This is a genomic window from Oscillibacter sp. 1-3 (assembly GCF_000403435.2).
GTDB lineage: Bacteria > Bacillota > Clostridia > Oscillospirales > Oscillospiraceae > Oscillibacter.
The window spans coordinates 1-112,621 of the sequence record NZ_KE159712.1; the positions used below are offsets into that span (position 1 = coordinate 1).

A 112,621-nucleotide genomic window follows, 5' to 3' on the forward strand; every position below is an offset into this window, starting at 1 on the left:
CTGAGGCGGACCTGATGGCGCTTCGCCACCTTTGGTGAGCATCCGCAGCAGCTCCGCGCAAAACCGGGAATCCCGCAGACTGACATCCAGCAGGGCCGCCGTCAGCTTTTGTTTCATTTTCATAGACCCCCTTTTTTCTGCTCATGAAAATGCCCCGTGCTGTATCGGGCCAGGGCACATTTTTTATTCATTGCCCCCCTTTTCTCTTTTGTCTAAAATTCTCCCGGAAACAGGCCGTGTCAGGCTTTCACCAAAGCTGTGTAAAGGTCCAGGCCGTCATCCTCCATCCGCTGAACGGTCTTCTCCCCGAAGTCCTCCGGAGGCAGCGGCGCGTCCTTATCCAGCTCATAGCCAAGCCAGCAGCCCCGGTTGATTTCCCATGCCATCTCATCAATGGACATGAACTCGCGGCATGGCGCAAAGTCCATCAGCTCCTCCATGCGCTCCGGGCCGATGCACGCCGCCACCTCGCGCACCGGGAGCCATGCCTGCCATGCAAGATGCGCAACGCATCGCGCAACGATTTCTGCTTTCTCATACTGATTCATGTTCAACAACTCCTTTCATTTACCAACACTTCTTTATCATTCTGCTATTTATCACTAAGCCTGTTTTTAGCTATCACCGCTCCCTTCTTTTTGGTTTGCATCAATATACGCCATAACACATTGACGAATGAAATGACTGTCATAGCGATATCCGCTTTTTCGGAGGGCCTGTTTGAACCGTGCAAATTCCTCGTCATTCAGTGCAAAGGAAAACCGATGCCTCCCTAATTCTGCACACTCACCTCCCATCTGCCGCCAGAATGGCTCTAAATGATACTTCTTCAAAAGAATGTTCAACTGTGACGGCGTTACAGAGAGTTGTTCCAATACCTGCTTTTTAGTCAGGTGCGTACCGCTGCATTGAAGGACTTTTAATTCATCTGCATAGTGGTCTGAAACCGGCCTGTCGCTGAAAACTGTTTCCGAAGAAACGCCTGCGAAAGACTGCAATAAGGCATACCGCTCTGGAGATGCTGTCCCCCATTTGCAGGCCCGATTGATAATACAGACATCCCCAAAGATATCCTCCATCACCTCCGGGCTGTAATAGTCAGCCATATCCTGATAAAGCCGTTTTGCATCCAGGATGACATTGGGGCTGTGATTTTGAATGACGCCGTAGCCCATGTTGGACAGACAAGCGGCAATGTGGTTATGATTTTCCGCAATAGCTGGTTTTAGAGGCAAAGTCTCATATTCCCATAGAATGGAGGCGACTGTCCTCTGCCAGAGAGGAATATCTTTGCATTTATCCAAACAGAGAACCTGGGCTTCTAATGGATAAAATGTGTAACCTAAGTGGGAAGGCTGTATTTCTTCCAAAACATAGAGACTGCATTTGTGATTTGGGCAGATTTTCAAAAAAGGAATTTGATGTTCGATGTGCCAATAGGCCTCTCCATAAATGGCACGGTCCTCTTCCGCACATTGAGGGCAATACCGTGGCCGCCACTTCGAGAGATTAGCTGAGCGCCTCAGGCTGGTGATTGTCGGAGTTTCCCCCAGGCAGGCTTTTTCGAGTAAGGCAGTCTTTTTTTCTGCCAGGAAAAATCTTGTGTAGTACGGGAACAGTGTGTTTTGAGTAATGACAGCTTCAGGAAGAAGCCAATCGGATGGCAGCTGTTCAATTACCTGTCGGATGGTACTGTTAGGAAATATAGAACTGATAGCAGCAGTAATCCGGCCTGGGAACAGTTCTCGAATTGTAGTCTGCTGTTTGATGTTCCCGGAGCGGACATGATACCGGCACAGGACGCTGTACCACCACTCTCCTGGGTAGGGCATCGGGAAATAAGTCAGCATCGTTACGTATCATCCGCCAAATAAGACATGGCATAGCCGTAAACCATCTGGAATTGCAGTACGGCCCGAGCCTTTGCCTCATCCAAGGTTCGGAAGGCTCTCACAAAGGAATCAGAGCCGGAGCGAACACGTTCAAAGAGTACATACAACTCCACTCCCTCCAACATACAGCCCCGTTCATCCTCTTTGTACTGAAGGAGAATAGTATAATACCGGCCCCCGCTGCCATCGGGAAGCTCCAGGCAGGCCGCATAGCCCATCAAACCATTCCCCGGCATATTATTGGGATACAGCGGCTTCCACTCCATGTCCTCCGGCTTGAGGGCCTTCGCGTACTCAACCATCTTCTGAAGCTCCATTTTCATCCTCTCTTTCTTTTCCCAAAAGATTGAACCGTGCCAAATGCTCCAGCATATCCGCCCCGGCCTTGAACGCGGCCAGAAGGTCCTGTTCCTCCCGAACGGCAGCCTTTCGGCCCCGTTTTTTAGCGTAAAGCCGCTTCCTCTCGACGGGCTTGCAGCCCGCCTTCTTGCAGCCCGCCATGAGGCCGGCCGGGGACTTGCAGCTCTCCTCAGCAGGCTGGATAGGCTGAAAGCCTATCGGGGGAAAGTCCGAGAGATAGGTGCCGCCCGCATAGGTTTTCGGAACCTTTATTGCCAGAATGTTGATTGCCTGCTGCATTATCTTCGCATCGATACATGGCCGGCCCATCAGAAAAGCCTGGGCCTGACTCTCCTGGAATATCTTCACGATATATGCCGGGATGCCGCCGGACCAGTCATAGAGCTTGTTGGCCAGGGCCTCCGTCAGCTCCGCCCGCTCCGGTGTCAGCTGGTACTGCCATAGCAGCTTCAGGAAATTCCGGTAAACCCCATCCGGCTTCAAGGGCAGGAGGCGGATGCCCCGGGTCCGGCGCTTCAGGTGCTCCTGGCTGGTGAACAGCTCCTCTGCCTGCGGCGTCCCTACAAAGAAAACCCCTGTGCAGGTGTCGTTGGTCAGCTCCACCAGGAACTTTATCAGCGGCTTCACCTGCTTGTTCTTTTGGGCTGTCACAACGGCGTTCTGTATCTCATCCACCAAAATCAGCCCCACATGGTGGGTCATGCAGAGGATTTTTACCTGCGCCGCAATCGCCGAAGCCGCCGCAGAACGGAGGGCGGTCAGCTGATGCAGATAGTTTGAGCCAATGGCCCGGTCCAGCGCCGCCACCAGATTCAGAGCCAGCGTCTTCACGGAGCAATCCGAAGGGCACTCCACTCTCAGATATAATACCTGCTTGCAGAAGAACGGCTGGCCCTCAAAGTCCGTATGCTCAATCACCTGGGGCATGGTGTCCAGGCAGCGGCGGATAGTAGAGGTCTTTCCAATGCCGGGGACGCCTAAAACAGAGCCGGCCGCCGCTTGTGTCGCGCAGCAGGTCCCGGCATCTCCCCGGAAAAGAGCGTTTGTCTGCCGGATGCCTTCCAATACGGTTCGTGTCGTGTAGGTCGTCCGAATTGCCCGGTAAAGCTGGTCGTACAGGGTGTACATATAATCCATGGGGATAAAGATGCTGGAGAGCAATGCCAGCCCCTCCAAAGAGGGCGCGGCTGGCAGCGGCGGCAGGCTCTGGACTGCCTGCGTCAGTTCTTGCGGCGCCAGCATTTTCGGCATGGCCGTCAGAAGGGGATTGCCCAAATCCTTATTCACTCCTGCCGCCTCCTTTCCGCCTCTTTCACAATTTTCTGAATCCCCTGAATTGTCTGGATGCTGGCTTGAGTCTCTGCCGCCTTTGCCTGTTTCCGGGCCTGCCGCTCCTGCTCCCGGCAAATCTCCGCTTCCGCCTGGGAGAGGCCCTGGTACTGCTGCTGGTTCGGGGCCAGGGGAATCCGGGAATCACGGTCTTTACCAATGAGGAAAACCGCGCTGAGGTCCAGGGTGTCATAGGCCAGAGTGTAGGTATCTCCAACATACAGGCCGTCCATGTTCTGCGGAACATAGGATAAAGCATGAAGCCGGAACCCCTTGCGAGTCAGTTTGACTTCCTCCCGGGGGAGAGACAGGACATGGAGTTCTTTGGAAGGGACATCCTGTACCTTCCAAACGGTGGCAGAGGTGGTGGCTGAACCGGTGGCGGAACCGGTGGCTGAAAGCCACCTCATGGCTTTCAGCCATACTTGGGCGGGTGTCATTCCGCTTTGAAGAACCCGTCCGCTGTTCAGGTAGATGACACATTGGATGACAATTTGGGTAAATTCCTCCAACGTCAGAACCGCCTGGCTCCGGTAATCTACAGCCCACCGCTCCTGGGCATCCGGTTCGATTACCCCCTTTCCACGGAGGAGCGGCTTGTATCGCTGCTGGAGCAAATCGAAGGCTTTTTCTACCAGGCCCTTTCCGTCTGGGCGGAACGGCGGCTGAATCAGCAGCTCCACTCCATACCGCCGGCAAAGCTCCTCCATCCGGGAACCGGTAAATTCCCGCCCTTTATCCGTGATGATTTCGCTGGGAAGCCCCTGGGAGGGCCACTGCTCCGGCTGGATTTCGATACCGTATTTCCGGCAGAAGTCCACCTTGCCGCAGGCCGCGTTTTCCAGACAGGCCATGACCGCCCGCTCTCCGGCCTCATAACCGACATAGATTCCGGCAATCAGCTGGGTAGCGGAATCAACCGCCATGTAAATCTGCGGCCTGCCCACGATGCTGCTCCGGTCCAGGCTGGATACCAGGTAAAGGTCTCCCTGCGTGGCGTCCATCTGGTAGCTCCCCGGGCTTTCCCGCCAGCGGGAGGCCGAACCAAACGCCGGGCGGCAATTCCGCTGATAGTGGGAGAGACCGTCACGGGCAATGATTTTCTGCGGCTGCTTGTGGTAATTATGGGCGTAGAAGTAGTGCTGGAAGCTGGACCAGGTAGGCGCATCTGGCAGCAGGATGCCCTTGGCATCCGTGTATTTTTGAACCAGCATCATTTCATATGCCGCACGGAGGGAAAGCTTTTTTGCGGAAAAGTAGAAGGTGCGAATCGCCCAGTCATAGACCTTGTTTTCAGATGGTTCCCGCCGTCTCTCCTGCATGAGTTTCCCAGTGGCGAGATAGCGGTAATAGAGCCGGAGGATTCTCCGGGAAGTGGTGCCGTTCCGCCCGGCGGTCTCCTTGGCGAGGGCTGAGCGGTATGCCTTGTCCGTGATGCAGCGTGAATCGCCTAAAAGAAGCTGAATCAGGCGCAGGCGTTTGACCTGCCCTGGACTCATGAGGCTTTCAGCCTCATGGGGGCTAAGAGCCTCATGGGGGCAAAGGGCCTCAGTGAGGCTGGAAGCCTCAAGGGGGTTAAAAGCCTCAATTTGAGCCACAAAGAAGGGCTCGGCCGGAGCTTGGCAGGATATCAGCCAGGCCCCCGCATCCTCCTGGAGCAGAACATGGAAAACCTCCCCGTTCCGCTCCACATACCGGTTCATGATTTCACCTCGCTTTTGTTGGATTGAACCCCAGCAATGGGGAAATTTCATAGTCGCTTCGGTAGTAGAAATAGTAGGGTTTTAGGCCGTCATCAATGCAAATGACTTCCCCTGGCCGCACATCCAGTCCGGGTATGATTTGTGATAGGCATTCCTCCTTAACGCTCGTGTAAAATTGCTTTGCGGTCAGCCCGGTGGGCACCTCCGTGCGTGGGCAATAGTGATTGCTTATTGGGCAAGGGTGTCTTCTGTTATCCTGACGCAAAAGAAATTCCAGCCACTCGCTTTCTTCATCCTTGAAGCCAAAGACGCGGCAAACAGCAGGGGAGAGCCGCCTGGGGCACCACTTGGGAGTCTTGAATTTGGGAGCGGAGCGTGGAAACCGCTTCGGCTTTCGTCTGGGAAATCCGGAACAGTATCTTGTGGCGTTCAGGGTATGACTTCCAACTGTTTGATAAAAGGGACATTCCTGGCAGGTAGGGTCGTAGAATTTCATGGCATTGTCTCCCTTGGGCCCAGATACTGGCAGATAATCGGCGACTCCGGCTCCCCATACGGCTGGATAGTCGCATGAGGCTGGGTAGTCATCCGAGACTGTGCTGCTGCTATTACAAAAAGAATGAGAGCGGCCAGAGCAAAGAACCCGATGATGCTAAAGGCTTTTCTTATAATCCACCACCTCGACTTTCCATTCCACCGGATGGCTAAAAGCCACCCCCATCCAGTACCGCCGGGAGAGTTCTAACCGCTCGATTATCGCCTGCTTTTTCAAGTCCTCCAGCCGTACCAACTCCCGGACAGCCTGTTTTCCGTCTGTGTAGACCAGGTGAAAATCTGAAACCCAGGCCGTTTTGAAGTAGAGCGGACGGATGCCCCAGGGGTCTATCTGGTCTGTCAGCTCCAAGGGTACACAGGCTTCATAAGCGGCTACCCAAAGACGGTCCTCCAGATACCGAGCATAGGCAAGCGCCTGCTCACTATGGAGACAAATCATCTTCTGATTTTTTTGACTGAAAAAGCGATACTCGCGGGCTTTGAGATTTGCTTTCTCCATGAATCCTCCTCTGACGGTATCGGACTGCGGGACGCCGCATTGCCCACTTTTGGGGATTTCTCTTTTGCACAAAAGGAAAAGTCCCCGCTCTGTGCCGGTTATGCCCACTGCCCGATACTGCCCGGAATTAGAATTAGCTTGAGCTTTTTTGATTTACCTCGCGTTTTTTGAGTTTCATTTCCGCAGCTTTTAGAATTAGCTTGAGCTTTTTGCAGTTGGCTCGTCTAATTGCCACGGTCACATTTAGACTGCACATCCCCCCTATATACGGATTTTTGCTGGTTTTCAGTACAAATTTGCTGTTTCCCCCCCATAGAAGTGGAAGCTCGAATTAAATTGAGCTATTCCAAAAAGCTCATGTTAATTCCAATTAGTTTGAGCTACTCTGTTCTTCTCCCTTTTATTTCGCTCTCTTTCTCCCTCTTATCTTGGCCCAGCACGCGGCTTTCAGCACGCGGCTTTCAGCCGCAAGGGGCCTTCAGCGCACGACTTTCAGCCGTATAGATAAGAGAAAAATCAGAAATCACGGTTTTCGGCCGTGTAAACCGTAGTGTTTTCTCCTGGCAGGTACAGCAGCCATGGACTTCGGCTGTATTGCGGGCCAGGCAGGGTTTTCAGCAGGGAAAAAGAAGAAAAAAGTCAGAAAACCAGGCCATTTCGGCGATATATTCAAATATGGCTGCGGCTAAAAGTCACAAGAGAAAGCAAGAAAAGGCCCGGGGCAACAAGTCGTTACCTCGGACCTTTGTGGCTGCACACAGCGTTCAGCTGCAAGCCACTTGCGGCTGAACGCCGTATGCTGAAAGCCATGTGTGGTCATTTTATTTGGGACACTCTGTCCGTTTTGCGGGGGTGGGGGACAAACAATCAGCCCTTCACCATGGAGGCGATCTCCTCGGCGAAGTTCTCCTGCTTCTTCTCAATGCCCTCGCCCTTCTCAAAACGCACAGCGTCCTTGAAGGTGATGGTGCCGCCCAGGGACTTGGCGGCGGCGGCCAGGTACTTCTCCACGGTCAGGTCCCCGTCCTTCACAAACTCCTGCTGGAGCAGGCAGTTCTCGGTGTAGAACTTGTGCAGCTTGCCCAGGACAATCTTCTCCCGGACCTGCTCAGGCTTGGAGGCCATCTTGGGATCATTCTCCATCTGGGCCATCATGATCTTCTTCTCCTCGTCCAGGACGTCCTGGGTCACCTGGGCCTTATCCCAGAAACGGGGATTCAGCGCGGCAATCTGCATGGCCACATCCTTGCCGGCCTCTTCCACCTTTTCGGCGGGCAGGTCGGTGTCCAGATTCACCAGCACGCCGATCTTGCCGCCGGCGTGGACATAGGGAACGCAGACGCCGCCCTCAAAGCGGGCGAAGCGGCGGACCTTGATGTTCTCACCGATGACCAGCACCATCTCCTGCTGCTGCTGGAGTACGGTCAGGTCAGTGCCGTTGTACTTGCACTCCATCAGAGCGTCCAGGTCGGCGGGATTCGCCGCGGCCACAGTGGCGGCCACACCCTTGACGAAGTCCACAAACTTCTCGTTCTTGCCCACGAAGTCGGTCTCGGCATTGACCTCCACCACGACGCCCACGCCGTTTACAACGGCAGCATAGGCCATGCCCTCGGCGGCAATGCGGTCAGCCTTCTTCACAGAGGCGGCCAGGCCCTTCTCGCGCAGGTACTCGATGGCCTTGTCCATATCGCCGTCAGAGGCGGCCAGAGCCTTCTTGCAGTCCATCATGCCCACGCCGGTCTTCTCGCGCAGGTTCTTTACGTCAGCAGCTGTAAAAGCCATTTTATTGTTCCTCCACTCTATAATAAATCACAAGCGCAGTCCAGAGCCGGATTACTCGGCGTCAGCCTTCTCGGGCTCCTCAGTCTGCTCGCCCTGCTTGCCCTCCAGCACGGCGTTGGCCATGATGGAAGAGATCAGCTTGATGGCGCGGATAGCGTCGTCGTTGCCGGGGATGACGTAGTCGATCTCGTCGGGGTCGCAGTTGGTATCGGCAATGGCCACCACGGGGATGCCCAGCTTGTGGGCCTCGGCAATGGCGTTGCGCTCCTTGCGGGTATCCACGATAAAGAGGGCGCCGGGCAGGCGCTTCATCTCCTTCACGCCGCCCAGGTACTTCTCCAGCTTGGCGATCTCGCCCATGTGCTTCATGACTTCCTTCTTGGGCAGCATGTCAAAGGTGCCGTCCTCCTGCATGGTTTTCAGCTGGTTCAGCCGATCCACACGGGTGCGCATGGTCTTGAAGTTGGTCATCATGCCGCCCAGCCAGCGGGCGTTGACGAAGTACTGGCCGCAGCGGTTGGCCTCCTCGCGGATGGCGTCCTGGGCCTGCTTCTTGGTGCCCACGAACAGCAGGGCCTGACCGCTCTCGGAGAGCTGGCGGACGAAGTTGTAGGCCTCCTCCAGCTTGCGCACAGTCTTCTGCAGGTCCACAATGTAGATGCCGTTGCGCTCGGTGTAGATATAGGGAGCCATCTTGGGGTTCCACCGGCGGGTCTGGTGACCGAAGTGGACGCCCGCCTCCAGCAGGGCCTTCATGGATACGACGCTAGAATTTGCCATAGTGTTTGTTTCCTCCAAATCTGATTTAGTTTGACCTCCGGCGGCTTCAGCCTCCCCGCTAACCCGAGACGGGCACAGGCGGGAAGTCCACGCGCCGTGCGGAATGCTGAAATATGATACCACATTAAAATACAGAATGCAAGTATTTTTTCCCAAAACCGCTGGAAAATATGCCGCACATCCAGGGCCTCAACACCTTCTCCGGCGCTTTTTCTCCAGATTTGGGTCCCGGCGCTGGAAGGGCTTGTCGATCAGGATAATGTCGTCCCCGATGCGCTGGATGCAATCCCAGGGAATGTAAAACTCCTCTCCCCTGCCGAACAGGCCGAAAAACAGCTTCGGCCCGCTGACCACAATGGCCACCACCTGTCCCTCCGGCACTTTAATATCAACGTCGGAGACAAAACCCAAGCGGCACCCGTCGCAGATGTTGATGACCTCCTTGCGCTGCAAACCTCGAATCCTGCACTGCATGACGCCCACCTCCCCTTAGACCCTGTGCCCACAGAAGTTCATACTGTCTATGAATACAGGCTCTTCAACCTATGCGGCGTACAGAATGTCCCATGCCTGCCCCTGGTCCACAAAGCGACAAAACCTCCCAGTATAGGAAAAAACGCCGGGGGAAATACTGAGTGCAGGTTATTTCACCACATAAAAAAGACAGTGGAGGAATCCGGTTTTATGCAGGGAAAAGTAGAGATCGCGGGGGTCAACACCTCCAAGCTCAAGGTCCTGAAAAACGAGGAGACCATGGCGCTGCTGCGCCGGACCAAGGAGGGGGACCAGGAGGCCCGCCGCCAGCTGATTGAGGGAAACCTCCGTCTGGTGCTGTCCGTGATCCAGCGGTTCTCAGGCCGGGGCGAAAACGCCGACGACCTCTTTCAGGTGGGCTGTGTGGGCCTCATCAAGGCCATTGACAATTTCGACATCACCCAGCCGGTACGGTTTTCCACCTACGGCGTACCCATGATTATCGGCGAGATCCGGCGCTACCTCCGGGACAACAGCGCCATCCGGGTGACCCGCAGCATGCGGGACACGGCCTACCGGGTGCTCCAGGTCCGGGACCGGCTGCTGGCGGAGTCCCAGCGGGAGCCCACGGTGGAACAGATCGCCAAAGAGCTGGACATCCCCCGGGAGGACGTGGTGTTCGCCATGGACGCCATTATGGACCCGGTGTCCCTCTATGACCCGGTATACTCCGACAACGGCGGGGACACGCTCTGCGTCATGGACCAGGTGCGGGACACCAAGAACACCGACGAAAATTGGACGGACCGCATCGCCCTGAAGGACGCCATGAAGCGGCTGGACGACCGGGAGCGGCGGATTTTGTCCCTGCGGTTTTACGAGGGCAAGACCCAGATGGAGGTCTCCGCCGAGGTGGGCATCTCCCAGGCCCAGGTCTCCCGGCTGGAGAAAGGCGCCATCAACACGATTAAAAAAAATATCTAAGCCTGAACGGAGGGCCGGCGAAACACCGGCCCTCCGTTCACTGTGTTCACTATTTAATATTTGCCCCAAGCACCGCCAGAAACTGCAGCAGGGGCCGCCACAGACCCGGGTGGTGCTCCAGCAGGAACGACTCCGCCTGCGCCCTTGTCAATCCGTCGCCCCAGAGGAGGACATGGCTTCCAACGGCGTTATAACCCACGGCGGTTTCTCCCACCGCAGCCACACCTATGGCGATCTTCCCTCCCAGGGCCGTCACACCTCCGGCACACCACAGGCCCAGAGCCACGGGGCCAAAGGCCGCCAGTCCAAAGGCCAGACACCCCAGTGCAAGAAGCCCCGCGCTGATGACCCCAATACTGACGACGCCAACACTCATTATTCCCAGGGACAGCACCCCCACGGCAATGTTGCCGATGGCTATGATCCCCCTGGCCGCATCCCTGAGCCGCATTTGATTGCCGCTGAGCCGGATCGACACCAGCGGCAGGCCCCGGATTTTCGTTTTGCTGTCCCAAGACCAGACCCGGAAAAGGCGGGAGATCTCCTCCACCTGCGCCTCCAGCTTTGCCGTGGAGGCAGACTGGCCCGCAGGGCGGTCCTGCTCCTCCAGACAGTCCTTCACCAGATAGTCCACACTGACGCGAAACAGCTCCGACAGCGCCACCAGCTTGGCAAGCTCCGGCTGCGCCGCGCCGCTCTCCCATTTGCTCACCGACTGCCGGGTCACGCCCAGCCGCTCCGCCAGCTGCTCCTGGGAGAATCCCTCCCTCCGGCGCAGGTCCGCCAGCTTCTTTGAAAAGTTCATCCGGTATTCCACCTTTCTGTTTGATGGGCTTATCGTATGCCAACGGGCGGAAAAAGACAAGAACGCGGCGGTTGGAAGTTTGTCAACCACAGGTTGCATACGTTGGGGCGCAGGCTGTACAGGGGTTCTCTCCTGGCCCTGTCCACCGCTGAAAGTGAAAGCATTCCCCGCACTCAATAAAATTCCCGCTTTCCAAACAGCGCCCGCAGGCGCTCCCGGTCCAGTACACGGATGGAACGGTAGCCCTGGCACACCAATCCCTCCTCCTCAAATTTTCGTATCAGGTTGGAGACGCTCACCCGGCTCATCCCCGTCACCGCCGCGATCTGCTCTTGGGTATAGCGTACCACCGTATGCGCATTCCCCGTGTTGGAGAAGAGAAAACAAGCCAGCTTCGCGCTGTTTTGAATGAACTGCGCATAGAATATCCAGCTGGACAGCAGCTCGATCTTTTTCATAAACAACGCCAGCAGCTCAGCCCAGTTTTCCCGCTCCGCGGCACAGGCCCGCAGCAGCGTGTCCAGATCCATGCTGTACATCAGCGAGTCTGCTGCAGCGTCTGCGCAGACGATCCGGACAGCGGGGCGGCCCACAGCCTCTTCTCCCACCAGATTGCCCTTTTCCACAAAACACAATGTCCGCTCTATACCGTCCGGATACAACAGATATGCCCGCACTTTGCCGCGCTCCAGAAAATACAGCTCCCGGGCGGGACTGTCTTTCAGAAAAATCTGCTGTCCGGCGCAAAATCGCCGGGGAAGTCCATACTGGCGGAACAGATCCGGAATATAGCGCATCGCGTTTGCCTCTTTTGCCTTCACAAAGCCGCCTCCCCGCAAACCGCACAAAATTGCCCTTCTATATTTATACACTATATATAAACTTTCCAACTTTGTAAAGCATTTTACAATTTTATTCAGGAATTTATTGAAAAATAAGAGCAGATCATCCAACGGGCAGATAAAACGATCAGGAGGAATGACAGCATGGCAGCCTTTACAACAAATGACGGCGTCTCCATCCACTATGAGGTTCAGGGCACGGGAAAGCCCTTGGTCCTGCTCCACGGCTGGGATCAAAGCGGAAAGGCCTTTTGCAACAACATCTCCGCGTTGGCGGAAAAATACCAGGTCGTCACGGTTGACCTGCGGGGCCATGGCGAATCCGGCAAACCCTCCTATGGCTACCGGATTTCCCGGCTGGCCATGGACGTAAAGCAGCTTCTGGATACCCTGGAACTGGAGGAGGTCTCTCTTCTGGGCTGGTTCATGGGCTGCTCGGTAGTCTGGAGCTACTGGGACCTGTTCCGAGGCGACCGGCTGAGTAAACTGATCCTGGTAGACGAGCCTCCCCTGTGCCTAATCAACTCCAGCAACCCGGACGGCTTCTCCAACAACTCCGACCTGGAGGACCTGAAGGAGGCGCTGCTGAAGGACACCGTCAACGCCACAAAGGGCTTTGTGGACATGATGCTGTACACGCCGGAGGGAAAGGCGCGGTACAGCCAGCAGACCCTTGAAGAAAGCCTGAAATTCCCAGCCAGGGAGTGCGCACATCTCTTGCTGAACCACGTTTACACTGACTGGCGCGACGTAATCCCCACCATCACCCTCCCCACTCTGGTCATCGCCGCCAAAAACAGCCATGTAAAGGTGTCGAACAACCAGTGGACACACGCTCACATCGCCAATTCCCAGTTCAGGCTGTTTGAAACCGCCCACATGATGTTCATGGAGGAAGCCGGCGCGTTCAATGCGGCGCTAATGGAATTTATCGGCTGAGGCCGGAAAGGTTGGAGATCACTTATGAAACAAATCGGTTTTCTGGGGCTGGGCGTAATGGGGCTGCCCATGGCCATCAATCTTGTGAAAAGGTCCGGCTGCTCCGTGCTGGGTTACGATGTGCTTCCCGGACAGATGGATGCCTTTCGGGCGGCGGGCGGCGCTGCCGCAGGGGACCCAGCGGAAATTTATCAATCCTGTGACATTATTTTTCAAATTCTGCCCACACACCCGATCATCATCCACTCCGTGGAGCAGGCGATCCAATATGGAAAACCCGGCAGAATTGTGGCGGACCTCTCTTCCACCGCGCCGGACATTATCCTGGATCTCTTCCAAAAGGCGCAGGCAGCGGGAATGTCCCTGGTAGACGCCCCTGTCAGCGGCGGAAACCCCATGGCTGAGGCCGGAACGCTGGCGATCATGGCCGGCGGTGAACGGGATGCTTTTGAGACTATAAAACCGCTGCTGTCCTGCATGGGTACACCCGTATATACCGGAGGCTCCGCCAGCGGCAGCGTGACAAAGCTGGTAAACAATATGATCGGCGGCGCAGTCCTTACGGCCATTGCCGAGGGCTATGCGTTCGCGGCCAAGGCCGGAATCGATCTCCAGACGACATTTGACGCCACCCGAGGCGGTTTTGCCGGAGGACCGCTTTACGACAACAAGGTCCCGAAACTGATCCGCCGGGATTATAAGCCCGGCGCCAGAATTGCCGTTCACCGCAAGGATATTCTCAACGCCAAGCACTATGCCCACCGGCTGGGGGTGGACCTGCCCATAACCGACGTGGTACTCCACGTTATGGACTGGATGGCGGACAACGGCCATATTGATGAAGACCAGATCGCCATGGTCAAGTATTATGAAGAGAAGATGGGTGTAACGGTGGGCCAGGATTCCAAATCCAATTGAGACACGCATCCAGCGCAAAGAGCGGAGGCCGGCAGCCTCCGCTCTTTCACCTAGGCCTTGTTTGAAAAAAGTCAAAACGCCCAAACGGTGGATCTTTTTCCGCCACTCTGTGTTAAATTTTCTTGCCGGGCGTCAGCCCGCCTGCGAAAATTTGCCTTGATTGGCGAAAACATCTCTCGCCGTTGGGCATTCCGCCATTTTTCAAACATGACCTAGTCCGCTTCCAGCGGGATTATGGCATCACCCCAGCGGACAGCGGCCGCCTGCTCTATGTTGACGGGCGTATCAAAAGGTCCGTACGCCTCGCTCCAGTCCTCCCCTGCGCTGCCCACGCTATTTGCCAGCGAGACCTCGCTGCCGTCCTTCATCACAACAGCCAGCTCCGCACTGGGCCAGACACCCTCCACAGGATCGGACCAGCTGTAGCGAATCCGCATCCCGAGGGGCGAAATGCGCAGATACTCCAGGGTCATCGTCCCGCAGTCCTCGCTCTCCACTGTCACACCGGCAACATCCGGCGTCCTGCTCTCCACGCCGCCGGAGTGGGCGCCGATGTTGAAGTCCCAGCTGCCGGTAAGGACCGGGGTATACACCTTATCGGGAGACTGGACCCACAATCCGGGGATATGGAGGATCTTGTCGGTCCCGTCGGAGAAGTCCACACCCTCGGCAGGCCAGAGCCGGAGAACTGCCGTGAGGACGTTGTCCTCCCCGGTGCGGGGCATCCACGCAAACTCCCTGTTGTTATAGAGCTCCTGCCCGTCTCCGTCCATCAGAGAGATCTTCTCTCCCGGCACATCACCAAAGAGCTGATAATATCCTTTCTCCTCGCCGTAGTCCGGCAGGACTGTGCCTTCCGGGGCCCGGATCTCCAGCATCAGATAGTAGAAGTCCCGGTCTCCGAAAGCCGCTAAAGGCGTCATCACGGTCCCATTGCTCTCCGCCGCCGGAAGCGTCTCCGGCGTGGCGCTGAGGCTGTCGATGACCGCCTGCTGGCCCTCGTCCAAATGCCCGAAGTACCGCTCCCACAACGGCCCCGCCGCAGCAGCCGCCGTGCCAACCAGCACCGCCGCGGCGATGGCCACCGCCATCATCTTCCGGGGCCATCGCACACTCCGGCGGCCTCTCTCAGCGCTCTGCGCCCTCATCAGCTGCTCCGCCAGCGCCGCCCGGCCCTCCGCCGTATAGCGGATCCGGTCCAGCTCATTCCGATAAGCACTGTTGTCCATACATACCTCCCAGCATAATTTTCAGCTTCTGCTTTCCCCGGTAGAGGTAGGTGCTCACCTGCGGGGCCCTGCAGCCCATCAGGTCCGCGATCTCCTCCACCTCGTACTCCTCGTAATACCGCAGGTACACCGCCTGCCGGTATTTCTCCGGCAGTGCCTGCACCGCCCGCAGCACTGGGCTGTCCTCCACTTCCGGCAGCTCCACCGCCGCCTCCCCAGCGCTCTCCAGCGGTACGCGGCGGCGGGCCCAGGCGGACTTTTTCAGATCCTTGCAGCAGTTCACCGCCACGCGGAGCACCCAGGCCCTCTCCTGTTCCTCCCCGTCAAAGCGGCGGGGACTGGTCAGCAGTTTCAGCAGCACGGTCTGGCTGACATCCTGGGCGTCCTGCATACTGCCTGTCCAGGTATAACCGATGCGCAGTACCGTATCCGCCCAGCGGGCCACCATATCCTCGGCCTCCTGGCGGGAATATGAAATCTGTTCCGTAGTATCATCTCCTTTTGATTGGCGCCTTTCACTGATAAAACGAAATGATGCGGATCAATCTGACAGATTTGGCAGAAAAATCTCCCCGCAACTGCCCGGTTGCGCAGCTCGGTTGGTGGACGCTACCGCCCCGCCCTGCTATAATTGCCTCAATACAAACGAGGAGGAAGCGCCTATGAGCATTGCCGAGATCATCAAATCAGCCCGGGAGGTCCGGGGCATGTCCCAGGAGGACCTGGCGGAGAGACTGGAGGTCAGCCGTCAGGCGGTGAGCAAGTGGGAACTGGGGACGTCTGTGCCAACACCGGAGAACCTGAAAATTCTGGAGGAGGTCCTGGCGGTCACGTTTGAGACAGGGGAAAACTCTGCTGTCCCTGCCATGCCGCGAAGACTGCATCCGTGGAAAATCGCCGCCATCGCCTTGGGCGGGCTGATGCTGGCGGCGCTTGCGTCCATCGGCCTGTATTTTTCTATGCCCAATCCGGAGCAATCCCCTGCGGACCTGGAACCCGCCATCACCGGCGTCTGGTTCTTTGATGAGGCAGGCGCCCCCCTGGAACCGGACCTGGGGGACGGCTGGAAGAGCTTTGCCGTGGGTCAGCGGGTCTACCTGCTGGTGAGCTTCCGTCAGGACGCGGAGGCCAGTGTCTACGGCGCTGCGCTATACGCAACCCCCACTGGAACGGAAACCTATGACTGCCGGGAACAACTGGCGGTACAGGCGGTCGGTGACTGCCCCTTCGCCCTCTTCCCACTGGACTTTCCATCGGAGACTATGGTTCACCTGGATGTGACATTGGAATGCAGCGGCGGGCATACTATCACGCAAACCCTGAATGTGACGGCAGTCGCCGCCAGTGAGACGGGCAGTGAGAATTATGAATTTGAAAATTTCATGGAGGTGCCTGCGGAGGGATCAGCGGTCGGTGAAACGCTCGTTGATTTTTGTATTTTTTCAGTACGCGGATGAGAGGACCCGTAAAATAATAAGGCCAAGCCAATCGCCAAAGTGCATACAGCAAATATCAAAATTCCTGACAACCAGGCCGGCCCCTGCAGGAAATGCGCCGGGGCCGCCGCACCCGGCGGCCTGGTGCTCACAATTTTGAAGACCGCTATAGATGGCAGGGAAAGAACGCGGTTATTATGAGAGCGCAAGGTCTTCTGACTCAGCGGGAATTTTCCCGTCAAGCCGTGTGCGGCGGCTATTGATACAGCTTCAAGAGCCTGTTTACATAAGACAAACTTGCAAATTTCCAGGCAAATTTCGCACTAAGCCGTGGGTTTGGACTTATGTAAAAGGCTTAAAATAAGCGGGAACGGCCCTTCCCAGGCCGTTCCCGCTTATTTTTATCCCTCTTCCGCGATCTTCCGTCCCATCAAAACACCCATAATGGAGGCCATCATCAGTCCCCGGGTCCAGCCAGAGCTGTCCCCTAGACAGTGGAGGCCCTGGAGGCTGGTGTTGAAATCCGTGTCCATCTTCACCCGGTTGGAGTAGAATTTCAGCTCTGGAGAATACAGCAGCGTCTCTGTGGCGGCAAAGCCCGGCACCACATAATCCATGGCCTTAATGAAGCCGATGATGTTAATCATGGACCGGTAGGGCATGGCGGCGGTGATGTCCCCGGCCACGGCGTCAGGCAGCGTGGGCCGGATGTTGGACTGGGCCAGCTCCTTCTCCCAGGTGCGCTTGCCGTCCAGGATGTCGCCGAACCGCTGGACCAGAATGTGGCCGTTGGCCAGCATATTGGTCAGCTCGCCCACCTTCTGGGCGTAGGCAATGGGCTGGTTGAAGGGGACGCTGAAATTGTGGGAACAGAGAATGGAGAGGTTTGTGTTGTCGCTTTTCATCTCTTTATAGGAGTGGCCGTTGACTACCGCCAGGTTGTTGTCGTAGTTCTCCTGGCTGACAAAGCCGCCGGGATTCTGGCAGAAAGTGCGCACCTTGTTCTTGAAGGGCTGGGGATAGCCCACCAGCTTGGACTCATACAGCACCCGGTTCACGGTCTCCATGATCTCGTTGCGGACCTCCACCCGAACGCCGATGTCCACGGTGCCGGGGGCATGGGCGATGTTGTGCTCGGCACAGAGCTTCTCCAGCCAGTCCGCCCCGCGGCGGCCGGTGGCCACAACGGTATGCCTGGCGCAGATCTCCAGGTCCGTCTTCCCGTCAGAAATCCGCACGCCCTTGCAGACGTCGTTCTCCAAAATCAGGTTGCTGCACTCATAGCCGAAGTACATCTCTACCCCGTTTTCCTGGAGGAACCGTTCGATGGCCAGATAGATGGCCTGGGCCTTCTCGGTACCCATGTGGCGGATGGGGCAGTCCACCAGCTTGAGGCCCGCCTGAATGGCCCGGCGTCGGATCTCCTTCCGCTCCTCCTCGTGCTCCAACCCCTCGATGTGGGTGTCCGCGCCGAACTCCAGGTAGATCTTGTCAGCGTAGTTGATGGTCTCCTGAGCCAGGTCTGGGCCGATGAGATTAGGCAGGTCGCCGCCCACCTCATAGCTCAGCGACAGCTTTCCGTCGGAAAAGGCGCCGGCGCCGGAAAAACCGGTGGTGATGTGGCAGTAGGGCTTGCAGTTCACACACTTGCGGGTCTGGGCCTTTGGGCAGCGGCGATTCTCCACGCTCTGTCCCTTCTCCACCATGACGATTTTCTGACGGCTGCCCTTCTTTAGCATCTCCAGGGCCGTAAAGATCCCGGCAGGGCCCGCTCCGACGATGACAACATCTGCTTTCATAGCTGTCTCTCCTTCTGTTTTCTATTCACTTCGCTGATAACTCTACCCCATGTCGCACCAATGTCATAGGCGGCACCGCCCGGGGCAGCTTCACACAGAGGCGCATCTGGGGCGTCCGGGGCTCCTCCACAATCTCTCCCGCCTCGCTTCGCATCTCCGGCGCCGTCATGGAGAAGGGGCGAAGATCCGGGCCTACCAGCTCCACGGTGTCTCCGGTGCGGAATTTATTCCGCAGGGACAGCACCGCGTTTCCCTCCCCGTCGCAGTCCACCACAACGGCGGTCACCTGCCAATCCCGGATATAGCGGGAGTTTTCATAGTACTGCCCCGGCGGGCCGTAGAAAAAGCCGGTGGCGTAGGGCCGGTGGCTGACGTGCTCCACCTCGTCCCTCCACACGGGGTCCGGGGGCTCCCCCGCCGCCGCAGCGTCCAAACAGTGGCGGTAGGCCCCGGTGACGATGGCGGCGTAATAGGCGGACTTGGCCCGCCCCTCGATTTTCAGACTGCTCAATCCAACGGCGCACAGATCATCCAGGTGGTCGATCATGCACATGTCCCGGGAATTCAGGATGTACGCGCCCTGGCCGTCCTCCTCAATGGGGAAGTATTCGCCGGGGCGCTTTTCCTCCATCAGAGCGTAGTGGTAGCGGCAGGGCTGCGCGCAGGCCCCCCGGCTGGAATCCCGCCCGGTCATATAGTTGCTGAGTAGGCACCGGCCGGAGTAGCTGACGCACATGGCTCCGTGAACGAAGGCCTCCAGCTCCAGATCCGGCGGCGTCCTCTCCCGAACGGCTCGGATCTCCTCCAGGCTCAGCTCCCGGGCCAGAATGACCCGGGAGGCCCCCAGGTCATGCCAGGCCCGGGCGGTCTCGTAGTTGCAGACGCTGGCCTGTGTGGAGACGTGCCGCCGGCACCGGGGAGCGTACCGCTCCGCCAGGGTAAACGTCCCCAGGTCCGCCGCGATCAGGGCGTCCACCCCGGCGTCGTTCAGCCGCTCCAGATGCTCCGGAAGGCGCGCGATCTCCTCATTGCGGGGCATGGTGTTGATGGTGCAGTGGACCCGGACGCCGTGGGCATGGGCGTAGTCCACCGCCCGGGGCAGATCCTCCGGGGTGAAGTTCCCGGCAAAGGCCCGCATACCAAATTCCGTGCCCGCCAGATACACGGCGTCCGCACCGTAGAGGACTGCCATTTTCAGCCGCTCCATGTCCCCTGCGGGAGCCAGCAGCTCCGGCTTTTTCTCCTTATCCGCCATACTGGTCGCTGTTGACAAAGTTCAGGAAGCTGTTGTAGTCGGTGAAATAGTGGTGCTTGTGATCCGTCCCCAGAGCGTAATAATAGTAGTCGCTGGAGGTAGGATACAGCGCTGCGTTAATGGAGGTCATGCCGGGGTTTGCAATGGGCGTAGGCGGCAGACCCGCGTATTTGCGCAGGTTGTAGGGGCTGTCCGTCTCCAAGTCCGCATTGGTGATGGCCCCCTCGTGGTCCGGCAGGGCGTAGAGCAGCGCGGCGTCAATCTGGAGCATTCCGTAGGTGCCCCGCTTGTCGCCGGGGCCGTTGAGGCGGTTGTAGATGACGGAGGCGATCATGGCCTGGTCTGTGCCGTCGGTCTCCCGTTCAATGAGGGAGGCGATGGTGACAATCTCCTTCATGCTGCGCCCAGAGGTCTCCAGCTCCTCCTGGACATCCTCGCCCATCATCTTCTGCTCAAAGTTCCTGATAAGCCGCTCCAGGGCGCTCTGGGGATTGTGGTTTACATAGAACTGATAGGTGTCCGGGAAGAGATAGCCCTCCAGACGGCTGATGTCCTCGGAGTCGTTATCGATGAAATCATAATTGAATTCCGCCGTCCTGGCGGCCTCCAGAAACTTCTCCTCCGTATTGACACCCTTCTCCGCCAGCAGGCGGATGATCTGCGCCACGGTGTAGCCCTCCGGAATGGTGACGTCCACCGTCTCCGCGCTCATGCTGCCGGAAGAGCTGCGCATCCCGGAGATCAGAGCATGATAGTCCATGTCGTTGTTCAGCCGATAGGTGCCGATGCCGATCTTGTCCTCAGCCTTGGTAAACTTGGCAAAGAGCTTGAAAAACCACTTGTACTGGATCAGCTCCGCCTCCTGGAGCTTGTCCGCCACAGTGTCCAGGGTGTCATCGGCGGAGATCTCCACCGTCACCTCCATCTTTGCCCCCCGGTTGAAGGCGCACAGGTCCGACGCCAGCAGCCATCCCACGCCGGCCATGGTGGCCGAGGCGGCCACCACAATCAGCACATAGAGAATCACCGCCAGCAGCGGGTTCATGCGCCGCCGCTTCTTCCGGCGGCGGGCGCTCTGGTTTTGTTGGGGACGGTCCGCCTGGCCGCGGCGCACCTGAGCGGCATCCCAGCTGGCGGTATCTCCCTTTCTAAAATCTGCCATTGAAACCTCCATACCCGGCGCCCGGCACAGCCGGGCCCGTCCGCTTTTTAAGCTGAATTATTTTTTCAATGGCCAGGCTCCAGCTGGAAACCCGGCGCATAGAATATCCCAAAGTCTTTAAGAGAGGTGTTTGAAATGTGTTTTAACAACGGAAGCAACAACTCCTGCCTGTGGATCATCATCATCCTGGTCCTGTTCTGCTGCTGCGGCAGCAGCAGCGGCGGCAATTCCTGGGGCTGCGGAAACTGGGGCGGCTCCTGCGGCTGCGGCAATTGGAACGGCTGCGGAAACTGGAACGGCTGCAACTGCGGCTGTAACTGCAACTGTGGCTGTAACTGCAACTGCGGCTGCAACAACAACTGCGGTGACAGCTGCTGCTGACCACCGGGAAGATGGGGCGCGAAAGCGCCCCGTCCTCTTCGCCCCAAGCGGGACAGGCCGCCTATTTTCTCCGCCCCGCCCGCCTCACATGGACCAGGAACACCGGCAGCTTCATCATGCGGCCCAGCCGCCGGGGATTGCTGCACAACCGGTAAAACCACTCCAGACCGTGGTCACACCAGAACTTTGGAGCCCGCTTTACCGTACCGGCGAACACGTCTATACTGCCGCCCAGACCGCAGAGGAGACGCGCGCCGGTAGCCAAGCCGTTTTTCGCCATCCAAAGCTCCTGCTTCGGCGCGCCCAGACACACAAACACCGTATCCGCTCCGCTCTGCCGGATGTTTTCCACAATGGGGCCGTCCTCCTGAAAGTACCCGTCGTGGAAACCGGCGATCCGCAGTCCCGGATACCGCTCCCGCAGCCGCTCCGCCGCCGTCTCCGCCACGCCGGGCTTGGCCCCCAGCAGATAGAGGGACATCCCCTCCCCCGCCATCTTCTCCAGCAGTCCGGCGGCAAATTCCACTCCGGGCACCCGCTCTTTCAGGGGCGTGCCCAGCATGGCCGCACCCTTGATGACGCCGATGCCGTCCGGCAGCACCAGTGCCGCGCCGTTGACCGCCGCTCGAGCCGCCGGGTTCTCCCGGCAGACCTCCACAATCTCCGGGTTGGGCGTCACCACATAATGGGTGCCTCCGGCATGGAGCAGCTCCATGCCCCGCTCCGCCGCCTCGGACAGCGTCAAATTGTCAAAACCGACGCCCAGTACGTCAACGCGCACGGTATCACCTCGCATACATACTCATACAGTTTGTAAGTATAGCATAAGTTCTGGTAAAAAATCAAGAGGGACGCGCCGCGTCCCTCCTTTTTTCTCTTTGGTGGCAATCACACCTGAAAACCTGCCCGGCTTTTCAGAAGGTTAAAAAATGAGGTAATTCCCAGCGGGCGCCCCTGTCCCCAGGAGTTTACCCATACAATGTTCCACAAAAAAGCCAAAAGGCAGAAAAGTCCAGCCGTGGCCAGCGTGAGCAATATTCCAAACACAGCAAGCCTTTTGCGCAGTTCTTTTCCGGAAAGCGCTTCCATGGACACGTTCCGCCACTCTCCGGCATCATCGCCTGAAAAGGCATAGATCGCCGGAATGCCCTGCGGACCGGTGCGGAGCACGCGGGAAGCCGGATATACTACCCGGATCATATCCCCCGCTTGAAAGACTCTCTCACAATCGCGGTCCCGGATGTAAAAACGTTCGGGGCGCGTCAAATGCTGGTAACTTGACCGCTTCATATGCTTAGGCAGAACGGTTGTTACCTCATATGTCCTTTTCCGCTTTTGCGTCACACGCCCCGTTTTTACCAGTACGCTTCCTCTGAGCAGCGACAAAATGCCCCGCAAATACCACAGCGCCCATACCGCGGCAACAGCCCACAGCGCAAAAAACACAAGGGGAAACACCAGCAGAAGGAGCATCTGACCGCCATACGTCCTGCTTCCATGGAGAATGGCTGTAACCGCAGGATCAATCACAGCGAGGCAGTACAGCATCAAACCCGATATATCTAACAGCAGAAAGATCGTGTGCTTCCGCACAAAGCGCCTGTACCTGCTTCTATACCGGCTCTTGACAGCGCTCACTGTTCTGCCCGCTTCTTCTCCGGCAGCTGGGCCAGCACCACGGCCGCCAGCATCAGCACACAGCCCAGGTACTCCTTCCCGCTCATCTGATTGCCGAAGGCGATGGCCCCGGCAATGGTTGCAAATACAGACTCCAGACTCAGCAGCAAAGACACCACCGTGGGATTGGAGTCCTTCTGCGCCACGATCTGCAAGGTATAGGCAACGCCGCTGGAGAACACGCCCACGTACAAAATGGGCCAGGCGCAGACGCGGATGGCCTCCCAGGTAGGGGATTCCGACACCAGCATTCCCACGGCGGAGAGCACCGCCGCCACCAGGAACTGGATGCAGGACATCTCCACGCCGTCCACCTTTTGGGTGAAGTGGTCAATGACCAAAATGTGGCCCGCGAAGCAGAAGGCGCACAGCAGGATGTAAAAATCACCGGCGGCGATGGTGAACTCCTCGGTGATGCACAGGCAGTAGAGCCCCGCCACGGCCAGCACGATACCCAGCCAAATGCTCCTGGGGGCTTTTTTCTTGAGGAAAAGACCCAAAATGGGTACAATGACGATGTACAGCGCCGTGATGAAGCCCGCCTTGCCGGGGCTGGTGCTCTCGATGCCCTTTTGCTGGAGGTTGGCGGCCACCGTCAGCGCCACACCGCAGCACACGCCGCCCAAAATCAGGTCCTTGCGGTATGTCGGCGCGGACCGCTCCGCCTCCTCTCCGCCGGCCTTCCGCCGCATAAGGCGCAGCGCCGCGCACAGCACCAGCAGAAAAAGGAACGCCACCGCCGACCGTGCAGCGTTGAAGGTAAACGGGCCCACGTAATCCGCTCCCACGCTCTGAAACACAAAGGCCGTGCCCCAGATCAACGCCGCCGCCACCGGCAGTACGTTCTGTCGAATCCAATTTGTTCTCATGTCTTGTCCAATCTTCCTTCCTGTGATATACTGCCAAATATAATATCATGAAGGCGGGAAATTGGCAAGCCTATCCTCTCCATATCTTCACCCCGCCGGGAAGGAGCTTCCATGGAGTTCAGAGCCATGAACGAGCAGGAGATCCGGGACTGGTATGACCGGGAGTTCATCAGGACCTTTCCCCCCAACGAGCAGAAGCCTCTGCCCTTTATCCTGGATCTGATTGCCGGCGGACGGTACACCCTCCTGGGGCTGTATGACGGCTCCTCCCTGCTGGGCTACGCCTCCCTCCAGACCAGCCCGGACCGCCCAGGCTATATCCTGCTGGACTACCTGGGCGTCACCGCCGCCCGGCGGAACGGCGGGCTGGGCAGCCGTATCCTGTCTCTTTTGGAGGAGCGGTTTGGCAAAAACACCTGTCTCATCATCGAGGCGGAGAGCCCCGTCCCCGGCAGAGACGAGGCGGAAAACGCCCTGCGGGTCCGGCGGATCGGCTTTTACGAGCGGTGCGGCTGCCGGCGGGCCTATGAGATAGGCGCCTGCGGCATCCGGTGCCAGGCGCTGACCCTGGGAGATCCGGGAAATCCGGATGCCCTGACGGAAGCCCACCAGGCCATTTACGGCCCCGGACGCCCGGACATCACCATCCCTCTGGGGCTGGACGAGACCCCCGCCCCCGCCCACTGGGGCAAAGACACCTGAGAAAAAGGAGGAGCGGCAATGCTTCTTTTCGACATGGACGGCACACTCATCGACTCCAACCGCGTCTGGAAGGACGTGGACCGGGAGTTTCTGGCCCGGCGGGGCCTGCCCTATACCCGCGCTTATTACGAGGGCGTGGCCCACACCATCTTTCCCCTGGCGGCCAAGTTCACCAAGGAGTTCTGCCGTCTGCCGGAGTCCTGCGAGGAGATCATGGCGGAGTGGATGCTGCTTGCCAAAGACGCCTACGCCCACGTGAGCGTAAAGCCCGGCGTCCGGGCGTACCTCAAGCAGTGCCGGGCCGAGGGCCGGCGGATGGCGGTGGTGACCTCCAGCGTGCCGGAGCACTGTCACATGGCCTTGGAGAAGCTGGACCTGGAGAAGTACTTTGAGCGGATCAGCTTCGCCCAGGAGCTGGGAATGGACAAGAAGCTGCCGGACGTATGGCTGGCGGCGGCAAAGGTTCACGGCGTTCTCCCAGAGGACTGCACCGCCTTTGACGACAGTCTGGCTGCCTGCCGGGGGGCCAGGGCCGCAAAAATGCGGGTAGTGGGCGTATACGACAGCTTTTTCAGCCACGACGAAAAGGAGATGCGGGGCTTTTGCGACGTGTATATCAAAAGCTTTGAGGAGCTTCTTCTGCCGGAGCGGAAACGGAGATGAGCGCCTTGGAATCCCTGGAACAGGCTCTGGAGGAGGCCCGGGAGGGCGGCGATCTGATGGAGGCTCTGACCTTTGACCGGATCACTGCGGAGGCGCTGGATCTCTCAGAGCTGACCTGCAGGCGGCTCTCCTTCCGCACCTGCCGGTTCACCGGCTGCGATTTCAGCGGCGCGGCGTTCTACGACTGCGATTTCACCGGCTGTCAGTTTGCGGAGTGCCGTTTCCCCGTCAGCTACTGGAAGACCTGCCGCCTCACCGGCTGCAAGGGAGACGGCGGCGACTTCCGCCGCGGCCGGTTCAAGGACTGCGCCCTCCGAGAGTGCGTATTCCGCTATGCCAACTTCACTGGCACCGTCTGGGAGCGGTGCGCCCTGGCGGAGTGCAATCTCACGGAGTCCGCCCTGGCGGAGTGCAAAATCTCCAAAACCACCTTTCAGACTGTGGATCTCACCGGCGCGGAGCTGTTCCGCACCCCCCTCAAGGGGACGGACCTCTCCTCCTGCACGCTGGACCGGGTGTCCCTGTCGGAGACCTGCGCCGAGCTGAAAGGGGCCAAACTCCACGCCGGTCAGGCCGCCGTGGTGGCACGAATCCTGGGCATTGAAATCGTTCCATGACGCAAAAAGCGCGCCCCCGGCGGGGACGCGCTTTCCTCATTCACAGCTTCTTCATGTGGCTTCCGGCAAATTTCAACATCAGCCGCTTGGGCTTCTCCACCCCCTGGAACTGAACGGTGACCATGGCGTCGCCGGACATGGGCTTGACATCCAGCACCGTCCCCTGTCCAAAGGCGGTGTGCTCCACCTCGTCCCCTGGCCGCAGCTCCAGCATGGGCGCGGACGCGCCGCCTTTGGCCGCCGGACGCTGCGGCGCGGCTTTGGCCACCGTCTCCCGGTAGGAACGGACCGCACTGCCGGCCGTTCTGCTTCCGTAGCCTCCATAAGAGGCGCCGCCATAGGGGGGCATGCCGCTGTCCCAGCCGCCTCCGGCTCCAGCCTCGCCGCCGAAACGGGGCTCCGTCTTGCCCTCCCAGCGCATATTGTCCTCCGGAATCTCGTCCAGAAACCGGGAGGAGCGGTTGCTGCTGGTGCGTCCGTACAGCATCCGCTGGCGGGCATTGGTCAGCGTCAGCTTCTCCTTGGCCCGGGTCATGGCCACGTAGCACAGCCGGCGCTCCTCCTCGATCTCCTCCTGGTCATACTGGGCGGAGCTGCCGGGGAATATCCCCTCCTCCAGGCCCACCACGTAGACCAGAGGAAACTCCAGGCCCTTGGCAGAGTGGATGGTCATCATGGTGACGCTGTCGTCCCCGCCCTCCAGGGAGTCCAGGTCCGTGTACAGGGCGATCTCGTTCAAAAAACCGGAGAGGGTGGCATCCTCCGGGTCCCGCTCCAAAAAGCCCAGGATGCTGGATTTCAGCTCCTCCACGTTCTCGATGCGGCCCCGGCTCTCCAGATCGTTCTTCTCCTCCAGAACCTTGACATAGCCGCTCTGGTCACACACAGCGTCGTAGAACTCCGGCAGGGCCAGCTCCGCCCCCTGGCGGCGGAGGCCGTCGATGAGGTCGGCAAATTTCAGGAGCTTGGCCTTGGCGGCTTTCAGCTCCGGGAAGAGGTCCGCGTTGCGGATGATCTCATACAGCGACGCCCCCTGGGCCGCCGCCAGGTCCGCCACCTTGTCCATGGTGGTTGCGCCAATACCCCGGGCGGGGCTGTTGACAATCCGCCGCAGCCGCAGATCGTCCAGGGGATTGTTCAGCACGCAGAGATACGCCAGCATGTCCTTGACCTCCGCCCGGTCGAAGAACTTCATGCCCCCCACCACCTTGTAGGGCACGCCGTTGCGGCGCATGGCGTACTCTAAGGCGTTGGACTGCGCGTTCATGCGGTACAGCACGGCGGCGTCCCGGAACTTCCGCCCCCGGTTCACCGCCATCATGATGTCCCCCACCACAAAGTTTGCCTCGTCGCTCTCGCTGAACGCGGTCTTGACGGTGACGGTCTCACCGCTGCCGTTGTCCGTCCACAGCGTCTTGCCCTTGCGGCCCTCGTTGTTGCGGATGACGGCGTTGGCGGCGTCGAGAATGTTCTGGGTGGAGCGGTAGTTCTGCTCCAGGCGGATCACCCGGGCGTTCTTGTACTGCTTTTCAAAGCTGAGGATGTTCTCGATATTGGCCCCCCGGAAGCGATAGATGGACTGGTCGTCGTCGCCCACCACGCAGAGGTTCTTCCGCCCCCCCGCCAGGAGGCTGGTTAGCAGATACTGGAGGTGGTTGGTGTCCTGGTACTCGTCCACCAGTACATAGCGGAACTTGTTCTGGTAGTAGGCCAATACCTCCGGCTCCTGCCGCAGCAGCGTGACGGTGTGGTAGATGATGTCGTCGAAGTCCATGGCGCTGGCGGAGCGGAGCTTTTTTGCGTAGGCCGTATAGACCTTGGCCACCCGGCTCAGCTTCCAGTCAGCCTCGCTGTTGTGCTGAGCGGCGAAGTCCTCCGGGCTCTGGTACTGATCCTTGGCGCTGCTGATGATACTCAGAACGCTCTTGGGCGGAAAGGCCTTCTCATCCAGGTTCAGATCCTTCAAAATATCCTTGATGACCCGCTTGGAGTCGTCGGTGTCATAGATCGTAAAGTTCTTGTCAAAGCCGATCCGGTCGGCATCCCGCCGCAGGATACGGACACAGGCGGAGTGGAAAGTGGAGGCCCAGACATCGTTTGCCATGGGCCCCAGACGGGCCGCCAGGCGGTCCTTCAGCTCCCCCGCCGCCTTGTTGGTGAAGGTGATGGCAATGATCTCCCAGGGACGGGGCACGTCCACGGCGCACAGGCGGCGGGCCCGCTCCGCGTCCGGCGCCTCCGGGCGCTCCGGAAAATTCTCCAGAAAAGACAGGTCCTCCCTGGAGGCCCACTCCGGCACCTCCTGGCAGTCGCTGCCCCTGCCGTAGGTCAGCAGGTTGTAGACCCGCTGAATGAGGACCGTGGTTTTGCCGCTGCCAGCCCCCGCCAGCAGGAGCAGCGGTCCCTCCGTGGTCATGGCTGCCTGGCGCTGCATGGGGTTCAGGCGCCGGAGATCCTGGGCAATGACCGCCTGCCGGGCGGCGATGTAGCGTTTGTTGAAATCAGTCATATGTTCACCAGTTTTCTATAATCTCAAAGACCATTTTAGGACAAAAACCGCCGGAGGTCAACCGCGGTTTTTCAGAACGACCGTCTCATATCCCATTTCTCGCTTCTCAGCTTGCTGCCGTTCAATGCCGCCGCACAAAATCACTCGTCAAAAGATCTAAAACGGGGAGCCGCCTTTACAGGGGCCCCCAAAAAAGTTACTGATGGTTCTTCATATATTCCGCTTTCACTCTATCAATTGTTTTCCCACCGATTCCAAAATTTTTATCTGATACTTCCTTGATGGTCGTCACGAAGAATTCTTGCGGAACTTTCATAATTTCAGAGGATACTTCTGTCAAGCGTCTAATCAATTCTTCCTTTTGTTCATCCGATAATGTACCGCTTTCAACCGTAATATATGGCATATGTTCTCCTTTTCAAACAGACTCTAGTACTACAAAAATTATATGGTGAGCTATAACGCAATTTAATTTTTTGAACTTGCAGGAATTTTAGGGCAGCAGGACTTCCTGCTGCCTCTTGTTGACTGGGACGGAGGTTCATGGTACTCTGATGGTGTATCTCAATATTTTCCTGTATGGGGAAGGATGGTGAACCTTTGAAAAAACAACTGTCAGCATTGCTGGCCCTCTGCCTGGGAACCCTCTGCGTCCTCTCCTCTCTGGCCTGGAGGAGGGCGGAGAGGCAGGCGGCGGAGTGGAAAACCCGCGCAGAGGCGGCGGAGCGCCGGGCCATCCAGGCAGAAACTGCGCAGGAAGACTCCGAGGCCCAGCGGCGGCTCCTGTCGCTGGAGGACGATCCCATTGCCGCCTTTTTCTCTCCCTTTCCATACAGCGGCGCTACCGCACGCTATCTCGCGACCCTGGAGACCAACGCCTACCGGACGGAGCTGGAAAACGCCGCCGAACTGCTGGGGAATAACAATGACGGCGTCCCCGTTGACGCTTTTCTCACCTTCATTGACGCGCAGGCGCAGTCGGAGGCAGATGCCTGGACCGCCTCCCTTGAAGCGCAGGGTGCTATGACCGCCGGAGCCTGGGCCCATGTCGACCAGTGCCAAACGGCAATTTATCGCTTCGGCGCATATACGTTGATCTCCGCCTATCAGCGGACCGGGGAATCCTATTCCTTTCTTTTCAGCTCAGCGGACACCCGCCAGACCTTGCTGGAGGCAGGCTTTCAGGAGGAGTATCTCCCTCCTGACGAACAGATCAACAAGTGAAAGAGGGGACCGTACCATGTATGAACTGATTCAGGCCGCAGAGCACACCTATTACATCCAGTGTCCCGCCAAGATGGGCATCTGGAAATTGAACGGCACTGACGCCGTCCTCATCGACAGCGGCAACGATAAGGACGCGGGGCGGAAAGTTCAAAAGATCTTTGACGCCCAGGGCTGGCGTCTGACCGCCATCCTCAATACCCACGCCAATGCAGACCACAACGGCGGCAATGCCATACTCCAGCAGCGGCTGGGCGCTCCCGCCTTCGCCCCGGGGATCGACGCCGCAATCACCTCCCACCCCATTCTGGAGCCCACCTTTCTCTACGGCGGTTTTCCATGCAAGGCTCTGCGAAACAAATTCCTGCTGGCCCAGCCCAGCGACTGCCAGCCTCTGACGGTGGAAAACCTGCCGCAGGGACTAACCATGCTCCCCCTCCCCGGACATTTCTTCGATATGTGCGGCTTCCAGACAGCGGACGGCGTCTGGTTCCTGGCGGACTGCCTCTCCGGCGCCAACATCGTGGAAAAGTACCATGTGAATTTCATATACGACGTGTCCGCCTATCTGGACACTTTGGACAAAGTCTGCTCCCTGGAGGGCCGCCTCTTCATTCCCGCCCACGCGGAGCCGGCGGAGGACATCCGCCCCCTGGCCCAGTTGAATCGGGCCAAAGTTCTGGAAATCTGCGAGCTGGTCCTCCGCTTCTGTGAGACGCCCGCCAGCCCGGAGGAAGTTCTGCAGAAGATCTTCTGGCACTACCAGTTGTCTATGGACTTCAACCAGTATGTACTGGTGGGAAGCACAATCCGCTCTTATCTCTCCTATCTGTTGGATCAGGATGCTCTGACCGTAGACTTCACTGACTGCAAGCCGCTTTTCCATCGGAGCTGACAGCGTTCAAAAGATAAAACAGGAGCCATTCCGTGGGATGGCTCCTGTTTTTCGCTTGTAAAAAGCTTACTTCGCGGCCTTGGCGGCGCGGATGGCCTCGGTGAGCATGGGGGTGACCTTGAACAGGTCGCCGCAGATGCCGTAGTCGGCGATCTCGAAGATGGGGGCGGTGTCGTTCTTGTTCACCGCGATGATGCACTCGGAATCCTGCATGCCGGCCTTGTGCTGAATAGCGCCGGAGATGCCCAGGGCGATGTACACCTTGGGGTGCACGGTCTTGCCGGTCTGGCCCACCTGATGGTCGGCGCTGAGCCAGCCGCTGTCGATGGTGGCGCGGCTGCCGCCCACGACGCCGCCCAGCTCGGCGGCAAGCTCCTCGGCCAGCTTGATGCCGCCTTCCACGTCCTTGCTGATGCCGCGGCCCACGGACACGATGAAGTCCGCGCCGATCAGGTCCACCAGCTTCTTGGCGGCCTTCACCACCTCGGTGACCTCGGTGTGGATGTCCGCGTCGGACAACGTGAAGGCGGGCTTCTCAATCACGCAGGCGGCGGCCTTGGCCTGGTCGAAGGCGTTCTTCTTCATAACGCCGGGACGCACCGTGGCCATGCAGGGACGGAAGCGGGGGCAGATGATGGTGGCCATCAGGTGGCCGCCGAAGGCGGGACGGGTCATCTTCAGGTTCCGGTCCTCCATGTCCCACTTCTGGCCGTCCACGTCCAGAGTGCTGCTCTCACGCAGGAACTGGATGTAGTTGGCCACGTCGATGTCCAGGTGGGTGCAGTCGGCGCACAGGCCGGTGTGGAGGCGGGCCGCGCAGCGGGGGGCCAGGTCGCGGCCGATGTTGGTGGCGCCGATCAGGAACGCCTCGGGCTTGAGCTCCTCAATGACGTCGCAGATGACCTTGGCGTAGGCGTCGGTGTTGTAGACGGCCAGCTTCTCGTCCTCGCAGACATAGACCTTGTCCGCGCCGTAGCCGCCCAGCTCCTTGGCGGCAGCCTCAATGCCCTTGCCGCCCAGCAGCAGTCCGCAGACGTTCACGCCCAGCTCGTTGGCCAGGTCGCGGCCCTTGGAGATCAGCTCAAAATCGGTGGGCATCAGCTTGCCCTCGCGCTGCTCGCAGAACACCCATACATCCTTGAAAGCAGCAATATCCGCGCTGTTGAAATTAGACATAATCGTTTATCCCCTTTCTCAGATGATGTGCTTCTTGGCCAGAATCCCGGCCAGCTGCTCGCAGGTAGCCTTGTCAGCGCCCTCCAGCATCATGCCGGCGCCCTTCTGGGGCGGGGTGAAGCTCTTGAAGATGTTGGTGGGAGAGCCCTTGAGGCCGATGGTAGTGGCGTCGATCAGGGGATCGTCCTTCAGATCCTCATAGCCGAAGGTGGTCAGGGGCTTGCTGTACGCCTCAAATACGCCGCCCACACTCATGTAACGGGGCTCGTTGAGCTCCTTGATGCAGGTAATCAGGCAGGGCGTCTGGGTCTTGATGGTCATATAGCCATCTTCCAGCATCCGCTTGACGGTGACGGTGTTGCCGTCCTTGGTGATTTCGGCGGCGTAGGTGATCTGGGGCAGGTGCAGCTTCTCCGCCATCTGGGGGCCTACCTGAGCGGTGTCGCCGTCGATGGCCTGGCGGCCGCACATGACAATGTCGTCAGACTCCACGCCGATGCGGTTCACTGCGGCGGCCAGGATCTGGGAGGTGGCGTAGGTGTCGGAGCCGCCGAACTCACGGGCGGAGACCAGAATGGCCTCGTCGGCGCCCATGGCCAGGGCCTCACGGAGCATCCCGGCGGCGGGAGGGGGCCCCATGGTGACCACGATAACCTTGCAGCCGGTGGCGTCCTTCATTTTCAGGGCGGCCTCCAGGGCGTTCATGTCGTCGGGGTTGGTGATGGTCTGCATGGAAGCGCGGTTCAGGGTACCGTCGGGATTCACAGCGACCTTGCCGGAGGTATCGGGAACCTGCTTAATAGAAACAATGATCTTCATTTTACCTTTACCTCCTATCTTATTTCACGCCCAGGTTGCTGGCGATGACCATGCGCTGGACTTCAGATGTACCCTCATAGATCTCGGTGATCTTGGCGTCGCGCATCATGCGCTCCACGGGATACTCACGGGTGTAGCCATAGCCGCCGAACAGCTGCACGGCGCGGCGGGTGACGTCGGAAGCGGCCTCGGCGGCGAACAGCTTCGCCATGGAGGCGTCCATGGAGTAGGGCTCGTGGTTCTGCTTCTTCATGGCAGCGGCGTACACCAGATACTGGGCAGCCTGCATACGGCAGTGCATGTCGGCCAGCTGGAACTGGGTGTTCTGGAACTGGCTCAGGCGGCGGCCGAACTGGACGCGCTCCTGGGTGTATTTGACAGCCTCGTTGACGGCGCCCTCGCCCAGGCCCAGAGCCTGAGAGGCGATGCCGATCCGGCCGCCGTCCAGGGTCTGCATGGCGATCTTGAAGCCCTTGCCCTCTTTGCCCAGCAGATTCTCCTTGGGAACGATGCAGTCCTCAAAGATCAAATCGCAGGTGGAGGAGCCGCGGATGCCCATCTTCTTCTCGTGCTTGCCGGTGGAGAAACCGGGGAAGTCCTTCTCCACGATGAAGGCGGAGATGCCGTGGTTGCCCTTGGACTTGTCAGTCATGGCGAAGACCACGAAGGTGTCGGCCACATTGCCGTTGGTGATGAAGCACTTGGAACCGTTGAGGACATAGTGGTCGCCCTCCAGGACGGCGGTGGTCTGCTGGCCGGAGGCGTCGGTGCCGGCGTTGGGCTCGGTGAGACCGAAAGCGCCGATCTTCTTGCCGCTCAGCAGGTCGGGCAGATACTTGCGCTTCTGCTCCTCGGTGCCGTTCTCAAAGATGGGAGCGCAGCACAAGGAGGTGTGAGCGGACACGATGACCGCGGTGGTGCCGCAGACCTTGGCCAGCTCCTCCACGCACATGGCGTAGGAGAGGACGTCGCCGCCGGCGCCGCCGTACTCCTTGGGGAAGTAGATACCCATCATCCCCAGCTTGGCCATCTTCTTGACGGTCTCCATGGGGAACTCCTCGGTCTCGTCGACCTCCTCCGCCAGAGGCTTGACTTCGTTCTCGGCGAAATCGCGGTACATCTTACGGAGCATCAGCTGCTCATTTGTCAGATGAAAATCCATACCTTTTACTCCTTTTCAATCAGGTTTTACTTGGAATAATCAAAGAAGCCCTTGCCGGTCTTGCGGCCCAGCTCGCCGGCGCGCACCTTCTTGCGCAGCAGCAGGCTTGCGCGGTACTTGGGATCGCCGGTCTCGTTGTACAGCGTCTCCATGATAGCAAGGCACACGTCCAGGCCAATCAGATCGCCCAGAGCCAGGGGGCCCATGGGATGGTTGGCGCCCAGCTTCATGGCGGTGTCGATGCCCTCGGCGCTGGCCACGCCGGTATCCAGCAGGTCAGCGGCCTCGTTAATCATGGGAATCAGGATCTTGTTGACCACAAAGCCGGGGGCCTCGTTGACCTCCACGGGCTCCTTGCCGATCTCCTTGGAGAGGTTCCAGATCACATCGAAGGTCTCCTGGGTGGTCTTGGCGCCGCGGATGATCTCCACCAGCTTCATGCTGGGGACGGGATTAAAGAAGTGCATACCGATGACGGGGTGGCTGAGGCCGTTGGCCATCTCGGTGATGGACAAAGAGGAGGTGTTGGAGGCGAAGATGGCCTCGGGCTTGCACATGGCGTCCAGCTCGCTGAGCAACGCCTTCTTGGTTGCCATATCCTCCTTGACGCACTCGATAATCAGGTCGGCATCGGCGCAGGCGGACTTCTCCTCCACCAGCACGTTTGCCAGCAGGGCGTCGGCTGCGGCCTGCTCCATCTTGCCCTTCTCAACCCGCTTCTGAAGAGAGGCGGCCAGCTTGTCCTTGTGCTTCTGGGCGGAAGCGACGGAGCTGGCATACATCAGGGCGATGTGGCCCTTCGCCGCGAAAACCTGGGCAATGCCGCTGCCCATGGTACCAGCGCCAAAAATTGCTACCTTCATGTGTGTTCCTCCTGTTATTTCAATTTTGTGCTTCGATTTTCTGTGGAGCGTACGGGATTTACCGAGTCCGTTCAGCCTACGGAAAATCGCAGTAAACCCGCACTTTGCCAATTTACTGACAATGTTATTATAGGGACCCCGGCAGCAATTATCAAGTGGAAAATGCGGCTATTACTGCCCCTTTTCTGCTTTTTTACATTTCCCACAAATTACTCGTTAAATTTTATGCAATTTTGTTAATCACTTAACACATTCTCCCCGTTCTGCTGCGGAAAACCATTTACACAGTCCATTTCCTGTGATACAATGGCGAAGCTTATACAACACCTTGTGGTCTGATATTTTGACGCCCCAGGAGGATTTTCCATATGCGCATGCGAAAAAAAAAGAACCTGATTCCCCGGATGGAGCGGTGCGGAGACCGCCTGATCCAAAATCCCTATGATCGCAGGGGACATTGGCGGGAGCTGATGCCCCAGGCCCGGGAGCTGCGGCTGGAGCTTGGCTGCGGCAAGGGCCGCTTCACCGCCGGAACAGCTGCGGCGGAGCCCGATGTGCTGTTCGTCGCCGTGGAGCGGGTGCCGGATGCCATGGTGGTGGCCATGGAGCGGTGCGCGGCAGCGGGGCTGTCCAATGTCTATTTCATCGACGCCAATGCCGACCAGCTGCCCTTCTTCTTCGCCCCCGGCGAGGCAGACCGCATCTACATCAACTTCTGCGACCCCTGGCCCAGCGGCCGGCACGCCAAGCGCCGCCTGACCCACGGGAACTTTTTGAAGCTCTACCGCCAGGTGCTGAAAGAGGGCGGCCAGATCCATTTCAAAACCGACAACCAGGGGTTGTTCGAGTTCTCTGTGGAGGAGATCCCCCAATTCGGCTTTACCCTGTCGGAGGTTACCCGGAATCTCCACGAGCACGGCCCGATGGGGGTCATGACGGACTACGAGGCCAAGTTCCATGAGCTGGGCCAGCCCATCAACCGGCTGGTGGGCACTATGGTCCCCTGGACAGAAGTCTTCCCCACCGACATCCGGCGGGTCCGGGAGCGGTGGCTGGACGCCTTCGCCGAGGGCGTCTCCGAGGCGGACCTGGGCAAACATGTGCTGGCGGACGGAAATTACCTCTGGCACCTCTTTTCCTGGAAGCTGGCTCCCTGCCTGGAGGGTGAAGACGCCAAAAAGGCTTTGGAGGAGGCGCCGGAGGAGGACCTCTACCTATTTTATAATGAGTATCCGCCTCAGGGAGCGTCCCGGGTGCGGCCCGTCTCCAAGGCGGAGGCATTGTCTATGCGCCCGCCGGAGGCCACGGCCGGGGCGGACTGGTATCTGGTGGACAGGGATTTCACCTGGACCTACGCCCACACCCATGAGGCCCAGTGCGGCCCCTACTTCTGCCGTCCGGCGGAAAACTGAAAATTTCAAATCTCCGGCAAGCGCCGCGCGATCATTCGCGCGGCGCTTGTTCGCATGCTCCCATCTCTGTTACGCTTTTGGTTTTTTTGTTACCATTTTGCGGTTGACATCCGTCTACCTTTCTGCTATGGTATAGGTAGACAACCGTATACCAAGGAGGTGTGTTTATGAAGATCAATCTCTCAGACAGCGAATGGAAGCTGATGAACTGCCTGTGGAGCCAGTCTCCACGCACCATCACGGAGCTGACGGCAGCACTGAAGGCGGCCACCGGCTGGAGCAAGAACACGGTCATCACCATGCTCTCCCGGCTAGAGGCCAAAGGGGCCGTGCGCCATGAGGAGGGAGCGCGGGCCAAGCAGTACTTCCCCGCCATAGACCGGCGGGACGCCGCCCGGGCGGAGACGGAGAGCTTCCTGGGCAAGGTCTACGGCGGCAGCCTGGGACTGATGATGAGCGCCATGGTGGAGAGCCGCCAGCTGACGGAATCAGACATTGCGGAGCTATCGGCCATTCTGGAAAAGGCGGGAGGCGAGACAACATGAAGGAGATTTTAATCACATCCTCGGCGCTCATCGCGGCGCTGCTGCTTCTGCGGCGGGTGTTCCGGAAATCCATCTCCCGACGGGCCCAGTACGCCCTGTGGGCCCTGGTGCTGGTGCGGCTGCTGGTGCCCGTCAACCTGCCCGCCCTGGAGCACAACGTGCTGACGGCGGCCTCGCCGGTGACAGAGCGCGCGGAGTCGCTCTATATCGAGCCCAACACCGCCTCTATCTATGGCCAAGGCGGCGCACAGGTCGTCGTACCGGAGATTCCCCAAGTGGCAGTGGGCCCTGCCACGCCGGACAACACCCTCACCTTTTCCACACAGGATGTCTTCAACACCCCGGTGGAGGCTGTCACAGTATACCAGCGGCAGATCGCCCTGGAGGATCTCTTCCGCCCCGTCTGGTACGGCGGCATGGCTCTAATGGCGGTCTGGTTCCTCCTCTCCAACCTCCTCTTCTGGCGGAAACTGCGGAAACACCGGACGCCCTATCCCGTGGAAGGCTGCTCCCGCCGGGTGTATCTGGTGGAATCGGGCCTGCCCTCCCCCTGCCTCTTCGGGCTGTTCCACTCCGCCGTCTACCTGACTCCCGCCGCCGTCTCCTCACCGGAGGCCCTGCGCCACGTGCTGGCCCATGAGGAGACCCACGCCCGCCACCTGGACCCCCTGTGGTCCCTCCTGCGGGCGGTGTGTCTTGCGGTATACTGGTTCAACCCGCTGGTGTGGGCCGCCGCCATTGCCAGCCGCAACGACTGCGAGCTGGCCTGCGACGAGGGCGCTATCTGCGTCCTGGGCGAGGCGGAGCGCATCCCCTACGGCAAAACCCTCCTCTCTCTGATCCCCGTACAGCGGGGGCCCGCCAACCCCCTGCTGTCCGCCACCACCATGACGGCGGGGAAAAAGCAGCTGAAAGACCGCGTCACCCGCATTGCCGAGAGCCGCCGCACCATGGGCATCGCCCTCCTCGCGGTAATCGCCATGGCGGTGGTGGTGTGCGCCGCCACCTTCACCGGGGCGGCTACCAAGGGACCGGAAACCGCCAGCGGCGGCAACCCCCGGGCCGACGGTCCCCTCACCGGCGATGAGCTGGGGTATTTCAACGAGGAATTTTTCAACGGCGAGGGTTTCAACATCCACAACCAGTTCCTCTCCTCCACCTATGAAAAGCCGGGGGACATCGATCTCTTCCAGCTCTTTTACAACGGCACCGGCCTTCCGGCGGAGACGGACGAGGCGGAGCGGCAGGCGGCAGCCCAGGGCGAGGACCCGGACGTCGCTTTGACCAAGTGCCCCGCCGAGGATATGGATACCGTACTGAATCTAAATGCCAATATCCCCCTGTCCGCGACAAACCAGGCAGGGCTGGAGAACTTCACCTATCTCCCGGACTATGACGCCTACTACCACTTCCACGGGGACACCAATTACCGGGGCACTGTGGACATCGTCTCCGGAGAGCGTGAGGGAGCCCTGCTCCGCCTCTATTATGAGGACCGATTTATGGACGACGGCTGGAAGTGCGTCACATTGCGGGAGGCTCCAAACGGGGAGTATTGGTTCTCCTCCAACCTCCTCTGTGAGCGGCCCGCCGTCCCCACGGCCTATCCGGCGGGAGAGCCCTGGATGACCATCTCTCTGGAGGGACTTGCGCCCTATGCGCCCCAGGCGCTGGAGGTGGAGCGGCGCGCCCCAGAGGACGCAGAGCGGATTTTGTACCAGTTCTTCGTAGAGGAAACCGGCATCTATGACCCAGAGGCGGAGACGGTGACCGACGCCAGAAGACTGGTGCTCTACCAAGCCGTGGACGGCGCCATCCGCGCCGCCGTGGAAAGCCAGACTCTGGACTGCTTCCTCACCCTTCCGGAAAACGTCAGTCCGGAGTACGCCGCCAGGCATGTCAGCTCCTTCCACGACCTGCTTGGCCACAGCGGCGTGACCATCTCCTATCGGGCGCAGAAGGACGGCGAGTATTACACCACCTTCAACGACTACTACACCGTGGACAGCGGCGGTACGCCGTATCTGCTGGCACGGGCCTACGGCGAGTCTGTGGCCGAGGCGGACCTGGACGGCAATGGGGCATGGGAACTGGCATCCTCCGGCATTCACGACGCCCAGATCTTCTTCCAGCGGGACGGGCAGCTGTATGAGGCCAACATCCCCGCCCTGCTGGCGGAGCGCTGGACAGCCCCCGTCTCCCTCTATCCCTCTTACTGGAACAAATACGGCCGGTACCTGTACCTCAGCGCCGAGATTCCCTTCCCGGATGCTGTTTTGCCGGGGGATTTCGGCGGCGGCCAGGCCACCGGCACCGCTGTGCGGCAGGTGTACTTTGACGGGGAAAACCTGCAGCTCTACAAGGATGAACGGGCCGCCATCGACCATGTGATAGAGGGCATTACGGCTCCGGAGGATGTGCTGGAGGCCGCCAGGCAAATGGTTCACGACAGCTACGAGTATGCCCGGATGCACACCGGCGTCACCGGAGGGGACGGAGAGATGTGGGGCACCCCGGCGGAGTACGACGACTGGCGGCTGGAGATCGTGGGCGGCCCCTGGACCGAGACGCTGGGCGGGCTGACCTTTGAGATCTGGAACATCAACTATGAGTTCCACACCACCACGCCGGAGCGAGTCATTCTGGCGGGGGGCAGTTACCTGACGGAGGACGCCTGGCACTGCAACACCTACCCGGAGTGCACCTATCTGTACTTCCAGCTGATGGAGGACGGCTCACGGCGCTATCTCTACTCCGCCATGGAGAACGACTGCTCCCCCGGCATGGAGATGTTCCGCACCGACATGACCTACACCCTGGCCGAGATGGGCGTACTGCCCCTGACGGAGCTGGAAGGAGAGGTGCTGGCGGACATGATCCTGATGAACGAAGCCTCCTTCCTCAACCGCATGGCGGAGCGGGAGGACGGCGAGACCGTCATCGACCATCTGCGGAGTTATCTCATCTCCGCCTACGGCGGCGCGCTGGACGGCCTCATCGAGATCAATATCGCCTTCTCCAGCAGCGGCCTGAGCCACGAGGAGCTGTACCAGTATTACACCCGGAGATTTGACGAAATGTCCTCAGACTTCACCGAGGGCGGAGCGGCCCTGTGGGAGCGGCTGACGGATCAGGAGGCCGCCCCGGCGGCAGGCCCTCTCCGTCCCACCCTGGCGGATATTGAGGCCCTGGTCCCGGCGGAGGTGGCGGAGGCGGTCTTCCAGCTGGGCCAGGCCAATCTGGTCGAGTTTCTGCGGGAGCCCGCCCTGTACGACGGGTGGCGGCTCTCCGGCCTCACCCGGGTGACGGGCTTTTCCACCTACGGCCTGAACCTGCCCGTCTACTCCGCAGGGTTTGAGCTGCACCCCTCCCAGCCGGACAAGGTGGTTCTGGCGGGGGGTATGGACTTCACGGAGGACGGCTGGGTTAAGGGCTTGATGTCCACCTCCCCCTATCTGCTGTTCCTGCTGGAGGACGGACACTACACCCTGCTGGAGAGCGATATTCCCCATGACCTCTCCACAGATTCTCCCGGCTTTCAGGCGGAGATCGCCCGGGCGCTGCTGGAAAACCAGCGTCTCCGCCCCTCCCAGATTGACGGGGAAACGCTGCTCTCCATGCTGGGTACCCGCACCCTGAACCTTCTGGGGACCTACCCGGAGGAGGAGCAGGAGGCGGTCCTCACGGCCCTGGACGCCTTCCACAACAAAGGCCCCCAGGAACTGCAAATGGATCTGCGGGACAAAATCCAGACCACCGTGTGGACCCAGCGGGACCTGGACGAGCACGGCGCCGCCCTCTTCGCAAAGCTCCTGGAACACACCGGCATCCACGCCTTCGGCCTGGGAGAATCTCACTCCGACCTCACCAGCGCCATCTACGCAGCCCTGCGCTACTGGCGGCAGAACGCCTCCGCCCACGAATACGACCACCACAGCGTGGCCTACTATCTGCTGGACACCCAGTGGGGCGGCAGCAGCTGCACAGTCTACCTCCTGGTGTCCTTCGGGGACTATGAGCTGACGGAGGGCGGCTATGAGCTGAGTACCGGCGGCAGCACCGCTATGGCCGTCTCTTTCTCCTATGTCAACGACCGCTACCAGGCGACGGAGATCTGGCAGCCCCATGGCGGCGGCCTCTACGGGCCGGAGATCCGGGCCTGCTTCCCGGCAGCGGCGGCGGACATTGTCTTCTCGGACGGCCCGCAAAGCGAGTCGATCAATGAGGCGCTGGACTCCTTTCTGGACATGGACGTGAAGGCCTGGTACAAGGCCTATCAGCGGGATCAGGCCGCCGCCTGACCATCCGCCGGGGCGGAAAAGCCCGCGCGGGTCAAGAAGGGGCTTCCCTTTTCCCTCCGTTTCGGGTATACTGTAGCCATCAACCCCCAAAACAGGAGGAATTTACCAATGAGACAGCTCTTTCTTCTGGCCGCCGTCATCTGCTTCGGCATGGCCGCCATCAAGTTTTTTGCCGCCCGCTCCACTCCCAATGCCCCCGTCCCCAGGAAAACCAGCCAAAAATACCTCACCCTGACGGCGGAGGAGGCCAAAGCCCGGCTGGATGAGGACGACAGCATAATCCTGCTGGACGTGCGCACCCAGGAGGAGTTTGACGAGGGCCACATCCCCGGAGCCGTGTGCCTGCCCAGCGAGGACATCTCCGCGGATCTCCCCCTCCCCTTTGACAAGGACGCGGAGATTCTGGTCTACTGCCGCTCCGGCCGCCGCAGCGCCGAGGCCGCGGAGAAGCTGGCGGACATGGGCTACGCCAACGCGGCGGACTTCGGCGGCATCATCGACTGGCCCTACGAGACCACCACGGACTGACACGCAAAAAAACCGGGAGGCATGGCAATCCATGCCTCCCGGTCTTTTTAGAGTTTTCCCTGCTCCCGCAGCAGCTCCTCCAGCAGCTCCACCGAGGTGACGATCATAATGTTGCAGTGGGTGGTGATGTCCAGGCGCTGGGCCGCCCGTGTCTTTTCCGAAAGACCCGGACGGGCTTTCAGCAGATCCCCGCAGCGGGTATGTCCGAAAGTTTCAAAAAAGCGCCGGCGGAAGTCCTTGGCCAGTCCATAGAGCTTCCGCTTGGCCTCTCTGTCCCCCTCGTCCGTATAGGGGAACAGGATACCCAGCACCAGCAGCGCCCCGCTGACGGCTCCGCAGGCCTCCTCATGGCTGCCGCCATAGCCGCCGCCAAAGCTCCCTGCGGCGGCAAACAGCTGCTCCGGCGTCCAGCCCGTCAGGTCCGCAAAGACAGCCGTCACAGACTGTGCACAGTTGTATCCCTTCTTGTGATATTCGTACGCCAATGCGCAGCGATCCATAGATACCATCCTCTCATAGAACCCGCACCAGCGGCCGCTGAATACAGGTTTCGATTTTAATAAAAAAATATTAAAAAGCTGTATTCACAGGTGGGGAATACTGGATGTATTGCAAGAAAATTTAACGAAGAACGGCGCGAAAAGACCCGTCCGGACGGCGTTTTACGCCTTTGAACACAGCTTCTAATAACAAACCTGCCACAGACCAGTGCGCGGTATACAGTGGTCTCGGCAGCTCAAAAAGCCCGGCGGGGCCAAAGCGGCTCCGCCGGACTTCCATGTACTCTTACTGGGTTACGTCCTCCCAATCGCCGGCCCCGGCCTGTATGTCCTGTCCGCTCCGCGCGGCGGATGTCTCCTTAATCATGGTGGTGCGGCCGTTGAGCCGGCCCCCGTCTTCAACGACAAAGGAAACGGTGGTCACATCTCCCACCACAGAGCCTGTCTTCTCCAGCCGCAGATGGTCGTGGGCAATGATATTTCCTTCCACGCTCCCCGCAATCCGGATGACGTCCGCCTCAATGGGGCCCTTGATGACACCGGTATCGGACACAATCACATAACCCTTCAGGCTGATCTCTCCCTCTACTTTGCCCTCGATCTGGACCACACCATCGCCCCGCAAGGTACCAGTCACGGTCAGATCCTTGGCGATCACGGTATTGGTGTGAGGTTCCGGAAGCTGGGGCATCTCCTCCTGCTCCTCCGGAGTGTACTGATAATCCGTCTGCTCAGCTGCCTTTGTCTGTCCTCCAAACAATCCCATATCCTTCGGCCTCCTTTTGTTCATAGGGGTTTGACTGTCTTTCAGTATACCACAAAAAACAGATCCTTCAAGGCTTTTTCGTCGAACAAAGGCAAAAGTTTTGCGGCTGTCACACTTTTTTTATAAGAATTTTGTAAATTCTCTTGACAATAGGGTATTCCCTTTGTATAATACACATGTTAAAGCCATAATATATGATGTATGGCCCTTAAAGTATCCTGGAAAAGCCGGATACCTCGGAGGGAGGGAAATATAGATGTCTGAGATCCACGTGAAGGAAAACGAATCCATTGACAGCGCACTGAAACGTTTTAAGCGCAGCTGTGCCAAGGCTGGCGTTCTGGCCGAGGTTCGGAAAAGAGAGCACTACGAGAGTCCCAGCGTAAAGCGGCGCAAGAAGTCTGAGGCCGCCCGCAAAAACAAAAAGCGCTACTATTGATCTTCGTCTCAAAAAAGGGGCCGCGCCTATGGCGCGGCCCCTTTTATCTGAAACGGAAGGCCATGGAGTCCAGATTGAATCGGGAGCGTTCCCAAGTGCGCATCTCCTTTCTTTCCTGCTTCCCCCCTCACCTCCCGCTCTGAGGAAAGAGCTTCCCAGCGATGTCCTTCACCTCCGGCCACATGAGAAAGGCCGCCGTGAAGCCCATGGCGTTTCCGGCGCGCAGCTTCTGAGCCAGAGTGTCCGCATCGTCAAAGAGGACGAAGTGGGTCTCCCCCTCCCGGCTGTATGTAAAATACCGGGCGCACAGATCACGGGAGAAAAAGACCGCAGGACGCTCCTGCTCTGTCAGCCGGAGGAAAGCCTTTTCCGTCAGGGGCTCTCCCTCCCCAGAACGGGCCGGCAGGCGAAAGTCCATCCGCAGCCGCTGAACATCCAGCGCCAGGCGGGACGCGCCCCCCTGGGCCGCGGCGGCCTCCTGAAGGCGCTGGGAGAAGTTTCCCCCGGAGATGGCGGTACACAGCAGCGGGATGCCCACCGGCGTGGCCCGGGCGTAGCTCTCCGGCAGGTACAGCGCCCGCCGTCCGGCGGACAGCGCCTGCCCCAGCCGCTCTACGAACGCCAGCCGGTCCCGGCGGGGCCGCTCCTCAAAGTCCAGCAGGACGCCGCCGTATCCCCGCCGTCCGCACTCCCGCAGCACCGCCGCGCACAGCGCCTGTGGGTCCTCGATCAGGGGCGCCTCCCGGTCGCTGACGGACAGCAGCCCGCCCCGGGTCTGGAGCAGCAGGTTCTGCCGCAGCATGGCGGAGCCCGGGCCGATACGGTAGGCCACATGGGCGAAGGCGCGGCCGTACTTCCCCGCCTCCCGCAATTCCTCCGGTGTCACGGCCAGATAGGTCTGCATGGTGATCTCCCCCTTGTGTGAATGGGCTTCAACTGTTATACTGTAAATAAACTATGCGAATAAGGAGGCGCCTATGCCCTTTTCCCTGATCCCCCGCCAGGTCTTTGACCGCTATGGGGACGTCACCGCTGAATATTTGAAGGAGCAGAATATCACCCTGCTCCTCAGCGACCTGGACTTCACTCTGGCCGCTAAATCCACCCGCCGACCGGATCAGGCTCTGCGGGACTGGATCGCCGGACTGTCGGCGGAGGGCATCACCTTCATGATCGTCTCCAACAACCGCTCCGGCATACGGGTGAGCGAGTTCTGCGCCGATCTGGGGGTCTCCTACCAGGGCCGCGCCGGGAAGCCCTCCACCAGGGGCCTGAAGGCCGCCATGGCACAGGCCGGGACGGACCGGGCCCACACCGCCATGCTGGGTGACAAGCTCCTGACGGATATGCTGGCCGCCAACCGGGCCGGAGTGCTGGCCCTCATGGTGGAGCCGGCGGGCGGAGCCATAACGCTGTGGCAGAAGGTGCTCCACGGACTGCAGGCGCCGTTTAAGGCGATGAGCCGAAAGAGAAGCCGATAAAAGTTTTGCCAGCTTTTTCAAAAGCTGCGGGGGTCCAGGGGACGGCGCTCCCTGGAAAGACCGCGAAACGAAGCGAGCAAGCAGCCGCCAAGGCCGCACAAAAAACCATATCGCATATCCCCCTTTTCTCCACGGGAAACCCAAACCGCCGGCAAGCTCCTGATTGAAGCTGTCCAACCCGGGTCCGTTTGAGAAAACCCAAATTTTTTCACTTGATTCTGTCCGATCCGCGGAAAAATACTTGCAATACGGGACAAGATACGGTAGAATAGGGATGATCAAATTACCAGATCATAGAAAAGACAGAGAAAATGTCCTCCCGCAGGTCGTTTTCTCATAGATTTGTGAGGAGGGTATTATTATGCCTACAATTTCCGCCGGCGATTTCCGCAAGGGTATGATCTTCGAGATGGAGGGCAAGCCCATGCTGGTGGTGGACTTCCAGCACGTCAAGCCCGGCAAGGGCGCCGCTTTCGTGCGCACCAAGTACAAAAACGTCATCACCGGGGCCATCCGCGAGGAGTCCTTCAACCCCACCGCCAAGTTCGAGCAGGCCAGCGTGGAGCGCAAGGACGCCGAGTACAGCTACAACGACGGTGACCTTTACTACTTCATGGACCCCGAGACCTACGATATGTCCCCCCTGAACCGTGACGTGCTGGGCGAGGCTTTCAAGTTCATGAAGGAGAACACCGTCTGCAAGCTGGTGAGCTACAAAGGCAGCGTGTTCACCGTGGAGGTCCCCAACTTCATGGACCTGGAGGTCACCGAAACCGAGCCCGGCGTGAAGGGCGACACCGCCACCAACGTCACCAAGAAGGCCACTCTGGAGACCGGCGCCGTGATCCAGGTGCCCCTGTTCATCAACGAGGGCGAGAAGATCCAGGTGGATACCCGCACCGGCGAGTATCTGGGACGCTGCAAGGAGTGAAATGAAAGGGGGGACTGACGTCCCCCCTTTAGATTCCCCTTGTTTTGCCAATGTCTGGGGACAGACGGGTCAAGTTATCTTCACCATGTACAGAAGGTAAATTGCCCCGCAGGGGCAAGAGAAGCCCTGCTGGAGGGCGCCGCGGTGAAAATGATTCAAAAATCTTCTTCCGTCTCCGGCGGAAGAAACGGGAAAACCCAGCATTCCCCCGATCCCCCTCCCTGCGCCTGCGGGCGCAGAGAAACGGGGGAACTGCAATATCATACCATCTTCAATTATTTGATAAACGAAAGGAGCTGCTGTTATGGAAATCACTGAGAAAGTCGCTTACCTGAAGGGACTGGCCGAGGGCATGGAGCTGGATACTGACAAGAAGGTCGGCAAGCTGCTGGCCGCCATCATCGACACCCTGGACGACATCGCTCTGGAGCTGGAGGACATCAAGGACGAGCAGGCGGAGCTGGCTGACGGGCTGGACGCCGTCAGCGACGACCTGGAGGACGTGGAAAACGTGGTCTTCGACGAGTGGGACGACGAAGAGGACGACAGCGACTACTACTATGACGACCTGGACGAGGACGAGGAGTGCTACGCCACCACCTGCCCCACCTGTGAGGAGACCATCTACTTTGACGAGTCCGTTCTGGAGGACGGCGAGGTTCTCTGCCCCAACTGCGGCGAGCGGCTGGAGTTCGATCTGGAGGACGAGGACAAGGAAGACGAGGAGTAAGCTCTCCGCAAAACGCATCAAACCGCCCGGCGCTTACTGCGCCGGGCGGTTCTCATTTTCTGCCGCCTCAGTGCTGCTGCCGCAGGCTGCAAAGCCCCGCACCGATGGCGGTGGCAAAGGTGGCGTTCTCCGGGATGATATAGCGGAAGCCGTACAGCTTCTCAAACAGCTGGAAGTTGAGCTTCACCTGGGAGAGGGTGGTCATGGAGCCGGTGAGGATCACCGTATCCGCCCCGCAGGCCTGGCAGGCCAGCACCGTCATAGTGCCGATGGCCTGGAGCACCAGGTTCACCACGCCGGCGGCCAGGTCGGCGGGGGCCGCGTCCTCCGCCAGGTTGCCGAAATTGGCGGCGGTCATGTCCGGGTCCAGGGTAGCCGCCGCGTTTTTGGAGATGTCCCGAATGGTCAGATCCACATGGCCCAGGTCCCCCTGCTCCGCCAGACGCTTGATCTGGCCGAACCGTTCCATGTCCACCAGCTTGCGGCAAAGGCCCCCCAAAGTGCCGCCGCCGATACCGCTGCCGCACAGATGGCGGACCGTGCCGTCCCGCTCCGCCCAGAGGAAGGCGGTGCCGGTGCCCATGGTCACCACCACGCCCCGCTCCTGCTCCGACAGGGAAAGCGCCCCCGCGCAGCTGGCGGAGAACTCGTCCACCCGGCAGGTGGGCAGGCCGTAGATGTCCCCCTCTACATAGGAGGTGCCCACACCGGTGAGAACCACCCGCTCCACATCAGTGAGGGCCAGGCTGTTGGTGGTCAGGTAGTTACCAAGTGCGCCGAACAGGCTGGTCACCTGATCCTCCGCCCGAACCCGCAGCATGGAGATCATGCCGCCGTCCGGCCGCAGCCCCACGATCTTTGTAGTGGAACCGCCGATGTCGATCCCCAGAATTACGCCCATGTCCATCGTCCCCTTCCCTGCCGGCGGGCAGGCCGTCCGCCGTGTCTATCTGGAATATTCCCATCATAAAAGAGCGGGACCTGGTTGTCAATGTGAATTTGACAAAAAAAGAAAAAGCGATTGCTTTTCCCGCCCGGGGGTCTTATAATACATCTAACTTTGACCGGCGGCAAGCGTCCGCCGGAAAGCAGCGGCCGCAGCAGGGAAAGCCGCTGTGTGTGGAGGCATTTATGAAAACGGAAGAGAAACTGAACATGACCATGCTCTGCGACTTCTATGAGCTGACCATGAGCAACGGCTATTTCCAGGCGGGCTTTCAGGACCGGATCACCTATTTTGACGTCTTTTTCCGGGATGTTCCGGACAAGGGCGGCTTCGCCGTATGCGCGGGACTGGAGCAGCTGATCGACTATATCGAAAACCTGCGCTTTGAGGAGGCGGACATCCGCTATCTTCGGGGCCGGGGACTGTTCTCTGATGAATTTCTGGAGTTTTTACGCCGCTTCCGCTTCACCGGGGACATCTGGGCCGTACCGGAGGGAACACCCATCTTCCCCGGGGAGCCCATCCTCACGGTCCGCGCCCCCGCCATACAGGCCCAGCTGATCGAGACCTTTGTCCTGCTGACGCTGAACCACCAGAGCCTCATCGCCACCAAGGCCAACCGCATCGTCCGGGCGGCCCAGGGGCGCACTGTGCTGGAGTTCGGCTCCCGCCGGGCCCAGGGAGCCGACGCCGCCATCATCGGCGCCCGGGCGGCCTATATCGGCGGCTGCAAGGGCACGGCCTGCACCCTCTCGGACCAGCTGTACGGCGTCCCCGCCGGCGGCACCATGGCCCACTCCTGGGTCCAGATGTTCGACAGCCAGTACGAGGCCTTCAAGACCTATTGCGAGATTTACCCCACCAATGCCACGCTCCTGGTGGACACCTACAACGTGCTGAAATCCGGCGTGCCGGACGCCATCCGGGCCTTCAACGAGGTTCTGCGGCCCAGGGGAATCACCAAGTGCGGCATCCGGCTGGACTCCGGCGACATCGCCTACCTCACCCGTGAGGCCCGGAAGATGCTGGACGACGCCGGCTGGAGGTCGTGCCAGATCTCCGCCTCCAACTCCCTGGACGAGCACCTCATTCAGGATATGATCCGCCAGGGCGCGGAGATCGACCTCTTCGGCGTGGGCGAGCGGATGATTACCGCCCGCAGCGAGCCGGTGTTCGGCGGGGTGTACAAGCTGGCCGCCGTGGAGGACGGCCAGGGGAACATCATTCCCAAGATCAAGGTCAGCGAAAACGTGGGCAAGATCACCAACCCCCATTTCAAAAAGGTCTACCGCATCTATGACAACGCCACCGGCAAGGCGGAGGCGGACTACATCACCGTCTGGGACGAGACGGTGGACGAAACCCGGCCCCTGGAGCTGTTTGACCCCCAGGCCACTTGGAAGCGCAAGACCTATACCAATTTCACCGCCAGACCCCTGCTGTGCCCGGTGTTCCAGGGCGGAGCCCTGGTCTATGACCGTCCCACCCTGCCGGAGATTCAGAAATATTGTTTGGCGCAGGTGGATACCCTCTGGGACGAGGTCAAGCGCTTTGAAAACCCCCACACCTACTATGTGGATCTGAGCCAGAAGCTCTGGGACATCAAGCAAAGCCTCCTGCGGGAGAAGCGCTGAGCAAGCTGATTCCCCCACGGCTCCGCCTTCGGCGGAGCCGTGGCTTTTCCAGGATTGTTCACAGAAAAACGGTTGCGCGCCCGCCTGTTTTTTTGTATAATAAGAAGCTGGCATGAAAACCTGAGAGAGATAGAGAGGAGGCGGAGACCATGCACAAAAATCTGCCCAGGACCACCGAGCGGACGGAGCGGCGCATCTCCGCCGCCACCAGCATCGGCATGTGCGCCCTGACGGTGATCGCCCAGATCGCCACCACCCTGTTTCTGACCCATTTCCTGCAGGAGAAGGCCACCTATGTCTACTCCGTTTTGGAGCTGGCCGGCGTCATCGTGGCCATCCGGGTCTACCAGCGCCCCGGCAGTCCCACCTACAAGCTGGCCTGGATGTGCCTTCTGCTGGCCCTGCCGGTATCCGGCATGCTCCTCTTCTGCCTGTGGGGCGGCACCCATCAGGCCAAGAGCCTGAGCCTGCGCAGCATCCCTCTCATCCCCCTGCGGGAGGGCCAGCGCCTTGCCAGCGAGAAAAATCTGGCCCAGCTGCGCCGCCAGTCCCCGGCCTGGGGGCGGCTGGCCGCCTATCTCCAAAAGCGTGGCTTCATCCTCTACCGGGACACGGACGCCCAGTATTTCGGAGACGGCGCCGCCTTCTTCGAGGACCTCATCGCCCACCTGAGCCGGGCGGAGACGTATATCTTCCTGGAGTACTACATTCTGGCGGAGGGCCAGCTGTGGGACCGGATCTTCTCCGTTCTGCGGGAACGGGCCGCCGCCGGCGTGGAGGTCTATATCATCTTCGACGACTTCGGCAACCTGACCCGCCTGTCCGACGAGACATTGCAGGCCATCCAGAACGCCGGAATCGAGGTGGAGGTGTTCAACCCCGTCCACCGCTATGTCAGCCGCATCTACTTCAACTACCGGGACCACCGAAAGATCGCCGTGGTGGACGGGCACTACGCCTGGACCGGCGGCATCAACCTGGCGGACGAGTACGCAGGTCTGGTCATCCGCTTCGGCCACTGGAAAGACAGCGGCGTGCGGATCGAGGGCGCGGGAGCCTGGGGCTTTGCCGCCCAGTTCATCCAGATGTGGCAGATGATGGGCCGCACCCTGCCCAACGAGGAGGATTACTACCGCTCCCGCCACCAGATGCCCCAGTCCTCCGGCTTCTGCCAGCCCTTTACAGACGGCCCTCTCAATAACCCGGACAACCCCATTGAGGAGACCTATCTCCAGCTGATCTCCTCCGCTCAGCGGATGCTGTATATCACCACCCCCTATTACGCCGTGGAGGAATCCATGCAGAAGGCCCTGTGCATCGCCGCCGATGCGGGGGTGGATGTGCGCCTGCTGATCCCCGGTATTCCGGACCACCACAAATTCACCTATATGGTGGCGGAAACCTACTGGGGAGAACTGCTGAACCACGGCGTAAAGATCTACAAATACACCCCCGGCTTCCTCCATGCCAAAAGCGTCTTGGCAGACCGGGAGACAATGCTGATCGGCAGCACCAATATGGACTACCGCACCTTTCAGCTGCACTATGAATGCGGCGTGCTTTTGTATCATATGCCGGTGGTGGAGCAGCTGATGGAGGATCTGGACCGCATCATGGCGGAGAGCACCCTTTATACCATAGAGGACTGGAATAACCGGGATCTCTTCCGGAAAATATTCTCCTCCCTCTTCCGGCTGGGAGCGATATGGCTGTGAGCCTTCAAATTGAATTCAATTTCCCGCCGGGAGCGGAGAGAGCAGGCGCTTTGCCCCCGGACCTCTTATTTCCTTTTTTGATCTCTTTCCAATCAGGAGAAAACCGCCATGTCCCGTGAACTTACCCCCCGGGAGACTGCCGAGCGCAGTCTCATCAAGACCTACCGAAAGTCCCTCTGGAATCCCTTTATCGCCGCGGTGAAGCGGTATGAGCTGGTCTCCCCCGGGGACCATATCGCCGTGTGCATCTCCGGCGGCAAGGACTCCATGGCGCTGGCAAAGCTCATGCAGGAGCTGCAAAGACACACGGACCAGCCCTTCTCCCTCACTTTTCTGGCCATGGACCCGGGGTACAACCCCGCCAACCGGCAGCTGCTGGAGGCCAACGCCGAGGCTCTGGGCGTTCCCCTCACCGTATTTGACAGCGACATCTTTAACGTAACTACCCAGGTGGAGAAAAATCCCTGCTACCTGTGCGCCAGGATGCGCCGGGGCTGCCTGTATGCCCAGGCCCAAAAGCTGGGCTGCAACAAGATCGCCCTGGGGCACCACTTCTCCGACGTCATCGAGACCACTCTTCTGGGCCTGTTCTACGGCGCCCAGCTCCAGGCCATGCCCCCCAAGCTCCACAGCAAAAACTTCCCCGGCATGGAGCTGATCCGGCCCCTGTACTGCGTCCACGAGGACGCCGTCACAGCCTGGAAAAATTACAACCAGCTGCGGTTTCTCCAGTGCGCCTGCCGCTTTACGGAGGCCCGCGACGCCTCTGGCGACGGCATCGGCGAAAGCAAGCGCCAGGAGATCAAGCTGCTGCTGCGGCAGCTGAAGCGGGAGAATCCCAACATTGAAAAAAGTATCTTCCGCGCCATCCACGGCGTTCAGCTGGACACCTTCCCCGGCTTCAAGTACCGCGGAAGCGCCTATTCCCTTTTGGATGTCTATAATTCAGGCGCCGCCCTTCCCCAAAACGGCGCCGGACAGGAGTGATATATATGGATTACTATCGCTGCGAAAATCCGGACTGCGGCTTTGTGGCCGAACGCGAGGAGCCGGATGTCTGTCCCCGCTGCGGCGGCACGTTCTTTGTCGCCCTGAACGAGGAGGAGATGACCGCCGGAGACTGGGTCTCCATGGGCAACCGGGCTGTGGACGAAAAGCGGGAGACCGACGCCCTGGCCTGCTATCAGCGGGCGGCGGCCCTGGGAGATCCTCTGGGCCTGACCAACCTGGGCTGGTGCCTGGAGGCAGGCATTGGCGTGGAGGCGGACCCCAAGCAGGCGGTACTGCTGTACGCCCAGGCCGCCTCCCAGGAGTACATGCCCGCCCTGACCAATCTGGGATACTGCTATACATACGGCATCGGCGTGGAGACCGACGAGGCCAAGGCCCTGGAGTGCTTCCAGAAGGGCGCGGAGCAGGGCTTTCCCCGGGCCCAGTTCCTGCTGGGTGAGGCCTATCGCCGGGGCGCCGGCACGGAGGCGGATGACGCCGAGGCCGCTAAGTGGTACCAGTCCGCCGCGTGGCTGGGATACCCGGCTGCGCAGACGGAGCTGGGCCGCTGCTTTGAGTTCGGCAGCGGCGTGGAGGAGGATCTGGAGCAGGCGGTGAAATGGTACCGGGCCGCCGCCGAGCAGGGCAGCGCCCCCGGCCAGTGCTGCCTGGGCTTCTGCTACGAATCCGGCCGGGGCGTGGAGCAGAGCTGGGATGAGGCGGTGAAATGGTACCGCACCGCCGCGGACCGCGGTTATCCCCGGGCCCAGTGCAACCTGGCCTGGTGCTACGAAAACGGCAAGGGAGTGGAGCGGGACTTCACCGAGGCCGCCCACCTCTACCGCGCCGCCGCGGAACAGGGCTATCCCCGGGGGCTGGTATGCCTGGGCTTCTGCTACGAGCGGGGCCAGGGCGTTCCCGCCAACAAGACAGAGGCGGCCGCCTGGTACCGCAAGGCCGCCGAGGATGGCGATGAGGACGGCGCCTGCTGCCTGGGGTACCTCTACGAGACCGGCGAGGGTGTGGAACAGAGCTGGACCGAGGCGGTAAGCTGGTACCGCAAGGCGGCGGACCTGGGCCTGCCCCGGGGCCAGTGCAATCTGGCCTGGTGCTATGAGCACGGCGAGGGCGTGGAGAAGTCCCAGGCAGAAGCTTTCCGCTGGTATATGGCCGCCGCGGAGCAGGGCTATCCCCGGGGCCTCTTCAACGTGGCCCGGGACTACGACTACGGCCTGAGCCAGCCCCAGGACCAGGCGGAGGCCTGCCGCTGGTATCAGAAGGCCGCCGACGCCGGCTACGCCCCCGCCATGTGCGATCTGGGTGTGTGCTATGAGCGGGGCGAGGGCGTGGAACAGAGCTGGGAGAAGGCGGCGGAGCTGTACCGCAAGGCCGCCGACATGGGCAATCCCCCCGGCCAGTGCAACCTGGGCTATCTCTACGAGGTGGGCCGGGGCGTGGAGCAGAGCTGGACCGAGGCTGTCCGCTGGTACAAGGCCTCTGCAGAGCAGGGCTTCCCCCGGGCCATGTGCAATCTGGCCTGGTGCTATGAAAACGGCAAGGGCGTAAACGAGAATCTGACCAGGGCCCTCAATTGGTACCGCAAGGCGGCGGAGCGGGGCGACCCCCGGGGCATGTTCTGCATGGGCTACTTCTACAAGCGGGGACAGGGCGTGGAACAGGACCTGCAGACCGCTGTGACATGGTACAAAAGGGCCGTGGAGGCCGGCTCCCCCCAGGCCATGTGCAACCTGGGCGTATGCTACGAAAACGGCGACGGTGTGGAGAAAAACCCCGCAGAGGCCGCCCGGCTGTACCGTATGGCCGCGGACAAGGGCGACGCCGCCGCCCAGTGCAACCTGGGCTTCCTGTACGAGGAGGGCCGGGGCGTGGAGCAGGACTGGACCCAGGCGGCGGCCTGGTACAAAAGGGCCGCCGTCTCCGAGTATCCCAGGGCCATGTGCAGTCTCGGCGTATGCTGTGAGTTCGGCCACGGCGTGGAGAAGGACGTCAAAGCCGCCGCGGCGTGGTATCACAAGGCGGCGGAGCGGGGCGACCGGACAGCCGCCTGCAATCTGGGGTACCTCTACGAGACCGGCGTGGGCGTGGAGCAGAGCTGGACCGAGGCCGTCCGCTGGTACAAGACCGCCGTGGACCAGGAGAGCCCCCGGGCCCAGCACAATCTGGCCTGGTGCTATGAAAACGGCAAGGGCGTGGAGCAGGACCTGGCGAAGGCCCTGGAACTGTACCGGGCCGCCGCGGATCAGGGATTCCAGGAGGCCGTGGAGGCCCTGGAACGCCTCAAGGACGCAAAGCCTGAGAAGAGGGAAAAGGGCGGCTTTTTGAAGGGATTTTTTGGCGGCGGCAAGGGAAAATAAATTTCGCAAAAAATTGTCTCAGAAAGTTGAAAAAAACTCTTGACAAAATATCACTTTTCTGTATAATAATATCTGTTCGCTGAGGTGAACAGATACAGCGGGTTTGTGTAAAGGTAGCACAGCAGACTCTGACTCTGTATGTGAGGGTTCGAATCCTTCACCCGCTGCCAGCTCAGAAATTCCCATCGCCGCTCCGTTTCCGACTTCGCCGAAAACTGCGCTGTGATGGGAATTTCTTCGCTTTTCACCGCGACTCGCTCCGCTGGACTCGCGGTGGAGGGGGACGGGAATGCATGTCTTGTCTAAGACCGTTGAAGCCAGTGCAATGCAATGGTTTCAACGGTCTCATTTTTTTAATATTACAAAAATATAGTAAATTTAGGTATCTGCCGGCATACTGGAATTTTCACTATTCCAGTGTTTGAAACTTAGAAGCTGTACCAATGGGCGGCCATGCGCAGATTGGCGAGAAAATTTTTCCGTCAAACTGCGTGCCGCCGCCTATTGGCGCACAGCTTCTTAGAACGCCTCTTCCCTCTTCATCCTGTCATGCAGTACCTTATCCTCTGGGGCGTGTCCTGCCCGGACAGTCTATATTCCATCAGCATACGCCGGCCCCATTCATTCTCCTTGCGGGGCAGGCCCCTCTTGGACAAACGGCGTCTGCCGCCTTTGGTCAGTCTGAATTTTGAAGCTGACCGAGGCGTAATTTACACCGCTGCTGCGGGCAATGGGGCCCAGGAGTATGCCGTAATTGACCCGTATGCCGCTGCTGACGCTATAGATCAAGGAGGCGGCCAGGGTCATCAGGACGACGGAGCTCCTTTTTCCATCAGTACCTTGGAGAGTCTTTGACATCGTCATAATATGCCTCCGGGCCAATTTCCGCAATTCTCTGGTTGATCGCAACGTGACGCTGACAGAGATTTTCATCCAATCCAGTATGACCGCAGGGGAACTCCGGGCAGTCGCAGCAGAAATCCACCCGCTTTTCTTGGGCGCAGGATCGAACTTTGCAGTTTTTATTAAATTTGCATTTTTCCACCCGGCACCCTCCGCAGTGCAGTCCGCAGGGGGCCAGCCGTTCTTTTACATTCGGCGCGCTCATACCGGCTCTTCTTTCTTTGCGGCCGGAATCATCGTGGCCAGCATTTTGGCAGCGGGTTTCCCGCTGTCCGCGTCCGTAACCTCCGCCTCAGTGATGACTGGGGAGCTTCCTGCCTTGACGACGGAACCGGCGGCAATGATTTTTCTCCCAGTGACTGGCCGCAGAAGATTGATCTTGAATTCCACAGTCAAGACCTCCTGCCTCTCCGGAATCACCGTCAGCGCGGTGTAGCCGCAGGTGACGTCCGCGATGCTTGTAACTACGCCGCCGTGAAGAAAGCCCTGCTGCTGAGTGAGATCTTCTCGGCGCCGGCAGGAGATTACCACCCTTCCCAGCTCCACAGATTCCAGTTCCGCCCCCAAAAGCGCCAGAAAATTCTGGCGGTCGAAGCTGGATCGGATTCGTTCGTACAGCGCTTTCATGCCGGCATCCCCTCGTTGGCAAACCAGCCCTTGCACACGTCCACCCACCCGGCGGCACGGGCGTGCTCCTCCAGCTCCGCCATCGTCAGGCGGATGGTGGCCATGTCCGTTCCGGCGGCCGTGTGAATCACGGAAAACCGCTTGAGGGAAGCGTCCAGATAGATCTCCACGCCCTTCCGCACCGCGAAGGGGCAGACGCCCCCAGGGGCGTGGCCGGTCAGCTCCTCCACCTGGTCCCAGGGGATCATCACAGGCTTTTGATGAAAGCGGGTTTTGAACTTGGAGCTGTTTACTTTAGCGTCCCCGGCCATGACCACCATCACCGGCCTGCCGTCCACCAGGAAAGACATGGCCTTTGCAATCTCGGCCGGGGCACAGCCGATGACCTGGGCGGCGTGCTCCACTGTGTCGCCGGTCTGCTCCCTCTCCGTGATGCGGCCGGAGAGCCCGGCCTCCTCAAAGTAGGCTTTTACGGATTCATAAGACATTTTTTCGTCCTCCTCTTGCGTTCCAGATGGATGTAGTGTACACTATCGCAAGAGATAAGTAAAACGGAAAAGTCTTATAATATCATTAGAAAAGGTGATGGTTTTTGTGAACCGTTATCTCGCTCTGCAAAAAATCGTGGAGCTGGGCAGCTTCACCCGGGCCGCGGAGGCCCTGGGTTATACCCAGTCCGCCATGAGCCAGATGATCGCGTCGCTGGAAGAGGAGCTGTCCATTAAGCTGCTGATCCGCTCCCGCACCGGGGCCCAGCTGACGCTGGAGTGGGCGGAGCTGTACCCCTATGTAGAGCGGCTGGTGTATCAGTATTGGACGGCGCAGGAAAAGGCCGGCGAGATCAAGGGCCTGGAGACCGACGTGGTCCGCATGGGGACTCTGGCCAGCATCTCCGCCCACTGGCTGCCAGATCTGCTGCGGGACTTTCAATTCCGTTATCCTGCTGTGGAGTTTATGATTCACCAGGGGGACTATACATCCCATTCAGGAGTGGATCAAAACCGGGACAGTGGACTTCGGCTTCGTGAATCCCAGAGCCGTCTCCGGTTTGGAAACCCTGGTTTTGAAGGAGGGCGCTATGCTGGCGGTGCTGCCGGCGGAACACCCTCTGTCGGAGCTGGAGACTGTGCCTCTGAAGCTGCAGGCGAAAGAGCCGTTCATTCTGCTGGAGGAGGGCCATTATTACGAGCCCCTGAAGGCCTTTCGGTCGCTGGGCGTAACGCCTAACGTCAAATACACCATCCACGACGACTACGCCATCATGACCATGGTGGAGGTGGGGCTTGGCCTTGTTTGCAAAATGTCGGAATGCCCAACGGCGAGAGATATTTTCGCCAATCAATGCAAATTTTTGCAGGCAGGCTGACGCCCGGCAAGAAAATTTATCGCAGAGTGCCGGATAAAGATCCACCGTTTGGGCGTTTTGACTTTTTTCAAACAGGGCCTAGGCGTCAGCATCCTGGCGGAGCTGATCCTGCACCGGACAAACTACCGCCTGGCTCTGAGGCCCACGGTTCCGGCGGTGAGCAGAACCATCGCCGCAGGGTATCGGGACAGGAACAGTCTGCCCATTGCCAGCAAGTATTTCATTGACAGTTTGGTAAAACGCGCAGAGGAACTGCCGTAATCTGCCGCAGCGTTTCCATGGCTGAAACACAAAACCCGCGCGGCCCGGCCTGTCAAGCTGATTTCCGGCATTTCGGATTCACGCAGCGCCAATGACCGCTTAAAAATGCCAAAATCTCCGCTTTTCCGCCGCTCCGCGTCGATTTTCTTGCGCATACAAGATATACAGGAAACTGGCAGTACCAATTCAAAACCTCCGGCTAAGCCGGAGGTTTTGACTGACTGGCGAAAAATCTCCCGCCGTTTCGTATTTCGCCATTGATCGAGCACGGCCAGGCAGCGAAATAGAAAGTATGTCATTTGATACTACCAATGCGGAATCTTATCGGGTATACTACGTTAAAATGGATTTGTTAATCACAGCCGATGTAAAAGAGAGGTGTACAATTTCATGAAAGTATACGATACGCGGAAAGAAAAGGGAACCCTGACCGCTCTGATTCTGGTTGAAGCCAAGGAAATACGCCGGGACGGAGATCCCGGCGAGGCGCTGGAAGCGGCGGTCCGCGGCGCAATCCAGAGTTTCGCGGACACATATGACCTAAAACTCATGTTTACCAGGGTGCTGTCCGCAGACGAGCAGGAGGACGGCACGGTTATGGTCAGCTTTGAGGCCGCCATCGCGCCGGAGATTTCCCTTGGAGATTACCGCGGCATCACGGCGTCCGCTTCATCCGACGAGGAATTCGAGGAAAAGGTCCTTCTGCAGGCCGCAGAGGATCTGGAGGTTGAAATTCCCGCGCTTTTCGTTGAGCGGGAGTGGGAATCTCTGGAGATGCAGAAAAAATCCGACATGCTCCAGAGCACCGCCCTGAATATGCTGGCTGATCTCCACGCCATTCTGCGTTCCGGCATCCGCGAGCTGACCCCGGACTACGACGAGGAGGACGTCTGGGCCAGAGCCATCCAGACGACACACGACATCTTCCGCGGAAAAGAGATGATCATGACCATGGAAGAGCTGGTAACGGTTGTCGGTAAGGTCCTGGTGGACTACGGCGACATTGACGAGGCATTCTGCATCCAGCTGGAACGGATTGTGGACCAACGCATGAATGAGCGGCAGAAACTGACGGCGGAGGCCCTTGCCGGCGAGGTATTCACAGCCTATCTCCACAGCGCAAAGCAGACGGAAGAGGATTGGCGAGAGGCGAATTACTCCGAGGCAGTGGAGTCGGCAAAACGGAATCTTCTGCTGGACGCGGTCGCAGACGCGGAAAACATCCCTGTCAGCGAGGACGAAGTGACTGCGGGCGTCCAGGAGCTGGCCGAAAATTTTAGAATACCCGCGGAGGCCGTCCGGGCGGAGATCGGCAGCGAGGCCATCCGGTTCCATCTCCGTCGGGAAAAGGCCCGGAAGTTCATCGTCTCCAGCGCCGTACGCATCGAGGCCTGAGATCAGTCAAGGGGCATCCCGATGTAATACATATGGGAGCGCAACTTGTCCTCATCACGAATACAGATAAAGCCATTGATGTTTTCAATGAGGCTCAGGTCCTTTAATTCCTTGATGGTTCTCGCTACGGTAATACGGCTGACCTTGAGCATACCGGCCATCAGCTGCTGGCTGATCCGCTCTTTAATCAAAATCTTGCCGTCGTATTCCACACCGGACCGTCTGGCATAGGTCAGCAGCATATTGCAAATCTTCCACTCCACGCTGTATGTCTCCGCCTCCCGCATCCGCCGGGAGGTCTGCAAAAGGGCCCGTTCCGCGTCGATGAGCATCAGGTTGGTAAACCGCAGGTCGGACTGCAGAAATCCCTGAATGACCCGCCGGGGAACACGGACCAGCCGCGAGGGCGCGGTTGTTACAAAGGAGAGGTCCGGGACCGTGTCCAGCACAGTTGTCAAATGAAAGAGCAGCGAACCGCTGCGGAAGAAATTGTAGATCTGTTCATCGCCAAAGGCGGAAATATGAAACGCTTTCACTAAACCGTTCTTTAAGATATAGCAGTCCGGCAGCCTGCTGTCCCCGAGAGAGTAAAGGACATAGTCCTTTGGAACATCCATCACCTCTCCATAGGGCTCCAACGCGGCGATCAGGCTCAGGTGCGGCGCTTCATAGTCATCCGGCGGAATATTTCGCTGTACGCTTTCATAGGCATTGGGTTCCATGCGTCTCTTCCTCCCTGTTCGTATACCGGCTGTGATGATTATAACATACTCATTCGACTGATTTCAACAAACTGGAAAGAAGTTATGCTGAAAAAGGAGGGCTGTGTCAGCCCTCCTTCCTTTATATAATTCTAAGCGCAATACGGAACCCGGTAAATGCGTAGCAGGCATAGGGCCTGAAATAGCAGCGGGCAGTTTTAGGGAAAGAACACCCGGAACCGCACCCGCTCAAATAGGGCTCGTCAATCTGCTCCTGCGTCCACTCGTCCACATTGCTGAGCACGTCATAAAAGCCGTTTCGCTCCCTGCTGTGGCTCTCACAGGCATGGGGCATCTTTCGCCCGGCCGTTCTGGACTCCCGGACCGCCGCCGCCTCCCGGATCTCGCGGGGCGTAAGAGTCTCCGTCTGCACCAGCCAGGCCAGCATAGTATCCATCTCTGCGGCATAGGGCAGATGCGCGCTCACATCCGGTCCGCCTTCAAAGCGTCGGGCCGTCTTTACCGCGGAGCGGAGGCTCATGGTAACAGGGACTCGCCTCGCCACGCTGCAAGGCTCCCCGTCGTCGTCCAGAGAGACCGGATAGCGGCTCATGTAGAAGCCTCCGTATTTTTCGATGCTCTCCATCTGCCCGGCCAGCTCCTCCGGCACCTTCAGCGAAGGCTCGCCGCTGTACTTGAGCTCCTTCCGCGTGCCGAACTGCCTGTCGTAATGCACGCCGTCCTGGGTTCCGTCCGCCCGAAGGGCGCCGACGGGAATCCAGACGAACTCGCTCTCGCTCTCAAACTCGTTTTTGATATAGCGAATCACAAAACCGCTGTCCCACTCGCCCCGAATATGCTTATACCCGGCAGGAACATGGGGATGCTGGTACGTCTCCTGCGTCATAATGAATTCTCCCTTCGTTAATCCGGTCTCCCAAGCGCCGGCGTGCCGTTATTTCCCGATTTTCAGCCAGTGAATGACAGACTCCATATAATCAACGCACTTCCTGCAGGCGAATTGACTGGAGGTCCGTTCAGCCACCTCCTCCGCAGAGGCCGCGCCATGTTCCACCGCATCGCGCAGCTTGGAAAACGTGATGTCACAGCAGCGGCAGATCACGGTGTCCTCCCGCAGCTCCTCAAAGGGAACACGGTGACTGGCACGATGCCCATGGTGGTCATGCTGCTCATGGTGGTGGTCATGGTGGTCATGCTCGTGACGGCGGCAACGCTCCGAATATTCCATAGAAAAATCTCCCTTCTACTTATGGTTCAAACTATTTCTACCGCAGAAAACATCCCGCGGCAAGCCTCACAAGAAATGATGTAGCAAGTGATACAGATATTTCAAATGCTATTCATTATCATCTGCCTGTTTTTTGATATTTGTAATTTCTATACAATTTAGGTACCGTAGCAAATCCCTTGTAATTGGTGAATAGAGAACATAAAGGAGGAAATCAAGTGGTATTACCTGAATTTGAGTACTTGGTACCCACTACCATCGAGGAAGCCAGCAATCTGCTTGTGGAGCTGGGCAGCGGCGCCAGAGTGATGGCCGGAGGCACCGATACCATCCCCCCCATGAAAGACGGCGCCCTGAAAGCCGATTACGTCCTCAGTCTGACCCGCATCCCCGGTCTGGACTATCTGGAGTATGACGAAAAAGAGGGACTGAAGATCGGATGCCTGACCAAGCTGTTCGACATCCAGACCTCTCCGCTGGTCCACGAGAAGAATCCGGCAGTCTCTCAGGCGGCCAAGTACGTCGCCTCCACCCAGGTCCGCAACCGGGGCACTATGGTGGGCAACATCTGCAACGCCTCCCCTTCCTGCGACACCGCTCCCATCCTGATCGCCTGCGACGCGACGATCAAAATACACGGCCCCGAGAAGCCCCGGGAGGTCAAGGCCGTCGACTTTTTCAAGGGCGTTAAGCGCACCTGCCTGGAGCGTGGCGAGATCGTGACCGGCATCGTAATCCCTCCCCTGGCTGAAAACGAGCACTCCGCGTACATCAAGCACTCCGTCCGCCGGGCCCTGGACCTGGCCATCGTAGGCGTGGCCGCCTGGGTACAGATGGACGGCAGCGTCTGCAAGGACTGCCGCATCGCCCTGGGCGCCGTGGCCACCACCCCCATCCGTGCTTATGAGGCGGAAAAGGTCCTCATCGGCAAGGCGCTCACCGACGAGCTGTTGAACGAGGCCAGCATCATCGCCATGCGCAACTGCCACCCCATTTCCGATGTCCGCGCGTCTGCGGAATACCGCAGGGACATGATCCGCGTCTTTGTAAAGCGCAGCATCAAAAAAGCGTTGGAAGGCTATGAGGAGGGTTCGATATGAAACGCATTGTAACATTTACGCTCAACGGAGAGCCGAAGGAGGTCATCACCGAGGACAACACCACACTGCTGGACCTGCTGCGGGACAGCCTGGGCCTGACCGGCACCAAGAAGGGCTGCGAGGAGGGCGAGTGCGGCGCCTGCACCGTGATGATCAACGACCGGCCTGTAAACAGCTGCATCACGCTGGTGCGCGATGTGGAGGGCTGCAGTGTGGTGACCATTGAGGGGCTGGAGAAAAACGGCGTCCTGACCCCGCTGCAGCAGCAGTTCATCGACAACTGGGCATTCCAGTGCGGATACTGTACCCCCGGCATGATTATGTCCGCCACCGCTCTGCTGAACCGGAATCCCCATCCCACCGAGCGGGAGATCCGGGAGGCCATTGAGGGCAACCTCTGCCGCTGCACTGGCTACGCCAAGATCATCGACGCCATTCAGGCCGCGGCGGCAGCTACAAATTGGGAGGCTGAGAGTAAATGAACAGATACGCCGATAAGAACTACTTCCGGAAACCGGAGGACTACCGCCTTGTCAGCAACAAGGAGAGCAAGTACGTCCACATTGAGGCCTACGAGAAGGTAACTGGCCGCGCAAAGTACGCCGGCGACTACCACGCCCCCAACATGCTCTACGGCAAGGCGAAATACAGTGCCCATGCCCACGCCAAGATCCTCTCCATCGACACCAGCAAGGCGGAGGCTCTGCCCGGCGTGAAGTGCATCCTGACCGGCAAGGACTTCGGCGATGTCCGCCAGGGCGGACACGGCAAGGGCGCCGGCTTTGACCGCGGCGTCAGCGACGGCGACGAGGAGGTTTTGTGCAAGGAGGAGGTCTGCTACTACGGCGATCTGGTGGCGGCGGTCTGCGCCACCAGCGAGGCCATCGCCAAGAAGGCCGTGGACCTGATCGAGGTGGAGTACGAGCCGCTGCCCGCCCATTACAATCCCTTGGATGCCATTAAGGACGGCGCCGCTCTCGTTCGCTCCGACCTGCAGAGCAACATCGGCAACAGCAGCTTCACCAAGGGCACCGTCAAGGGCAAGGACTTCGACGAGGAGTTCGCCTCCGCCGACTATGTGGAGGTGGGCGACTACACCGCCCACAAGACGGTCCACGCCTGCATCGAGCCCCACGCCTGCTATGCCACCTATGACTCCATCAAGGACCAGTACACCATCATCCCCAGCACCACCAGCTCCTGGAACAACCAGTATTGGCTGTCTCAGGTCTTTGAGATGGACGAGTCCCACTTCCATGTGATCCGCCCCTTTGTCGGCGGCGGCTTCGGCGGCAAGTCCAACTGCGCCCCCCACTACTTTTGCGCCTGCAAGATGGCCCAGCGGACCGGCCACCCCGTCCGCTTCGTGCTGACCCGTGAGGAGGAGTTCTTCACCATGCACGGCCGCCATCCCTTTGTGATGCACATCGAAACCGCCTTCAAAAAGGACGGCGAGATTCTCGCCAAGAAAGCCCGCTACTATCTGGACGGCGGCGCTTACGGCAAGGGCATGGTCGCCCCCGTGAAGCTGAGCGCCCTGTGGTCCGCCTTCCCCTACAAGATCGACTGCATCGACTTTGAGACGCGGCGCGTCTACACCAACAAGGCCATCAACGGCGCCATGCGCGGCTATACCGCCTGCCAGGTTCAGTTCGCCAACGAGGTTGCCATGAACCGCACCGCGGAGGCCCTGGGCATCGATCCCCTGGACCTGCGCCGCAAGAACGCTTTGGAGCCCGACTACAAGTCCCCTGCCGGCCTGGTGGTCACCAGCTGCGCCATGAAGGAGACTCTGGACGATGCCCAGGCCTACATGCATTGGCCCGAGAGCAAGAACAGCCTGAAGCCCGGCGAGGGCATCGGCTTCTCCAGTGTCGCCTTTGTCTCCGGTACGGCCTCCCCCATCCTGGAGACGCCCCAGCAGATCCAGACCAACGCCACCGTCCGTGTGGACTTCCACGGTGTCGTCTCCGTCTACTCCAACCTGCATGACAACGGCCAGGGCGCCGATACGCTCAGCGTCATGATCGTCGCCGAGGAGCTGGGCCTGGACATGAACGATGTCAAGCTGGTCCAGACCAGCACGTTCAACGCCGGCTACGACTCCGGTGCCTACGGCAGCCGCGTCACCTTCTTGGGCGGCAACGCCGTCCGCCGCGCGGCGGTGGAAACGAAGAAAAAGCTTCTGGAGGTCATCGCCGCCAAGTGGAGCGCCGATCCCGCCACGCTGGATCTGATCGACCACAAGGTGGTCTGCCGCGATATGGGCAAGGAGGATCTGGAGATGCCCTGGAGAGAGGCTGTGTTTACATACATGGCGGCCAAGGGCGGCGACGAGCTGATCGGCGTCGGCTCCTACTATCACCGGACCAATTCCGCCCAGTACCACGGCAAGCCCTCCAACTACGCCCCCTCCTATGTCTTCTCCACCAGCGCGTGCCATCTGGACGTGGACATGGAGACCGGCAACATCGACATCCACGACTTCTTCTTCGCTCACGACTGCGGCCAGGCCCTGAACCCCAAGGCCGTGGAAGGTCAGCTGGAGGGCTCCATCTACTCCGGCATCGGCTACTCCATCTTTGAAGAGATCAAGGAGCGGGACGGCAAGATCATCAATCCCACCTTCCGCGATTACCGGATGCCCACCGCGCTGGATATGCCGCCCATTCATACAAAGTACGACTATCCCCCCGATCCCGAGGGCCCCTTCGGAGCGAAGGAGTGCGGCGAGGGCACTGCCGCCCCCATCGGCGGCGCGGTGGCCAACGCCATCACCCAGGCCACCGGCCTGCGGATCAGCTCCCTGCCCCTGGACCCCGAGCGCATCTGGAAGATGCTGCGGGATCAGGGCAAGATCAAAATCTACGACTGAGCGCGCGCAAGGCGGAAACAAGCGAGGACCTGTTCCTCGCTTGTTTCAAATATAAATGATCTGCCCGTGATCTCACAAATCAAAAAAATCTATCTGTGTGGAGGGACTAATCAATATGTCTGAAAATTTAGCTTCCAACGCCGCCAGGCAGCAGTACCGGCCCGGCGTACAGGCGTGGCTCTGCGCCATCGGCGCGTGGCTGTTCCATCTGATGGGCTGCGTCTCCCTGAGCATGATGACCTCGATCCAGCGGGCTATGGCGGAGGAATTCGCCGCCGGCGACTCTTTCCGCTCCGCGCTGACCTCTGTGTTTGTTCTGGGCAACCTGATTCTTGCCCTGCCCATGGGCTCCTTCATCACCAAGCATGGCTACCGCAAGATCGGCTATGCCTCCTTCGTGTTCGGCATCATCGGCGGCCTGTTCGGCGCCTATGGCTGCAGCAGCGCAGCCGCGATGCTGCTCTGCCGCCTGATCCAGTCCGTCAGTTACACAATTCCCGTTTTGATCGGCAGCTGGATTATCACCTCCTGGTTCCCCGCTGACAAGCAGGGTCTCGCCATCGGCCTCTACGGAAGCGCACCCGCCTTGGGCTCCTTTATTCCCCTGCGGGTCTACAATATGATCAAGGGCATCAACCCAGACGCCACATGGCGCTCCCTGTTTGTCTTCTGCGCCGTTTTGAACGTGGTGGCCTTTGTGTTTTACCAGTTCTGGGTGAAGCCCGGTCCCCTGTTCTCCGAGGATGAACACAATGAAAAGGAGGCGGCCAAAGCCGCCGCCAAGGCCGCCGCTCCCAAGGCGCGGTTCAGCGACATTGTGAAGGTCCCCGAGATCTGGTGCTGCGTCATCATCATGTTCTTGTACTCCGTCACCATCAAGGGCTTTATGCCCTTCTCCAGCGAGATCTTCATGGATAACTGCGGCTGCGATGAGCTGACCGCCAACAATATCTCCAGCGTCTGGGCCGGCGTAAAGGTCTTCGCTCCCATTATCTTCGGCTTCCTGTGGGGAAAAACCCGCAAGTTCCAGGGCTGGTTCGCCTGTTTGTACGTGGCCATCTACTTTATGGGTCTCGCCGTGGCCTTCCAGCTCAACAGCGTCTCCTCCGCATGGCTGTTCTGCGCGTTTGTCGGCGCCACCGCAGGTGTTCCCGCGTTCTTGTACTGCATCCTGCCCATTTTTGCCGGCGGCAAGGACAAGCTGACGCTGACGCTGACCCTGTACTCCATCGGCGGCACCTACTTCGGCGGACTTCTGGGCCCCTATATGATTACGTTTGCAAAGCTGTTCGGAGACGGCGGCTTTGGTTCCGTGGCCGTATTCACCCTGATCTGCGGCGTTGTGGCCGTGATTGCGGCGGCCTACCTGGCAATCCGCATTCAGAGACGGATCAAAACCAATACCTGGCCTGCCGTCAGCGCCGGACGCCGCCATTGATCCCTCCCCTTCGGCAAAAACCCCCTTCGCGCCTCTCTCGCATACGGCAGGCTCTAATCCCACCCCTGACGGCAGCGCACGTCTCATCTGCCGCCGGCTCAGTCCGGCATGAATGAAGCGGGAAAGCAGGATGTATATGCACAATCACCGCCCCCTTTCCACCGTGCAAAAGCGCGCCATTTTCGCGGCCTGCGCCGCGGCTGTTGTGGCAATGGATAACTCGCTGGGCAATTCCATCTTTGCCTATATCGTGGAGGACTACCCGCAGGTGCCCCATTCCACCCTTTACCTCTTCCAATCAATCGGCCATGTGATCGGCATGATCGCCGCGTTTATTGTCGGACCTCTGACCATGCGGGTATCTCCCAAGAGGATGATTCAGTTTGCCATCACCGGCATGATCGGCGTGGGCATGGTCTACCTCCTCTTCGGCGGAAAATGTCCCTATTGGGTGATGATCGCCTGTGCGGCTGTCGACGGCATGGAATCCAGCATCATCAGCTGCCTGCCCGCCGCAGTGGTGGCTGTCCACACCAACAATATCCATCAGACAGTGAAATACTCCGGCTATGTCCACGCCTGTACGATGGGAGGCGGGTTCTTCTTCTCCCTGCTGGGGGGCTGTATCGGCTCTATCCACTGGCAATGGGCCTATTCTCTGTATCTCATCGCAGTGCCCATTCTGCTGGTCGTCATGCGCTTTATGCCTGACGATATGGGGCAGGTACGCCTCAAAAATCGGATGGACCAGAACTTTTTCAGGCACCTCCGGAAGATTCCGCCAATCGCCCTGCTGATTTTTCTGCAATACTTCCTGTTCTACGTCTGCGCCTTTACCTACAAAGCCGTCATATCCGAGTACATCATTCACATCTATTCCCTGGGCACCTCATTCCAGGCAGGCGTCGCCAACTCGGTTCTGACACTTGTAGGCGGGATTACAGGGATTTTCTTCGGCAGGGCCTCCCATGTGCTGCGGCGCTGGCTGGTGCCGGCGCTGACGCTGATGATGACCTTCGGGTACCTGTCCATGGCGGCCTTTACCTCCTCCATGCTGGGCTGCATGCTGGGTACGATGCTGCTGGGCGTTGCGAAGGGCGGCATGATGCCCGCCGTGGTGGGCGAGCTGTCCCTCCGTCTGCCGGAGGAGGTCGTTCCCCTCTGCGTCTCTGCACTGGTTGGATTCATGAATTTGGGAATGGCCTCCTCGACCTACATCATCGATCCCCTGGCCGCCGTTTTGGGCGCGGAGGACATTCCCCACAAAATCGCCGCGACGCTGATCGCAGGCCTGTTCATCACATTGACCGCCGCGGGCATTTTTGTGGCGGGCGGCCTGCGGTGCAAGGAGGAAAAAGATCCCAATCAGCCTCTGCGCCTGTAAACCGGCGCCTGCCCGAAAATCACGATCTCAAACAAGTCCCCATTTAATGAAGGAGGAAATGATATGTCCAAGACCTATATGTACGTCAGCAGCTGGAACGAATTCGTCGGCACTCCCGGTATCGGTCTGCTCGAATACAACCCCGAAAACGGAGACATGACCAAGATCGCTGATCTGGAGGAGACACTGACCTGCAACTGCACAGCGCTGGATAAAAAGAGAAACATCCTCTACATCACCAACGAAATCAAAGAGAATCCCGACTACGTGAAAGGCGGCGGCGGCCTGATTTACGCTTATAAGATCGATCCCGCCACCGGGTATCTGACCCAGATCTCCCGCGTCCCCGCCTGCTGCCCCTGCCCCGCCTATATCAGCCTTGACCCCACCGGCAGATACCTGGTCTGCGCCAATCACTCCAGCTTCTTCGCGGTGACGAAAGCCGTCCAGAAGGAGGACGGCACCTGGGGCATGGAGGTCGTATACGACGATGCGACGGTGGATCTGTTTGAGCTGAACGAGGACGGCACCATCGGCGCCCTGGTGGACGTCTCCAAGCACACCGGGCGGAAAGAGGCGTTCATCCTGCACTCTCATCCTCACTCCGCGATTTGGGACCCCAGCGGCAGGTTCTTCGCCTGCTGCGACAAGGGAGACGACCACATCTATATGTACCGCATTGACTACGCCGCCAAGAAGCTGGTCAAAATGTGCGAGCCCTATCACGATGCGGAGAACAGCTGCCCCCGCTACTGCGTATTCCATCCCGCCAAGCCCTTCTTCTTCGCCAATCACGAACGGGCCATCAACGTCAGCGCCTTCCGTTATGACGAGGGCGGCCACCTCACGCACATCAACACCGTCAACTCTATTCCGGAGGGCTTCCCCCTGCCTGAGATCAAGGGCTTCCTGCCCGGACAAAAGCCCGGACAGCAGGGCATGGCAATCTCCGCCGACGGCAAATACATCTACAATGTCATCAACGGCAACGGCGCCGACGCGGTTTCCGTATTCCAAGTGGACCAGGAGACCGGCGCCATCGCACAGATCCAGTTCCTCCGGGTGGAGGGCAAGTGGGCCCGGGGCTGTGCGCTGTCGCCCGACGGCAGATTCCTGATTGTCAGCTGCCTGACGAGGACGGCGCCGTGCTGTCCTTCCGGGTCCAGGACGATGGAACCCTGGCGCCCACAGGCTTCCGGGCCAGCGTTCCCGGCGGCTCCTACATCACTTTCTACGAGGCGGACTGAGCACCTGCGCAAAAAGCGGGACCGGCAAATCCGGTCCCGCTTCTTACACCAATGCATCATTCGATACAATAGCTCTACTGGTACTTGTTTTAAGCATGAAAATATCCCATTATATAGACATGATCCACCTACCTTTCCCCGAAGCACTCCATGTGCTTTTTTCAGACGTCCGTTATGTAATTGAGTAAATATCGAGGTGATACCATGAAATTCGCAGCGGTCATCGCGGCGGCGGGGCTCTCCTCCCGAATGCGTGAATTCAAACCCATGCTCTGCCTGGGAACAATGACGATTATCGAACGGGTAATACAAAACCTGCGGAGCGCAGGGACAGAGGAAATTGTGGTCGTAACGGGTTACAAATCGGAGCTGCTGGAAAAACACCTTGCCTCCCGCAGCGTTCGCCTCTGCAAAAATACGCACTACGCGGAGACCAAAATGCTGGACTCCATCTGCCTGGGACTGAAAACGCTGCGCACGTCCTACGATGCGGTCTTTATCACACCGGGCGATGTGCCGCTGGTACGCACAGATACGCTCCGGCAGATGGAGACAGCTGGAGCCGGCATTGTCCGGCCGGTGTGCGGCGGACAGCCGGGACACCCGGTGCTGATTGCCCGGGAATACATTCCGCAGATCCTGAAATACCGAGGCAGCAAGGGGCTGCGGGGCGCCATGGCGGCTCTGCCGCAGCCTGTCACGGACATCGAGGTAGATGATTCCGGCATCACCATGGACGCGGATACGCCGCAGGACTTTCGGGCGCTGCGCCGGCAGGAGATGTCCATCCACAACACAGGACAGCTCTGGCCGGACATCCATATCCATATCGCCAAAGGGGATACTGTTCTGACGCCGGAGACGGCCCAATATCTGGAGATGATCGGCCACACGGGTTCTATTCAAAATGCCTGCGCCTGTATGCACATGTCCTACTCCCGGGGCTGGACCCTCCTCAACAAAATGGAAAAAGAGCTGGGCTATCCGCTGGTGGGCCGGTACGCCGGCGGAAGCGGCGGCGGCGGAAGCACCCTGACCCCCCGGGGCCAGCAGCTGCTCACCGCCTATCAGGAGTACCGCGATATTCTCCACAGGGCGGCGGAGGAATTATTCCAAAAGGCGTTCACAGCGGATCTGAACGGACCAGATCAGGGAACCTGCCATGAAAACAGTCTATCTCATCCGTCACGGTGAAGTTGCATTTCCCGGCGGAGTCAAGAGGTGCATCAGCGGCACAGATCTGCCGCTGAGCCCTGCCGGAAGGGCCCAGGGCCTCGCCTTGCGGAAATACTTTGAAGACATTCCCCTCTCCGGCGTTTACCACAGCGGCCTGCTCCGGGCAAAGGAGACCGCCGCGCTGCTCTCCCCCAGGGCGGAGGAGGCCGCGGGACTGGAGGAGCTGGGCGTCGGCCTCTGGGAGGGCCGGACTTTTCAAGAGATCCGCACCGTCTTTCCGGAGCTGTATCAAAAACGGGGCGAGAACCCGGAGCGATACCAGATCCCAGGCGGCGAGCCGCTCCAGAAATGTCTGGACCGCGTATCCCGCGCTCTGCGGACACTGCTGGAGAGGACCGCGGGCGACTTTGCCGTCGTGGCCCACGCCGGGGCAAACCGGCTTCTCCTTTGCAGTATGCTGGAACTGCCGCTGCGGAATTTTCTGACAATCCCCCAGCCGTATGGGTGCGTCAATCTCATCCGCGCGGAAGCCGATAACTTTTCCGTCCGGGAAGTCGGCCTCCTGCCATCCCCCGCGGAGGCCATTGGAGGGTCTTATGACGCAGGAATTGATTGAAGAGCTCTACAAAAGGAGAAATACGCCCCTTCCCGTCCAGCGCCACTGTCTCGCCGTGGCGCGGCAGGCGGACCATCTGGCGTCTCTTCTGGAGGCGCGGGGAATCCCCCTGTGCCGCGAGAGACTGTGGGCCGCCGCCATGCTGCACGACGTCGCCCGAGCGGAGCGGCACCACGCAGCGGTTGGAGCCGCCTGGCTCTCGGAACTGGGCTATCCGGAAATCAGCGGGGCAATCGCGTGCCACCACTGGCTGAGCGAGACGCAGACACGCCAGATCTCTGAGGCAAGCGTTCTGTATCTGGCCGACAAATTGATCTCGGAGGACCGGGCGGTCTCTCTGGAGGCGCGCTTTTCCGGAAGCCTCCAAAAGTGTCTGAGCGAAGCCGGCCGGGAAATGCACCGGCGGCGCTACGCACAGGCCCGAGAGGTGGAACGGCTGATTATGGAAGCGATTGAAGGGGAACACCCCAGCCGATCAAAAAGGGAGAGAGTGCACTGTGAGACAAATTTTTGAACATTTAGACAGCAGACTGCGCAAGGCCAGGCCCGCTATGCTGGCGGCCGTCATGGAAGAGCACGGCTCCGCTCCCCGGGGCCGCGGCGCGATGATGCTGGTCGGCCGGGAAGGTCGGCTCGTTGGAACCATCGGCGGCGGCGCCGTGGAGAAGCGGTCTGTGGAACTGGCGCAGTCTCTGCTGCAGGAAGAGCGGTCTGCAACCCATGATTTCTTCCTTCATCAAAACCGGCGGGAGGACATCGGGATGATGTGCGGCGGGGATGTCTCCGTGCTGTTCCAGTACATCTCCCCTGCCGTACCGGAATGGCAGGCGCTCACCGCACAGCTGCTGACCCGGCGCGAATCTGCCGGCTGGCTTCTTCTTCCCCTGGAGGCCGGAACCCCGGTTCTTCTGGACGGCAGCGGAGGCTGTCTTGTCGGCAGCGCTCCGGAAGCTGTACAGGACCTGATGAAAAAAACATGTATCCGTACACAGAGCTGGTTTTCCATTCCGCTGATCCCCCAGACGCGGGCGGTGATCTTCGGAGCCGGTCACATTGCGGCGGAGCTGGCCCCTCTGCTGAAACAGGTGGATTTTCAGGTCACGGTTTTTGACGACCGCCCGGAGTACGCGGACAAGCTTCGCTTTCCCACGGCGGACGAGGTGATCTGCGGAAGCTATGAGGAGATCGGCGGGAAGCTGTGCCTGGACAAAGAGGATTACGCAGTGGTCATCACAGAGGGCCACCGCCATGATTTTGTGGTAGAGCGCCAGCTCCTGGCCCATCCGCCGGCCTACTTAGGCGTCATCGGCTCCAAGACGAAGACGGCCGCAGTCAATCAGCGGCTCCTGGACTGTGGGTTCAGCGAGGCCGATCTGGCGCAGGTTCACGCCCCAATCGGGACGAAGATCAAGGCGGTGACTCCGGCGGAGATTGCCGTCAGCATTGCCGGCGAGATGATTTTGGTTCGGGCCGAGCGCAGGGAATCCCAGAAAAGCGGCGGCTGTCCTATGTCCGGCTCCCAAAGCCGTGATCTCCTCCCTTGACTTTTCACTGAAAGCTGATATGATGAGAGCATCGTTAATCTTAAGCGAGTATCACGAACGGAGGTGTTTTTGTGCGGGATAGCTGCGGCAGAGCCATTGACTATCTGCGTCTGTCGGTGACAGACCTGTGCAACTACCGCTGCCGGTACTGCATGCCGGCGGAGGGCGTGCCGAAGCGTCCTCACAGGGACATATTGTCCGTGGAGGAGTGTGTGGAAATCAGTGCGGCAGCGGTGCGGTGCGGCGTGAAAAAAATCCGCCTCACTGGCGGAGAGCCTCTGGTGCGGCGGGGTCTTTTGGACATCTGCCGGGGACTGCGGGCTATCCCGGAGCTGGAGGAGCTGTGCCTCACCACCAACGGAAGTCTCTTGGCGGAACTGGCCGCCCCACTGCGAAAGGCGGGAACGGACCGGCTGAACATCAGTCTGGACACGCTCCGCCCGGACCGCTTTGCTGCAATGACCCGGCGGGGACATCTGGAGGACGCGCTCGCCGGCATCCGGGCGGCGGAGAACGCCGGGTTCCGGAATTTGAAGCTGGACACCGTCCTCATCGGCGGCTTCAACGACGACGAGATCGGAGATTTTGTCAAGCTCACCGCGGACCATCCCTGGGAGGTCCGGTTTATCGAACTGATGCCAATGGGCCCCTGCGCCCATTGGGAGAAAAGCCGCTTTCTCCCTGGAGAGACCGTCCTGGAGAAAATCCCCGGGCTGCAGCAGATCGAATCTCAGGGCGTAGCCCGGCGGTACCGCCTGCCGGGAGCGAAAGGGACCGTGGGGCTCATCTCTCCCCTGAGCCACGACTTCTGCGGCCAGTGCCGCCGCATCCGGGTGACGGCGGACGGCAAATTAAAGGGCTGTCTTCACAGCCGCGAGGAAATATCCCTGCGGGGGCTTCACGGTGCGGAGCTGGAGGCCGCGATTCGCTCCGGCATTCTGCAAAAGCCGCAGCGGCACTATCTGACCGACCGCCCCAGTGACACCCCCAGAACCATGAATCAGATCGGAGGCTGAACCATGCCGGAATTGACCCATTTCAACCAGCAGGGCCGGGCGAAAATGGTGGATGTAACGGAGAAGGCCGTTACCCACCGAACCGCCGTGGCCGCCGGGGAGATCCACATCTACCAATCGACCATGACCCACATCAAAAACGGCACCCTGAAAAAAGGGGACGTACTGGCGGTGGCCCAGGTGGCGGGCATCCAGGCGGCAAAGCACACCTGGGAGCTGATCCCCATGTGCCATCCCCTGCCCCTGACCGGCATTGACATCACGTTTCGCCTCTCGGACGAGCCGTGCATGGTGGAGATCTCCGCCGCCGTCACATGCACCGGCGTCACCGGCGTGGAGATGGAGGCCCTTGCCGCCGTCTCCGCCGCGGCGCTGACAATCTACGATATGTGCAAGGCCGTCCAAAAAGATATGAAAATTACCAGCATCCGCCTGCTGGAGAAGACCGGCGGCAAGAGCGGCGATTACAGAGCGGAGGAATGAATATGGCAAAGGTTCTGTCTGTAAATATCAGCGAAAAAAAGGGCGAGCAGAAGCACCCGGTTCCCGAGATCCGATTGAAGCTCCGCCACGGCATTGACGGGGACGCCCACGCCGGGGACTGGCACCGGCAGATCAGCCTTTTGGCCGACGAGAGCGTGGACACCATGCGGGCGGCCTGCCCCATTCCGCTGGACGCCGGTGTCTTCGCGGAGAACATCAACACTGTGGGAATCGATCTGAAATCGCTGCCCATCGGAACCCGCCTCCGTGTCGGCGAAACCGAGGTGGAGGTCACACAGATCGGCAAGGAATGTCACAGCGACTGCGCCATCAAAAAGGCCGTGGGCAAATGCGTCATGCCCACTGAGGGAATTTTCGCCGTGGTGGTCAGAGAGGGCACTGTCCGGGCCGGAGATGAAATCGAGGTGCTGAAATGAAACTGATTCATACAACAGACGCTGTGGGCCACGTGCTGTGCCACGACATGACACAGATTATCAAGGGCGAGTACAAGGACGCGCGCTTCCGCAAGGGCCACGTGGTCCGGGAGGAGGACATCCCCGTCCTGCTGTCCATGGGCAAGGAGCATCTGTATGTCTGGGAAATGGTTCCCGGCATGGTCCATGAAAACGACGCGGCAGAGCGGCTGTACGCCCTCTGTGCCAATGAAAACATGGATCGCAGCGGAGTCAAGGAGGGCAAGATTGAGCTCACCGCCGCCTGCGACGGGCTGTTCCGGGTGGATTCCCGGCGGCTGATCGCAGTCAATTCCATTGAGGACATTATGATCGCGGCCCGCCACGGAAATACCGCCGTCCGCAAGGGAGACAAGCTGGCGGGCACACGGGTCATCCCCCTCATCATCCAGGAGGAGAAGCTTCTGGCCGCCGAGGAGGCGGCAGGGTCACTTCCCCTGCTAGAACTGCTGCCCTATGTCAGAAAAACCGCCGCCATTGTGGCCACCGGCAGCGAGGTGAAGTCCGGACTGATTCAGGATACGTTCACTCCGGTGGTCAAGGACAAGCTGGCCTCCTATGGCATAGAGACATTGACGACGGCCTATTCCGGCGACGGTGTGGAGAACGTGGCAAACGCCGTCTCCGAGGTCCGGCAGACCGGGGCGGAGATCATCCTCTGCACCGGCGGCATGAGCGTGGACCCGGACGACAACACCCCCGGCGGGATCAGGGCCAGCGGCGCCCGAATCGTCTCCTACGGCGCGCCGGTACTGCCAGGGGCTATGCTGCTGGCAGGGTACTATGACGACGGAACACCCGTGCTGGGCCTGCCCGGCTGCGTCATGTACGCCGGGGCCACGATCTTCGACCTGCTCCTCCCCCGGATCGCCGCAGACGTGGAGATTACACGGGCGGACATCGCCGCCATGGGCGAGGGCGGTCTGTGCCTTGGCTGCAAACCCTGCCACTGGCCCAATTGTCCCTTCGGAAAATAATCGCTCCAGCAGACCGGGCGGCAGCCTGCCGCCCGCTTTTCCAAAAATCGTTCATCGCAGTTAAGTATCACGCTTTGTGTCCCCACACTTGCAAAGGGCAAGAAAACATATTAAAATCAGGAAGGGAAATCGACATCATGAAAAATAGAATCATTCTGCCTCTGCTCCTCTGTCTGCTTCTGACCGCCTGCGGCGGAAAGACCAGCGCCCCCGCGGCGTCCTCCGACCCAGCTCCCGCGGCAAACGGGTCCGTGGAGCCCGCCGCGGACCCCGTAGAGCTCTATGTCTTCGCCGCTGCCTCCATGACGGAGACTCTGGACCAGATCATTGCGCTGTACAAGGACGCGGCGCCCAATGTGTCCATCACGCCCACCTATGACTCCTCCGGTACGCTGCTGGACCAGATTCAGCAGGGAGCCGAATGCGACCTGTTCATCTCCGCCGGCCAGTCTCAGATGAACGCTTTGGACGAGGAGAGCGCCCTGCTGGAGGGCAGCCAGCTGGACCTGCTGGAGAACAAGGTCACGCTGTCCGTACCCGAGGGCAACCCCGCCGGGATCGAGAGCTTTGACCAGCTGGCGGAGAAGCTGAAAAACGGCGATGTGTTCCTGGCCATCGGCGACAGCAGTGTTCCCGTGGGCCAGTACACCCAGAAGATTTTTGCCTACTACGAGATCGACGAGACGGCCGCCGCCGGCTGCCTGACCTATGGCTCCAACGTCAAAGAGGTCACCACCCAGGTCTCCGAGGCCACGGTGGACTGCGGCATCATCTACGGTACGGACGCCTTCTCCGCAGGTCTCACAGTGGTGGACGGCGCCACCGCCGAGATGTGCGGTCAGGTGATCTATCCTGCCGCCGTACTGGCAAACAGCGCCAATCCCGAGGCCGCCCAGGCCTTCCTGGACTACCTGACCACCGCTGACGCCGGTGCGGTGTTCGAGAGCGTCGGCTTCACGCCAATGAACTGAGTTTCCCATAGGGCGGGGCGGCCTGCCCCGCCCTGATTTCTGACATCTGACCGGAGGTGACGCTCTTGGATTGGTATCCCCTCTTGAATTCCCTGCGCATTGCCGCCATCTCCACAACGGCGGTATTCTTCCTGGGAATTTTCGCGGCCCACTGGATCGCAAAGCTGCCCCCATCGCTCAAGGGCCTGCTGGATGTGGTGCTGACCCTGCCTTTGGTACTGCCCCCCACGGTGGTGGGCTGGTTGCTGCTGGTGCTGCTGGGACCGAGGCGACCGCTGGGCATGTGGGTGCAGGCGGTCTTCGGCGTCCGGCTGGTAATGACCTGGTGGTCCGCCGTCTTTGCCACTGTCGTTGTGGCGTTTCCCCTGATGTACCGCACCGCCCGGGGCGCTTTTGAGAGTTTTGACCGCAGTCTGGCCGACGCCGGACGAACCCTGGGCCGCTCCAATACCTGGGTATTCTGGCGGGTGCAGATGCCGGTCTGCCGTCAGGGCATCCTGGCAGGCACCGTCCTGGCCTTTGCCCGGGCTCTGGGCGAGTACGGCGCCACATCCATGATCGCCGGATACACCCCGGGCCGCACCGCCACCATCTCCACCACCGTCTACCAGCTCTGGCGCACCAATGATGACGCCGGAGCCTTCCGGTGGGTGCTGGTGAACGTGGCCATCTCCGCCGTTTTTTTGCTGGCGGTAAACCTGCTGGAGACCCGGCAGAGAGGGGGCGGGCGCTGATGCTCTCCGTGGACATCCAAAAAAAGATGGGCAGTTTTCAGCTGGAGGTCCAGTTCGAGGCCGAAAACGAAACGCTGGCCCTCCTGGGCGCCTCCGGCTGCGGGAAGTCGGTCACACTGAAATGTGTGGCGGGAATCCTGACGCCGGACGAGGGAAAAATCGCGCTGGACGGCGTGACACTCTACGACAGCGCCGCAAAGGTCAATCTGCCGCCCCAGCGGCGGCAGGTGGGCTATCTCTTCCAACAGTACGCCCTCTTCCCCAACATGACCGTCCGCCAAAACATTGGGGCGGCCATTCTGGATAAAAGGGCGCGTAAAACAGAGACGGACGGCCTGCTGCGCCGGTTTCAGCTGGAGGAGGCGGCGGCGCTGAAGCCCCGCCAGCTCTCCGGCGGGCAGCAGCAGCGGACGGCCCTGGCCCGCATCCTGGCCTCCAGACCCAGGGCGATTTTGCTGGACGAGCCGTTTTCCGCCCTGGACAGCTATCTGAAATACCAGCTGGAACTGGAGCTGACGGAGACGCTGGAGGATTTTCCGGGCACGGTCCTCTGGGTCTCCCACGACCGGGGCGAGGTGTTCCGCAGCTGCCGCCGGGTTTGCGTGCTGGACCACGGAAAATCCCAGCGGACACTCACCCTGCGGGAGCTGTTCCACCAGCCGGAGACGGAGGCCGCCGCCCGCCTCTCCGGATGCAAAAACTATGCGGACGCCGTCCCCAAGGGGACCGCCGTGTTCCTGCCGGAGTGGGGATTGACGCTGGACTGCGGCAGGCCGGTGCCGGAGACCGTCCGCAGGGCGGGCATTCGGGCGCACCACGTCATGATTGTGGAGGGACCTGGCCCCAACGCATTCCCCTGCCAAGTGGCGCGGGTCATCCAGGATGTATTCGCCGCCATTGTGCTGCTGCGGCCCGAGGGCTCCGTTCCCGACGCGCCGCTTTTGCGGATGGAACTGGACCGGGAGGCCTGGGCGGCTGTATCAAACAAGGACAACAGCTGGATTGCCATCCAGCCAAGCGACATTCTGCTGCTGAAATAAGGAGGAACGACGATGTATTACGCCGCTGTTTTAACCGTCAGCGACCGCAGCTTCCAAGGCGAACGCCCGGACACAGGCGGCCCCCTGGTGGCGGAAACGCTGAAAAACGCCGGATATGATGTAGTGAAAACCGCTGTTGTGCCCGACGAACAGCCTCTGATTGAAGAGGCCCTGCGGACCATAGCCGACAGCGGGGACGTCCACCTGCTGGCAACCACCGGCGGCACCGGCTTCGCCCCCAGGGATGTGACCCCGGAGGCCACCATTGCGGTCTGCGACCGCCTCACCCCCGGAATTCCCGAGGCCATGCGCTATGCCTCCTTACAGATCACTCCCCGGGCAATGCTCTCCCGGGCTCAGGCGGGCATTCGGGGCAAAACCCTGATTGTCAACCTCCCCGGCTCTCCCAAGGCCGCTCGGGAGAATCTGGAGGCAGTCCTCCCCGCTCTGGCCCACGGTTTGGAGATGCTCTCCGGCCGGCCCGCCGACTGCGCCGGAACAAGCAGCCAAAGCACGCTCTAATTTGAGTTGCCATTTCAAAAGCAAGTGTGGTATAATTTATTTGCGCTAGAGTCTGTTTGAAGAAGCTGTATTCATAGGTTGGGAATGCTGGATGGGCGAGGGATTCCCGCGCCTGCGAATACAGCTTCTAATACATCTATGGGATATTGCAAATTCCGGTCAAAGGAGAATGTCCATGCAGCTGCAGCAGTTGATCTATTTCATGACGGTTGCCGAGCAGGGCAGTTTTAACAAGGCGGCAGAGAAGCTTTTCGCCACACAGCCCAATCTCAGCAAGGCTATCAGCAACCTGGAGAGCGAGCTGAAAGTAAATATCTTCTACCGGACCAACCGGGGCGTTGAGCTGACGGAGGATGGGAAAAAGCTTTACCAATACAGCCGTACCATCAGAAATCAGATGGAGCTGATTGAGGGTCTGGCGGTGAAGGAGGCGCCCCGGGTCTTGTCCGTCGCCTCCTATCCCATTATCACCATGGGACGTTTAATGAGCGAATTCTACAACTGCCACCGGAGGGAGCCAATCTCCCTCAAGCTGACAGAGGAGCGGATGTACCGCGTCATTGAGATGGTGGAGAGCGGAGAGGCGGACATCGGTTTTGTCATGAGCAATCAGATGCAGCTGAAGGAACTGCGCCACATGATTAACTTCAAGGGCATTGAACTCCACATCCTCGGCATGGACACCTGGTATGCCAACCTTGGTCCTGCACACCCCCTGTACGACCAGAACGAGGTAACCATGGAGGAACTGCTGCAATATCCCTTTGTCCGCCGTCCGGACGATTACTTCTCCAATTTGACCCACTATCTGGAAATTGACGGCGTGCGTCTGACCAACTTTACACAGGTGGTGTATCTCAATGACACCAGCGCAATCCTATCCCTCCTCCGGTCCACGGACGCTTTCCGCTTTGGGCCGGGATTGAGTGCCGGAGATTTTTCCGCCTATGATATTCGTACGATTCCGATCCGCAACTGTAAAATTCAGATTACCACGGGGTGGATTCGGCGGAAACGGGAAACCCTGAGCAGTGAGGCGGAGGACTTCGTGGCCATGCTCCAAAAATTATACCCCCTTTCTTTGTGATTTTGACGAAAAAACCTGTGATTTCTTCGCGAAGCCCTGCACCAGATGGTGCAGGGCTTCATTTTTTTGCGCAAAGCGCACAATTTAAGCAGCAAAAAATCGTATAGAATTGCCATTCCCGTCATTTATAACCGGGCTATAACTTTTTCAGCTTAGACAAGAGCGAAAATTTCCCGATAAAATGAAGCCAACAAAAGAGAGGGCGGTACGAAATATGACAGGAATTGCGGCGCTGACGATTCTGCTTTGCATCTATGCAGCAGGCGAGCTGATCGCCCAAAAGACCAAGGCAATCTTCTCTCAAGTACTTGGAATTGCAGTGATTCTGCTGGCGGGTTTCTGGAGCGGCATCCTGCCGGAGACGCTGATTGAGGACGCCCAGATCAGCGGCTTTGGAAATCTGATCGCCGGAATTCTGGTGGTCTCGCTGGGCACCACAATCGACTTTCCGGAGATCAAACGGCAGTGGAAAGTGGTTGTGATCTCCCTTTGCTGTGTGATCGGTTCCGTGGCAGCCATAATTCTCATCGGCGGGCCGGTCATGGGCATGGAGATGGCGGTTTCAGGGGCGCCGATTTTTGCGGGCGGCAGCGCGGCCACGCTCATTATGACCACAACCCTGCGGGAGAAGGGGCTGGAGCTGGCCGGAACCTTCTGCATTGTCCTTTATGTGACGCAGAAGTTTATCGGCGTGCCAATCGCTTCACTGCTGCTGCGGCGCACGGCCGTGCGCTTCCGGGAGGAGCCGGCTCTGGTGGCCCAATACAGCGAGCAGACTCAGGAGACTGCGGCAGGAAAAAAGCGGGGACTTCTGGAGCTGCCGCCCCTGTTTGCCCGGCCCTCCGTATACCTGGCGAAGCTGGGCATTGTGGCAGTTATCGCCAACTGCACAGCCAGGCTGACCAACGGCGCGGTTCACTATTTTGTGCTGTGTCTGATTATGGGCGCGTTGTTTTTCGCGCTGGGCTTTTTGGAAAAGGGCATTCTGTCCAAAACCCAGTCCAGCGGCCTGATTACCTTCTTTGTGACGATTCTCATTTTCTCCAACCTGGCCAGTACAACTCCCCAGCAGGTGGTCAGCGTTCTGGTGCCCCTTCTGGCGGCGGCGCTGCTGGGTGTCGTCGGCACGGTGGTCGTGGGGTTCATCTGCGGCAAGCTGCTGAATATTCCCTTCGGCCTTGCGGTGTCCCTGGGGATCTCCTGCACCTTCGGATTCCCCACTACCATGCTGATTCCCCAGGAGGTCTCCGAGGCCATCGGCCGGGACGAGCGGGAAAAGGCCGCGATTTTGAACTACTTGCTGCCTAAAATGCTGACAGCGGGCTTTGTCACCGTCACGATTGCCTCTGTACTGATTGCCGGTTTCGTAGTCAACATGCTGTAAATCAGTGCCTGTATTCGTAACCGGGAGATACGGGATTGGCGGGAACTTTTCCGGCAGACATGGAGATTTTCAATAGCCATACCGACGCACGGCAAGGAAAATCAACGAAGTATGAGGGAAAAACGCCAAGACAGCGTTCAGCGGTTGTGAATACAGGTTCTAAGAAATAAGGGAGGATACTATGGAGCAGATTTATGGACAAATTCGCCAGTATATCGACGAACAGCGTCAGCCCATGCTCTCGCTGTGGGAAGAACTGGTGAACACGGAGAGCGGCACCGGCCAGATTGAAGGCGTAAACGCGGTCCGCGGAATTCTGCGGCGAGAGATGGAGCAGGCGGGCATTCAGACCCGGACCATCCCCATTGAGAATGCGGGGGATATGCTGATCGGCGAGTGGAACACAGGGAGCGGCAAGGCGCCTCTTCTGCTGATCGGCCACATGGACACGGTTTTTAAGGAGGGCGCAGCAAGGGCGAATCCTTTTCGCGTAGACGAGAACGGCATGGCCCACGGCCCCGGCGTTCTGGATATGAAGCCCGGCCTGATTATGGCGCTGTACGCGGTAAAGGCCCTGGCGGCGGTGGGCTGGAAGGAGCGTCCCATCAAATTCATCTTCGCCAGCGACGAGGAAAACCTCCATATGTTCTCCAACGCCAAGAAGGTCTTTGCGGAGGAGGCGGAGGGTGCCATGGCGGCCTTCAATTTTGAGACCGGCTATATGGACAACCGCTTTGTAGTGGGCCGCAACGGCGGCGGTCCGGTAATCATCAATATCCACGGCGTGGCGGCCCATTCGGGCATCGCGCCGGAAAAAGGGCGCTCGGCAGTACTGGAAGCGGCCCACAAGATCGTGGAGATCGAGGCCCAGAACGACATTCCCCGGGGACGGCTCATCAACTGCGGCATCGTCAGTGGAGGCATCGGCGAGAACACGATTCCGGACAGCTGCACCATCCGCATTGGCATCCGCTTCCCCAACATGGCGGTTGGGCAGGAGATCTTTGACATTCTGCGCAGAGCCACAGGCCATAATACCGTGCCGGACACCACGGCCGAGCTGGACCTCAGCCGGGTCATGCAGTGCATGGATACCACAGACGGTGTGATGGCGCTGTTTGGTCACCTGAAAAAAACGGCGGCGGAATGCGGCTTCGGAGAAATCGACTGCTTCCGGGTGGGAGGCCTGTCGGACTCCGGCATTACAGTGGCCTGCGGTGTGCCGACGGTGTGCGGCATGGGCCCCCGGGGCGAGGGCAATCACACCCCCAACGAGTATGCCGACGTGGAATCATTCTATCAGCGCTGTATTCTGGCCGCCTGCGCGGCGTACACGCTGCGGGACGATTTCGCAGAGGGATAAAAGAGAAGGAGGAACACACGATGGAAAAAAACACAGAGCAAAAGGAGAAAATTGGTATCGGCGCATGGATCGCCCTGATTTTCCTGATCCTGATCCTGTCGGGCGCGTTCCGCACGGCGGAGGGTCCCATCAAGGTGCTGGACTTCACCAATTTGTCCGGTTCCTTCGGCAGAATCGGCGACACCGGGGCGAACCTGATCGGCTCCGGCGGCACCGGCGCCAAGGACGGCTTCATGGCGGGCTTCAACTTGATTCCCCCGGTGATGTTCTTCTGCGGCCTGCTGGCGGTATTTGAGGAGCTGGGTGCCTTCAAGGCGTCGGACGTTCTGTTCCGCCCCCTGCTCCGCCCCCTGATGGGCATTCCCGGCAAGTGCGGCATCGCCTTCGTCTCCAGCTTCACCGGCTCGGATGTGGCGGCGGTCATGACCCGGGACTTGTACGACGCCGGCGACATTACAGACGATGAGCGGACCATCTTCACGGCCTATCAGTACGCCGGGTCCGCGTGCATCAACAACACGATCACCGGCGGCGCGCCGCTGGTGGCCATCTGCCCGGTGGCCCTTGGGCCCTGCATCGTAATCATGTTTGTCTGCAAGCTGGTGGGTGCGAATATTGTCCGCCTGGTGCTGAGACTCAAGAAAAACAAAGGGTGAGGAGGAACGGAACTATGCGTGAACAGAAAACAGCCGCCGCTCCGGCGAAGCAGAAGGTCTCCATTGTGGACGTCTTTCTGAAAGGCTGCGCCAAGGGCTTCAAGGTTGGTATCGAGAACATCACCCCAGCCATGATCCTGGGCTATGTGCTGGTTTACATCCTGCGGGAGACCGGTTTGATGGATCTGCTGGGCATCGTCATGTCGCCGGTGATGGGCCTGTTCGGCCTGCCTGGCGAGGCCTTTGCGGTGCTGATCTCCGCCTTCTTCGCCAAGGCCTCCGGCTGCGCCACCGCGGCCTCTATGTACGAATCCGGCGCCCTGACTCTGGGCCAGGCCTCTATGATGCTGCCCGCCTGTATTCTGATGGGTACGTTGATCGGCCACTATGCCCGCATTGTGCTGGTGACCGGCTCCAATAAAAAGTACCATCCGCTGATGATTCTCGTCTGCCTGTTCGACGCGGCGCTGAGCCTTGTGATTATGCGCGTTATCCTGGCGATGATGGGCGTACAGTAACAAAGGAGGCGGACCATGAACTTATCGAGGCAACGCGGGCTGCAGCTGGAGGCGTTTGGAAGCATTTTGATCGTAACCGTCATGCTGGCGGACCGGTTCCTGTTCAGTATTCAGGACGGCTTCATTTTGACCTGCGCGGTGATTTCCGCCGTCGCGCTGACCGCCGGCATTCGGACGGTGAAGCGGGCTGACGGAGAGCATACGGAGGCTCAGCGGCTCATCGGATAGCGTGTTTCACAATCTATGAAGCTGTATTCATGGATGCGAATATTTTCAATGCCCAGGGCATCTCCTGTGTGGGCGTTGCCACCGGGTACTACAAAAATCACACCTAAAAAGAATATCTTGTTCTGAAAAATTTCTACCATGCGGGCGATCTGGCTGCGGCGATGATCGGGTGTTATGGAGAGCGGGACTAGGCCGTATTTGAAACATGGCAGAACGCCCGGCGTACCTTTTTCCGCTGCGGCGCGTTAAAAATTCTTGAAATACACAACAGAGTATTCCTGCGAATTTTGCCTTGCCCGGCAAAAGTTTTCTCACCGCCGGGCATTCCGCCATTTATCAAACAAGGCCTAAAGAACATATCAATTGACGCACGGCATTCGATCAAAAGCCGGCAGCAGCCGGAATCCCAAAATTCTTTTGAGAGATGCTGTCCGCCAGCCGTCACAGCCGGCGTTCCGGCGGCGGCGACCGGAGTATCCTATAAAAACGGCGAAAGCCATATTTATGGAGGCAAGCAACATGGACAACAAGAAACTGGAAAACTATCCCCTGAACGTTCCCGCCCCTCACCACTTCACCTTTGCGGTCCGGGACGTGCCCCATGTCACCATCGAGCAGCGCGAGCGCGCCCTGAACGCCACCCACTGGAATGAGTTCGCCTTCCCTGCCGGGATGCTGACTGTCGACATGCTGTCCGACTCCGGCACCACTGCCATGACCAATCAGCAGTGGGCGTCCATGTTCCTGGGCGACGAGGCCTACGGCCGCAACACCGGCTACTATGTCCTTCTCGACGCCTTCCGCGACATCTTCGAGCGCGGCGGAGAAAAGAACTGGAAAAAGGCCATCGATCTGGTGCGCACCGACTGCCGCGACGTGGACAAGATGATGGATGAGCTGTATCTGTGCGAGTATGAGGGCGGTCTTTTTAACGGCGGCGCCGCCCAGATGGAGCGCCCCAACACCTTCATCATCCAGCAGGGCCGGGCCGCCGAGTCTGTGCTGATGGAGATCGTGAAGAAGATCCTGGCCCAGCGTCATCCCGGCAAGGTTTTCACCATCCCCTCCAACGGCCACTTCGACACCACCGAGGGCAACATCAAGCAGATGGGCTCCATCCCCCGCAATCTGTACAACAAGGAGCTCCTCTGGGAGGTTCCCGAGGGCGGCAAGTACGAGAAGAATCCCTTCAAGGGCAACATGGACATCGAGAAGCTGGAGCAGCTGATCCAGGGCGTGGGGCCTGAGAATGTTCCCCTGATCTTCACCTGCATCACCAACAACCCCATCTGCGGCCAGCCTGTCTCCATGGCGAACCTGAAAGAGATCAACCGCGTGGCCCATAAGTACGACATTCCTCTGGTGTTCGACACTGCCCGCTGGGCCGAGAACGCCTACTTCATCAAGAGGAACGAGTCCGGCTATGAGGATAAGTCCATCGCTGAGATCACCACCGAGATGTTCTCCTACTGCGACGCCTTCACCATGTCCGCCAAAAAGGACGGCCACGCCAACATGGGCGGTATGCTGGCCTTCCGTGACCGCGGCCTGTTCTGGAAGAAGTTCTCCGACTTCAACGAGGACGGCACCGTCAAGACCGATGTGGGCGTGCTGCTGAAAGTCAAGCAGATCTCCTGCTACGGCAACGACTCCTACGGCGGCATGAGCGGCCGCGACATCATGGCACTGGCCGTGGGTCTCTACGAAAGCTGCGACTTCAACTACATGGATGAGCGCGTGAAGCAGTGCGAATACCTGGCCCAGGGCTTCTACAAGGCCGGCGTGCCTGTGGTTCTGCCCGCCGGCGGCCACGGCGTATACATCGATGTGGACCGTTTCTTTGACAACAAGCGCGGCCATGAGACCTTCTGCGGCACCGGCCTCTCCCTGGAGCTGATCCGCCGGTACGGCATCCGCGTCTCCGAGCTGGGCGATTTCTCCATGGAGTATGACCTAAAAACCCCCGAGCAGCAGGCGGAGCTAGCCAATGTGGTCCGGTTCGCCATCAACCGCAGCCAGCTGACCCAGGAGCACCTGGACTACGTCATCGCCGCGGTTGCCCAGCTGTACAAGGACCGTGAGAGCATCCCCAACATGCGCATCACCTGGGGCCACAAGCTGCCCATGCGCCACTTCCACGCGTTCCTGGAGCCCTATCCCAACGAGGAAAAATAATTCCACAACGCAAGGTGACTGCCCGGCGCAAAAGGCGCAGGACAACCATCATCAGACAAAGACAGCGCCCTGAAGGGCGCTGTCTTTGCGGTTATTATTGGAGCCCTGGACCGTAAAGTAAATGTAGTGTTTTTACCGCTTGCTCAATTCCATATAGGCCGCAAGCAATAAAAATCTCTCTTGTGTCAGTCCATTTTCCTCTTTATACATTTCAGTCTGAAAGCTTTCTTACAATAAAGCGAGGGCAGAACTGTGAACAGTCCCATCAACCGCGCAATACTCCTGCCCTCATTCAATTATATCAGCGGTCGGAAATCAAACTGCGTACTTCCCGGCATAATGCAGTAATTCTATTAAAATTACCCGCAGCAATGTCGTCTTTACTGCAAAGCCAGCTGCCGCCCACCGCATGGATAAACGGAACGGACAGGTATTCAGCCACGTTTTCCCCATTCACCCCTCCGGTGGGAATAAACCTGACATCGCCAAACGGCCCGGACAGCGCCTTCATCGCCTTTAATCCGCCGTACACATCGGCAGGAAAGAATTTAACTACATTCAGCCCCAGTTTTTTGGCAGCCATAATTTCAGAGGGAGAGACACAGCCGGGAATCACAGCCATCCCTCTCTCCCTGCACCAGGCTGCCATCTCATCATCAAAACCGGGAGAGACAATGAATTTTGCCCCTTGCTCCGCTGCCTGCCGGCACTGGTCCAGATTCAAAACAGTACCTGCTCCCACCAGCATAACGGGGCAGCTCTCTGCCACGGCGCGAATTGCGTCCGGAGCTGCAGCGGTCCGAAACGTAATCTCCATCACATCCACGCCGCCGTCCAGAAGGGCCTTGGCAGCGGGAACGGCGTCTTTTGCATTTTCCAAAACGACCACGGGGATTACCCCGGCACGGTGTAAACGTTCCATAATGTTCATGCGATTTACGTCCTCTGTTCATCTAGATTTTGTCCGAAATTGGAGAAGAAAAAATTGGGGGCCGTGCAATCATCCGCAGAAAGCCCGGCAGGCTGCTAAAATGGATTGCATCGCACAACGGAAAATCCGCCGTTTTGTTTTTTGGATAATTTCAAGCAAGGCCTAGGCCCTGTTTGAAAAAAGTCAAAACGCCCAAACGGTGGATCTTTATCCGCCGCTCTGCGTTAAATTTTCTTGCCGGGCGTCAGTCCGCCTGCAAAAATTTGCCTTGATTGGCGAAAATATCTCTCGCCGTTGGGCTTTCCGCCATTTTTCAAACAAGGCCTAAACATTGTAGGTCGTAGCAGCGGTACTTCCTCCATGACCGGTCCAGTTGGTGTGGAAAAATTCTCCCCGGGGCCGGTCTACCCGCTCGTAAGTATGGGCGCCGAAGTAGTCTCTTTGCGCCTGCAGCAGATTGGCCGGCAGCCGCGAGGTGGTATAGCCGTCAAAATAACTCAATGCCGAGGATATGGCTGGGACGGGAATCCCGTTCTGCACAGCAGTAGCTACTACCTGACGCCAGGACGGCACCAGGTCTGTAATTGTCTTTTGAAAATAGGGGTCCAGAAGAAGATTGTTCAACGAGGGATTTCTATCGTAGGCCTCTTTGATCTTGTCCAAAAATATCGAGCGGATAATACAGCCCCCGCGCCACATCAGGGCGACGCCGCCGTAATTCAGGTTCCAGCTATAATACCGCGCCGCTGCACGCATAAGGCTGTATCCCTGGGCATAAGAGATAATTTTGGACGCGTAGAGCGTCTGGCGGATCGCCTCCACAAAAGCCTCACGGTCGCCTGTCCAGGCTGGAGGCTGATGGGGAAAAGCGGCGGCGGCCTGAACCCGCTCCTCCTTCATAAAAGAGAGGCAGCGGGCAAATACTGCCTCGCCGATCAGCGTGAGAGGCGTTCCCTCATCCAGCGCGGCGATGCCGGTCCATTTGCCAGTTCCCTTTTGCCCGGCTACATCCAAGATCTTGTCGATAACATAGCCGCCGGTGTCATCCCGGCAGGCGAAAATATCACGCGTGATCTCAATCAGGTAGGAGTTGAGCTCCGTCTCATTCCAATGCCGAAATATCTGATAGAGCTGGTCATTGGTAAGTCCCAACAGCGCCTGCATCAGATGGTAGGCCTCGCAGATCAGCTGCATATCGCCGTACTCAATACCGTTATGTACCATCTTCACAAAATGGCCGGCGCCGTTCTCTCCCACCCAATCACAACAGGGAGTTCCATCCTCCACCTTGGCGCAGATACGCTGAAAAACAGGCTTCACAGATTCCCAGGCTTCCGGGGAGCCTCCGGGCATCAGGCTGGGACCCTTCAGCGCGCCCTCCTCGCCGCCGGAAACTCCGGTGCCAATGTAGAGCTTTCCCTTAGATTCCACATAGGCAGTTCTGCGAATCGTATCCTGAAAATGGGAATTGCCTCCGTCAATAATGATGTCGCCGTCCTCCAGCAGGGGCAGCAGCCGGTCAATCATATCGTCAACAGCCTGTCCGGCCTTAATCATCAAAAAAATTTTCCGGGGATACGAAAGACAGGCGGTCAGCTCCTCCAACGAGTGACAGCCAATGATCCTCTTTCCACTCCCGCGCCCCTGTATGAAAGCATCAACCTTTTCCGAGGTTCGGTTGCAGACCGCCACGGTAAAACCATGGGATTCCATGTTCATGACCAGGTTTTCCCCCATCACAGCCAATCCAATCAAACCGATATCAGCTTTTTCCATATGCGGCACTCCTCCATTCTTGTGATGATATTGTCTCTTTTTCCAAGATATATAAGCCAAAGTTTTCAAAATATATATAATATGGCCACAAAAGGTCTATTATTCCGAATAAATATCCGCTATGATTTTACAAAGGGAACAATCCCAAAAGAAGATTGACAAGGAGGCAGCGATGATGACTGTGACAAGGGCAATTGACAGGCGAACGCCGTTTCAGCGCGCCGACGCTTAAACAACCCGATGCTGGAGCGGTTTCCCAAGGGCAAATGCCGCCGCGTTTTGCGCGCAGATCACTCCCACCGCGTTAATCGCCTCCCTGGAATACATCCCCACATGGGGCGTGATGATCACGTTGTCCAGCGTCAGCAGCGGATGATCCGCCGTAACCGGCTCATGCTCCACAACATCCATGGCCGCGGCGGCAATGTGGCCGCTGACCAGCGCATCATACAACGCTTTTTCATCAACAATGCCGCCCCGGGCCGTATTCACCAGAATAGAGCCCTCTTTCATAGATGCAAGCTCACTTTTTCCAATCATATTATGGGTTTCCTCTGTCAGCGGCATGTGGACTGAGAGATAGTCACAGCCGCTCAATACCTCAGCAAAGGTGCACAGCGTCACATAGCCCGCGAACTCTGCAGGAATCTCTGTGACATAGGGGTCATAGGTGAGGACGCTCATGCCAAAGCCCTTCGCCCGGCGTGCTACGCATTTTGCCACCGCTCCGAAGCCCAGAAGTCCCAAGGTCTTATAGCAGACATCCACACCAATCACCGACTGCGCCACATTTTTCAGCACGTTGAGACTGGAACGCTGGATATTGCGGGCCGCCGACAGCATCAGCCCAAAGGTGAGATCGGCCACTGCGTTGGAATTGGTTCCCGGCGTGTTGCACACGGCAATGCCCAGCTCCCTCGCCTTCTCCAGATGGATATTGTCAAGGCCGACACCGTGTTTGCAGATGATCCTCAGCCTTTTGCACCGTTCCATTGTCTCCTGGGGAAACTCATGAGCGCCAATAATCAGCGCGTCATAGTCCGGAATTATCGCCTCAAAGGCGGCCTGGTCAAAAGACGCGCCGATATTGGTGACCTCATAACCCGCCTCCGCCAAAATGTCATATGGGGTATGGTCGATTTTTCCAAAGGACCGCGATGTAATCAAAACTTTTTTATTCATGGCTCTTCCCTTCTTGGACGTCCTTATCGGCTCAACGCTGCGGCGTAGGCGCTTGCAATGGCGGTAATCTCCTGAAACCTGCCCTCTTTCACCAGCTTGGAGCTGACCAGGTTTCCTCCAACCCCCACACCGGCGGCGCCCGCCGCAATAAACTCCGTGCAGTTTTCCACTGTCACACCCCCCACAGCGATAATGGGGATATGCCTGAGAGGCGCTTTGACAGCCTTCATATAGGCCGCCCCCAGAACGCCCGCAGGAAATATTTTCACAAGATCCGCCCCCAGAAAATAGGCGCGCTCTACCTCTGTGGGCGTCATTGCCCCGGGAATCGACACCCTGCCAAGGCGTTTCGTCTCCCGAATGACCTCCTCATTGACATTGGGAGAGATTATATATTCCGCGCCGGCTTCCGCTGCCAGACAGACCTGCTCCGCCGTCATAACAGTGCCGGCGCCCACACAGACATTTTCTCCAAGCGTCTCCCGAATGACACGGATAGCGGCCGGCGTATCGGCGGTCCTCTCTGAACCGGACGGATCAAAGGTCACCTCAATGCAGCGGACGCCGCCTTTCTGCAGGGCCAGCGCAAGACCCGCGATTTCCGCGCCGGAAATTCCCCGGACAATGGCGATGAGCTTATCCTCTATAATTCGATCAAATACTGCTTGCGACATTTTCTCGCCTCACAATGATGTTGTTTTGTTCTCAGATCCAAACAGGTGACAGGCCGCAAAATGGCCCGGTGATTTCTCCTGCAGCTGCGGACAGCTCGTCCGGCACTCCGCGCGGGCATGGGGACACCGCTTCGCAAAGCGGCATTCGTCTCCAGGATTAATCGGGGAACTGACTTCCCCTCTCAGCAGGACCCGCTCTTTTTTCGCCCCCACCTTCGGAATGGGAATGGCGGAGAGCAGCGCCTTGGTATACGGATGTATCGGATTGGTGAACAGCTCCTCAGCGGGGGCCTTTTCCACCGTCTGCCCCAGATACATTACCATGATTTCGTCAGAGATATGGTTCACAACCGCCAGATCGTGGGTGATAAAGACGTACGTCAATCCCAGCTCTTCCTGCAGTTCCCTGAGCAAATTCAGAATCTGGGCCTGAATGGAGACGTCCAGCGCGGAGACCGGTTCGTCGCAGATAATGAGCTTTGGCTCCACGGCAAGGGCCCGGGCGATACCGATGCGCTGGCGGCGTCCGCCGTCCAGCTCATGGGGATAGGCGTTAATCAGCCGTTCCGCCAGCCCCGCGATGCGCATCAGCTCTATGACACGCATCTCCACCTCTTTCTTGGTCCGGTACTTTCCGGTAACTTTCACGCCCTCCGCAATTGTCTGCATGACGGTGCAGCGGGGGTCCAGGGAGGAAAAGGGGTCCTGAAAAATGATCTGGATGTCGTTGCGCTTCGCGCGCATCTCCCGTTTGCTCAGTTTCATCAGATCCCTGCCCTCAAAGAGGATCTCACCGCCGGTGGGTTCGATCAGCCGCATCACGCAGCGGCCGGTTGTGGACTTTCCACACCCGGATTCGCCGACAATGCCCAGGGTCTTACCCCTTTCAATGGTAAAGGTGATGTCGTCCACAGCATGGAGGACTCCCCGGTTGGTTTTGAAATACTTCTTCAGGTGGTTGACTTCCAAGATGTTCCCCATCGTCACGCCTCCTCTCTGTGAATCCGGAAAGACGGATCGTCATAAGCCGAGCACAGGACCTTGTGGGTAGCGCTGAAGCTGCGGCTGCTCTGCGGCTTGTCGATGCACGATGGCTTCGCATAGGGACAGCGCGGCGCGAAGGCGCAGCCCGCGGGCAGTCTGGTGGGATCAGGCATCAGCCCCGGAATCGGGCGCAGCTTCGCCGTCCGGTCCGCAATGTTGGGCAGGGAGTTAAACAGCCCCTCCGTGTAGGGATGCTTCGTGTGGTTGAACACCTCTTCCAGCGTCCCCTCCTCAATGATGCGGCCGGCATACATCACCGCCACCCGGTCACAGATCTCGGCAATAATCCCGAGATCGTGAGTAATAAAGATCATGGAGGTATCAAGCTTTTCTTTCAGGCCGCACATCAGATCCAGCACCTGGGCCTGGATGGTTACATCCAGCGCCGTAGTGGGTTCATCGGCCAGCAAAAGCTTGGGATTACACGCAAGGGCAATGGCGATAACCACCCGCTGCTTCATCCCGCCGGAAAACTGGTGGGGATACTCGCCGGCACGCTCTCTTGGAATTCCTACCAGCTCCAGCATCTCCTCCGCCTTGGCGCCGGCCTCTTTCCTGGAACACTTCTCATGCAGCAGAATACTCTCCGCGATCTGGTCGCCCACGGTGAATACGGGGTTCAGACTGGTCATGGGGTCCTGAAAGATCATGGATACATCGCCGCCGCGGATCTGCTCCAGCTCCTTCGGAGCGGCGCTCAGCATATTCTTTCCGCATACCCGGATACTGCCGCTTTTGATAACACCCGGCGGGTCCGGCACTAAATTCAAAACGGCCAGCGCTGTGGTGGTCTTTCCGGCGCCGGTCTCACCGACGAGGCCCAGAATTTCACCTTTTTTCAAATGGATGGAAATACAGTTGACCGCCTCTACGATTTCATCCTCTGTCACAAATTGAACCGTCAGGTCCCGAATGTCCAAGACCTCATCCTCTGCGGCCGGGGACTCTCTTTTCACTTCTATCATACCGGCACCCTCCTAGTTCTTCAGTTTCGGGTCCATGGCATCCCGCAGGGCGTCTCCCACCAGGTTGAAGGCCAATACCGTAATCATAATCGCAAGGCCGGGAAACAGACAGAGATAGCTGTATCCCACGATATAAGTCTTTCCGGCGGTCAGCAGCGCCCCCCACTCCGGCATAGGCGGCTTGATGCCAATGCCCAAAAAACTTAAGCTGGATGCGGAGATAATGGCGCTGGCCACCCGCAAAGTGGTCTGTACAATGATCGGAGAGAGGCAATTCGGCAGGATATGCTTAAAAATAATGTACAGATCCGTCTTGCCAAGCGCTCTGGCGGCCTCCACATACTCCTCATTTTTGACGGTAAGCACAGAGGCCCTGGTAATCCGGGTGAACTGCGGCACCGCCGCAATACCGACTGCAAGCATCAGGTTCCCCGTTGTGCGGCCCAGAACGGAGACAATGGCGATGGCCAAAAGAATGGACGGGATTGCGGAAAAAACATCAGAGATCCGCATAATAATCGTCTCAACGGCTTTTCCGTAATACCCCGCAACGGCGCCAAGGGGTACGCCGATGACAGCGGACACCATAACGGCCACAAAGCCAATGGCCAGAGAGTATTTTGTGCCGTATACCGTTCTCCAAAAGAGATCCCGTCCCATCTCATCAGTTCCGAAGAGGTGTTTGGCGCTGGGAGCCTGGAGCTTTTCCAGAACGTTGATGCCGTTGATTTTCTCCTCCGGCAGCCAGATGTCCACCGTCAGGGCCACAAGAACCAGGACCGCCAGAATTCCCAGGCCGAGGATCGCCCCTTTGTTTTTTCTGAAGCGATGCCAAATCTCTCCCGTTTTGCTCTGGCCACGGTGAATATTTGAAGCAGATTGGGTTTTCATGCCTGAACCCCCTCCTTCTTCTCAGCTCTTGCGCGTCTCTTCCCGCCGCTGGAATATTGCGCCCGCAGACGCGGGTCGGCAAAGGCGTACAGAATGTCCACCACCAGCTGTACAATGCTGACCATAACCGCCGTCAGGATGATACAGCCTGTCACCAGAGTGGTATCACGCTGGTTGACGCCCTCAATGACCAGCCTGCCCACCCCGGGCCAGGAGAAGACGTTTTCCGTCACAACGGCGCCCCCCAGGGCCTTCCCCATCTCAGTGCCCACCACAGTAATGATGGGAATCAGAGCGTTGCGCAGCGCATGGACATTTATGACCTTTTTCTCAGGCACACCCTTGGCCCGCGCCGTGCGCAGGTAATCCTGCCGGATCACATCCAGCATGCTGGAACGGGTAGTACGGGTCATGGTGGCCATCAGGCCCGTTCCAATCGTAATGGCGGGAAGGATCAGGCTCTTGATGCCCTCCAGATTTCCGCCGGACGGCAGCAGGTTCAGCTTTTGAGAAAACACCACCGCCAGCATCAGTCCAAGCCAGTAATTGGGCATAGAGAGTCCCACCAATTCCCCTACCATAGAGGCGTTGTCCACCAGGGAGCCCCATGGTTTTTGGCGGAGACAATGCCCAGCGGAATGGAAAAGAGGATGGAGAGCAGCACGGATGCACTGGCTAGTTTGAGCGTAGCCGGAAGGCGCTGCAAATACAGATCCCAGACATCCTTCTTATAGATCATGGAGCTTCCCAGACTGCCGTGGAACAAGTTCTTCATGTAGATAAAATAGCGGTAAAATACGGAGCGGTCGTAGCCGTACTGGTGATAGAGCTCCGCCAGCTTCTCTGCGGAATAGTCAATGCCGATCACATCCAGCGCGTTTCCCTGGGCGCTGTCCATCATGATATAGACGATAAAAGAAACGCCCAGAACAATCGGGATCAGCATGACAACGCGCCTTAAAATATATTTGTACATAGATGTATCTCCCCCAATGGTTTCCAGATAGGGTAACGCCGCACCGGTCTGCGGAAACAAGAAGCCGTATTCATAGGTGAGGAACGCTGGATGGACGAGGGATTTCCACGCCGGTCGAGGGAAATTTTCGCAGAAATACTGGATGTACTCATTAAAAATTTAATGAAGTACGACGCGATAACACCCGCCCGGACGGCGTTCATCGCCTGTGAATACAGCTTCTAAGAGAGTCGGGAGCGCCAGTTTTCAATTGAACAGAAAATGACGCTCCCGGTATTCAGTTATCAATAGGGCGCTGTTTGAAAAACTCAGGCAGGAACGCGGACATAGGTGGACTCCGGATAGCCGTCGTTGGCCCAGATAATACCCTCTGTCTCGGCGAGCTGGGCGCCGTCACGGGAACCATAGTAGACGGGAATATAGACGGCCTGGTCATGAATATAGGTCTGCACGGCAACGTAGTTCTCTTTGCGAACGGACTCGTCGCTGGAAGCCGCAGCCTTCATCAGAAGATTCGTGACATAATCGTCGTCCAGAATGGCACGGTTGTTATTCGACCCCTGCACAAACATCCGGTCGGCGGCGGAGGGCCAGCTCTCCAGAGGCACATTGTACTGAATCATATCATAATCGCCCGGCTCGGCATATTTGGTCATGGCCAGCACGCCGGCAGAGTCGCTCTCAATGATCTCAATATCAATGCCAATGGCCTTGCACTGGGCCTGAACGGCGAGGCACATGGTGGAGTTGACCGTCTTGGAGTAATTGGACAGCAGCTTCAGCGTGGGGATGTCGCCGCCAGAGACTTCCTTGGCCTTCTCAAGAAGTTCCTTGGCATGTTCAATGTTAAAAGTCAAGTCCTCCTGAAAATCACCGGCGCCGGCACGGAAGGGCGTATCATATCCCCAGAACGCGCCGTCAGATTCCACAGCGCCAGGATCGCCGTAGGCAGCGATAATCTCCGCATTGTTCATCGCACAGGCAATGGCCTGGCGCAGATACAGGTTATCGGCAGCCTTGCCGTTTTTCATATTGAAGCCGATATAGTACATTTTGGCAGGGCCAATACCGGCGCCGCTGCAATAGGTCAGTCTAGAATCTCCCTGAACAACGGCGACATCCGTCTCGCCAACGGTCATAAAGGCGGCGACCTCCTTATTCTGCAGGGCAATCAGACGCGAGGAGGACTCCTTGATATAACGTAAAATCAGCTGTTTGGTAACGGGCTTTTCTCCCCAGTAATTGTCGTTGCGGACAAACACATAGGTATCGCCATCAATTGTGTTATCCAAATCGTATGCCCACGGGCCGGTGCCAATGGCGGTGCCATAGTCCGGGTCCGCCTCGCAGGACTCCTTGTCCACCACGCCGGCATAGAGGGTATTGGTCAAAATGTAGGGGAAGTCAGAGTTGCCCGCAGAGAGATGCACATCCAGGGAGTAGTCATTGATGATCTCACAGTGGTCGTAGTAACCGGCAATATTGGCGTTGGCGCTGCGGGCCAGGGTGAACTCGACATCCTCCGCAGTAAAGGGGTTTCCGTTTTGGAAGACAACACCCTCACGAAGGTCAAGATGCAAAACGTCGCAGTTCTCCCCTACCCATTCCCAGGCGGTGGCAAGCGCGGGCTCCAGCTCCTTTGTCACCTTGTTGTAATTAATCAGCTCATCGTAAACCATCCGGTTAATAATGGGGAAGGTATTGCTGGCCGGATCATAGGAGCTTGGCAAAACGTCGATTGCCAGGGTAACCTTTTCGGCATAAGCCGGATCTGCAGAAATATCCTGTGCGGGCTGCCCCTCTGCCGGCGGCTGCTCTGCTGTCTTTTCACCGCAGGCAGAAAGCCCCGCGACCATCAGCATGGCAAGAATCAGGGACAAAAATTTCTTCATTCTGAAAATCCTCCTTAAAGTAAATTTTATTTTTACATCTTGAACGATGTAAAAAACGTGTTTTATTTTGTTCTATTTTGTTTTACTTGTTATCATATATTATAATATTATGATTTATTTTATCAATATTGTGATAATGTATGATTCCTTCTTTGCTTTTTTATCGTTTTCAACAAAAGCTCAGCCGCTCAAAAGCTCACCTCATATCATTTCTTTTTTCAGGCTTTTGCAGATTTTGTTTGATTATTTTGAAAAGACATGATAATATTATACATACTGTACGGCATAATACATATTGATTTATGTTTGTGTCCGCACCCCCTATCATTTTGTTCGGAAAAGGTGTTGCGGTATGATGCAGGAAGTACGTCAAGCCAGTATCTTAAATATTTTGCATGAAAACGGGTCTGTCAAAATCAAAGACCTGGCTAAGCAATTTGATGTCTCCATTGTCACAGTCCGCCGGGATTTAGATGAATTGGCCGCCGATGGACTGGTTACAAAAGTTTATGGAGGCGCGGTAATGCCTCAGCGATACCGCGCAGGCTGCCTGCAGATTTTGGACGCCTCCGCTTCCTCACACCGCCGGGAAAAAGAATTGATCGGTGCCGCGGCCGCCGCTCTGGTGCAGGAGGGTGAAACGATCCTTCTGGATATTGGAGAAACCGTTTTAGAGGTTGCAAAAAATATTCGGAACTATCAGAGCATCACGATACTGACGCCCTCTGTTCCCGTTTTGACAGAGATGTCCAGTACAAACCTGCCAATCTACTCTTTGGGCGGCTGTATGCGAAACCGGGAGATGGCTTTCTATGGAAGCCTTGCCCTGTATGCCCTGAACCAGTTCTGTGTGGACAAGGCTTTTATTGGCTGCGGCGGATGCACCATTGCCCACGGCATTACGGATTACAGCTCTGACAGCGCAGAGCTGCACACCGCCGTCGCCCAGCGTGCCAAACAGTCGATTTTGGTAACAGACAGCAGCAAATTCGGACGTGATGCGTTTGCGGTTATTGGTCCCATCGACTGTGTTGATATGGTTATTACAGACAGCGGAATTTCCGCCGAATACGCAGAAGCGATCCGCAGCATTGGTGTCGATTTGAAAATTGTAGATGTAAAATGAAAGAAGGGCAGGCATATTGAACGGTTCAGTTAACCGTCCAATATGCCTGCCCTCCTTTTATCAGGAAATGTTTTGCACACCGGTTTTTTCCGGTGTGCAGACGTTTGCGATACTTTGTAAAACGGAAACCTGAAATAGCTGTTTTTCAAACTTCGCCCGGCATAGCTCACCTCGTCGTTTATTAGGCCTTGTATGAAAAATGTCAAAACACCCAAGCGACGGATCTTTTTTCGCCGCTGCACATTTTGCCATTTATCAAACAAGGCCCAGATGAAACCATGATACACGATTTCAAGCGGCGCCGCGCATTGGTAAAGAAAAACGAGACGAAAGAATATACCGGAAAATGGTCTCGATTTTCTTTACCAATGCTCCATCCGCCGTATTCTGTGCTATACTATAGTCGTTCAAGGATTTCAACAAAGAATACATTCCTTTGGAGGTACGGATATGGATTTGATGGAAGCGATGAAGAGCCGGCACTCTGTGCGAAGCTACAAGGATCAGGCGATTTCCGGCGACACAAGGCATGAATTACAGGCGTTTATTTCTCAGCTCAATCAGGAGAGCGAACTGAATATGCAGCTTATTTTGAACGAACCCAAAGCGTTCAGCGGCCTTCTCGCCCACTATGGAAAGTTTTTCGGCGCAGTGAATTACATCGCTCTGGTTGGGGAGAAAGGACCGAAACTGGACGAGACCTGCGGATACTATGGGGAAAAGGTCGTACTGAAGGCCCAGCAGCTGGGGCTGAATACCTGCTGGGCAGCACTGACTTACAGCAAGGTCAAAGGGGCTTTCCAGATAAAGAAGAACGAAAAACTGCGCTGTGTGATTGCCGTGGGCTATGGTGCAACCCAGGGCATAGGGCACCCGGTGAAACCCATCGAAAAGCTCTGTACGGCAGACGGCCCGCTGCCCCCATGGTTCCGGCAGGGCGTGGAGGCGGCACAGCTGGCCCCCACCGCCATGAATCAGCAAAAATTTCGTTTTTTGCTCAAGAATGACGTGGTATCTGCGGAGCCGGGGAGCGGCTTCTATACCAAGGTGGACCTGGGCATTGCCAAATGCCACTTCGAGATCGGCGCAGGCGGCGCAGACTGGCGCTGGGCACGGTAAGGACACAGGTAAGAACAACGCGATTTAGCGCAGGAATCCTGACGGAGGATCTCAAGGCAACGCAGCGCTGTCCTGGCGGTAAGAATACTCCAAAACGGCGCTTTGCCATTTTTCAAACAGTTCTGCCGTTCGTGTTTATACACGTTGATTCATCAGCTTTTCATCGGAATCCCCCAATAGCGGTTACGCACACCAGACATCTGTCAAAGAAACAGATCATCTGCACAAATGATATTCAATCGAAATATTGGCCAATCTATACGAACTTTTTTGAGGATTCCATGTCTTTGCCTGAATGGCATATTCCTTTATATCGTCATATCCTGACGGTATTTTCCCCTTTATCCGCTCTTCTTTACCCAAAAAAGAGCTGTCCTGTAATTGAAAAACCAGATCCACAATTGTCTGCGGAAGTTTTTGCACATCAACCTCGCCTTCAAATACAATTTCTCCAAAGGTATCGGAAGATACCAGATCATTTCGCTGATTGTCAAATATAAAACATTCATTGCACCAATACAGGCGCACATGGCCAATTCCATAAAGAGTGAAAAAGAAATCCTCTTTTTCACCATCCAAAATAATGTGAACAAAGTCATTTCGCTCATGTACTATATGGAGCTGATCACCAAAGACCGGACGTAAACATGTTTCATAAAATGTTTCGAGTTCTGCTATGTTCATACCCCATATCCCCGCAAGCTTGTAAATTGATTTGATTTATTTTAGCATACCAATTCGCCGGCAGCAAGTCACTCAGCGAATTTGCCGGAGCTATGAATCACCAGCACAAAAGCAAAAAGGCAATCTTTATCAAAAACGAAAAGGATGTGTTCCCATGGCTCTGTCATACGTTATCAGGGAAACCGAGAACTTTTATCCGCTTTCCGTGCTGTGCCATGAAAGCGGGATGGAAATTGAGATCGGTGAGAACCCGCCGGACGGCACGATAAAAATGTGGCGGATGGATGACGTGAAAACCGGGGAGCTGATTGCTTCCGTCACACTGCAGATCAGGGATCACGTCTATACCCTTGGCACTTTAGCTGTCAGGCAAGACCGGCGAAACGAGGGATTTGGAAAGGCCATGCAGGCCGTTGTGTTTGAAGAGGCCCGGCGAATGGGGATTAAAGAAATCTGGGGCAGCGCAAAGGTGCCGGATTACTATTACCGTCTGGGCTGGGAGCGCATGGACTGGGACACCTCCCCCAAAGTGGGCGTCAGCTGTCAAAGCTGCGCCAGCCGGGGCCGGCAATGCTTCCCCGCCATCATAAAAATGGCGCTTTGAATTGATGAAGCACGCGGCGAATACCATAGGGTTACAGACAGTCAACACCCCTGCCCAGCCTGATCATTTAGTCAGATTGGGCAGGGGTATTCCGTCTAAATCATATCCAATTTGCGGCGCAGTTCTGACAGCTCCTCACCGGCAGAAGTGCCCATATCCTCCAGCTCTTCGACGAGAACCCGGCATTCCGCTGCCCGCTTTTCCTCCAGCAGCAGCCATGCCATCTGGAATTTTCCATACACAAAGGCCTCCGGATGGCCGGCCAGTGCGGAGACGGAGAGGTATACCTGCAAAAAGAACTCCTTGCGGTACAGGGGCTCATCGCGCAGCAGCCGCTCTGTCATCCGGTCCAGAGCCGCCGGATAGTTTTTACACAGGATAAACAGGCATATTTCCGCATACTCCCGGAAATAGCGGGTGTCTTCCGTCTCCCGCAGCGGAGAATTCTCCGGCGCCAGGCTATGTATCAGCTCTCCCAAGGAATACTGTTTCGTGTACTTCCGCTGTACGATCAGCTCCATAATGCCACCGCTCAGGCTGTCCCAGTCGTCTTTCAGCAGCGCGGCCTGCAGCCCGGCCTCTCTGGAAAAGAGGTCGAGGCACTCCGTTTGGGCGGCGGCGCAGCACCGGGGAGAGATAACCTTCAACACAGCGCATATATCGGCGGCGGAAGCTCCGCCGGTCAAGGCCTGCCTCGTAATGCTCCGCACCAAATCATACCATTTGTCCCGGATGGGGTCGCGGTAGGTCAGCGCCATCGGCGTCAGGGGATGGGAGGTAATGCGGGCGCATTCCCGCATCTTTTCGCCAACGGACAGGCTGGACCGCTCCAGCGCCTCCAAGGTCTCCGCCATAGAGTGGAGATGGACGTTTTTCAACCACTCCTGCTTTGTGGAATCAAGGGCCTGGTATCTCTTTAAGAAGGACTCTATGATCTCATAGTAGGCAATATTTCCGTCAAAACGGAGAGGCGAATATTTGGAGGAGATGCTGCTGGGCCGGATACGGTAGTGGTACAGGGCGGAATTGTCAATCCCGATGCGGCCGCAGGAATCGATGTACCGAAGCATAAACATGGTATCCGTGCCGTAGGGGTAATTTCTTTCCGCTATATCCGCATACTCCAGAGCCTGAAACAGCCCGGTTTTTATAACGGAGCCCCAGAAGGTGCTGGGAAACGTCCAAACCTGGGGATAGTACTGTGCAAACTGTGCCCGGGTTAGAACAAGGCGCTGGTCCAGCTTCCGCAGGATATAACTGCGGCCAGACGCTTCCAGATAGCTGGCCGTCCCGGTGAGCGCAATATCCAAGTCGTTTTCCTCTAAAAAACCCACCAGCCGCTCCAGATAGTCCGGGTCCCACCAGTCATCGGAATCGATAACCGCATAGTAAGCGCCTGCGGCATATTCACGGGCAAGTTCAAATCGGAGGGGGCGGGGAAGCTGGTTCTCACGGTAGTGGATTAAACGGATGCGCGGGTCTCTTGCCGCAAAGGCATCCATCAGCTCCGAAGAGCCGTCCGTGCAGCCGTTGTCAACCAGAATATACTCAAAATTGGTGTAAGTCTGGGACAGCACGCTGCTGATGCACTGCTCCAGATAGGGCTTTGTATTATAGGCTTGGGTATAGATTGTCACCATACGGCTTGTACGCTCTGCCGCCATGAAAAAACGCCTCCTCTCGATGCAGGACGAATTTACCGCAGCGCGTCCAGAATTTCGGGATTGAATACGGTTTCCGCATAGGCGGGGATGCGTTCCTCCAGCGTTCGCCGTACTTCCCTCTCCCGCTGCCGCAGCCGGTTGAAAGCATCCAGCAGCGTCGGCGCGTCCAGGGCGGCGGCATCCAGCACAAATGCCTCCTGACCCAGGTCTGCGGCAATCCCCGCCGATTTCACGCTGTACCCAATGGCCAAAGCCGGCACACAGGACGAATATGCCGCAACACAGGCGTGGGTGCGGGAAGCCACGCAGAGACCGGCCTTTGAGATGATGTACTTCAACTCCGCCGCGCTCAACTCCGGCGGGGCCATCCACATACGGCCCCCGCTCTGGTACAGCGGTTCCAGCGCCTCCCGGTCATTGTCCGCCGCGGCCAGTACATGGGGCACCAGCGCAATATTCCAGGATGTATGCTCCAGAATCTCCCGCACCAGGGCCTGGAATGCAGTCAGGATCTTAGGGTTTCGGCGGATTACCAGCGGACTGAGGTTCAGCACTGCATAATCCCCCTCTGCGCCGCAGGGCGTCGGGTTGGAAGACAGGGAGAAGGCGATGTCCGCCACCTGCACCGCGTTTGTCAGTCCACACTCCCGCAGTGCCCGGAGGGTAAGCCCCTCCCGGACGGTGATGAGATGGTGCGTGTCCAGGGCCCGCAGCATAGAGCCGTCCAGCATGGACGGCTCTATGGAGCAGCTCCATAGAATGCTTCTCGCCCCCCGCTCCAGGGCTGCGTAGTGGATGGCCGCGTACCGCTGCCAGTTTGGATAGCAGTACATATCTCCCCCCACGCTGAGACAGACGGTCTCCGGCGTGATTCGTTCAATCGCAGCGGCATAAATCTCCTCGTTGGTCCGGCCCGACAAATTGCGGCCCACAATCTCGTCGGCATCCAGCCCGAATTGACAGTCCTGCTCCGGGAAATGGGAGGCCAGGGTAATTCTGCAGTCCGGGAAGTATTTGCGCAAAAGCGCAATGTCACAGCGGACGGAGGCCTCAGAGCCGTGGTTAAAAGAGCCGCCGTGTCCGTAGAGAAGATAGTGTCTGGCCATTTGTCTCACTTCCTGTCTGAAAACGCGCCGGCGGATATGCGGTACAGGATTCCCTCTTGCTCCAATGATTCCCGCATGTACTGAAAGGCACGCCGCGTCGCGCCGGTTATCCGCTCCGGGTGGTAAATTTCGCTGGAAAGCTGCACGGCCCCGGCGGTCTCCTTGCAGATTTGAAGAAAACCGTCTATCTCCGCAGGCGTGTCATTGATTCCCGGAAGGAAAATATATTTCAGTACAATGCTGCTCTTTCGGATTGCCGCGTAACGGCGCAGATTATCGCAGACCCTCTCCCATGCATCTGTGCCTTTTACACGGCGAAAGGTGCCGCGGGTACCCGCATCCAACGAAGTGTTGACAATTGCATCGCCATATCTCAACTTTTCCGCGATTTCAGGAACATAGACAGAGCTGTTGGTCAAAACCGACACGGTGGCGTCTCCAAGGGCATGGAACATTTCCGCCCGCTTTGGGTGAACGCCGATCTCTCCGCTGTTAAACTGGACGTGAATGTCCTCAGACAGCATTCCTGCCTGGTTATACGCAGAAAATACCTGAACAAAGTCCAGACCGTTTTGCAGTTTTGGTTTGTTTTTTGCAGAGGCAATACAGTAACAGCACTGAAAATTACAAATGCCGCCGCCGCCGAAGTTTATCATTTCAATTTTTCGTGCCTTTGGGAAAAAGGATTCTTTCATATCGCTGCAAAAGTCACACGATGTACCGTTTCCCAATTGCTGGATGGTATTCTGCCGAAGTTGATTCTCGATTAAAACAAGCTGTTCAACATTGGCAGAGGCTGTTGCTTCTATACGGGGAGGTGTAGCCCTTCCAATTGCATCACAGCAAAAACAAAGACCCGTATCGTCTGTATGCAGATAATTTTCCAGGTACCGGCAACTTGTGCGGCGTTCATATGGGACATAGTTTATAATTTTTTCCGGAATGATGCCAAGCCCGATGAGAAACTGGATACCAGCGGCCCTGTTCAGGAAATTTGTGACAAGCCACCACGCATCCGGAAATTGTTCTGCGGCATCGCGCGGAGAAATAATAGACATTCCATCCAGTTTCTTTCCCCATAGTACCGGACTGCTGTCAGACAGCGCTGTTGGCCGGAGACCAAAATGCCCATCCAGCCCAGAAAGGGCCAGTAACGCCGCATCCCCGCCGCAATCGTAGATAATGACTTTTTGTCCCTGCCGCAAAAGCTCCCCTGCACGCGCAACTGCTCTCACGCCTTTTTCTCCGTATAAGAGGGCAGAACCGGCTGTTCACCGGCCTCATACTGCACCGCCACAGGCACGGGTTTTGTATCGTAGGAGAGCCAGCCATTACAGTAATAGCAGGCGGTTAAAGGGTTCTTTCTCCAGTAGAGCGCGTTCAACCGCTCAAACAAAGCTTCCGGCGAATCAATATTCAAAAGATCAACAACATCTTCGCCGTCGGATTCATACATTCCCAAAGCATATGTATTGGCAGCAAAAGGACAAATAGAAACTTTTCCATGCAGAGTATAAAAGAATGCGCCGGCTGGCTGGCAGCAGCGATTGTAACGTTCTTTTGTCTGCTGTTCATCACTGACCGTCTCCAGCGCCCGCCCAATATCTTTCCAACGCTGCGCATGAACCCGGACTTTAATATTCCGCTGAAAACATATATCCTCCAATTTTCGATAGTTTTTTGATAATTCGCCATAATAGGAAACCCGGATTACAATTTTGGGATTCTCCAGCTGCTTTAGCACAGCTTCGCTTGGAATTACAGTTCCGTTTGTCAGGATATTGATATGCTCCACTTCCGGTGATGCACATAGCATCTCCAAGGCCTTGTCCAGATATGTGCAGAGGAAGGGTTCACCGCCCATGACATGGAACCTGCGGAACCATTTCAAAGAAAGCAAATGATCAATTACCTGTTCGGTTTGTTCCCAGGGCATTTCTGTACGGTTTGTGAAATAGGGTTTCAGGGCAAGACAATTTTTGCAGCGGAGAGTGCATTGATCTGTTAAATCCAAATTGATAGACCGGCTCATCATCTGTTTTTGGGTTACATAGCCAACGCCGCGAATCATGTATTCGTCAATCCACTCATATACCTGAAAGGAATCTACTTCGTCCCGGAAGGAATAGCTCTCGTCCTCGCGGTTTAGATGCCTTGTAATGAAAGCGGCAGCCGCATTACAATCCATATTCAACAGCAACGGAATTGGAAACAGTATTGTCTGATAACCCAAGGCGTTTAGCTCCTCAATACTGTCCTTATCCAGAGTATATGCTTCAAACAATATAGCTGCATTGGGAAAGCGGCGGCTGCACTCCGCCGGGGAATAGACGGGATGTCCGATATACTCAGTATTTTGTTTCGAGGGGTCGTTGTCACTGAAACAGAGAAATTCCACTCCCATCTTTTCCAATGTAAAGGCACAGAGCGCGCCGTTAATTCCGGCACCATGCAAAATCAGATTTCCGCTATGCTGCTTAAAGTCCGGAAATACAACTCCTTCAAAATCCTCCATATGCTCATAGATGTACCGCATAAAAATACCTCTCTTTCATAATAGATGGAGCAGTCCCGCTGTCTGAACCGCTGGAGAAACCATTTTATCTGGATGTATTTGCGGCGTTCCGTAACAGCGATGGCAAATATCAATATGGCTCCCCTCTTCAAAGCGCTGCAATCCCACACGAAGCCGTTCATGCAATCCGTCTGGCGACAAACAGTCAATGCTGTTCTCCGGCGTTGCATGAAAAATCCCCAACTGACACAGATGTGCGGCCTTGCAGCACGGAAAGAAAAAGCCGTTTGACAATACCCGGTACTTTATTCCTGTACAAGCCTTATATTTTCGAGCAGCCTCTTCCTCGCTGCATGGGTCAATTAAATGCTGCCGGTTTTCGTACCATTCTACATAATTATCCAATTCATACTTAATACTGTTCTTTTCAAAAAATTCTATCAATTCTCGCTTTCTAATTGATAATGTGCCGTAATCGCTGATTCGCGCAAAAAATCTGGGATGCTGCATCAGGGGAATCAGGTTCTCCTTTGGGATCAGAGTTCCGTTTGTAACAATGGAAACCTGTTCATTTTTACTGATGGAAAGGGAAAATTCCAAAACTTTTTCCAGGTCAGGATACAACAGTGTCTCCCCGCCCAGCAGAGAGATTTCATGGAATTGTACCCCGGCATACGACAGCAGATTTTCAAGGGACCGAGTGATGATTTCTGGTTCATAATGTTTGGGGGATACATAGTAGGGAACCATGGCCGAACAGTCCAGGCAGCGCAGATTACACTTTTGGGTTAGGTAAACTGTCAACTCTTGAAAATGAACAGGTTTCTGAGCCGAGAGCATGGTAATCAGATAGGACGTAATCGTCCGCACCGCCCACTCCTCCGTCATTCGCTCTCCAGTTTTCCCCCAGCCGGAAAAGTCGACGTCTACCAACAGCGGAACGCTGTCCAATATTTCACGGGGCTTATGCGCCTCCAGCAGTTCCACTATGCTGCGGTGATGGATAGTGGTAATCAGTACCGGCACGCCCGGGTAGTCCCGCTCCAGCTCCTCCGGTGAGATCACCGGATGGCCGCAGTGAGTTCCCCCGGCCCGATAGGTGTCGCAGAAGCAGAGGTATTCAATTCCCCGCTGCCGCAGCACATAGTCCACCACCTCGGCCACTTTTCCCGCACCGTAGAGAATCAGCCGGCCGCCGTATTGCTTTAAGTCCGGCCGGACAATCTCCCCAAACTCCGCTTTGTTGGAAAATGAGTACATATGGTATCAATCTCCTTTCTGCCCATTGGCACTCCGCTCCAGCTGCTCTGCCGGCAGAAACCTTTGGCTGTCCGCGCACAGTCCGTTGCAGTACGCGCAGGAATCAAGAGCAGACCGGCTCAAAAACTCCCGCAGATCCTCCCGGCGCGCCTTCTTCGTCCGCCCAGGGCGGGCAATCTCCAGGCAGTCCGCTGCAATCCCCTGCTCATACAGCAGCCTGGCTCTGGCACAGGGAAACAGGATGCCGTCCACCATGCAGATAAAAAAGTCCAGCTTTGGCACCATGCAGCGGGAAAACAGCGCCTGTGCCGCCTCCGGGCTGTGCTTCCGGCTGAAATCACCGTAATCCACCCATCCGTCGCAGTGGGGATTATCCGTGTACTCCCGCACTTCAAAGGGAATCCCGGCGCCCCTCAGCCGCTGGGCCGCCTCCTGCGCCTTTGCCGACATGCGGTAGCGGTCCACAATCACGTACACCCGATCCCCCCAGCCCCTCAGACTCTCCAGCAGCGGTTCGCCGGGAATCAGGGTGCCGTTGGTGGTCAGCCGCAGTTTTTCAATGCGCTGGCCGTACTGTCCGTGCAGATAACGGATCAGCTGATGCAGGTCCGTCCGCAGCAGCGGCTCTCCGCCGGTGAGATCAAACAGGCCGATTCCGTCCGCCGTATGGAACAGCGCGTCAATCTGCGCTGACAAATCCGTAAGAGTTGGATGATAGGGGGTCTCGTAATAGGGGGCCTGCTCCGCGCACAGCCTGCACCGCAGGTTGCAGCGCAGTGTCACAGGGAGGCAGAACCGCTTAATTTGCAGGGTCTGCGGCGGGTTGCTCCGTAACATATTTCTCCATCCACTCCTTTTCAAAGGGTAAGGTCTCCGGCGCGTTCAAAAACGCCGCCCGGTTCGCCGTCAGCTCCCGGGTCATGGCCGCCAGCTGGCCCTCGCAGTCCCGCAATTCCAGCCGGTGAATTTTCTCCACCATGGAAATCATGAACGACCACTGGAAATATTGAAACGCCGCCGCGCTGCCGGGAAATTTTCCGCCGAGCCACGCGGTGCGGGTATGATAGGCCTCCAGATATTCCTCCAGCGTCTCCGGCGTTAAACGCCGGTGGTCGGTGGTCCAGGCGGAATTGTTGCCCTCGTGCCGGTAAAAGGTGTACTTGGGAAGGCCGTGGTACGCCACCCGCTCCGCCTCCGCCAGCAGCCGGTACATCATGGCGATGTCGTCGTACGCCCCCTCCTCGGGAAACCGCAGGCGCTCCATCAGCTGCCGCCGAAAAAGCTTGGTGGGAAAGGCCATGGTGTACTTTTTCCGCCACATCAGCTCAATCAGAGCCTCCTCCGCATTCATGACCCTCCTCTCATCAAAGACCTTGTCTGCCGCGCCGCAGATGGCCACATCGGCGTTCTGTTCCGTCAGCAGCTCCAGCAGAAATGCCAGAAAATCCGGCTCTGCCCAATCGTCGTCGTCGATGAAGGCGATATACTCACCGCCTGCCGCGTCCAAGGCAGTATTGCGGCCTGCGCCGATGTTGCCTCGTTCCCGGTGAATCACCCGGATACGGGCGTCGCGCGCGGCATATGTATCGGCAATCCAGCCGCTTCGATCTGTAGAGCCGTTGTCTACGATGATAAACTCAAAGTCGTGATACGTCTGATTCAGAATGCTCTCAATGGCACGGGGGACCAGGGACTCACGATTGTAGGTCAGCATGAGGACTGAGATCATACGGCTTCCTCCCAAATTTTCCAGGGCGCGCGCTCGCCGGCCCACAGGCTTTCCAGCAATCCCTTGTCCCGCTGGGTGTCCATGCACTGCCAGAAGCCGCCGTGCTTGTAAATGCCAAGCTTTCCCTCTCGCGCCAGGGTCTCAAAGGGGGCACGCTCCAAAACGCACGCCTCCTCGGCGCCGAGATAGTCAAATACGCCCGGCTCCATGACCATAAAACCGGCGTTGATCCAACCGCCGTCCTCTCTGGCCTTCTCCCGGAAGCCGGATACGGTGGTTCCCCCCTCGTCCAGATCCAGCACGCCGAACCGCCCGCCGGGCTGGATGCCTGTCAGCGTCACAGTTTTGCCGGAGGTTTGGTGCTGCGCCAGCAGGGCGCGCAGGTCCACATCGCTGACTCCGTCGCCGTAGGTCAGCATAAAGGTCTCATCTCCTATGTACCGCTTGACCCGTTTGACCCGGGCGCCGGTCTGGGTGTTTAATCCCGTGTCCACCAGCGTCACTCGCCAGGGCTCCGCCACATTGGCATGGACGGTCATTCGGTTTTCTGCCGAAAAATCAAAGGTCACGTCGGAGCGGTAGAGATAGTAATCCGCGAAGTACTCCTTGATGATATGGCCCTTATAGCCGCAGCAGATCACGAAATCGTGGAAGCCGAAGGAGGAGTAGTACTTCATGATATGCCACAGGATCGGTTGACCGCCGATTTCAATCATGGGCTTGGGCCTGAGATGACTCTCCTCGCTGATGCGGGTACCCAGGCCTCCGGCCAGAATCACGACCTTCATATTTCATCCCTCTCAATCAGATGGGCCACCTTCCGATATGCTGGGCTGGCCTTCAGCGCCGTCACCGCCGGATCATCCGCCGGACAGGCCGCCAGAACCGTCCGGACCTTCTCCGCCAGAGCCAGTAACTCCGGACTGGGCGGCGGGGTTTGAAGCTCCGGCGTATTCTTAGTCAAAAACTCCACCATGGGCATCATAGCCGCACAGGAGGCAAGACCCGTCCGCAGAAGCCGCGCATAAGACGGCGCGTCTCCGCTGTCCAGGGCGTCAAATGCCTGGACGCAATACCAGCCGAATCGGTGCATGGGCGGAAGGACAAAGATCCGCTCCTCCCGCAGAACCTCCCCGGCGTAGCACAGCGGCAAAAAAACTCGCTCCACCTCCACAAATCGGCGGGCCAGCGCCATCTTCTGCTCGACATCTTCCCACTCCTGCATCGCCGCAAACACCAGCCCGCGGCTCCAGCAGAGCTCCTGCGTATTTTCTGCTGACACGGCCCCGGTTAAGGAGATCAGTTCAAAAATATCCCCGCATCCGGCCAGCCCCGCGGCCAGCAGATCCATGATCTCGATATTCAGCGTTCTGCCCTTTAGCGGGAAGCGGACGCCGCGCCTGATGGCATGATCCAGGGCCTCCGGGGGAAACACGGTCCAATCCTCCACGGTGGCGAGCAGCTGCTCTAAACGGGAGACGTCCTCCGTCTCCAGAATTGCGGCGGCAGTTCCAAGCTCACATTTGCCGGTCAATGGCAGCAGCACGGTATATGTATGCCGGAAAAAGAATGATTTCTCCTCTTCCCTTTCCCTGTTTTCAGCTCGAAAGGCCGGGAGCATCGTCTCACAGAGGATTCGCTTCCGCTCTTTCGCCCTCTTTCTGTCCGGAAGCGGTGCGGAGATTCCATCCCAGACGGCGGCGGCCAGGCCGGCGGTATCTATCCTGGTATTCATCTGCAAATTCATCAGCGCCTGGGCCAGTTTTCCCGTGGTGCCCTGATCCAGCGCGGAAAAATCCAGGCACATCAGCAGTTCACGGGCTTCCTCCGCCCGCTCCAGGTTTCGGTAAGCATCCGCCAGGGCAATTTTCATGGCCTGCTCTTTCAGCGGCGCGGCTGACTGGACCGCGCTGCGCAGACGCGCGGAGGGGTCCAAACGGCCCGCCCGGTCCTCCTCCAGGGCCTTCAAATAGATCTCACCCCGGCGGGCGGCCTCCTCAAATTCATCCCGCTCCAGGAAGTAGGAAAAAGCCTGGAAGGCCACGTCTATCTGAATAAAGGCGGAATTGGGGAACCACTCCTCCGCCTTTTGAATCCACTCGCCGCGCTCCGGCAGCTTGTTGATCCCGGCGAGGGTCACGGCGTAGCGCAGAATTGGCGGGCCCAGCATCTCCCAATAGGGCTTTCTCTCCTCCACCAGCTTCACGGCCTGGCGGAGAATGTCCAGATAGTCCGGCTCGTTCCGGCCGCTCTCCACCATCTGGAGGTAAACCATCAGATTCTCCGGCTCCCGTTTCAGCTTCTCCCGCAGCAGCGTCATGTTCCGCGCCTGCTTCCTGCGGCCCGCCTCTCCGTTTGTGTTCATCTCCACATATCCGTCGTGGTGCAAAACCGTATGCCGCAAAAGCGTATTCGGGACCTCCCTGCCGGGCCACTCCCAGCGCTCGTGGATCGCCCCCACATAGCGCGGCCCCTCCGCCATACAGGCCAGACGGGTTGCAAAAAAGTCCAGGTACGAGCCGCTAAAATCATAAGTGCTGTAATTTCTGACAACCACCGCGCCCAGCACATACGGCCTTCCGTCCCAGCTGCGCAGAAAGGCTGTCAGTTCCGATATATCCTCATCCAGCCACTCGTCAGCGTCCACAGTGAGGCACCAGCTTCCGGAGCAGCGGTCCAAAATGGCATTTCGGGCGGCGGCAAAGTCATTGCGCCAGGGAAAATCGATCAAAATATCCGCATACTGCTCCGCCACCGCCCGGCTTCCGTCCGTGGAGCCGGTGTCAGCCATTACCACCTCGCAGGGGATGGCCTCCCGCAGGGGCCGGAGGGACTTCAAACACCGTTCCAGACAGCGGATCTCATTCTTAAACATAATGCCGATGGATAAAACAGGCTTTTTCTCCATAACATCTCTCTCCCACATTCTTCCGTGTTGCTGGGAAAACCGCCGCCGAAACGGCGGTTTTCCCAACGGCATGGAAGCGGGGCGGGCCAAAAGCCCGCCCCGCTTTGGCTGGGTCTATGCGGTTTGTTCCAAAAACAATCCGTGCTGATTAGCCGAGGAGCTGCAGCACGCCCTGGGGAACAGCGTTGGCCTGGGCCAGCATGGCCTGGGCGGACTGAACCAGGATGTTGTTCTTGGTGTAGGCCATCATCTCCTCGGCAACGTCGGTGTCGCGGATGGTGGACTCGGCGTCCTGGATGTTCTCCGCCATGACGCTCAGGTTGTTGGCGGTGTGCTCCAGACGGTTCTGGGTGGCGCCCAGATCGCCGCGGACAGAGGAGACCTGGTTAATGGCGTCCTTAATCTTCTGAATGGCGTTGGAGGCGTCCTGCGCAGTGCCGATGTTCAGGCCGTTCAGGCCCAGAGCGGTTCTGTGCATGTCGCCCACCTTGACCTGCAGCTGGTTGAAGCTGTCGGAGGTGTCGCCGATCTGCAGCTGCAGGGACTTGGCGTTCTTCTGCAGGTCGGAGATCTCCGTGGTCGTGGTGTTGGCAATGGCCTTGCCGGTCTTGATGGTGCCGGCGATGCCCTCGCGGGTCTTGAAGAGCTCGTTCTTGGCCGCGTCGCTGGTGTCCGTCTGGGCCAGGGTCAGCTCGCCGTTGGTGTTGACGCCGGCGCTCCACACGGTGCCCGCGCCGTTGATGGCGTTGGCCAGCTTCTCCATCACAATCTCGGCACTATCGGTATCCTTGACATTTACAACAGTAGCACCGTCAACCTCTTTGAAGTTGCTGTCGTCGCCCACGGCGATGACGAAGCTCTTGCCGTCGATTTCAACGGTAACGCCGTCATCCTTGCCGGTTCCCTGGATGCCCAGGTTGGCGGCGGTGATGGTGGTGTTGGCAGGCGTGCCGTCCACCGCGACCTGGCCGCGGACCATGTTCAGGGCGCCGTCGTTCCACTGGGTGTTGACAGCACCGGCGCTTGGGTTTGTTGTAACCTTCAGGCTGGGGTCCAGATCGGCATCGTCAGTCGCGTCGGTGGGATCTTCGGCCATCTCAATGGTGATCTTGCCATCCGCATAGTTGATATTGAAATCGGCGGGCTGCGCGGCACCGGACAAATTCGCTCCAGTAGTGCCGCTGCCAATCGCGGTTTTGAGGGCGGCGTCAATATCCACCTTGCCGTCAGTAACGTTGGCAGTGGTAGCCGTCAGAGTGATAGTCTTGTCGGCAACCGTGATGGTCAGGGTGTCGCCGGCAGTAGCGCCCGTCCACTCCAGCTTGGAGGTGTCGATCTCCAGCTTGGTCTTCTGGACTTCCTTGCCCTCCACATAAGTGACGGTATCGGTACCGATTGGACCGGTGGTGCCGCTGCCCAGCAGCTTGTCTTCGCCCAGAGCGGTCATGCTGCCCAGCGCAACCGTGGTGGTGGTGACGGGCTTGGCGTCGGCGTCCAGAGAGCCGTCCAGCAGCTTGATGCCGTTGAAGTTGGCGCTGTCGGCGATACGGTCGATTTCGTCCAGCAGCTGGTTGACTTCCTTCTGCAGGTTCTCGCGGTCCACCTCGTCCTGATAGGTGCCGTTGGCGGACTGGGTGGCCAGATAGTCCATGCGGTTGAGCATGTCCTGGATCTCCTGCATGGCGCCCTCAGCGGTCTTCACCAGGGAGATGCCGTCCTTCACGTTCTTCTGGGCGGCGTTCAGGCCGGTGATCTGAGCGCGCATCTTCTCGGAAATAGCCAGGCCCGCGGCGTCGTCGCCAGCGCGGTTGATCTTATAACCAGAGCTCAGCTTCTCCAGGTTCTTGCTCAGCGCAGAAGTGTTGGTGTTGTAGTTGCGGTAGGCGCTCATCGCCATAATGTTGTGTTGAATCCTCATTTTAATGCTTCCTTTCAATAAAATGTTTTCGGGTTATGCGTTTCCGGCGCGCCGGAGCTTCCTTTTACCGGCGCTGGTGTGGAGCGCCCGTTTCCTGGTATCTGGCCAGACTGCCAGGGCGTGGCGCGGGACTGTATTTCAGCCGGTTCGCGCAACCGGGTGAAATCGTAAATTATGGGGCCGCAAGGTCCTCCTCCCAAAAGGCGGGAATCACGCGCTCAAGCTGCGTGCGGAGTATTTCCGCCTCCTCGCCGCAGCCCTTCTCCTCCAGCCGCTCTATCGTCTGCTTCATCTTCCGCACGGCCTTCTCCCGGTCGTCATTCCAGCGGAAAATCTGATCGCGGTAGTACCGCCCCTTTTTCCCGGAGGGCGGCAGCAGACAGGCGGGCCGCTCCCTCCCCTGCTGCTCCAGCACCGTGCCCCGCACAATCGGGATCTCCCGCCCGGCGTGGACGGCCAAACCGGCCCTTCCGCCCGCAATGCGCGTCAGCTGGACGACAATGTTCTCGTTGATGACCAGATATTCCTCGGGAAGCAGAGATAATTTCA

112 protein-coding genes, 1 tRNA gene and 1 pseudogene (1 of these 114 cut by a window edge) are annotated in these 112,621 nt (G+C 58.2%); 55 read left to right on the forward strand and 59 right to left on the reverse strand.

Features of this window, described 5'->3' with window-relative positions:
• Nucleotides 1-239: 239 nt before the first annotated feature.
• The 9 genes from C816_RS22165 to C816_RS20300 all read right to left on the reverse strand — a co-directional run bounded on the left by C816_RS22165 (nt 240) and on the right by C816_RS20300 (nt 9,377).
• Complete coding sequence (locus C816_RS22165) at nt 240-548, reverse strand: hypothetical protein (protein WP_016324280.1); 309 nt, start codon at nt 546-548, stop codon at nt 240-242.
• A gap of 66 nt (nt 549-614) precedes the next feature.
• Entirely contained in the window at nt 615-1,850 is a 1,236-nt protein-coding gene (locus C816_RS22170) for a TniQ family protein (protein ID WP_016324281.1), read from the reverse strand.
• Nucleotides 1,851-1,852: 2 nt separating this feature from the next.
• Complete coding sequence (locus tag C816_RS20270) at nt 1,853-2,209, reverse strand: hypothetical protein (RefSeq protein WP_016324282.1); 357 nt, start codon at nt 2,207-2,209, stop codon at nt 1,853-1,855.
• A complete protein-coding gene (locus C816_RS20275) occupies nt 2,187-3,539 on the reverse strand; it encodes an AAA family ATPase (RefSeq protein WP_016324283.1) in 1,353 nt (450 codons plus the stop codon). The genes C816_RS20270 and C816_RS20275 overlap by 23 nt, the downstream gene beginning before the upstream one ends.
• Nucleotides 3,536-5,284 (reverse strand): Mu transposase C-terminal domain-containing protein, encoded by a 1,749-nt coding sequence (locus tag C816_RS20280; protein ID WP_016324284.1) that lies wholly within the window; start codon nt 5,282-5,284, stop codon nt 3,536-3,538. Before C816_RS20280 ends, C816_RS20275 begins: the two co-directional genes overlap by 4 nt.
• A gap of 652 nt (nt 5,285-5,936) precedes the next feature.
• Nucleotides 5,937-6,338 carry a PDDEXK family nuclease gene (locus tag C816_RS20285; protein ID WP_016324286.1) on the reverse strand — a complete coding sequence of 134 codons (402 nt, stop codon included), beginning with the start codon at nt 6,336-6,338 and terminating at the stop codon, nt 5,937-5,939.
• 867 nt (nt 6,339-7,205) lie between these two features.
• On the reverse strand, nt 7,206-8,123 hold the full coding sequence (gene tsf, locus C816_RS20290; protein ID WP_016324287.1) for a translation elongation factor Ts: 918 nt from the start codon (nt 8,121-8,123) through the stop codon (nt 7,206-7,208).
• 51 nt (nt 8,124-8,174) lie between these two features.
• The gene (rpsB, locus tag C816_RS20295; RefSeq protein WP_016324288.1) at nt 8,175-8,903 is read right to left on the reverse strand and encodes a 30S ribosomal protein S2; all 729 of its coding nucleotides are present in this window, start codon (nt 8,901-8,903) and stop codon (nt 8,175-8,177) included.
• Nucleotides 8,904-9,092: 189 nt separating this feature from the next.
• Entirely contained in the window at nt 9,093-9,377 is a 285-nt protein-coding gene (locus C816_RS20300; protein WP_016324289.1) for a YlmC/YmxH family sporulation protein, read from the reverse strand.
• A 210-nt stretch (nt 9,378-9,587) separates the two neighbouring features.
• On the opposite strand from C816_RS20300, the gene sigG reads away from it, so the two are divergent.
• The gene (gene sigG, locus C816_RS20305) at nt 9,588-10,361 is read left to right on the forward strand and encodes an RNA polymerase sporulation sigma factor SigG (RefSeq protein WP_016324290.1); all 774 of its coding nucleotides are present in this window, start codon (nt 9,588-9,590) and stop codon (nt 10,359-10,361) included.
• A gap of 49 nt (nt 10,362-10,410) precedes the next feature.
• On the opposite strand, the gene C816_RS20310 is transcribed toward sigG, so the two are convergent.
• Entirely contained in the window at nt 10,411-11,166 is a 756-nt protein-coding gene (locus tag C816_RS20310) for a helix-turn-helix domain-containing protein (RefSeq protein ID WP_016324291.1), read from the reverse strand.
• A 173-nt stretch (nt 11,167-11,339) separates the two neighbouring features.
• The gene (locus C816_RS23200; protein WP_196803674.1) at nt 11,340-11,987 is read right to left on the reverse strand and encodes a Crp/Fnr family transcriptional regulator; all 648 of its coding nucleotides are present in this window, start codon (nt 11,985-11,987) and stop codon (nt 11,340-11,342) included.
• Between the two features lie 165 nt (nt 11,988-12,152).
• On the opposite strand from C816_RS23200, the gene C816_RS20320 reads away from it, so the two are divergent.
• Both C816_RS20320 and C816_RS20325 read left to right on the forward strand, forming a co-directional pair.
• The gene (locus tag C816_RS20320; RefSeq protein WP_016324293.1) at nt 12,153-12,947 is read left to right on the forward strand and encodes an alpha/beta fold hydrolase; all 795 of its coding nucleotides are present in this window, start codon (nt 12,153-12,155) and stop codon (nt 12,945-12,947) included.
• Between the two features lie 24 nt (nt 12,948-12,971).
• Entirely contained in the window at nt 12,972-13,865 is an 894-nt protein-coding gene (locus C816_RS20325) for an NAD(P)-dependent oxidoreductase (RefSeq protein WP_016324294.1), read from the forward strand.
• Between the two features lie 212 nt (nt 13,866-14,077).
• On the opposite strand, the gene C816_RS20330 is transcribed toward C816_RS20325, so the two are convergent.
• Nucleotides 14,078-15,094, reverse strand: coding sequence for a hypothetical protein (locus tag C816_RS20330; protein ID WP_016324295.1), 1,017 nt, complete (start codon nt 15,092-15,094; stop codon nt 14,078-14,080).
• Nucleotides 15,069-15,542, reverse strand: a complete 474-nt coding sequence (locus C816_RS20335; RefSeq protein WP_016324296.1) for an RNA polymerase sigma factor — start codon at nt 15,540-15,542, stop codon at nt 15,069-15,071. Before C816_RS20335 ends, C816_RS20330 begins: the two co-directional genes overlap by 26 nt.
• Nucleotides 15,543-15,756: 214 nt before the next feature.
• On the opposite strand from C816_RS20335, the gene C816_RS20340 reads away from it, so the two are divergent.
• Nucleotides 15,757-16,551, forward strand: coding sequence for a helix-turn-helix domain-containing protein (locus C816_RS20340; protein WP_016324297.1), 795 nt, complete (start codon nt 15,757-15,759; stop codon nt 16,549-16,551).
• Between the two features lie 380 nt (nt 16,552-16,931).
• Here C816_RS20340 and C816_RS20345 read toward each other — a convergent pair whose 3' ends face one another.
• From C816_RS20345 to mltG, 3 genes are read right to left on the reverse strand one after another with little or no spacing between them, the layout of a single operon-like run.
• A complete protein-coding gene (locus C816_RS20345) occupies nt 16,932-18,329 on the reverse strand; it encodes an NAD(P)/FAD-dependent oxidoreductase (RefSeq protein WP_016324298.1) in 1,398 nt (465 codons plus the stop codon).
• Between the two features lie 25 nt (nt 18,330-18,354).
• On the reverse strand, nt 18,355-19,584 hold the full coding sequence (locus C816_RS20350; RefSeq protein WP_016324299.1) for a peptidase U32 family protein: 1,230 nt from the start codon (nt 19,582-19,584) through the stop codon (nt 18,355-18,357).
• The gene (gene mltG, locus C816_RS20355) at nt 19,574-20,746 is read right to left on the reverse strand and encodes an endolytic transglycosylase MltG (protein ID WP_016324300.1); all 1,173 of its coding nucleotides are present in this window, start codon (nt 20,744-20,746) and stop codon (nt 19,574-19,576) included. Before mltG ends, C816_RS20350 begins: the two co-directional genes overlap by 11 nt.
• Nucleotides 20,747-20,881: 135 nt before the next feature.
• Between mltG and C816_RS20360 the strand changes: the two genes are divergently transcribed.
• Nucleotides 20,882-21,127, forward strand: coding sequence for a hypothetical protein (locus tag C816_RS20360; protein ID WP_016324301.1), 246 nt, complete (start codon nt 20,882-20,884; stop codon nt 21,125-21,127).
• Nucleotides 21,128-21,188: 61 nt separating this feature from the next.
• Here the strand turns inward: C816_RS20360 and C816_RS20365 are convergent, their stop codons facing one another.
• From C816_RS20365 to C816_RS20375, 3 genes are all read right to left on the reverse strand, one after another.
• Nucleotides 21,189-21,923, reverse strand: coding sequence for a WecB/TagA/CpsF family glycosyltransferase (locus C816_RS20365; protein WP_016324302.1), 735 nt, complete (start codon nt 21,921-21,923; stop codon nt 21,189-21,191).
• A gap of 92 nt (nt 21,924-22,015) precedes the next feature.
• Nucleotides 22,016-22,720: a hypothetical protein gene (locus C816_RS20370; RefSeq protein WP_155979127.1), complete on the reverse strand. Its 705-nt coding sequence runs from the start codon at nt 22,718-22,720 to the stop codon at nt 22,016-22,018.
• Nucleotides 22,721-22,761: 41 nt separating this feature from the next.
• A complete protein-coding gene (locus C816_RS20375) occupies nt 22,762-23,673 on the reverse strand; it encodes a DMT family transporter (RefSeq protein ID WP_016324304.1) in 912 nt (303 codons plus the stop codon).
• Nucleotides 23,674-23,784: 111 nt separating this feature from the next.
• Here C816_RS20375 and C816_RS20380 point away from each other — a divergent pair, with 111 nt between their 5' ends.
• The 3 genes from C816_RS20380 to C816_RS20390 are packed head-to-tail and all read left to right on the forward strand — an operon-like array spanning nt 23,785 to nt 25,655.
• The gene (locus C816_RS20380; RefSeq protein ID WP_016324305.1) at nt 23,785-24,375 is read left to right on the forward strand and encodes a GNAT family N-acetyltransferase; all 591 of its coding nucleotides are present in this window, start codon (nt 23,785-23,787) and stop codon (nt 24,373-24,375) included.
• 18 nt (nt 24,376-24,393) lie between these two features.
• Nucleotides 24,394-25,038, forward strand: a complete 645-nt coding sequence (locus tag C816_RS20385; protein WP_016324306.1) for an HAD family hydrolase — start codon at nt 24,394-24,396, stop codon at nt 25,036-25,038.
• Entirely contained in the window at nt 25,035-25,655 is a 621-nt protein-coding gene (locus C816_RS20390; RefSeq protein ID WP_016324307.1) for a pentapeptide repeat-containing protein, read from the forward strand. Before C816_RS20385 ends, C816_RS20390 begins: the two co-directional genes overlap by 4 nt.
• 40 nt (nt 25,656-25,695) lie before the next feature.
• Here C816_RS20390 and C816_RS20395 read toward each other — a convergent pair whose 3' ends face one another.
• Nucleotides 25,696-28,164: an ATP-dependent helicase gene (locus C816_RS20395; RefSeq protein WP_016324308.1), complete on the reverse strand. Its 2,469-nt coding sequence runs from the start codon at nt 28,162-28,164 to the stop codon at nt 25,696-25,698.
• Between the two features lie 196 nt (nt 28,165-28,360).
• Complete coding sequence (dmpI, locus tag C816_RS20400) at nt 28,361-28,570, reverse strand: 4-oxalocrotonate tautomerase DmpI (protein WP_016324309.1); 210 nt, start codon at nt 28,568-28,570, stop codon at nt 28,361-28,363.
• A 194-nt stretch (nt 28,571-28,764) separates the two neighbouring features.
• On the opposite strand from dmpI, the gene C816_RS20405 reads away from it, so the two are divergent.
• Both C816_RS20405 and C816_RS20410 read left to right on the forward strand, forming a co-directional pair.
• A complete protein-coding gene (locus tag C816_RS20405; RefSeq protein WP_016324310.1) occupies nt 28,765-29,388 on the forward strand; it encodes a hypothetical protein in 624 nt (207 codons plus the stop codon).
• A 16-nt stretch (nt 29,389-29,404) separates the two neighbouring features.
• On the forward strand, nt 29,405-30,283 hold the full coding sequence (locus C816_RS20410) for an MBL fold metallo-hydrolase (protein ID WP_016324311.1): 879 nt from the start codon (nt 29,405-29,407) through the stop codon (nt 30,281-30,283).
• Nucleotides 30,284-30,349: 66 nt separating this feature from the next.
• Here the strand turns inward: C816_RS20410 and acrA are convergent, their stop codons facing one another.
• Genes acrA through C816_RS20430 form a run of 4 tightly spaced genes read right to left on the reverse strand, consistent with a single transcriptional unit; the run spans nt 30,350 to nt 34,303 of the window.
• A complete protein-coding gene (gene acrA, locus C816_RS20415; RefSeq protein ID WP_016322075.1) occupies nt 30,350-31,459 on the reverse strand; it encodes an acryloyl-CoA reductase electron transfer subunit beta in 1,110 nt (369 codons plus the stop codon).
• Between the two features lie 18 nt (nt 31,460-31,477).
• Nucleotides 31,478-32,278 carry an acryloyl-CoA reductase electron transfer subunit gamma gene (acrB, locus tag C816_RS20420; protein WP_016324312.1) on the reverse strand — a complete coding sequence of 267 codons (801 nt, stop codon included), beginning with the start codon at nt 32,276-32,278 and terminating at the stop codon, nt 31,478-31,480.
• A gap of 19 nt (nt 32,279-32,297) precedes the next feature.
• Nucleotides 32,298-33,440 carry an acyl-CoA dehydrogenase gene (locus C816_RS20425; RefSeq protein WP_016324313.1) on the reverse strand — a complete coding sequence of 381 codons (1,143 nt, stop codon included), beginning with the start codon at nt 33,438-33,440 and terminating at the stop codon, nt 32,298-32,300.
• A 26-nt stretch (nt 33,441-33,466) separates the two neighbouring features.
• Nucleotides 33,467-34,303 (reverse strand): 3-hydroxyacyl-CoA dehydrogenase family protein, encoded by an 837-nt coding sequence (locus C816_RS20430; protein ID WP_016324314.1) that lies wholly within the window; start codon nt 34,301-34,303, stop codon nt 33,467-33,469.
• A 368-nt stretch (nt 34,304-34,671) separates the two neighbouring features.
• Here C816_RS20430 and trmB point away from each other — a divergent pair, with 368 nt between their 5' ends.
• The 4 genes from trmB to C816_RS20450 all read left to right on the forward strand — a co-directional run bounded on the left by trmB (nt 34,672) and on the right by C816_RS20450 (nt 41,089).
• Nucleotides 34,672-35,715 (forward strand): tRNA (guanosine(46)-N7)-methyltransferase TrmB, encoded by a 1,044-nt coding sequence (trmB, locus tag C816_RS24400; protein ID WP_016324315.1) that lies wholly within the window; start codon nt 34,672-34,674, stop codon nt 35,713-35,715.
• Nucleotides 35,716-35,882: 167 nt separating this feature from the next.
• Nucleotides 35,883-36,260 (forward strand): BlaI/MecI/CopY family transcriptional regulator, encoded by a 378-nt coding sequence (locus C816_RS20440; RefSeq protein WP_016324316.1) that lies wholly within the window; start codon nt 35,883-35,885, stop codon nt 36,258-36,260.
• Nucleotides 36,257-40,561 (forward strand): M56 family metallopeptidase, encoded by a 4,305-nt coding sequence (locus C816_RS22175; protein WP_016324317.1) that lies wholly within the window; start codon nt 36,257-36,259, stop codon nt 40,559-40,561. The genes C816_RS20440 and C816_RS22175 overlap by 4 nt, the downstream gene beginning before the upstream one ends.
• Nucleotides 40,562-40,669: 108 nt before the next feature.
• Complete coding sequence (locus C816_RS20450; protein ID WP_016324318.1) at nt 40,670-41,089, forward strand: rhodanese-like domain-containing protein; 420 nt, start codon at nt 40,670-40,672, stop codon at nt 41,087-41,089.
• 47 nt (nt 41,090-41,136) lie between these two features.
• On the opposite strand, the gene C816_RS20455 is transcribed toward C816_RS20450, so the two are convergent.
• Nucleotides 41,137-41,589, reverse strand: a complete 453-nt coding sequence (locus C816_RS20455) for a C-GCAxxG-C-C family protein (protein ID WP_016324319.1) — start codon at nt 41,587-41,589, stop codon at nt 41,137-41,139.
• A gap of 286 nt (nt 41,590-41,875) precedes the next feature.
• The gene (locus C816_RS22180; RefSeq protein ID WP_016324320.1) at nt 41,876-42,355 is read right to left on the reverse strand and encodes a bactofilin family protein; all 480 of its coding nucleotides are present in this window, start codon (nt 42,353-42,355) and stop codon (nt 41,876-41,878) included.
• Between the two features lie 256 nt (nt 42,356-42,611).
• Here C816_RS22180 and rpsU point away from each other — a divergent pair, with 256 nt between their 5' ends.
• Complete coding sequence (rpsU, locus tag C816_RS20465) at nt 42,612-42,794, forward strand: 30S ribosomal protein S21 (RefSeq protein WP_016324321.1); 183 nt, start codon at nt 42,612-42,614, stop codon at nt 42,792-42,794.
• 127 nt (nt 42,795-42,921) lie between these two features.
• Here rpsU and C816_RS20470 read toward each other — a convergent pair whose 3' ends face one another.
• Nucleotides 42,922-43,698, reverse strand: coding sequence for a glycoside hydrolase family 18 protein (locus C816_RS20470; RefSeq protein WP_016324322.1), 777 nt, complete (start codon nt 43,696-43,698; stop codon nt 42,922-42,924).
• Nucleotides 43,699-43,771: 73 nt separating this feature from the next.
• On the opposite strand from C816_RS20470, the gene C816_RS20475 reads away from it, so the two are divergent.
• The 3 genes from C816_RS20475 to C816_RS20485 all read left to right on the forward strand — a co-directional run bounded on the left by C816_RS20475 (nt 43,772) and on the right by C816_RS20485 (nt 45,936).
• A complete protein-coding gene (locus tag C816_RS20475) occupies nt 43,772-44,275 on the forward strand; it encodes a YqeG family HAD IIIA-type phosphatase (protein ID WP_016324323.1) in 504 nt (167 codons plus the stop codon).
• A gap of 361 nt (nt 44,276-44,636) precedes the next feature.
• Nucleotides 44,637-45,206: an elongation factor P gene (gene efp / locus C816_RS20480; RefSeq protein ID WP_016324324.1), complete on the forward strand. Its 570-nt coding sequence runs from the start codon at nt 44,637-44,639 to the stop codon at nt 45,204-45,206.
• 304 nt (nt 45,207-45,510) lie between these two features.
• Nucleotides 45,511-45,936 (forward strand): CD1247 N-terminal domain-containing protein, encoded by a 426-nt coding sequence (locus tag C816_RS20485; RefSeq protein ID WP_016324325.1) that lies wholly within the window; start codon nt 45,511-45,513, stop codon nt 45,934-45,936.
• 67 nt (nt 45,937-46,003) lie between these two features.
• Here C816_RS20485 and C816_RS20490 read toward each other — a convergent pair whose 3' ends face one another.
• A complete protein-coding gene (locus C816_RS20490; protein WP_040656433.1) occupies nt 46,004-46,837 on the reverse strand; it encodes a BadF/BadG/BcrA/BcrD ATPase family protein in 834 nt (277 codons plus the stop codon).
• 230 nt (nt 46,838-47,067) lie between these two features.
• On the opposite strand from C816_RS20490, the gene C816_RS20495 reads away from it, so the two are divergent.
• From C816_RS20495 to C816_RS20515, 5 genes are all read left to right on the forward strand, one after another.
• Nucleotides 47,068-48,516: a nicotinate phosphoribosyltransferase gene (locus C816_RS20495; RefSeq protein ID WP_040656435.1), complete on the forward strand. Its 1,449-nt coding sequence runs from the start codon at nt 47,068-47,070 to the stop codon at nt 48,514-48,516.
• A 149-nt stretch (nt 48,517-48,665) separates the two neighbouring features.
• Nucleotides 48,666-50,231, forward strand: coding sequence for a cardiolipin synthase (cls, locus tag C816_RS20500; RefSeq protein WP_016324328.1), 1,566 nt, complete (start codon nt 48,666-48,668; stop codon nt 50,229-50,231).
• A 108-nt stretch (nt 50,232-50,339) separates the two neighbouring features.
• Nucleotides 50,340-51,218 carry a tRNA 2-thiocytidine(32) synthetase TtcA gene (locus tag C816_RS20505; protein ID WP_016324329.1) on the forward strand — a complete coding sequence of 293 codons (879 nt, stop codon included), beginning with the start codon at nt 50,340-50,342 and terminating at the stop codon, nt 51,216-51,218.
• A gap of 5 nt (nt 51,219-51,223) precedes the next feature.
• On the forward strand, nt 51,224-53,596 hold the full coding sequence (locus tag C816_RS24055; RefSeq protein ID WP_016324330.1) for an SEL1-like repeat protein: 2,373 nt from the start codon (nt 51,224-51,226) through the stop codon (nt 53,594-53,596).
• A 96-nt stretch (nt 53,597-53,692) separates the two neighbouring features.
• A tRNA-Gln gene (locus tag C816_RS20515) sits at nt 53,693-53,766 on the forward strand.
• A gap of 451 nt (nt 53,767-54,217) precedes the next feature.
• Here the strand turns inward: C816_RS20515 and C816_RS24405 are convergent.
• Genes C816_RS24405 through C816_RS20530 form a run of 4 tightly spaced genes read right to left on the reverse strand, consistent with a single transcriptional unit; the run spans nt 54,218 to nt 55,614 of the window.
• Complete coding sequence (locus C816_RS24405; RefSeq protein ID WP_016324331.1) at nt 54,218-54,460, reverse strand: hypothetical protein; 243 nt, start codon at nt 54,458-54,460, stop codon at nt 54,218-54,220.
• A complete protein-coding gene (locus C816_RS25775; protein WP_016324332.1) occupies nt 54,429-54,704 on the reverse strand; it encodes a DUF3795 domain-containing protein in 276 nt (91 codons plus the stop codon). The genes C816_RS24405 and C816_RS25775 overlap by 32 nt, the downstream gene beginning before the upstream one ends.
• Nucleotides 54,701-55,126: a PaaI family thioesterase gene (locus C816_RS20525; protein WP_016324333.1), complete on the reverse strand. Its 426-nt coding sequence runs from the start codon at nt 55,124-55,126 to the stop codon at nt 54,701-54,703. Before C816_RS20525 ends, C816_RS25775 begins: the two co-directional genes overlap by 4 nt.
• The gene (locus tag C816_RS20530; RefSeq protein ID WP_016324334.1) at nt 55,123-55,614 is read right to left on the reverse strand and encodes a YbaK/EbsC family protein; all 492 of its coding nucleotides are present in this window, start codon (nt 55,612-55,614) and stop codon (nt 55,123-55,125) included. Before C816_RS20530 ends, C816_RS20525 begins: the two co-directional genes overlap by 4 nt.
• Nucleotides 55,615-55,711: 97 nt before the next feature.
• On the opposite strand from C816_RS20530, the pseudogene C816_RS25780 reads away from it, so the two are divergent.
• From C816_RS25780 to C816_RS20545, 4 genes and pseudogenes are all read left to right on the forward strand, one after another.
• Nucleotides 55,712-55,828, forward strand: a pseudogene (locus C816_RS25780) (LysR family transcriptional regulator); the annotation flags it as partial.
• A gap of 322 nt (nt 55,829-56,150) precedes the next feature.
• The gene (locus C816_RS25785; RefSeq protein ID WP_371254436.1) at nt 56,151-56,492 is read left to right on the forward strand and encodes a LysR family transcriptional regulator substrate-binding protein; all 342 of its coding nucleotides are present in this window, start codon (nt 56,151-56,153) and stop codon (nt 56,490-56,492) included.
• Nucleotides 56,493-56,549: 57 nt separating this feature from the next.
• A complete protein-coding gene (locus C816_RS20540; RefSeq protein WP_207636966.1) occupies nt 56,550-56,753 on the forward strand; it encodes a type 2 periplasmic-binding domain-containing protein in 204 nt (67 codons plus the stop codon).
• Nucleotides 56,754-57,143: 390 nt separating this feature from the next.
• Nucleotides 57,144-58,148 carry a trigger factor gene (locus C816_RS20545; RefSeq protein WP_016324337.1) on the forward strand — a complete coding sequence of 335 codons (1,005 nt, stop codon included), beginning with the start codon at nt 57,144-57,146 and terminating at the stop codon, nt 58,146-58,148.
• Between the two features lie 2 nt (nt 58,149-58,150).
• Here C816_RS20545 and C816_RS20550 read toward each other — a convergent pair whose 3' ends face one another.
• The 3 genes from C816_RS20550 to C816_RS23270 form a co-directional block, all read right to left on the reverse strand.
• Nucleotides 58,151-58,870 (reverse strand): Crp/Fnr family transcriptional regulator, encoded by a 720-nt coding sequence (locus tag C816_RS20550; RefSeq protein WP_016324338.1) that lies wholly within the window; start codon nt 58,868-58,870, stop codon nt 58,151-58,153.
• A 121-nt stretch (nt 58,871-58,991) separates the two neighbouring features.
• Nucleotides 58,992-59,756, reverse strand: a complete 765-nt coding sequence (locus tag C816_RS20555) for a hypothetical protein (protein ID WP_016324339.1) — start codon at nt 59,754-59,756, stop codon at nt 58,992-58,994.
• 48 nt (nt 59,757-59,804) lie between these two features.
• On the reverse strand, nt 59,805-60,098 hold the full coding sequence (locus C816_RS23270) for a (2Fe-2S)-binding protein (protein WP_016324340.1): 294 nt from the start codon (nt 60,096-60,098) through the stop codon (nt 59,805-59,807).
• Between the two features lie 218 nt (nt 60,099-60,316).
• Between C816_RS23270 and C816_RS20560 the strand changes: the two genes are divergently transcribed.
• The 24 genes from C816_RS20560 (at nt 60,317) to C816_RS20675 (ending at nt 82,933) form a co-directional block, all read left to right on the forward strand.
• Nucleotides 60,317-61,198 (forward strand): FAD binding domain-containing protein, encoded by an 882-nt coding sequence (locus C816_RS20560; RefSeq protein WP_016324341.1) that lies wholly within the window; start codon nt 60,317-60,319, stop codon nt 61,196-61,198.
• Nucleotides 61,195-61,680, forward strand: coding sequence for a (2Fe-2S)-binding protein (locus C816_RS20565; protein WP_016324342.1), 486 nt, complete (start codon nt 61,195-61,197; stop codon nt 61,678-61,680). The genes C816_RS20560 and C816_RS20565 overlap by 4 nt, the downstream gene beginning before the upstream one ends.
• Complete coding sequence (locus tag C816_RS20570) at nt 61,677-64,073, forward strand: xanthine dehydrogenase family protein molybdopterin-binding subunit (protein ID WP_016324343.1); 2,397 nt, start codon at nt 61,677-61,679, stop codon at nt 64,071-64,073. The genes C816_RS20565 and C816_RS20570 overlap by 4 nt, the downstream gene beginning before the upstream one ends.
• Before the next feature lie 115 nt (nt 64,074-64,188).
• The gene (locus C816_RS20575) at nt 64,189-65,511 is read left to right on the forward strand and encodes an MFS transporter (RefSeq protein WP_016324344.1); all 1,323 of its coding nucleotides are present in this window, start codon (nt 64,189-64,191) and stop codon (nt 65,509-65,511) included.
• 112 nt (nt 65,512-65,623) lie between these two features.
• Nucleotides 65,624-66,895 carry an MFS transporter gene (locus C816_RS20580; protein ID WP_081646448.1) on the forward strand — a complete coding sequence of 424 codons (1,272 nt, stop codon included), beginning with the start codon at nt 65,624-65,626 and terminating at the stop codon, nt 66,893-66,895.
• A 63-nt stretch (nt 66,896-66,958) separates the two neighbouring features.
• Nucleotides 66,959-68,326 (forward strand): lactonase family protein, encoded by a 1,368-nt coding sequence (locus C816_RS20585; RefSeq protein WP_016324346.1) that lies wholly within the window; start codon nt 66,959-66,961, stop codon nt 68,324-68,326.
• Between the two features lie 20 nt (nt 68,327-68,346).
• Complete coding sequence (locus tag C816_RS20590; protein ID WP_016324347.1) at nt 68,347-69,336, forward strand: NTP transferase domain-containing protein; 990 nt, start codon at nt 68,347-68,349, stop codon at nt 69,334-69,336.
• Nucleotides 69,305-69,934, forward strand: a complete 630-nt coding sequence (locus tag C816_RS20595) for a histidine phosphatase family protein (RefSeq protein ID WP_016324348.1) — start codon at nt 69,305-69,307, stop codon at nt 69,932-69,934. The genes C816_RS20590 and C816_RS20595 overlap by 32 nt, the downstream gene beginning before the upstream one ends.
• Nucleotides 69,915-70,448 carry an HD domain-containing protein gene (locus C816_RS20600; RefSeq protein ID WP_016324349.1) on the forward strand — a complete coding sequence of 178 codons (534 nt, stop codon included), beginning with the start codon at nt 69,915-69,917 and terminating at the stop codon, nt 70,446-70,448. The genes C816_RS20595 and C816_RS20600 overlap by 20 nt, the downstream gene beginning before the upstream one ends.
• The gene (locus tag C816_RS20605; RefSeq protein WP_016324350.1) at nt 70,432-71,478 is read left to right on the forward strand and encodes an XdhC family protein; all 1,047 of its coding nucleotides are present in this window, start codon (nt 70,432-70,434) and stop codon (nt 71,476-71,478) included. Before C816_RS20600 ends, C816_RS20605 begins: the two co-directional genes overlap by 17 nt.
• A 71-nt stretch (nt 71,479-71,549) precedes the next feature.
• Nucleotides 71,550-72,494 (forward strand): GTP 3',8-cyclase MoaA, encoded by a 945-nt coding sequence (gene moaA, locus C816_RS20610; RefSeq protein ID WP_016324351.1) that lies wholly within the window; start codon nt 71,550-71,552, stop codon nt 72,492-72,494.
• Between the two features lie 3 nt (nt 72,495-72,497).
• Nucleotides 72,498-72,977 (forward strand): cyclic pyranopterin monophosphate synthase MoaC, encoded by a 480-nt coding sequence (moaC, locus tag C816_RS20615; protein ID WP_016324352.1) that lies wholly within the window; start codon nt 72,498-72,500, stop codon nt 72,975-72,977.
• A gap of 2 nt (nt 72,978-72,979) precedes the next feature.
• The gene (locus C816_RS20620) at nt 72,980-73,414 is read left to right on the forward strand and encodes an MOSC domain-containing protein (protein WP_016324353.1); all 435 of its coding nucleotides are present in this window, start codon (nt 72,980-72,982) and stop codon (nt 73,412-73,414) included.
• Complete coding sequence (locus tag C816_RS20625; protein WP_016324354.1) at nt 73,411-74,430, forward strand: molybdopterin-binding protein; 1,020 nt, start codon at nt 73,411-73,413, stop codon at nt 74,428-74,430. The genes C816_RS20620 and C816_RS20625 overlap by 4 nt, the downstream gene beginning before the upstream one ends.
• 137 nt (nt 74,431-74,567) lie before the next feature.
• On the forward strand, nt 74,568-75,401 hold the full coding sequence (modA, locus tag C816_RS20630; protein WP_016324355.1) for a molybdate ABC transporter substrate-binding protein: 834 nt from the start codon (nt 74,568-74,570) through the stop codon (nt 75,399-75,401).
• Nucleotides 75,402-75,466: 65 nt separating this feature from the next.
• Entirely contained in the window at nt 75,467-76,135 is a 669-nt protein-coding gene (modB, locus tag C816_RS20635; protein ID WP_016324356.1) for a molybdate ABC transporter permease subunit, read from the forward strand.
• Entirely contained in the window at nt 76,135-77,175 is a 1,041-nt protein-coding gene (locus tag C816_RS20640) for a sulfate/molybdate ABC transporter ATP-binding protein (protein ID WP_016324357.1), read from the forward strand. The genes modB and C816_RS20640 overlap by 1 nt, the downstream gene beginning before the upstream one ends.
• A gap of 12 nt (nt 77,176-77,187) precedes the next feature.
• Nucleotides 77,188-77,697 (forward strand): MogA/MoaB family molybdenum cofactor biosynthesis protein, encoded by a 510-nt coding sequence (locus C816_RS20645; RefSeq protein ID WP_016324358.1) that lies wholly within the window; start codon nt 77,188-77,190, stop codon nt 77,695-77,697.
• A gap of 175 nt (nt 77,698-77,872) precedes the next feature.
• Nucleotides 77,873-78,784, forward strand: coding sequence for a LysR family transcriptional regulator (locus C816_RS20650; RefSeq protein ID WP_016324359.1), 912 nt, complete (start codon nt 77,873-77,875; stop codon nt 78,782-78,784).
• A 214-nt stretch (nt 78,785-78,998) separates the two neighbouring features.
• The gene (locus tag C816_RS20655; RefSeq protein WP_016324360.1) at nt 78,999-80,168 is read left to right on the forward strand and encodes a hypothetical protein; all 1,170 of its coding nucleotides are present in this window, start codon (nt 78,999-79,001) and stop codon (nt 80,166-80,168) included.
• A gap of 181 nt (nt 80,169-80,349) precedes the next feature.
• Nucleotides 80,350-81,531, forward strand: coding sequence for a M20/M25/M40 family metallo-hydrolase (locus C816_RS20660; protein WP_016324361.1), 1,182 nt, complete (start codon nt 80,350-80,352; stop codon nt 81,529-81,531).
• 20 nt (nt 81,532-81,551) lie between these two features.
• Nucleotides 81,552-82,187: a nucleoside recognition domain-containing protein gene (locus tag C816_RS20665; RefSeq protein ID WP_016324362.1), complete on the forward strand. Its 636-nt coding sequence runs from the start codon at nt 81,552-81,554 to the stop codon at nt 82,185-82,187.
• Between the two features lie 14 nt (nt 82,188-82,201).
• Nucleotides 82,202-82,705: a nucleoside recognition domain-containing protein gene (locus C816_RS20670; RefSeq protein WP_016324363.1), complete on the forward strand. Its 504-nt coding sequence runs from the start codon at nt 82,202-82,204 to the stop codon at nt 82,703-82,705.
• A 15-nt stretch (nt 82,706-82,720) separates the two neighbouring features.
• Nucleotides 82,721-82,933 carry a hypothetical protein gene (locus C816_RS20675; protein WP_016324364.1) on the forward strand — a complete coding sequence of 71 codons (213 nt, stop codon included), beginning with the start codon at nt 82,721-82,723 and terminating at the stop codon, nt 82,931-82,933.
• Here C816_RS20675 and C816_RS25260 read toward each other — a convergent pair.
• Nucleotides 82,915-83,073, reverse strand: a complete 159-nt coding sequence (locus C816_RS25260) for a hypothetical protein (protein WP_242832301.1) — start codon at nt 83,071-83,073, stop codon at nt 82,915-82,917. The two genes, C816_RS20675 and C816_RS25260, sit on opposite strands and share 19 nt — an antisense overlap.
• Nucleotides 83,074-83,452: 379 nt before the next feature.
• Between C816_RS25260 and C816_RS20680 the strand changes: the two genes are divergently transcribed.
• Nucleotides 83,453-85,108 carry a tryptophanase gene (locus C816_RS20680; RefSeq protein ID WP_016324365.1) on the forward strand — a complete coding sequence of 552 codons (1,656 nt, stop codon included), beginning with the start codon at nt 83,453-83,455 and terminating at the stop codon, nt 85,106-85,108.
• Between the two features lie 301 nt (nt 85,109-85,409).
• Here C816_RS20680 and C816_RS20685 read toward each other — a convergent pair whose 3' ends face one another.
• From C816_RS20685 to C816_RS20725, 10 genes are all read right to left on the reverse strand, one after another.
• On the reverse strand, nt 85,410-86,039 hold the full coding sequence (locus tag C816_RS20685; protein WP_016324366.1) for a bifunctional 4-hydroxy-2-oxoglutarate aldolase/2-dehydro-3-deoxy-phosphogluconate aldolase: 630 nt from the start codon (nt 86,037-86,039) through the stop codon (nt 85,410-85,412).
• Between the two features lie 324 nt (nt 86,040-86,363).
• On the reverse strand, nt 86,364-87,815 hold the full coding sequence (gene gnd, locus C816_RS20690) for a decarboxylating NADP(+)-dependent phosphogluconate dehydrogenase (protein WP_016324367.1): 1,452 nt from the start codon (nt 87,813-87,815) through the stop codon (nt 86,364-86,366).
• A 228-nt stretch (nt 87,816-88,043) separates the two neighbouring features.
• Nucleotides 88,044-88,997 carry a phosphoglycerate dehydrogenase gene (locus tag C816_RS20695; RefSeq protein WP_016324368.1) on the reverse strand — a complete coding sequence of 318 codons (954 nt, stop codon included), beginning with the start codon at nt 88,995-88,997 and terminating at the stop codon, nt 88,044-88,046.
• 23 nt (nt 88,998-89,020) lie between these two features.
• Nucleotides 89,021-89,671 carry a bifunctional 4-hydroxy-2-oxoglutarate aldolase/2-dehydro-3-deoxy-phosphogluconate aldolase gene (locus C816_RS20700; RefSeq protein ID WP_016324369.1) on the reverse strand — a complete coding sequence of 217 codons (651 nt, stop codon included), beginning with the start codon at nt 89,669-89,671 and terminating at the stop codon, nt 89,021-89,023.
• A 9-nt stretch (nt 89,672-89,680) separates the two neighbouring features.
• On the reverse strand, nt 89,681-90,652 hold the full coding sequence (locus C816_RS20705; protein ID WP_016324370.1) for an ABC transporter ATP-binding protein: 972 nt from the start codon (nt 90,650-90,652) through the stop codon (nt 89,681-89,683).
• 2 nt (nt 90,653-90,654) lie between these two features.
• Nucleotides 90,655-91,680: an ABC transporter ATP-binding protein gene (locus C816_RS20710; RefSeq protein WP_016324371.1), complete on the reverse strand. Its 1,026-nt coding sequence runs from the start codon at nt 91,678-91,680 to the stop codon at nt 90,655-90,657.
• 12 nt (nt 91,681-91,692) lie between these two features.
• On the reverse strand, nt 91,693-92,571 hold the full coding sequence (locus C816_RS20715) for an ABC transporter permease (protein WP_016324372.1): 879 nt from the start codon (nt 92,569-92,571) through the stop codon (nt 91,693-91,695).
• Nucleotides 92,568-93,125: an ABC transporter permease gene (locus C816_RS25405; protein WP_016324373.1), complete on the reverse strand. Its 558-nt coding sequence runs from the start codon at nt 93,123-93,125 to the stop codon at nt 92,568-92,570. The genes C816_RS20715 and C816_RS25405 overlap by 4 nt, the downstream gene beginning before the upstream one ends.
• Nucleotides 93,126-93,145: 20 nt before the next feature.
• A complete protein-coding gene (locus C816_RS25410; RefSeq protein WP_016324374.1) occupies nt 93,146-93,547 on the reverse strand; it encodes an ABC transporter permease family protein in 402 nt (133 codons plus the stop codon).
• Nucleotides 93,548-93,855: 308 nt separating this feature from the next.
• Complete coding sequence (locus tag C816_RS20725; RefSeq protein WP_016324376.1) at nt 93,856-95,439, reverse strand: ABC transporter substrate-binding protein; 1,584 nt, start codon at nt 95,437-95,439, stop codon at nt 93,856-93,858.
• Nucleotides 95,440-95,791: 352 nt separating this feature from the next.
• On the opposite strand from C816_RS20725, the gene C816_RS20730 reads away from it, so the two are divergent.
• Both C816_RS20730 and C816_RS20735 read left to right on the forward strand, forming a co-directional pair.
• On the forward strand, nt 95,792-96,565 hold the full coding sequence (locus C816_RS20730) for a DeoR/GlpR family DNA-binding transcription regulator (RefSeq protein WP_016324377.1): 774 nt from the start codon (nt 95,792-95,794) through the stop codon (nt 96,563-96,565).
• Between the two features lie 450 nt (nt 96,566-97,015).
• Nucleotides 97,016-97,684, forward strand: a complete 669-nt coding sequence (locus tag C816_RS20735) for a nitroreductase family protein (protein WP_016324378.1) — start codon at nt 97,016-97,018, stop codon at nt 97,682-97,684.
• 216 nt (nt 97,685-97,900) lie between these two features.
• Here C816_RS20735 and C816_RS24060 read toward each other — a convergent pair whose 3' ends face one another.
• Nucleotides 97,901-98,368, reverse strand: a complete 468-nt coding sequence (locus tag C816_RS24060) for a hypothetical protein (RefSeq protein ID WP_155979128.1) — start codon at nt 98,366-98,368, stop codon at nt 97,901-97,903.
• Between the two features lie 154 nt (nt 98,369-98,522).
• Here C816_RS24060 and C816_RS20745 point away from each other — a divergent pair, with 154 nt between their 5' ends.
• Complete coding sequence (locus C816_RS20745; RefSeq protein WP_016324380.1) at nt 98,523-98,972, forward strand: GNAT family N-acetyltransferase; 450 nt, start codon at nt 98,523-98,525, stop codon at nt 98,970-98,972.
• A gap of 95 nt (nt 98,973-99,067) precedes the next feature.
• On the opposite strand, the gene C816_RS20750 is transcribed toward C816_RS20745, so the two are convergent.
• From C816_RS20750 to C816_RS20800, 11 genes are all read right to left on the reverse strand, one after another.
• A complete protein-coding gene (locus C816_RS20750; protein WP_242832302.1) occupies nt 99,068-100,612 on the reverse strand; it encodes a glycosyltransferase family 2 protein in 1,545 nt (514 codons plus the stop codon).
• 56 nt (nt 100,613-100,668) lie between these two features.
• Nucleotides 100,669-101,742: a polysaccharide pyruvyl transferase family protein gene (locus C816_RS20755; protein WP_016324382.1), complete on the reverse strand. Its 1,074-nt coding sequence runs from the start codon at nt 101,740-101,742 to the stop codon at nt 100,669-100,671.
• 5 nt (nt 101,743-101,747) lie between these two features.
• Nucleotides 101,748-102,977 (reverse strand): radical SAM protein, encoded by a 1,230-nt coding sequence (locus C816_RS20760; protein WP_040656417.1) that lies wholly within the window; start codon nt 102,975-102,977, stop codon nt 101,748-101,750.
• On the reverse strand, nt 102,974-104,278 hold the full coding sequence (locus tag C816_RS20765; protein WP_016324384.1) for a radical SAM family protein: 1,305 nt from the start codon (nt 104,276-104,278) through the stop codon (nt 102,974-102,976). The genes C816_RS20760 and C816_RS20765 overlap by 4 nt, the downstream gene beginning before the upstream one ends.
• Before the next feature lie 15 nt (nt 104,279-104,293).
• Entirely contained in the window at nt 104,294-105,517 is a 1,224-nt protein-coding gene (locus tag C816_RS20770; protein ID WP_016324385.1) for a radical SAM protein, read from the reverse strand.
• A 6-nt stretch (nt 105,518-105,523) separates the two neighbouring features.
• Nucleotides 105,524-106,354 (reverse strand): radical SAM protein, encoded by an 831-nt coding sequence (locus C816_RS20775; RefSeq protein WP_016324386.1) that lies wholly within the window; start codon nt 106,352-106,354, stop codon nt 105,524-105,526.
• Nucleotides 106,317-107,246 (reverse strand): glycosyltransferase family 2 protein, encoded by a 930-nt coding sequence (locus C816_RS20780; RefSeq protein WP_016324387.1) that lies wholly within the window; start codon nt 107,244-107,246, stop codon nt 106,317-106,319. The genes C816_RS20775 and C816_RS20780 overlap by 38 nt, the downstream gene beginning before the upstream one ends.
• Nucleotides 107,243-108,034 carry a glucose-1-phosphate cytidylyltransferase gene (gene rfbF / locus C816_RS20785; protein ID WP_016323298.1) on the reverse strand — a complete coding sequence of 264 codons (792 nt, stop codon included), beginning with the start codon at nt 108,032-108,034 and terminating at the stop codon, nt 107,243-107,245. Before rfbF ends, C816_RS20780 begins: the two co-directional genes overlap by 4 nt.
• Nucleotides 108,031-110,172, reverse strand: a complete 2,142-nt coding sequence (locus C816_RS20790; RefSeq protein WP_207636969.1) for a glycosyltransferase — start codon at nt 110,170-110,172, stop codon at nt 108,031-108,033. The genes rfbF and C816_RS20790 overlap by 4 nt, the downstream gene beginning before the upstream one ends.
• A 130-nt stretch (nt 110,173-110,302) precedes the next feature.
• On the reverse strand, nt 110,303-112,072 hold the full coding sequence (locus tag C816_RS20795) for a flagellin N-terminal helical domain-containing protein (protein WP_016324389.1): 1,770 nt from the start codon (nt 112,070-112,072) through the stop codon (nt 110,303-110,305).
• 172 nt (nt 112,073-112,244) lie between these two features.
• Nucleotides 112,245-112,621: the 3' portion of a carbon storage regulator gene (locus C816_RS20800; RefSeq protein WP_016324390.1), read on the reverse strand. 4 nt of this gene lie beyond the right edge of the window; only the last 377 of its 381 coding nucleotides appear in the window; its start codon lies beyond the right edge, outside the window — the gene reads right to left on this strand; the stop codon is at nt 112,245-112,247.

What these genes read in the sequence shown, in the direction of transcription:
- C816_RS20620 (WP_016324353.1), top strand. Translation starts at nt 72,980, where the DNA reads ATGGCAAAGGTTCTGTCTGTAAATATCAGCGAAAAAAAGGGCGAGCAG.
- C816_RS20475 (WP_016324323.1), top strand. Translation starts at nt 43,772, where the DNA reads ATGCCCTTTTCCCTGATCCCCCGCCAGGTCTTTGACCGCTATGGGGAC.
- gnd (WP_016324367.1), bottom strand. Translation starts at nt 87,815, where the DNA reads ATGGAAAAAGCTGATATCGGTTTGATTGGATTGGCTGTGATGGGGGAA.
- C816_RS20410 (WP_016324311.1), top strand. Translation starts at nt 29,405, where the DNA reads ATGTATGAACTGATTCAGGCCGCAGAGCACACCTATTACATCCAGTGT.
- sigG (WP_016324290.1), top strand. Translation starts at nt 9,588, where the DNA reads ATGCAGGGAAAAGTAGAGATCGCGGGGGTCAACACCTCCAAGCTCAAG.
- C816_RS20735 (WP_016324378.1), top strand. Translation starts at nt 97,016, where the DNA reads ATGGATTTGATGGAAGCGATGAAGAGCCGGCACTCTGTGCGAAGCTAC.
- cls (WP_016324328.1), top strand. Translation starts at nt 48,666, where the DNA reads ATGCACAAAAATCTGCCCAGGACCACCGAGCGGACGGAGCGGCGCATC.
- C816_RS25260 (WP_242832301.1), bottom strand. Translation starts at nt 83,073, where the DNA reads ATGGTAGAAATTTTTCAGAACAAGATATTCTTTTTAGGTGTGATTTTT.
- C816_RS25775 (WP_016324332.1), bottom strand. Translation starts at nt 54,704, where the DNA reads ATGAGCGCGCCGAATGTAAAAGAACGGCTGGCCCCCTGCGGACTGCAC.
- C816_RS20775 (WP_016324386.1), bottom strand. Translation starts at nt 106,354, where the DNA reads ATGTTACGGAGCAACCCGCCGCAGACCCTGCAAATTAAGCGGTTCTGC.
- C816_RS20330 (WP_016324295.1), bottom strand. Translation starts at nt 15,094, where the DNA reads ATGGACAACAGTGCTTATCGGAATGAGCTGGACCGGATCCGCTATACG.
- C816_RS22170 (WP_016324281.1), bottom strand. Translation starts at nt 1,850, where the DNA reads ATGCTGACTTATTTCCCGATGCCCTACCCAGGAGAGTGGTGGTACAGC.
- C816_RS20640 (WP_016324357.1), top strand. Translation starts at nt 76,135, where the DNA reads ATGCTCTCCGTGGACATCCAAAAAAAGATGGGCAGTTTTCAGCTGGAG.
- C816_RS20555 (WP_016324339.1), bottom strand. Translation starts at nt 59,756, where the DNA reads ATGACGCAGGAGACGTACCAGCATCCCCATGTTCCTGCCGGGTATAAG.
- C816_RS20285 (WP_016324286.1), bottom strand. Translation starts at nt 6,338, where the DNA reads ATGGAGAAAGCAAATCTCAAAGCCCGCGAGTATCGCTTTTTCAGTCAA.
- C816_RS20345 (WP_016324298.1), bottom strand. Translation starts at nt 18,329, where the DNA reads ATGAAAGCAGATGTTGTCATCGTCGGAGCGGGCCCTGCCGGGATCTTT.
- C816_RS20530 (WP_016324334.1), bottom strand. Translation starts at nt 55,614, where the DNA reads ATGTCTTATGAATCCGTAAAAGCCTACTTTGAGGAGGCCGGGCTCTCC.
- C816_RS20320 (WP_016324293.1), top strand. Translation starts at nt 12,153, where the DNA reads ATGGCAGCCTTTACAACAAATGACGGCGTCTCCATCCACTATGAGGTT.
- C816_RS20585 (WP_016324346.1), top strand. Translation starts at nt 66,959, where the DNA reads ATGTCCAAGACCTATATGTACGTCAGCAGCTGGAACGAATTCGTCGGC.
- C816_RS20750 (WP_242832302.1), bottom strand. Translation starts at nt 100,612, where the DNA reads ATGGTGACAATCTATACCCAAGCCTATAATACAAAGCCCTATCTGGAG.
- C816_RS20430 (WP_016324314.1), bottom strand. Translation starts at nt 34,303, where the DNA reads ATGAAGGTAGCAATTTTTGGCGCTGGTACCATGGGCAGCGGCATTGCC.
- C816_RS20490 (WP_040656433.1), bottom strand. Translation starts at nt 46,837, where the DNA reads ATGGGCGTAATTCTGGGGATCGACATCGGCGGTTCCACTACAAAGATC.
- C816_RS20280 (WP_016324284.1), bottom strand. Translation starts at nt 5,284, where the DNA reads ATGAACCGGTATGTGGAGCGGAACGGGGAGGTTTTCCATGTTCTGCTC.
- C816_RS20360 (WP_016324301.1), top strand. Translation starts at nt 20,882, where the DNA reads ATGTGTTTTAACAACGGAAGCAACAACTCCTGCCTGTGGATCATCATC.
- C816_RS20380 (WP_016324305.1), top strand. Translation starts at nt 23,785, where the DNA reads ATGGAGTTCAGAGCCATGAACGAGCAGGAGATCCGGGACTGGTATGAC.
- C816_RS20450 (WP_016324318.1), top strand. Translation starts at nt 40,670, where the DNA reads ATGAGACAGCTCTTTCTTCTGGCCGCCGTCATCTGCTTCGGCATGGCC.
- C816_RS25405 (WP_016324373.1), bottom strand. Translation starts at nt 93,125, where the DNA reads ATGCCCAATTACTGGCTTGGACTGATGCTGGCGGTGGTGTTTTCTCAA.
- C816_RS20685 (WP_016324366.1), bottom strand. Translation starts at nt 86,039, where the DNA reads ATGAACATTATGGAACGTTTACACCGTGCCGGGGTAATCCCCGTGGTC.
- C816_RS20365 (WP_016324302.1), bottom strand. Translation starts at nt 21,923, where the DNA reads ATGCGAGGTGATACCGTGCGCGTTGACGTACTGGGCGTCGGTTTTGAC.
- C816_RS20780 (WP_016324387.1), bottom strand. Translation starts at nt 107,246, where the DNA reads ATGATCTCAGTCCTCATGCTGACCTACAATCGTGAGTCCCTGGTCCCC.
- C816_RS20590 (WP_016324347.1), top strand. Translation starts at nt 68,347, where the DNA reads ATGAAATTCGCAGCGGTCATCGCGGCGGCGGGGCTCTCCTCCCGAATG.
- C816_RS20660 (WP_016324361.1), top strand. Translation starts at nt 80,350, where the DNA reads ATGGAGCAGATTTATGGACAAATTCGCCAGTATATCGACGAACAGCGT.
- C816_RS20715 (WP_016324372.1), bottom strand. Translation starts at nt 92,571, where the DNA reads ATGAAAACCCAATCTGCTTCAAATATTCACCGTGGCCAGAGCAAAACG.
- C816_RS20545 (WP_016324337.1), top strand. Translation starts at nt 57,144, where the DNA reads ATGAAAGTATACGATACGCGGAAAGAAAAGGGAACCCTGACCGCTCTG.
- C816_RS20310 (WP_016324291.1), bottom strand. Translation starts at nt 11,166, where the DNA reads ATGAACTTTTCAAAGAAGCTGGCGGACCTGCGCCGGAGGGAGGGATTC.
- mltG (WP_016324300.1), bottom strand. Translation starts at nt 20,746, where the DNA reads ATGGCAGATTTTAGAAAGGGAGATACCGCCAGCTGGGATGCCGCTCAG.
- C816_RS20335 (WP_016324296.1), bottom strand. Translation starts at nt 15,542, where the DNA reads ATGGTGGCCCGCTGGGCGGATACGGTACTGCGCATCGGTTATACCTGG.
- C816_RS20795 (WP_016324389.1), bottom strand. Translation starts at nt 112,072, where the DNA reads ATGAGGATTCAACACAACATTATGGCGATGAGCGCCTACCGCAACTAC.
- acrB (WP_016324312.1), bottom strand. Translation starts at nt 32,278, where the DNA reads ATGAAGATCATTGTTTCTATTAAGCAGGTTCCCGATACCTCCGGCAAG.
- C816_RS20455 (WP_016324319.1), bottom strand. Translation starts at nt 41,589, where the DNA reads ATGGATCGCTGCGCATTGGCGTACGAATATCACAAGAAGGGATACAAC.
- C816_RS20770 (WP_016324385.1), bottom strand. Translation starts at nt 105,517, where the DNA reads ATGTACTCATTTTCCAACAAAGCGGAGTTTGGGGAGATTGTCCGGCCG.
- C816_RS20550 (WP_016324338.1), bottom strand. Translation starts at nt 58,870, where the DNA reads ATGGAACCCAATGCCTATGAAAGCGTACAGCGAAATATTCCGCCGGAT.
- dmpI (WP_016324309.1), bottom strand. Translation starts at nt 28,570, where the DNA reads ATGCCATATATTACGGTTGAAAGCGGTACATTATCGGATGAACAAAAG.
- C816_RS20470 (WP_016324322.1), bottom strand. Translation starts at nt 43,698, where the DNA reads ATGCAGACCTATCTGGCCGTGACACCGGAGGAATTGCGGGAGGCGGGG.
- C816_RS20695 (WP_016324368.1), bottom strand. Translation starts at nt 88,997, where the DNA reads ATGAATAAAAAAGTTTTGATTACATCGCGGTCCTTTGGAAAAATCGAC.
- rfbF (WP_016323298.1), bottom strand. Translation starts at nt 108,034, where the DNA reads ATGAAGGTCGTGATTCTGGCCGGAGGCCTGGGTACCCGCATCAGCGAG.
- moaC (WP_016324352.1), top strand. Translation starts at nt 72,498, where the DNA reads ATGCCGGAATTGACCCATTTCAACCAGCAGGGCCGGGCGAAAATGGTG.
- rpsB (WP_016324288.1), bottom strand. Translation starts at nt 8,903, where the DNA reads ATGGCAAATTCTAGCGTCGTATCCATGAAGGCCCTGCTGGAGGCGGGC.
- trmB (WP_016324315.1), top strand. Translation starts at nt 34,672, where the DNA reads ATGCGCATGCGAAAAAAAAAGAACCTGATTCCCCGGATGGAGCGGTGC.
- C816_RS20790 (WP_207636969.1), bottom strand. Translation starts at nt 110,172, where the DNA reads ATGTGGGAGAGAGATGTTATGGAGAAAAAGCCTGTTTTATCCATCGGC.
- C816_RS20765 (WP_016324384.1), bottom strand. Translation starts at nt 104,278, where the DNA reads ATGCGGTACATCTATGAGCATATGGAGGATTTTGAAGGAGTTGTATTT.
- C816_RS20525 (WP_016324333.1), bottom strand. Translation starts at nt 55,126, where the DNA reads ATGAAAGCGCTGTACGAACGAATCCGATCCAGCTTCGACCGCCAGAAT.
- C816_RS20375 (WP_016324304.1), bottom strand. Translation starts at nt 23,673, where the DNA reads ATGAGAACAAATTGGATTCGACAGAACGTACTGCCGGTGGCGGCGGCG.
- C816_RS20425 (WP_016324313.1), bottom strand. Translation starts at nt 33,440, where the DNA reads ATGGATTTTCATCTGACAAATGAGCAGCTGATGCTCCGTAAGATGTAC.
- C816_RS20565 (WP_016324342.1), top strand. Translation starts at nt 61,195, where the DNA reads ATGAAACGCATTGTAACATTTACGCTCAACGGAGAGCCGAAGGAGGTC.
- C816_RS20725 (WP_016324376.1), bottom strand. Translation starts at nt 95,439, where the DNA reads ATGAAGAAATTTTTGTCCCTGATTCTTGCCATGCTGATGGTCGCGGGG.
- C816_RS20755 (WP_016324382.1), bottom strand. Translation starts at nt 101,742, where the DNA reads ATGGCCAGACACTATCTTCTCTACGGACACGGCGGCTCTTTTAACCAC.
- C816_RS20670 (WP_016324363.1), top strand. Translation starts at nt 82,202, where the DNA reads ATGCGTGAACAGAAAACAGCCGCCGCTCCGGCGAAGCAGAAGGTCTCC.
- C816_RS20485 (WP_016324325.1), top strand. Translation starts at nt 45,511, where the DNA reads ATGGAAATCACTGAGAAAGTCGCTTACCTGAAGGGACTGGCCGAGGGC.
- C816_RS20300 (WP_016324289.1), bottom strand. Translation starts at nt 9,377, where the DNA reads ATGCAGTGCAGGATTCGAGGTTTGCAGCGCAAGGAGGTCATCAACATC.
- efp (WP_016324324.1), top strand. Translation starts at nt 44,637, where the DNA reads ATGCCTACAATTTCCGCCGGCGATTTCCGCAAGGGTATGATCTTCGAG.
- C816_RS20580 (WP_081646448.1), top strand. Translation starts at nt 65,624, where the DNA reads ATGAAGCGGGAAAGCAGGATGTATATGCACAATCACCGCCCCCTTTCC.
- tsf (WP_016324287.1), bottom strand. Translation starts at nt 8,123, where the DNA reads ATGGCTTTTACAGCTGCTGACGTAAAGAACCTGCGCGAGAAGACCGGC.
- C816_RS20625 (WP_016324354.1), top strand. Translation starts at nt 73,411, where the DNA reads ATGAAACTGATTCATACAACAGACGCTGTGGGCCACGTGCTGTGCCAC.
- C816_RS20645 (WP_016324358.1), top strand. Translation starts at nt 77,188, where the DNA reads ATGTATTACGCCGCTGTTTTAACCGTCAGCGACCGCAGCTTCCAAGGC.
- C816_RS22175 (WP_016324317.1), top strand. Translation starts at nt 36,257, where the DNA reads ATGAAGGAGATTTTAATCACATCCTCGGCGCTCATCGCGGCGCTGCTG.
- C816_RS20440 (WP_016324316.1), top strand. Translation starts at nt 35,883, where the DNA reads ATGAAGATCAATCTCTCAGACAGCGAATGGAAGCTGATGAACTGCCTG.
- C816_RS20350 (WP_016324299.1), bottom strand. Translation starts at nt 19,584, where the DNA reads ATGGCGGATAAGGAGAAAAAGCCGGAGCTGCTGGCTCCCGCAGGGGAC.
- C816_RS20575 (WP_016324344.1), top strand. Translation starts at nt 64,189, where the DNA reads ATGTCTGAAAATTTAGCTTCCAACGCCGCCAGGCAGCAGTACCGGCCC.
- acrA (WP_016322075.1), bottom strand. Translation starts at nt 31,459, where the DNA reads ATGTCTAATTTCAACAGCGCGGATATTGCTGCTTTCAAGGATGTATGG.
- C816_RS20705 (WP_016324370.1), bottom strand. Translation starts at nt 90,652, where the DNA reads ATGGGGAACATCTTGGAAGTCAACCACCTGAAGAAGTATTTCAAAACC.
- C816_RS22165 (WP_016324280.1), bottom strand. Translation starts at nt 548, where the DNA reads ATGAATCAGTATGAGAAAGCAGAAATCGTTGCGCGATGCGTTGCGCAT.
- C816_RS20495 (WP_040656435.1), top strand. Translation starts at nt 47,068, where the DNA reads ATGAAAACGGAAGAGAAACTGAACATGACCATGCTCTGCGACTTCTAT.
- C816_RS20710 (WP_016324371.1), bottom strand. Translation starts at nt 91,680, where the DNA reads ATGATAGAAGTGAAAAGAGAGTCCCCGGCCGCAGAGGATGAGGTCTTG.
- C816_RS24060 (WP_155979128.1), bottom strand. Translation starts at nt 98,368, where the DNA reads ATGAACATAGCAGAACTCGAAACATTTTATGAAACATGTTTACGTCCG.
- C816_RS20675 (WP_016324364.1), top strand. Translation starts at nt 82,721, where the DNA reads ATGAACTTATCGAGGCAACGCGGGCTGCAGCTGGAGGCGTTTGGAAGC.
- C816_RS20270 (WP_016324282.1), bottom strand. Translation starts at nt 2,209, where the DNA reads ATGGAGCTTCAGAAGATGGTTGAGTACGCGAAGGCCCTCAAGCCGGAG.
- C816_RS20385 (WP_016324306.1), top strand. Translation starts at nt 24,394, where the DNA reads ATGCTTCTTTTCGACATGGACGGCACACTCATCGACTCCAACCGCGTC.
- C816_RS22180 (WP_016324320.1), bottom strand. Translation starts at nt 42,355, where the DNA reads ATGGGATTGTTTGGAGGACAGACAAAGGCAGCTGAGCAGACGGATTAT.
- C816_RS20700 (WP_016324369.1), bottom strand. Translation starts at nt 89,671, where the DNA reads ATGTCGCAAGCAGTATTTGATCGAATTATAGAGGATAAGCTCATCGCC.
- C816_RS23270 (WP_016324340.1), bottom strand. Translation starts at nt 60,098, where the DNA reads ATGGAATATTCGGAGCGTTGCCGCCGTCACGAGCATGACCACCATGAC.
- C816_RS20730 (WP_016324377.1), top strand. Translation starts at nt 95,792, where the DNA reads ATGATGCAGGAAGTACGTCAAGCCAGTATCTTAAATATTTTGCATGAA.
- C816_RS20650 (WP_016324359.1), top strand. Translation starts at nt 77,873, where the DNA reads ATGCAGCTGCAGCAGTTGATCTATTTCATGACGGTTGCCGAGCAGGGC.
- C816_RS20340 (WP_016324297.1), top strand. Translation starts at nt 15,757, where the DNA reads ATGAGCATTGCCGAGATCATCAAATCAGCCCGGGAGGTCCGGGGCATG.
- C816_RS20655 (WP_016324360.1), top strand. Translation starts at nt 78,999, where the DNA reads ATGACAGGAATTGCGGCGCTGACGATTCTGCTTTGCATCTATGCAGCA.
- C816_RS20395 (WP_016324308.1), bottom strand. Translation starts at nt 28,164, where the DNA reads ATGACTGATTTCAACAAACGCTACATCGCCGCCCGGCAGGCGGTCATT.
- C816_RS25410 (WP_016324374.1), bottom strand. Translation starts at nt 93,547, where the DNA reads ATGTACAAATATATTTTAAGGCGCGTTGTCATGCTGATCCCGATTGTT.
- C816_RS24405 (WP_016324331.1), bottom strand. Translation starts at nt 54,460, where the DNA reads ATGACGATGTCAAAGACTCTCCAAGGTACTGATGGAAAAAGGAGCTCC.
- C816_RS20600 (WP_016324349.1), top strand. Translation starts at nt 69,915, where the DNA reads ATGACGCAGGAATTGATTGAAGAGCTCTACAAAAGGAGAAATACGCCC.
- C816_RS20745 (WP_016324380.1), top strand. Translation starts at nt 98,523, where the DNA reads ATGGCTCTGTCATACGTTATCAGGGAAACCGAGAACTTTTATCCGCTT.
- C816_RS20665 (WP_016324362.1), top strand. Translation starts at nt 81,552, where the DNA reads ATGGAAAAAAACACAGAGCAAAAGGAGAAAATTGGTATCGGCGCATGG.
- rpsU (WP_016324321.1), top strand. Translation starts at nt 42,612, where the DNA reads ATGTCTGAGATCCACGTGAAGGAAAACGAATCCATTGACAGCGCACTG.
- C816_RS20680 (WP_016324365.1), top strand. Translation starts at nt 83,453, where the DNA reads ATGGACAACAAGAAACTGGAAAACTATCCCCTGAACGTTCCCGCCCCT.
- C816_RS20570 (WP_016324343.1), top strand. Translation starts at nt 61,677, where the DNA reads ATGAACAGATACGCCGATAAGAACTACTTCCGGAAACCGGAGGACTAC.
- C816_RS20595 (WP_016324348.1), top strand. Translation starts at nt 69,305, where the DNA reads ATGAAAACAGTCTATCTCATCCGTCACGGTGAAGTTGCATTTCCCGGC.
- modA (WP_016324355.1), top strand. Translation starts at nt 74,568, where the DNA reads ATGAAAAATAGAATCATTCTGCCTCTGCTCCTCTGTCTGCTTCTGACC.
- C816_RS24055 (WP_016324330.1), top strand. Translation starts at nt 51,224, where the DNA reads ATGGATTACTATCGCTGCGAAAATCCGGACTGCGGCTTTGTGGCCGAA.
- C816_RS20505 (WP_016324329.1), top strand. Translation starts at nt 50,340, where the DNA reads ATGTCCCGTGAACTTACCCCCCGGGAGACTGCCGAGCGCAGTCTCATC.
- C816_RS20325 (WP_016324294.1), top strand. Translation starts at nt 12,972, where the DNA reads ATGAAACAAATCGGTTTTCTGGGGCTGGGCGTAATGGGGCTGCCCATG.
- C816_RS20390 (WP_016324307.1), top strand. Translation starts at nt 25,035, where the DNA reads ATGAGCGCCTTGGAATCCCTGGAACAGGCTCTGGAGGAGGCCCGGGAG.